The 115,343-nt window shown below is 58.5% G+C and carries 96 protein-coding genes, 2 tRNA genes and 3 rRNA genes (2 of these 101 cut by a window edge); 71 read left to right on the top strand and 30 right to left on the bottom strand.

The annotated features are described in order from the left end of the window. Positions 1-12, bottom strand: partial view of a tRNA epoxyqueuosine(34) reductase QueG gene (queG, locus tag A8C75_RS17525; protein WP_067385392.1) — the 5' portion only. 1,149 nt of this gene lie to the left of the window's left edge; the window shows 12 of its 1,161 coding nt (coding positions 1-12); it begins with the start codon at positions 10-12; its stop codon lies beyond the left edge, outside the window. Between the two features lie 57 nt (positions 13-69). Here queG and A8C75_RS17520 point away from each other — a divergent pair, with 57 nt between their 5' ends. The 28 genes from A8C75_RS17520 (at position 70) to A8C75_RS17385 (ending at position 29,586) form a co-directional block, all read left to right on the top strand. Next, positions 70-1,590: a bifunctional ADP-dependent NAD(P)H-hydrate dehydratase/NAD(P)H-hydrate epimerase gene (locus A8C75_RS17520; protein WP_067385390.1), complete on the top strand. Its 1,521-nt coding sequence runs from the start codon at positions 70-72 to the stop codon at positions 1,588-1,590. A gap of 43 nt (positions 1,591-1,633) precedes the next feature. Further along, positions 1,634-2,125 carry a tRNA (adenosine(37)-N6)-threonylcarbamoyltransferase complex ATPase subunit type 1 TsaE gene (gene tsaE, locus A8C75_RS17515; protein WP_067385388.1) on the top strand — a complete coding sequence of 164 codons (492 nt, stop codon included), beginning with the start codon at positions 1,634-1,636 and terminating at the stop codon, positions 2,123-2,125. A gap of 17 nt (positions 2,126-2,142) precedes the next feature. Beyond that, entirely contained in the window at positions 2,143-3,483 is a 1,341-nt protein-coding gene (locus A8C75_RS17510; RefSeq protein WP_067385386.1) for an N-acetylmuramoyl-L-alanine amidase, read from the top strand. A 75-nt stretch (positions 3,484-3,558) separates the two neighbouring features. Next, entirely contained in the window at positions 3,559-5,496 is a 1,938-nt protein-coding gene (mutL, locus tag A8C75_RS17505; RefSeq protein WP_067385384.1) for a DNA mismatch repair endonuclease MutL, read from the top strand. Between the two features lie 2 nt (positions 5,497-5,498). Beyond that, positions 5,499-6,458: a tRNA (adenosine(37)-N6)-dimethylallyltransferase MiaA gene (miaA, locus tag A8C75_RS17500; RefSeq protein ID WP_067385382.1), complete on the top strand. Its 960-nt coding sequence runs from the start codon at positions 5,499-5,501 to the stop codon at positions 6,456-6,458. Between the two features lie 120 nt (positions 6,459-6,578). Further along, positions 6,579-6,818, top strand: coding sequence for an RNA chaperone Hfq (gene hfq, locus A8C75_RS17495; RefSeq protein WP_020683734.1), 240 nt, complete (start codon positions 6,579-6,581; stop codon positions 6,816-6,818). Between the two features lie 7 nt (positions 6,819-6,825). Further along, positions 6,826-8,124, top strand: coding sequence for a ribosome rescue GTPase HflX (hflX, locus tag A8C75_RS17490; protein ID WP_067385380.1), 1,299 nt, complete (start codon positions 6,826-6,828; stop codon positions 8,122-8,124). Positions 8,125-8,208: 84 nt separating this feature from the next. Continuing rightward, positions 8,209-9,408, top strand: coding sequence for an FtsH protease activity modulator HflK (gene hflK, locus A8C75_RS17485; protein WP_067385378.1), 1,200 nt, complete (start codon positions 8,209-8,211; stop codon positions 9,406-9,408). Further along, entirely contained in the window at positions 9,408-10,283 is an 876-nt protein-coding gene (gene hflC, locus A8C75_RS17480) for a protease modulator HflC (RefSeq protein WP_067385376.1), read from the top strand. Before hflK ends, hflC begins: the two co-directional genes overlap by 1 nt. Positions 10,284-10,411: 128 nt before the next feature. Next, positions 10,412-10,609 carry a DUF2065 domain-containing protein gene (locus tag A8C75_RS17475; RefSeq protein ID WP_067385374.1) on the top strand — a complete coding sequence of 66 codons (198 nt, stop codon included), beginning with the start codon at positions 10,412-10,414 and terminating at the stop codon, positions 10,607-10,609. Positions 10,610-10,641: 32 nt separating this feature from the next. Beyond that, positions 10,642-11,826 carry an ATP phosphoribosyltransferase regulatory subunit gene (locus tag A8C75_RS17470; protein WP_067385373.1) on the top strand — a complete coding sequence of 395 codons (1,185 nt, stop codon included), beginning with the start codon at positions 10,642-10,644 and terminating at the stop codon, positions 11,824-11,826. Positions 11,827-11,867: 41 nt separating this feature from the next. Beyond that, entirely contained in the window at positions 11,868-13,163 is a 1,296-nt protein-coding gene (locus A8C75_RS17465) for an adenylosuccinate synthase (protein ID WP_067385371.1), read from the top strand. A 226-nt stretch (positions 13,164-13,389) separates the two neighbouring features. Next, positions 13,390-13,797, top strand: coding sequence for a nucleoside-diphosphate kinase (ndk, locus tag A8C75_RS17460; RefSeq protein ID WP_067287104.1), 408 nt, complete (start codon positions 13,390-13,392; stop codon positions 13,795-13,797). Positions 13,798-13,868: 71 nt separating this feature from the next. Continuing rightward, positions 13,869-15,005 carry a dual-specificity RNA methyltransferase RlmN gene (rlmN, locus tag A8C75_RS17455; protein ID WP_067385369.1) on the top strand — a complete coding sequence of 379 codons (1,137 nt, stop codon included), beginning with the start codon at positions 13,869-13,871 and terminating at the stop codon, positions 15,003-15,005. 10 nt (positions 15,006-15,015) lie between these two features. After that, positions 15,016-15,792: a type IV pilus biogenesis/stability protein PilW gene (gene pilW, locus A8C75_RS17450; RefSeq protein WP_227819957.1), complete on the top strand. Its 777-nt coding sequence runs from the start codon at positions 15,016-15,018 to the stop codon at positions 15,790-15,792. Further along, entirely contained in the window at positions 15,789-16,814 is a 1,026-nt protein-coding gene (locus A8C75_RS17445; RefSeq protein ID WP_067385364.1) for a helix-turn-helix domain-containing protein, read from the top strand. The genes pilW and A8C75_RS17445 overlap by 4 nt, the downstream gene beginning before the upstream one ends. 33 nt (positions 16,815-16,847) lie before the next feature. Beyond that, positions 16,848-18,125, top strand: coding sequence for a histidine--tRNA ligase (gene hisS / locus A8C75_RS17440; RefSeq protein ID WP_067385362.1), 1,278 nt, complete (start codon positions 16,848-16,850; stop codon positions 18,123-18,125). Positions 18,126-18,158: 33 nt separating this feature from the next. Continuing rightward, positions 18,159-18,809 carry a YfgM family protein gene (locus tag A8C75_RS17435; protein WP_067385361.1) on the top strand — a complete coding sequence of 217 codons (651 nt, stop codon included), beginning with the start codon at positions 18,159-18,161 and terminating at the stop codon, positions 18,807-18,809. Beyond that, entirely contained in the window at positions 18,810-19,958 is a 1,149-nt protein-coding gene (gene bamB, locus A8C75_RS17430) for an outer membrane protein assembly factor BamB (protein WP_067385359.1), read from the top strand. 71 nt (positions 19,959-20,029) lie between these two features. Then, positions 20,030-21,460, top strand: coding sequence for a ribosome biogenesis GTPase Der (gene der / locus A8C75_RS17425; RefSeq protein WP_067385354.1), 1,431 nt, complete (start codon positions 20,030-20,032; stop codon positions 21,458-21,460). Beyond that, positions 21,457-22,314: a glutamate racemase gene (gene murI / locus A8C75_RS17420; protein ID WP_067385352.1), complete on the top strand. Its 858-nt coding sequence runs from the start codon at positions 21,457-21,459 to the stop codon at positions 22,312-22,314. The genes der and murI overlap by 4 nt, the downstream gene beginning before the upstream one ends. Before the next feature lie 668 nt (positions 22,315-22,982). Continuing rightward, positions 22,983-24,523: ribosomal RNA gene (locus A8C75_RS17415) — 16S ribosomal RNA — on the top strand. A 131-nt stretch (positions 24,524-24,654) separates the two neighbouring features. After that, positions 24,655-24,731: transfer RNA gene (locus tag A8C75_RS17410), tRNA-Ile, on the top strand. A gap of 306 nt (positions 24,732-25,037) precedes the next feature. Then, positions 25,038-25,113: transfer RNA gene (locus tag A8C75_RS17405), tRNA-Ala, on the top strand. 220 nt (positions 25,114-25,333) lie between these two features. Next, positions 25,334-28,222, top strand: a 23S ribosomal RNA gene (locus tag A8C75_RS17400). A gap of 182 nt (positions 28,223-28,404) precedes the next feature. Further along, positions 28,405-28,520: ribosomal RNA gene (rrf, locus tag A8C75_RS17395) — 5S ribosomal RNA — on the top strand. Together the 16S, 23S and 5S rRNA genes with 2 tRNA genes alongside form the textbook arrangement of a ribosomal RNA operon. Positions 28,521-28,904: 384 nt before the next feature. Further along, the gene (locus tag A8C75_RS17390) at positions 28,905-29,159 is read left to right on the top strand and encodes an FAD assembly factor SdhE (protein WP_067385350.1); all 255 of its coding nucleotides are present in this window, start codon (positions 28,905-28,907) and stop codon (positions 29,157-29,159) included. Next, positions 29,143-29,586, top strand: a complete 444-nt coding sequence (locus A8C75_RS17385; protein ID WP_067385346.1) for a protein YgfX — start codon at positions 29,143-29,145, stop codon at positions 29,584-29,586. The genes A8C75_RS17390 and A8C75_RS17385 overlap by 17 nt, the downstream gene beginning before the upstream one ends. Here the strand turns inward: A8C75_RS17385 and nadB are convergent. Beyond that, positions 29,555-31,165 (bottom strand): L-aspartate oxidase, encoded by a 1,611-nt coding sequence (nadB, locus tag A8C75_RS17380; RefSeq protein WP_067385343.1) that lies wholly within the window; start codon positions 31,163-31,165, stop codon positions 29,555-29,557. The genes A8C75_RS17385 and nadB overlap by 32 nt on opposite strands. Positions 31,166-31,424: 259 nt before the next feature. Between nadB and rpoE the strand changes: the two genes are divergently transcribed. The 20 genes from rpoE to rlmB all read left to right on the top strand — a co-directional run bounded on the left by rpoE (position 31,425) and on the right by rlmB (position 52,298). Continuing rightward, positions 31,425-32,012, top strand: a complete 588-nt coding sequence (gene rpoE / locus A8C75_RS17375; RefSeq protein ID WP_067385341.1) for an RNA polymerase sigma factor RpoE — start codon at positions 31,425-31,427, stop codon at positions 32,010-32,012. Between the two features lie 46 nt (positions 32,013-32,058). Continuing rightward, a complete protein-coding gene (locus tag A8C75_RS17370; RefSeq protein WP_067385339.1) occupies positions 32,059-32,907 on the top strand; it encodes a MucB/RseB C-terminal domain-containing protein in 849 nt (282 codons plus the stop codon). After that, positions 32,908-33,342, top strand: a complete 435-nt coding sequence (locus tag A8C75_RS17365; protein WP_067385337.1) for a SoxR reducing system RseC family protein — start codon at positions 32,908-32,910, stop codon at positions 33,340-33,342. It begins immediately after the preceding gene. A 24-nt stretch (positions 33,343-33,366) separates the two neighbouring features. Continuing rightward, a complete protein-coding gene (locus A8C75_RS17360; protein WP_067385335.1) occupies positions 33,367-34,764 on the top strand; it encodes a DegQ family serine endoprotease in 1,398 nt (465 codons plus the stop codon). 197 nt (positions 34,765-34,961) lie between these two features. Next, positions 34,962-36,761, top strand: coding sequence for a translation elongation factor 4 (gene lepA, locus A8C75_RS17355; RefSeq protein ID WP_067385333.1), 1,800 nt, complete (start codon positions 34,962-34,964; stop codon positions 36,759-36,761). Between the two features lie 9 nt (positions 36,762-36,770). Continuing rightward, positions 36,771-37,583, top strand: a complete 813-nt coding sequence (lepB, locus tag A8C75_RS17350) for a signal peptidase I (RefSeq protein WP_067385331.1) — start codon at positions 36,771-36,773, stop codon at positions 37,581-37,583. A 32-nt stretch (positions 37,584-37,615) separates the two neighbouring features. Next, the gene (locus tag A8C75_RS17345) at positions 37,616-37,999 is read left to right on the top strand and encodes a DUF4845 domain-containing protein (RefSeq protein WP_067385329.1); all 384 of its coding nucleotides are present in this window, start codon (positions 37,616-37,618) and stop codon (positions 37,997-37,999) included. Beyond that, complete coding sequence (rnc, locus tag A8C75_RS17340; RefSeq protein WP_067385328.1) at positions 37,996-38,682, top strand: ribonuclease III; 687 nt, start codon at positions 37,996-37,998, stop codon at positions 38,680-38,682. The genes A8C75_RS17345 and rnc overlap by 4 nt, the downstream gene beginning before the upstream one ends. A gap of 23 nt (positions 38,683-38,705) precedes the next feature. Then, positions 38,706-39,629, top strand: coding sequence for a GTPase Era (gene era / locus A8C75_RS17335; protein ID WP_193788219.1), 924 nt, complete (start codon positions 38,706-38,708; stop codon positions 39,627-39,629). 101 nt (positions 39,630-39,730) lie between these two features. Then, on the top strand, positions 39,731-40,456 hold the full coding sequence (gene recO, locus A8C75_RS17330) for a DNA repair protein RecO (protein WP_067385326.1): 726 nt from the start codon (positions 39,731-39,733) through the stop codon (positions 40,454-40,456). A gap of 19 nt (positions 40,457-40,475) precedes the next feature. Beyond that, positions 40,476-41,246, top strand: coding sequence for a pyridoxine 5'-phosphate synthase (gene pdxJ, locus A8C75_RS17325; RefSeq protein ID WP_227820029.1), 771 nt, complete (start codon positions 40,476-40,478; stop codon positions 41,244-41,246). Continuing rightward, positions 41,243-41,623, top strand: coding sequence for a holo-ACP synthase (gene acpS, locus A8C75_RS17320; RefSeq protein WP_067385324.1), 381 nt, complete (start codon positions 41,243-41,245; stop codon positions 41,621-41,623). The genes pdxJ and acpS overlap by 4 nt, the downstream gene beginning before the upstream one ends. A gap of 52 nt (positions 41,624-41,675) precedes the next feature. Then, positions 41,676-42,575 (top strand): cysteine synthase CysM, encoded by a 900-nt coding sequence (gene cysM / locus A8C75_RS17315; RefSeq protein WP_067385323.1) that lies wholly within the window; start codon positions 41,676-41,678, stop codon positions 42,573-42,575. Positions 42,576-42,962: 387 nt separating this feature from the next. Continuing rightward, positions 42,963-45,233 (top strand): GTP diphosphokinase, encoded by a 2,271-nt coding sequence (gene relA / locus A8C75_RS17310; RefSeq protein WP_067385320.1) that lies wholly within the window; start codon positions 42,963-42,965, stop codon positions 45,231-45,233. Next, a complete protein-coding gene (mazG, locus tag A8C75_RS17305) occupies positions 45,233-46,042 on the top strand; it encodes a nucleoside triphosphate pyrophosphohydrolase (RefSeq protein WP_067385318.1) in 810 nt (269 codons plus the stop codon). Before relA ends, mazG begins: the two co-directional genes overlap by 1 nt. 251 nt (positions 46,043-46,293) lie before the next feature. Continuing rightward, complete coding sequence (gene ppc / locus A8C75_RS17300; RefSeq protein ID WP_067385317.1) at positions 46,294-48,897, top strand: phosphoenolpyruvate carboxylase; 2,604 nt, start codon at positions 46,294-46,296, stop codon at positions 48,895-48,897. Positions 48,898-49,222: 325 nt separating this feature from the next. Next, positions 49,223-49,873, top strand: a complete 651-nt coding sequence (gene adk / locus A8C75_RS17295; protein WP_067385315.1) for an adenylate kinase — start codon at positions 49,223-49,225, stop codon at positions 49,871-49,873. A gap of 145 nt (positions 49,874-50,018) precedes the next feature. After that, positions 50,019-50,492, top strand: coding sequence for a thiosulfate oxidation carrier protein SoxY (locus A8C75_RS17290; protein ID WP_067385310.1), 474 nt, complete (start codon positions 50,019-50,021; stop codon positions 50,490-50,492). Further along, a complete protein-coding gene (locus tag A8C75_RS17285) occupies positions 50,489-50,779 on the top strand; it encodes a thiosulfate oxidation carrier complex protein SoxZ (protein WP_067385307.1) in 291 nt (96 codons plus the stop codon). The genes A8C75_RS17290 and A8C75_RS17285 overlap by 4 nt, the downstream gene beginning before the upstream one ends. 775 nt (positions 50,780-51,554) lie before the next feature. Then, the gene (gene rlmB / locus A8C75_RS17280) at positions 51,555-52,298 is read left to right on the top strand and encodes a 23S rRNA (guanosine(2251)-2'-O)-methyltransferase RlmB (protein WP_067385302.1); all 744 of its coding nucleotides are present in this window, start codon (positions 51,555-51,557) and stop codon (positions 52,296-52,298) included. A gap of 34 nt (positions 52,299-52,332) precedes the next feature. On the opposite strand, the gene A8C75_RS17275 is transcribed toward rlmB, so the two are convergent. From A8C75_RS17275 to A8C75_RS17265, 3 genes are all read right to left on the bottom strand, one after another. Continuing rightward, positions 52,333-53,511: an acetate/propionate family kinase gene (locus A8C75_RS17275; protein WP_067385299.1), complete on the bottom strand. Its 1,179-nt coding sequence runs from the start codon at positions 53,509-53,511 to the stop codon at positions 52,333-52,335. Between the two features lie 14 nt (positions 53,512-53,525). After that, a complete protein-coding gene (locus tag A8C75_RS17270) occupies positions 53,526-54,476 on the bottom strand; it encodes a bifunctional enoyl-CoA hydratase/phosphate acetyltransferase (protein WP_067385296.1) in 951 nt (316 codons plus the stop codon). Positions 54,477-54,572: 96 nt separating this feature from the next. Next, positions 54,573-55,496 carry a LysR family transcriptional regulator ArgP gene (locus A8C75_RS17265; RefSeq protein WP_227819956.1) on the bottom strand — a complete coding sequence of 308 codons (924 nt, stop codon included), beginning with the start codon at positions 55,494-55,496 and terminating at the stop codon, positions 54,573-54,575. Between the two features lie 122 nt (positions 55,497-55,618). Here A8C75_RS17265 and A8C75_RS17260 point away from each other — a divergent pair, with 122 nt between their 5' ends. The 3 genes from A8C75_RS17260 to acnA all read left to right on the top strand — a co-directional run bounded on the left by A8C75_RS17260 (position 55,619) and on the right by acnA (position 59,485). Beyond that, the gene (locus A8C75_RS17260; protein ID WP_067385293.1) at positions 55,619-56,233 is read left to right on the top strand and encodes a LysE/ArgO family amino acid transporter; all 615 of its coding nucleotides are present in this window, start codon (positions 55,619-55,621) and stop codon (positions 56,231-56,233) included. A gap of 38 nt (positions 56,234-56,271) precedes the next feature. Next, positions 56,272-56,682, top strand: a complete 411-nt coding sequence (locus A8C75_RS17255; protein WP_067385291.1) for a VOC family protein — start codon at positions 56,272-56,274, stop codon at positions 56,680-56,682. Between the two features lie 106 nt (positions 56,683-56,788). Beyond that, on the top strand, positions 56,789-59,485 hold the full coding sequence (acnA, locus tag A8C75_RS17250; protein ID WP_067385288.1) for an aconitate hydratase AcnA: 2,697 nt from the start codon (positions 56,789-56,791) through the stop codon (positions 59,483-59,485). Positions 59,486-59,505: 20 nt separating this feature from the next. Here the strand turns inward: acnA and A8C75_RS17245 are convergent, their stop codons facing one another. Further along, positions 59,506-60,717 (bottom strand): Bcr/CflA family multidrug efflux MFS transporter, encoded by a 1,212-nt coding sequence (locus A8C75_RS17245; RefSeq protein WP_067385286.1) that lies wholly within the window; start codon positions 60,715-60,717, stop codon positions 59,506-59,508. A 289-nt stretch (positions 60,718-61,006) separates the two neighbouring features. Here A8C75_RS17245 and A8C75_RS17240 point away from each other — a divergent pair, with 289 nt between their 5' ends. Next, positions 61,007-61,768, top strand: a complete 762-nt coding sequence (locus A8C75_RS17240) for a glycerophosphodiester phosphodiesterase family protein (RefSeq protein WP_067385284.1) — start codon at positions 61,007-61,009, stop codon at positions 61,766-61,768. Between the two features lie 121 nt (positions 61,769-61,889). On the opposite strand, the gene A8C75_RS17235 is transcribed toward A8C75_RS17240, so the two are convergent. The 16 genes from A8C75_RS17235 to aroQ form a co-directional block, all read right to left on the bottom strand. Beyond that, positions 61,890-62,252: a histidine triad nucleotide-binding protein gene (locus tag A8C75_RS17235; protein ID WP_067385282.1), complete on the bottom strand. Its 363-nt coding sequence runs from the start codon at positions 62,250-62,252 to the stop codon at positions 61,890-61,892. A gap of 45 nt (positions 62,253-62,297) precedes the next feature. Continuing rightward, positions 62,298-63,827, bottom strand: a complete 1,530-nt coding sequence (locus A8C75_RS17230; protein ID WP_067385280.1) for a SpoVR family protein — start codon at positions 63,825-63,827, stop codon at positions 62,298-62,300. Beyond that, positions 63,824-65,110 carry a YeaH/YhbH family protein gene (locus tag A8C75_RS17225; RefSeq protein WP_067385277.1) on the bottom strand — a complete coding sequence of 429 codons (1,287 nt, stop codon included), beginning with the start codon at positions 65,108-65,110 and terminating at the stop codon, positions 63,824-63,826. Before A8C75_RS17225 ends, A8C75_RS17230 begins: the two co-directional genes overlap by 4 nt. A gap of 107 nt (positions 65,111-65,217) precedes the next feature. Continuing rightward, positions 65,218-67,140 carry a PrkA family serine protein kinase gene (locus A8C75_RS17220; protein WP_067385274.1) on the bottom strand — a complete coding sequence of 641 codons (1,923 nt, stop codon included), beginning with the start codon at positions 67,138-67,140 and terminating at the stop codon, positions 65,218-65,220. A 482-nt stretch (positions 67,141-67,622) separates the two neighbouring features. Beyond that, a complete protein-coding gene (locus A8C75_RS17215; protein WP_084784128.1) occupies positions 67,623-68,690 on the bottom strand; it encodes a Leu/Phe/Val dehydrogenase in 1,068 nt (355 codons plus the stop codon). Positions 68,691-68,963: 273 nt separating this feature from the next. After that, entirely contained in the window at positions 68,964-70,064 is a 1,101-nt protein-coding gene (locus A8C75_RS17210) for a tetratricopeptide repeat protein (protein WP_157890320.1), read from the bottom strand. Positions 70,065-70,133: 69 nt separating this feature from the next. Then, positions 70,134-70,748 carry a homoserine/homoserine lactone efflux protein gene (rhtB, locus tag A8C75_RS17205; RefSeq protein ID WP_067385266.1) on the bottom strand — a complete coding sequence of 205 codons (615 nt, stop codon included), beginning with the start codon at positions 70,746-70,748 and terminating at the stop codon, positions 70,134-70,136. 138 nt (positions 70,749-70,886) lie between these two features. After that, positions 70,887-72,176: a phosphoribosylamine--glycine ligase gene (gene purD, locus A8C75_RS17200; RefSeq protein ID WP_067385263.1), complete on the bottom strand. Its 1,290-nt coding sequence runs from the start codon at positions 72,174-72,176 to the stop codon at positions 70,887-70,889. 18 nt (positions 72,177-72,194) lie between these two features. Continuing rightward, positions 72,195-73,784 (bottom strand): bifunctional phosphoribosylaminoimidazolecarboxamide formyltransferase/IMP cyclohydrolase, encoded by a 1,590-nt coding sequence (gene purH / locus A8C75_RS17195; RefSeq protein ID WP_067385261.1) that lies wholly within the window; start codon positions 73,782-73,784, stop codon positions 72,195-72,197. Positions 73,785-73,826: 42 nt separating this feature from the next. Further along, the gene (gene fis, locus A8C75_RS17190; protein ID WP_051103951.1) at positions 73,827-74,108 is read right to left on the bottom strand and encodes a DNA-binding transcriptional regulator Fis; all 282 of its coding nucleotides are present in this window, start codon (positions 74,106-74,108) and stop codon (positions 73,827-73,829) included. 32 nt (positions 74,109-74,140) lie between these two features. Continuing rightward, complete coding sequence (dusB, locus tag A8C75_RS17185) at positions 74,141-75,127, bottom strand: tRNA dihydrouridine synthase DusB (RefSeq protein ID WP_067385258.1); 987 nt, start codon at positions 75,125-75,127, stop codon at positions 74,141-74,143. A gap of 147 nt (positions 75,128-75,274) precedes the next feature. Beyond that, positions 75,275-76,711: a DUF3426 domain-containing protein gene (locus tag A8C75_RS17180; protein WP_067385255.1), complete on the bottom strand. Its 1,437-nt coding sequence runs from the start codon at positions 76,709-76,711 to the stop codon at positions 75,275-75,277. 3 nt (positions 76,712-76,714) lie between these two features. Beyond that, positions 76,715-77,608, bottom strand: a complete 894-nt coding sequence (prmA, locus tag A8C75_RS17175) for a 50S ribosomal protein L11 methyltransferase (RefSeq protein WP_067385253.1) — start codon at positions 77,606-77,608, stop codon at positions 76,715-76,717. 192 nt (positions 77,609-77,800) lie between these two features. Continuing rightward, positions 77,801-79,141 carry an acetyl-CoA carboxylase biotin carboxylase subunit gene (gene accC, locus A8C75_RS17170; RefSeq protein WP_067385251.1) on the bottom strand — a complete coding sequence of 447 codons (1,341 nt, stop codon included), beginning with the start codon at positions 79,139-79,141 and terminating at the stop codon, positions 77,801-77,803. 32 nt (positions 79,142-79,173) lie between these two features. Beyond that, entirely contained in the window at positions 79,174-79,641 is a 468-nt protein-coding gene (gene accB, locus A8C75_RS17165; protein ID WP_067385249.1) for an acetyl-CoA carboxylase biotin carboxyl carrier protein, read from the bottom strand. 78 nt (positions 79,642-79,719) lie between these two features. Continuing rightward, entirely contained in the window at positions 79,720-80,157 is a 438-nt protein-coding gene (gene aroQ, locus A8C75_RS17160; protein ID WP_067385247.1) for a type II 3-dehydroquinate dehydratase, read from the bottom strand. Positions 80,158-80,459: 302 nt separating this feature from the next. Here aroQ and A8C75_RS17155 point away from each other — a divergent pair, with 302 nt between their 5' ends. After that, complete coding sequence (locus A8C75_RS17155; protein WP_067385244.1) at positions 80,460-81,497, top strand: DUF2333 family protein; 1,038 nt, start codon at positions 80,460-80,462, stop codon at positions 81,495-81,497. 25 nt (positions 81,498-81,522) lie between these two features. After that, complete coding sequence (locus A8C75_RS17150) at positions 81,523-82,287, top strand: ParA family protein (protein ID WP_067385241.1); 765 nt, start codon at positions 81,523-81,525, stop codon at positions 82,285-82,287. Between the two features lie 106 nt (positions 82,288-82,393). On the opposite strand, the gene A8C75_RS17145 is transcribed toward A8C75_RS17150, so the two are convergent. Further along, positions 82,394-82,954: a hypoxanthine-guanine phosphoribosyltransferase gene (locus A8C75_RS17145; protein WP_067385238.1), complete on the bottom strand. Its 561-nt coding sequence runs from the start codon at positions 82,952-82,954 to the stop codon at positions 82,394-82,396. A gap of 328 nt (positions 82,955-83,282) precedes the next feature. On the opposite strand from A8C75_RS17145, the gene upp reads away from it, so the two are divergent. The 4 genes from upp to A8C75_RS17125 all read left to right on the top strand — a co-directional run bounded on the left by upp (position 83,283) and on the right by A8C75_RS17125 (position 88,128). Then, complete coding sequence (gene upp / locus A8C75_RS17140; RefSeq protein ID WP_067385235.1) at positions 83,283-83,906, top strand: uracil phosphoribosyltransferase; 624 nt, start codon at positions 83,283-83,285, stop codon at positions 83,904-83,906. Between the two features lie 13 nt (positions 83,907-83,919). Continuing rightward, a complete protein-coding gene (locus A8C75_RS17135; RefSeq protein WP_067385232.1) occupies positions 83,920-85,218 on the top strand; it encodes a uracil-xanthine permease family protein in 1,299 nt (432 codons plus the stop codon). Between the two features lie 331 nt (positions 85,219-85,549). Continuing rightward, positions 85,550-87,028, top strand: coding sequence for a SulP family inorganic anion transporter (locus A8C75_RS17130; RefSeq protein ID WP_067385229.1), 1,479 nt, complete (start codon positions 85,550-85,552; stop codon positions 87,026-87,028). Positions 87,029-87,276: 248 nt separating this feature from the next. Next, positions 87,277-88,128: a universal stress protein gene (locus A8C75_RS17125; RefSeq protein ID WP_067385227.1), complete on the top strand. Its 852-nt coding sequence runs from the start codon at positions 87,277-87,279 to the stop codon at positions 88,126-88,128. Positions 88,129-88,255: 127 nt separating this feature from the next. Here A8C75_RS17125 and pdxR read toward each other — a convergent pair whose 3' ends face one another. After that, positions 88,256-89,731, bottom strand: coding sequence for a MocR-like pyridoxine biosynthesis transcription factor PdxR (gene pdxR / locus A8C75_RS17120; RefSeq protein WP_067387474.1), 1,476 nt, complete (start codon positions 89,729-89,731; stop codon positions 88,256-88,258). Positions 89,732-90,155: 424 nt separating this feature from the next. Here pdxR and A8C75_RS17115 point away from each other — a divergent pair, with 424 nt between their 5' ends. Then, the gene (locus A8C75_RS17115) at positions 90,156-91,793 is read left to right on the top strand and encodes a GMC family oxidoreductase (RefSeq protein ID WP_067385224.1); all 1,638 of its coding nucleotides are present in this window, start codon (positions 90,156-90,158) and stop codon (positions 91,791-91,793) included. A gap of 146 nt (positions 91,794-91,939) precedes the next feature. Here the strand turns inward: A8C75_RS17115 and A8C75_RS17110 are convergent, their stop codons facing one another. Beyond that, the gene (locus A8C75_RS17110; RefSeq protein WP_067385221.1) at positions 91,940-92,743 is read right to left on the bottom strand and encodes an IclR family transcriptional regulator; all 804 of its coding nucleotides are present in this window, start codon (positions 92,741-92,743) and stop codon (positions 91,940-91,942) included. A 395-nt stretch (positions 92,744-93,138) separates the two neighbouring features. Between A8C75_RS17110 and A8C75_RS17105 the strand changes: the two genes are divergently transcribed. From A8C75_RS17105 to A8C75_RS17095, 3 genes are all read left to right on the top strand, one after another. Continuing rightward, the gene (locus tag A8C75_RS17105; protein WP_067385218.1) at positions 93,139-94,386 is read left to right on the top strand and encodes a TRAP transporter substrate-binding protein; all 1,248 of its coding nucleotides are present in this window, start codon (positions 93,139-93,141) and stop codon (positions 94,384-94,386) included. A 113-nt stretch (positions 94,387-94,499) separates the two neighbouring features. Further along, entirely contained in the window at positions 94,500-95,117 is a 618-nt protein-coding gene (locus A8C75_RS17100; RefSeq protein ID WP_227819955.1) for a TRAP transporter small permease, read from the top strand. Positions 95,118-95,128: 11 nt separating this feature from the next. Beyond that, positions 95,129-96,400, top strand: a complete 1,272-nt coding sequence (locus tag A8C75_RS17095; protein WP_067385215.1) for a TRAP transporter large permease — start codon at positions 95,129-95,131, stop codon at positions 96,398-96,400. A gap of 292 nt (positions 96,401-96,692) precedes the next feature. On the opposite strand, the gene A8C75_RS17090 is transcribed toward A8C75_RS17095, so the two are convergent. The 3 genes from A8C75_RS17090 to A8C75_RS17080 all read right to left on the bottom strand — a co-directional run bounded on the left by A8C75_RS17090 (position 96,693) and on the right by A8C75_RS17080 (position 101,447). Next, positions 96,693-97,868, bottom strand: a complete 1,176-nt coding sequence (locus A8C75_RS17090) for a vWA domain-containing protein (protein ID WP_067385212.1) — start codon at positions 97,866-97,868, stop codon at positions 96,693-96,695. Beyond that, positions 97,868-98,713 carry an AAA family ATPase gene (locus tag A8C75_RS17085; protein WP_067385210.1) on the bottom strand — a complete coding sequence of 282 codons (846 nt, stop codon included), beginning with the start codon at positions 98,711-98,713 and terminating at the stop codon, positions 97,868-97,870. Before A8C75_RS17085 ends, A8C75_RS17090 begins: the two co-directional genes overlap by 1 nt. A 220-nt stretch (positions 98,714-98,933) precedes the next feature. Then, on the bottom strand, positions 98,934-101,447 hold the full coding sequence (locus A8C75_RS17080) for a CoA transferase (protein ID WP_067385207.1): 2,514 nt from the start codon (positions 101,445-101,447) through the stop codon (positions 98,934-98,936). 685 nt (positions 101,448-102,132) lie between these two features. On the opposite strand from A8C75_RS17080, the gene A8C75_RS17075 reads away from it, so the two are divergent. The 4 genes from A8C75_RS17075 (at position 102,133) to gcvA (ending at position 107,777) form a co-directional block, all read left to right on the top strand. Beyond that, positions 102,133-103,752, top strand: coding sequence for a BCCT family transporter (locus tag A8C75_RS17075; RefSeq protein WP_067385204.1), 1,620 nt, complete (start codon positions 102,133-102,135; stop codon positions 103,750-103,752). Positions 103,753-103,853: 101 nt separating this feature from the next. Then, complete coding sequence (locus tag A8C75_RS17070; protein ID WP_067385202.1) at positions 103,854-105,011, top strand: iron-containing alcohol dehydrogenase; 1,158 nt, start codon at positions 103,854-103,856, stop codon at positions 105,009-105,011. 82 nt (positions 105,012-105,093) lie between these two features. After that, on the top strand, positions 105,094-106,584 hold the full coding sequence (locus tag A8C75_RS17065; RefSeq protein WP_067385199.1) for a CoA-acylating methylmalonate-semialdehyde dehydrogenase: 1,491 nt from the start codon (positions 105,094-105,096) through the stop codon (positions 106,582-106,584). 284 nt (positions 106,585-106,868) lie between these two features. Beyond that, complete coding sequence (gene gcvA, locus A8C75_RS17060) at positions 106,869-107,777, top strand: transcriptional regulator GcvA (protein WP_067385196.1); 909 nt, start codon at positions 106,869-106,871, stop codon at positions 107,775-107,777. A 37-nt stretch (positions 107,778-107,814) separates the two neighbouring features. On the opposite strand, the gene A8C75_RS17055 is transcribed toward gcvA, so the two are convergent. Continuing rightward, complete coding sequence (locus A8C75_RS17055; protein WP_157890319.1) at positions 107,815-108,354, bottom strand: SPOR domain-containing protein; 540 nt, start codon at positions 108,352-108,354, stop codon at positions 107,815-107,817. A gap of 426 nt (positions 108,355-108,780) precedes the next feature. Next, positions 108,781-109,371, bottom strand: a complete 591-nt coding sequence (locus tag A8C75_RS17050; RefSeq protein ID WP_067385189.1) for a cysteine dioxygenase family protein — start codon at positions 109,369-109,371, stop codon at positions 108,781-108,783. A gap of 250 nt (positions 109,372-109,621) precedes the next feature. Here A8C75_RS17050 and A8C75_RS17045 point away from each other — a divergent pair, with 250 nt between their 5' ends. The 5 genes from A8C75_RS17045 to A8C75_RS17025 form a co-directional block, all read left to right on the top strand. Next, on the top strand, positions 109,622-111,064 hold the full coding sequence (locus A8C75_RS17045) for a tetratricopeptide repeat protein (RefSeq protein ID WP_067385185.1): 1,443 nt from the start codon (positions 109,622-109,624) through the stop codon (positions 111,062-111,064). 27 nt (positions 111,065-111,091) lie between these two features. Next, a complete protein-coding gene (locus A8C75_RS17040) occupies positions 111,092-112,570 on the top strand; it encodes a DUF4331 domain-containing protein (RefSeq protein WP_067385181.1) in 1,479 nt (492 codons plus the stop codon). Beyond that, on the top strand, positions 112,554-113,687 hold the full coding sequence (locus A8C75_RS17035) for a HupE/UreJ family protein (protein WP_084784124.1): 1,134 nt from the start codon (positions 112,554-112,556) through the stop codon (positions 113,685-113,687). Before A8C75_RS17040 ends, A8C75_RS17035 begins: the two co-directional genes overlap by 17 nt. A gap of 116 nt (positions 113,688-113,803) precedes the next feature. Beyond that, positions 113,804-114,472 (top strand): ABC transporter ATP-binding protein, encoded by a 669-nt coding sequence (locus A8C75_RS17030; RefSeq protein ID WP_227819954.1) that lies wholly within the window; start codon positions 113,804-113,806, stop codon positions 114,470-114,472. Beyond that, positions 114,469-115,343: the beginning of an ABC transporter permease gene (locus A8C75_RS17025; protein WP_067385175.1), read on the top strand. 1,621 nt of this gene lie beyond the right edge of the window; only the first 875 of its 2,496 coding nucleotides appear in the window; its start codon is at positions 114,469-114,471; the stop codon falls past the right edge of the window. Before A8C75_RS17030 ends, A8C75_RS17025 begins: the two co-directional genes overlap by 4 nt.

The raw sequence follows: 115,343 nt of genomic DNA, 5'->3' as shown, positions 1-115,343 counted from the left end.
AAGCCGGTTCATGACGTGTATCGTCCGCCGGACGATCCTTTATAATGTGGCCAATTCAAGGAGATACCTATGCCTGTCATGAGAGCGGAACTGCCGGCCACATTATACACGGCACAACAAAGTCGCGCGCTGGATCAGACCGCCATCGAACAATACGGCCTGCCGGGCTTCAAGCTGATGCAGCGTGCCGGCCATGCGACCTTCGCGACCCTGCTGCATCATTGGCCGCAGCTGCAGTCGCTGACCATTCTGTGCGGTAGCGGCAATAACGGCGGCGATGGCTTTGTGGTCGCGGGTCTGGCGCATCAGCGTGGGCTAGATGTGCAGCTGCTCTGTGTGGGTGATGATGATTTTGAACGCAAGCTGCGGGGTGAGGCGCTGGATGCCTGGCGCTGGAGCCAGGCGCTGGGCGTGGAAGCTCAGGCCTATACGTCTGAACTAGAGCTGCGCGGTGAGGTGCTGGTGGACGCCATGCTGGGTACTGGCCTTGCCGGGCCGGTGCGCGGTGCAGCGGAGCGGGCGATTCGGCACTGCAACCGCAGTCCGCAGCCGGTGCTGGCGGTGGATATTCCTTCCGGGCTGTGCAGTGATACAGGCGCGGTACTCGGAATGGCAGTTCGGGCTGCGGTGACCATCACTTTTATTGGTCTCAAGCAGGGGCTCTTTACCCATCAGGCGGTGGATTATACCGGCCAGGTGGAGTTTGACGGCCTGCTGGTACCGGAAGCTGTGTATGAGGATGTGCCGGTCAGTGCTTTTCGCACCCAGACCGAAGATCTGGCCCAGGCGCTGGGGCCCCGTCGTCGCAGCAGTCACAAGGGCGATTCCGGTCATGTCATGGTCATTGGCGGTGATCTGGGGTTTGGTGGCGCGGGTATTCTCGCCGCCCAGGCGGCGTTGCGCAGTGGCGCAGGCCTGGTTTCCCTGGCCATCAGGCCTGAATATGTGTCGGCCGCGCTGGCGCGTCAGCCCGAGCTGATGGTGCACGGCGTGAATTCCGGTCAGGATCTGGAGCCGCTACTGGAACGGGCGGATATTCTGGTGATAGGGCCGGGCCTGGGGCGCAATGCCTGGGGTGATCAGCTGCTGCTGCAGGCCCTGCAGAGCGAAAAACCCATGGTGGTGGACGCCGATGGCCTGAATCTGCTGGCTGAGAAAAACTGGCTGCACAGCGCCCGGCGCGCCAACTGGATACTGACGCCGCACCCGGGCGAAGCCGCCCGCCTGCTGGCCGATGATGCCGCTGCTGTGAACCAGGACCGATTTGCCTCCGTTGAGCGACTGCAGGCAAACTGCGGTGGCGTGGCGGTGCTCAAGGGCGCCGGAACCCTGAGCTGCGATGGCGATGCGCTGCATCTGTGCGCGGCGGGCAACCCCGGCATGGCAGTGGGTGGCATGGGGGATGTGCTGGCCGGTATCATCGGCGGTTTATGGGCGCAGGGGCTCAAGCCCGTCGATGCGGCGCGCCTGGGGGTTTATGTACATGCCCGTGCAGGCGATATGCAGGCCGCGGAGTGCGGTGAGCGCGGTCTGCTGCCGGGAGATCTGTTGCCGCGCATCCAGGCGCTGGTGAGCGGACTGCACGAATAAGTTTATCCGGGCCGGATGCCGGTTCAGCTAGCGGATCAATACGATGACAGAACGATTTGTATACGGCGCCAGGCATGAAGACGCCATGGTGAACTTTGGTGAGGTGCTGGGGCGGGCCTGCGCCGGGCGCGGGATCCTATTCCTGCACGGGGATCTGGGGATGGGCAAGACCACGCTCTGTCGTGGGATCTTGCGTGCCTATGGCCACCATGGTTCGGTCAAAAGTCCGACCTATACTTTGGTGGAACCCTATGATCTGGGGGGGCGCAGGTTGTATCATTTCGATCTGTATCGTCTGGCAGACCCTGAAGAGCTTGAGTATCTGGGGATCAGGGACTATTTCGAAGACGACGACCTCTGTCTGATTGAGTGGCCCCAGCGGGGCGCGGGCTGGTTGCCGCGACCGGATCTGGAGGTGACAATCTCGGTCGAAGGTCAGGGGCGCAGTATTGAGTGCCATGCACAGACAGCACGGGGACAGCAGATTCTGGCGTCTTTGCTAGCGGACAATGACCGGATCGCAAAACAGGGGTAACGCGGTTGAGGGGCAGGATGAAGGGGATTTTGGGGGTTCTGGCAGCACTGCTGCTGGGCACTCCGGCGATGGCGGCTGAAATCAAGAATGTGCGCATCTGGCTCGCGCCGGACCATACACGTCTGGTGTTTGATCTCTCGGGACCGGTGAAACACAAGGTGTTTAGTCTGGATAACCCTGATCGCCTGGTGGTGGACATGGAAGACTCGCGCCTGCTGGCGAATCTTGATCGATTGGGACTGCAGGACAGCCCTGTCAGCAACATGCGCGAGTCGCGCCAGGCCGACGGTACCCAGCGTTTCGTGCTGGATCTGAACAGCACTGTAAAACCCCGCAGTTTTACGCTGGCGCCCAATGATCAGTACGGTCACCGATTGGTGCTGGATTTGTTGAAAACCGGTGCCGACAAGCCCGCGCCTGTGCCGGTGCAGCAACCTGCCGCGGTGGCCGCTGCAACGGGTACGCTGCGCGACGTAGTGGTGGCCATTGATGCGGGTCATGGTGGCGAGGATCCCGGCGCGCTGGGGCCCGGCGGCCTGCGTGAAAAAGATGTGGTTATCGCCATCGCCAAGGAAGTGTACCGGCGCCTGGATGCGACGCCTGGCTACAAGCCGGTGATGGTGCGCAAAAGTGACTATTACGTCAGCCTGCGCGGGCGTACCAAACTTGCCCGTGAACATAACGCCGACCTTTTCGTGTCCATTCATGCCGATGCCTTCAAGGATTCCCGAGCCAATGGCGCGTCCGTCTGGGTGATTTCAGACCGTGGCGCCACCGGTGAGGTCGGTCGCTGGCTGGCCCAGAAAGAAAACAGTGTGGATGCCATCGGTGGTGTGGTCAGCCTGGACGACAAAGATGAAGTCCTGGCCGGTGTGCTGCTGGATATGTCCATGACCTTCAGCATGGAAGGCAGTCGCCAGGTGGCAGACCGGGTACACAAGAACATTGGCAAGTTTGCCCGCATGCACAAGCCGTTTGTTGAGCAGGCGGGTTTCGTGGTGCTGAAGTCCCCTGGCATCCCGTCGATTCTGGTGGAAACCGGGTTTATCTCCAACCCGGACGAAGCCCGCAAGCTGAAGTCGAGCAAGTACCAGAGTCAGATGGCCGTGGCCATCACCGAGGGTGTGAAAGACTACTTCTGGCACCGGCCGCCGGCCATGACACATCTGGCTCACCGCAAGAACGGCGGTGGCCAGCTGGCGTCCCTGTCTGATCGCACGCACAAGGTGTCCCGCGGCGATACGCTGTCGGTGATTGCCGTGCGCAACGGCGTGTCCCTCTCGGCGCTGCGCGCCGCCAATGGCCTGTCCAATGACAAGATCCGTATTGGTCAGGTACTCAAAATTCCGTCAAGCTAAGGAGCTGCGCGGATCAGGCCACAGCGCTCTGTTGTGGTCTGATCCGGGGCTCCCTAACCGGTAATACATTTGTCTATGTCACGAATACAGTTGCTGTCGCCACGTCTGGCCAACCAGATTGCGGCCGGCGAGGTGGTCGAACGTCCGGCATCGGTGGTCAAGGAACTGCTGGAAAACAGCCTTGATGCCGGCGCCACCCAAATCGAGATTGATGTCGAGCAGGGCGGCATGAAGCTGATCCGCCTGCGGGATAACGGCGGCGGTATCGAGGAGCAGGATTTGCCGCTGGCCCTCAGTCGTCATGCGACCTCCAAGATACTGGTGCTCGAGGATCTCGAAGCGGTCAGCAGTCTGGGCTTTCGCGGTGAGGCACTGGCCAGTATCAGTTCGGTATCCCGCTTAACGCTCACCTCGCGTCGCAGTGATGCGCCCAGCGCCTGGCAGGTGCAGACCGAGGGTCGGGACATGGAGCCGGTGGTCAGCCCTGCGGCGCATCCGCAGGGGACCTGTGTCGAGGTGCGGGATCTGTTCTTCAATACGCCGGCGCGGCGCAAGTTCATGCGCACCGAGCAAACCGAATTCAAGCACCTGGAAGAGGTGGTCAAGCGCCTGGCCCTGAGCCGCTCCGATGTGTCTTTCCAGCTGCGGCACAATGGCCGGGTGATCCATCAGCTGAGACCCGCGCGCACCGAGCAGGACCATGAACGGCGCATATCGTCGGTGTGCGGACCGGCCTTTATCGACCAGGCCCTGTCGCTGGACATGTGCGCCGAAGCCAGCGGTCTGAGGCTCTGGGGCTGGATGGGGTTGCCGACCTTTTCCCGCAGTCAGACGGATCTGCAGTACTTCTTTGTCAATGGCCGCATTATTCGCGACAAGCTGGTGGCCCATGCGGTACGCCAGGCCTATCAGGATGTGCTCTTTCACGGCCGTCACCCGGCCTTTGTGCTCTATCTCGAGCTGGACCCGCGGTTGGTGGATGTGAACGTACATCCCACCAAGCACGAAGTACGCTTTCGAGAAGGCCGGCTGGTGCATGACTTTATCTTTCGCACGCTGCACCGGGTTATCGCCGATGTGCGCCCCGAAGGCGCCGTACCACCTGCCAGCACGTCGCTGAGTGGCGATCAGGTGTCGGCAGGTGAACATTCAGGTATCCCGGGCTCAACTGCGCAGCAGTTCGAGCAGGGGCGCATGCCACTCACTCAGGCGCCGTTGGGTGGTGCTGTGGGGGGCGCGGCTTCTGCGGCAGCCGGCTTTCAAAACGACTATCGCCCGGCGGGTACTTCGCTGGGAGCGGTGCGGGATCAGATCAGTGGCTACGGCGCCCTGCATGTGCCGGCCAATGGCGCCGGTGGCTTTGGTGCACCTGGTGGTAATGGCATGCAGGATGCGGCGCTGGCTGCCGCTCAGGCTCAGGGTGAGGTCGCGCCGCCGCTGGGCTATGCCCTGGCCCATCTGCACGGCATTTACATTCTGGCTCAGAACGAACAGGGGCTGGTGCTGGTCGACATGCATGCAGCCCACGAACGTATTGTGTATGAACGCATGAAGCAGGCCTACGAAACCGAGGTGGTGCGCTCGCAGCCGCTGCTGGTGCCGCTGAGCATGGCGGTCAGCCAGAACGAGGCGGACTGTGCCGAGGAGCAGGCGGCGGTATTTCAGCGCCTGGGGTTTGAGTTGTCCCGTATGGGGGAAGAGAGCCTGGTGGTGCGTCAGGTGCCGGTGTCGCTGGCCAGGGGCAATATCGAACAGCTGATCCGGGATGTGCTGTCGGACATGATCACGTATGGCCAGAGTCAGCGTATTGAAAACCATATCAACGAGCTGCTGGGGACCATGGCCTGCCACGGTGCCGTGCGCGCCAACCGCCAGCTCAGCGTGCCTGAGATGAACGGTCTGCTGCGTGATATGGAAATTACCGAGCGCAGCGGGCAGTGCAACCACGGTCGTCCGACCTGGACGCAGCTGTCGCTGAGCGAGCTCGACAAGCTGTTTTTGCGGGGGCGCTAGGCATGATCGAACACCTGACTCAGGCGACAGCGCTGCCGCCGGCCATCTTCCTGATGGGGCCGACCGCCGCGGGCAAGACCGCCCTGGCGATGGAGCTGCATGATCGTCTGCCCTGTGACATTATCAGTGTCGACTCGGCGCTGATCTATCGCGGCATGGATATAGGCACCGCCAAGCCCAGTGCCAATGAGCTGGTGCGATACCCGCATCGGTTGATCGATATTCGCGGGCCCGAGCAGAGCTATTCGGCGGCGGAATTTCGCGAGGATGCGCTGGCAGAAATGGCGAAAATTACGGCTGCCGGGCGTATTCCGCTACTGGTGGGCGGCACCATGATGTACTTCAACGCCCTGCAGCAGGGGCTGGCCAAAATGCCGGAAGCCGATCCGGTACTGCGGGCGAGGCTGGAGGAAGAGGCGCGGCAGCAGGGCTGGCCCGCCATGCACAAGCGTTTGGCTGAGGTTGACCCGCAGGCGGCTGCGCGCCTCAAGCCCAATGATTCCCAGCGGGTGCAGCGGGCACTGGAAGTGTTTGAGTTGAGCGGCAGGTCCATGAGTGAACATTGGCGCGAGCAGGAAGAGACCGTTTTGCCCTATCAGGTGCATTCCTTTGCCGTGATGCCGCCGGAACGGGCGGAACTGCACCAGCGCATTGAGCAGCGTTTTCGGCTTATGCTGGAACTTGGGCTGGTGGATGAAGTCGAACGCGTGCTCTGGTCGCGGGGCGATCTTGAGCTGTCGCACCCGTCGGTGCGTTGTGTCGGTTATCGCCAGGTATGGGAATATCTGGCCGGGCGCTGGGACTATGAAACCATGGTATTCAAGGGTATCGTAGCCACCCGGCAGCTGGCAAAACGCCAGGTTACCTGGCTGCGCAGCTGGAATGATTTGCACTGGCTGCAGACGAATGATCGGCAGTTGGTATCTAAAGCCTTGAAATTAGTGGAGTCAGCCATTATATAATGTTCGGCTGGCGCGCAATTGCAGTAGTGTGGATGGCGGTCGGAAGGCGGGGCTTTGGAGGGGATCTTTACGAAGTCCCGACCCGAATAAACTATAACGATTTTCTGGAAGGAGTTTGCAATGTCAAAAGGGCAGTCTTTACAAGACCCTTATCTAAACGTTCTGCGCAAGGAGCGTGTGCCGGTTTCCATTTTCCTGGTGAATGGTATCAAGCTGCAGGGACAGATCGAATCTTTCGATCAGTTTGTCATCCTGCTGAAAAATACCGTCAGCCAGATGGTCTATAAGCATGCGATATCTACAGTCGTTCCTGCCCGTCCGGTGAAACTGCCGCAGGCCGACGAGAAACAGCCGGACTGAGGTCATATTGTTTTTTGAACGACCCAAGTCTGGAGAGAAGGCCATTCTCGTGCACATCGATTTCGGTGACGAGAGCAAGGCTGAGAGTCCCCAGGAGCTTGAAGAGCTCGCACTCTCGGCAGGCGCGGATCCGGTGGAGTTTCTCATCGGCAGTCGTGCCAAGCCGAGTTCCAAATTCTTTATTGGCACTGGCAAGCTGGCCGAGCTGATTGAATTGGTGGTGCTGCATGAAGCAGAGATCGTCATCTTCAATCATTCTCTGTCGCCGTCCCAGGAGCGCAACCTTGAGCAGCAGATCAAGTGTCGGGTGCTGGATCGAACCGGCCTGATACTGGATATCTTTGCTCAGCGCGCCCGTACCCACGAGGGCAAGCTGCAGGTCGAGCTGGCGCAGCTCGATCATATGTCGACCCGTCTGGTGCGTGGCTGGACCCACCTTGAGCGTCAAAAAGGCGGCATAGGTCTGCGTGGTCCGGGTGAGACTCAGCTTGAAACCGACCGCCGCTTGCTGCGCGCGCGGATGAAAAATATCGTCAAGCGGCTTGACCGAGTACGCCGTCAGCGTGACCAGGGGCGCCGTGCGCGACAGCGCGCCGAGGTGCCGACTGTATCACTGGTGGGCTATACCAACGCCGGCAAGTCGACGCTGTTTAACCGCCTGACCGAGTCCAGCGTTTATGTGGCCGATCAGCTGTTTGCGACTCTGGATCCGACGCTGCGCAAAATTCAGCTGGCGGATGTGGGGCCTGCAATCCTGGCGGATACGGTGGGATTTATCCGGCATCTGCCACACAAGCTGGTCGAGGCGTTTCGTGCCACCTTGCAGGAAACCTCTGAGGCGGATCTGTTGCTGCATGTGATTGACTGCTACGACGATGAGCGTGGCGGGCACATTGAACAGGTCAAGCATGTGCTGCAGGAGATCGGTGCCAGCGAAGTGCCCGTGCTGGAGGTCTACAACAAGATCGACATGCTGGACGGGCAGGAAGCGCGCATCGACCGTGACGACGAAGGGCGGCCCTGGCGCGTCTGGGTGTCTGCTGTCACGGGTGAGGGCAGCGAACTGCTCTATCAGGCGGTGAGTGAGCGGCTGTCGGATGATATTTTCCATCAGACGCTGAGCCTGCCCGCCAGTGCCGGTCAGCTACGGGCGCAGCTTTATGCGCTCAATGCGGTATTGCGTGAAAGTGTTGATGCCTCCGGGCAGATGCAGGTTGAAGTCCGATTGCAGAAGAAAGACTTGTTGCGGCTGCTCAGTCGACTCGGGATTCCATCCGAATCGTATCTGATGCAGGCTGTGTCTTGAGAAACTTGACTCAGGCTTGCGTGAGCCCTTGTGGCTATCTACAATTTTTTGAGTTGAATCAAGCGTTTTCTAACGGAGAGCACTATGGCTTGGAATGAGCCCGGCGGGAATGGGGACGGTAAAAACCATGATCCCTGGAATGGCGACAAGCGCGGCGGACCTGGTGGTCCTAAGGGTGGTGGGGATCAGGGGCCTCCTGATCTCGACGAGGCGCTGCGCAAGCTGCAGGACAAGCTGAACAGCATCTTCGGCAAGGTAAACACAGGCGGTGGCGGCGGTGGCGGTTCTTCGTCATCCGGCTCCGGCTTCCTGTGGGTGCTGCTGGTTGTGGTTGTGCTGGGTTGGGCGGGTATGGGTTTCTATACCGTCGATCAGCAGGAGCGCGGCGTAGTGCTGCGTCTGGGCAAGTACTACGACACGGTTAACCCTGGTCTGCAGTGGAACCCGCCGATGATTGACGAAGTCACCAAGGTCAATGTGACCCGGGTGCGTGCGCTCGATCATCGCGCCCTGATGCTGACTGAAGACGAAAACATCGTCGATATCGATGTGACCGTGCAGTACCTGATCATTGATCCCAAGGCGTACCGGCTGAACGTGCGCGATCCTGAAGGCAGCCTGGCAAATGCGTCCGAATCTGCGCTGCGCCAGGTCGTCGGTAGCTCGGAAATGCACTCCTTGCTGACCGAAGGTCGTGAAGCCCTTGGCTTTGCGGTACTGGACCGCCTGCAGGGTTACATGCAGAGTTATGGTACGGGGTTGAGCATCTCCAAGATCAACGTCAAGAATGCCCAGGCGCCGAGTCAGGTGCAGGATGCCTTCGATGACGTGATCAAGGCACGGGAAGACGAGCAGCGGGTCAAAAATGAGGCTGAATCCTACGCCAATGGCATAGTGCCGGAAGCGCGCGGTGAAGCGCAGCGCATGCTTGAAGAAGCCAATGCCTACCGTGAAGAAGTGCTGGCCCGGGCGGATGGTGAAGCCAAGCGATTCATCGCCCTGCTGGGCGAGTATCGCAAGGCGCCGGACGTTACGCGCGAGCGTCTGTATCTGGACATGATGCAGTCCGTGCTGGAAAACAACCCGAAAGTCCTGATCGACGTTGAGGGTGGTAATAACATGATGTATCTGCCGCTGGACAAGTTGATGCAGAACAGCAACGAGCGTCGCGACTCAAGCCGCGGTGCACGCCTGGATGATCAGAGTCTTCGAGAGCTGACAGACAAGGTGGCTGATGAAATGCGTGTACGCCAGAGTACCGTTACGCGTAGGGAGGGCCGGTAATGAAGCCTAGATCAATGCTTGTACTGGTCCTGCTGTTGCTAGTGTTCATGGTGGGATCCAAGTCGGTGTATATCATCAGCGAAACCGAACGTGCGGTCCTGCTGCGCTTCGGTGAAATCGTCAACGATGATGTCACCCCGGGTCTGCATTTCAAGGTGCCTTTCGTCAACGTGGTGCGCAAGTTTGATGGTCGCCTGCTGACGCTGGACGCCCGCCCGCAGTCCTTCCTGACGCTGGAGAAAAAGCGTCTGATCGTGGATGCCTTCGTCAAATGGCGTATTCAGGATGTGGGCAAGTACTACACGGCGACCTCGGGTGACGAGTTCCGTGCCGGTGATGTCTTGCTGTCCCGTGTGGAAAACGAACTGCGTAACCAGTTTGGTGCCCGTACCCTGAACCAGGTAGTGTCCGGTGAGCGTGAAGAGCTGATGGATCAGGTGATTCAGCAGCTCAGTCAGATTGCGCAGAATGAGCTGGGTATTAATGTTCTCGATGTGCGCGTCAAGCGTGTCGAACTGCCGGCCGAAGTCTCGGAGTCGGTATACCAGCGCATGCGTACCGAACGTGAGCGTGAAGCGCGTGAGTTGCGCTCCCGTGGTAAGGAGCTGGCTGAGGGTATTCGGGCTGATGCGGACCGTCAGGTGACTATCGTCAAGGCAAACGCTTACCGCGAAGCCGAGGAGACGCGAGGCGAGGGTGATGCGTCCGCTGCCCGTGTCTATGCCGATGCCTTTAATCGGGATCCGGAGTTCTACTCCTTCTCACGCAGTCTGACGGCCTACAGGGCATCATTCGGTGGAGAGAGTGGTGACGTGCTCCTGCTCAAGCCTGACAGCGACTTCTTCAAGTATCTGTCCAAGCCAACAGGGCCCTGATTCGACCCTGATAAGGCTGTAATGCAGCGGAACGGGTGCAAATTTGCACTCGTTCCGTGCTAGAATCCGCACACCGGGCCAAGACCCGGTTTTTTTGTGGCAGCGGGCTGCCTGGGACGGGATGCTTTATGTCTTCTGGGTTATGGCGCGAGCTGTTAATCGGCTTCTGTTTGATGCTGGTTCTGGAAGGTGTGCTGCCCTTTTTATACCCGCAGCGCTGGCGCCTTATGGTGCAGCAGCTGTCACTGATCAATGATGCAACGCTGCGTGTATTTGGCCTGCTGAGTATGCTGGCCGGTGTGGCGTTGCTGTATTGGATCAACTGAATCAGATTACCAGGATTGTATTGGAGTACTGCATGGCATTGGCAGATCGCTGGTTGTTGCCGGATGGCGTAAAAGACATATTGCCGCCACGGGCGCGCCAGATCGAGGCATTGCGCCGTCGTCTGCTCGATCTCTATGACAGCTGGGGCTATGAGCTTGTCATGCCGCCGCTGATGGAGCATCTGGAATCGCTGCTCACAGGTGTGGGGCGAGACCTGGATATGGTTACCTTCAAACTGACCGATCAGGTCAGTGGGCACTTGCTCGGCATTCGGGCAGACATTACGCCCCAGGTCGCGCGCATTGATGCGCACCGCATGCGTACCGAAGGTGCCAGCCGGCTGTGTTATTGCGGTTCGGTGTTGCAGACGCGTCCGGCCAATATGTTGGCCTCGCGCAACCCGTTGCAGGTGGGTGCGGAGCTTTATGGTCACGCCGGCATTGACAGTGATGTTGAAGTAATCAGCCTGATGCTCGAGACGCTGCTGGCGTCCGGTATAGAGGCACCGCTAAGTCTGGATCTGGGGCACGTCGGGATTGTGCGCAATCTGATGGCGGCTGCGGGTCTGACGGCGGCGCAGGAAAGCCTGTATCTTGAAAAGCTGCAGTTGAAGGCATTGCCGGAAATTGAAGCCTTGCTGGCTGAACTGGATCTCGATGCGCCTACGCTGGCGTTGCTGACCGAATTGCCACGTTTGCATGGTGGTGCCGAGGTGCTGCTGCGTGCTCGCGAGCTGTTTGGCGATGGGCAGGCTGCGGTGCTGGATGCGGTGACTTATCTGGAAGAGATCGCGCGTCAGGTGAGTCTGCGGTATCCGCAGGTGCGTTTGTACTTTGATCTGGGCGAGCTGCGTGGCTACAACTACCATACCGGTATTGTGTTTGCCGCCTATGCGGCGGGCTTTGGTCAGGCGATTGCCAAGGGTGGCCGCTATGACGAGATTGGAAGGGATTTTGGCCGGGCACGCCCGGCAACAGGATTCAGCGCTGATTTGAAATGCCTGGAAGATCTGGCGATTGCAGGGCTTGCAGCCCGTGGCAGCGCCATTCTTGCACCGGCGGGGCAGGCCCCGTCGCTGCTGGCGCGGATCAGTGAGCTGCGTGCTCAGGGAGAGCGCGTTATGCAGCAGTTGCCGGACGTAACGCTGGCCAATGCGTCCAGTTGCGACCGTCAGTTGCTGCAACAAGGGGATACCTGGGTCGTGACGGCCCTGTAAGCGAATTTTTCGATTAACGCTAGACATCACTAGAGACAACAATGGGTAGAAACGTAGTTGTTTTAGGCACGCAGTGGGGCGACGAAGGCAAAGGCAAGATTGTCGACCTGCTGACCGAGCGAGTTGCAGCGGTAGCACGCTTTCAGGGTGGGCATAATGCCGGCCATACACTGGTTATTGATGGCAAGAAGACGGTTCTGCACCTGATTCCGTCCGGCATTCTGCGCCAAGGCGTACAGTGTCTGATCGGTAATGGTGTTGTGCTGTCGCCGGAAGCGCTGCTCAAGGAGATCGAGGGTCTTGAGCAGGCGGGTGTGACAGTGCGCGAGAGTCTGCGCCTGAGCCCGGCTTGTCCGCTGATTCTGCCATATCACGTGGCGCTGGATCAGGCGCGTGAGCTTGCGCGTGGCGAATCCAAGATCGGTACCACCGGTCGTGGCATTGGGCCTGCGTACGAGGACAAGGTTGCCCGTCGCGGTCTGCGTCTGGATGATCTGATGCATCCTGAGCGTTTTGCCGTCAAGCTGAAGGAAGTGATGGCCTATCACAACTTCGCGCTCGAGCATTACTACAAGGTTGATCCGATCGACTATGACACTGTATTGCAGCAGGCGCTGGAAATGGGTGAGCAGCTGCGGCCTATGGTTGCCGATGTGACCTCTATTCTGCACGGTCTGCGCAAGCAGGGTGCCAGCATCATGTTTGAAGGTGCGCAGGGTTCATTGCTGGATATCGACCACGGCACCTATCCGTTTGTGACCTCGTCCAACACCACGGCCGGCGGCACCTCCACAGGTTCTGGTTTCGGTCCGCTGTACCTGGATTACATCCTGGGTATTACCAAGGCTTACACCACGCGTGTGGGCGGCGGTCCCTTCCCGACGGAGCTGGGTTGCGATGTAGGTCGTCGTCTAGCCGAGCGTGGTCACGAATTCGGTGCCACCACGGGGCGTGCGCGTCGTTGTGGCTGGTTTGATGCGGTTGCGCTCAAGCATGCGATTCAGATCAACTCGATTTCGGGTATCTGTCTGACCAAGCTGGATGTGCTGGATGGTCTGGAAACGATCAGCATCTGCATCGGCTACCGTGATCAGCAGGGCAACCTGGTTGAATCCCTCAGCGGCAGCGAAGATTACGACAAGGTCGAACCGGTCTACGAAGAGATGCCGGGCTGGAGTGATTCCACTGTCGGCGCTCAGTCCATTGATGCGCTGCCGGCGAATGCCATTGCCTACATCAAGCGTATTGAGCAGTTGATTGAAGCGCCTGTAGATATCATTTCCACCGGTCCTGATCGTGCTGAAACCATCGTGCTGCGTGACCCCTACGAAGCCTGAGTTCTGAGGGCTTTGCAGGCAGGTTGAGAAAACCCGGCATCCGCCGGGTTTTTTGTGTCTGCGCTATGGGGCCCTGGCTGTCGAGCCTGGCGTCTCGGCGCACATCGGCGGCAGTTGGAGAGGCGCAGTAACTCGGCTTTCGCTGCAGGCGCAGCTGTTTTATATCCTGGGCTTGGCGTATAATGCCGCGTTTAAATTTTGATCTATTCATACTTGGGGAATTTCCATGGCTGTTGAACGTACTCTGTCCATCATCAAGCCTGATGCCGTTGCAAAAAATGTCATCGGTCAGATCGTTGCCCGCTTCGAAGAAGCCGGTCTGAAGGTTGTTGAAATGCAGATGAAAAGCCTGTCCAAAGAAGAAGCTGAAGGTTTCTACGCTGAGCACAAAGAACGTCCTTTCTTTGGTGATCTGGTTGCTTTCATGACGTCTGGTCCTGTTGTTGTACAGGCGCTGGAAGGTGAAAACGCTATCCTGGTTAACCGTGAGCTGATGGGCGCTACCAACCCGAAGGATGCTGCTGAAGGCACTATCCGTCGTGATTTCGCTGAATCCATCGATGCCAACGCTGTACACGGTTCGGATTCCGCTACCTCTGCTGCACGTGAGATCGCTTACTTCTTCGGCAAGTAAGCTGTAAACCTGTGCCGGGGTTGCGGCTGCGCCACAGCCCTGACACAACGATTTAATACTGAGTGACTTTGATGACTGAATCCATTACCAAAACCAATCTACTGGGGTTGTCTCCTGCCAAGCTTGAGGCGTTTTTTGCTGAGCTTGGGGAAAAGCGCTTTCGCGCCACCCAGGTATTGAAATGGATTCATCAGCTGGGTGCCGAAAGCTTTGATGAGATGACAAACATCAGCAAGGCGCTGCGCGAGAAGCTTAATGCTGTCGCGGAGATCCGGCCGCCCGAAGTGGTCTCTCAGGATATTTCCAAGGATGGTACGCGCAAATGGGTTATCCGGGTGGAGGGCGGCTCCTGCGTGGAGACTGTACTGATCCCTGAAGGTACCCGCCGTACACTCTGTATTTCCTCCCAGGTCGGCTGCTCCCTGAACTGCAGTTTCTGCTCAACAGGCAAGCAGGGTTTTAACCGTAACCTGACCGCGGCTGAAGTGATCGGCCAGGTTTATATCGCCATCAAGTCTTTCGGTCCGATGGATCCCAATGGCGAACGCCAGGTGACCAACGTAGTACTGATGGGCATGGGCGAGCCCCTGATGAATTTTGACAACGTCGTCGACTCCACTCAGTTGATGATGGATGACAACGCCTACGGCCTGTCCAAGCGACGTGTCACCCTGAGTACGGCCGGTGTTGTACCGGCAATAGACAAGCTGCGTGAAGTCAGTGATGTATCCCTGGCAATCTCGCTGCATGCACCCAACAACGAGCTGCGCGATGTACTGGTGCCGATCAACCGTCGCTATCCGATTGATCAGCTGATCGACGCCTGTAACCGCTACCTCGAAGGTCTGAGTGACAAACGCGTCATTACTATCGAGTACACCATGATGGCGGGCGTGAACGATCAGCCCCATCAGGCCCGTGAGCTGGTCAAGGTGCTGCGGCGCTTGCCCTGCAAGCTCAATCTGATTCCGTTTAACCCCTTCCCCAATTCCGGCTACGAGCGTCCGTCTGATGCGGCGATTCAGGCGTTCAAACAGATCATGGTGACGTCGAATATTATTACCACTGTTCGACGCACCCGTGGCGACGAGATTGATGCTGCCTGCGGGCAGTTGGTCGGCCAGGTGCAGGATCGCACTCGCCGTAGCCAAAAAATCATTCCCGTGGTACAAGAGGAGCCGGGTCTATCCACGGATCGAAGAGCCTAGGAGGTATAGCTTGAGCGGAATTCGCGCAGCACTATGGACGCTTGTCATGTTGTTGGTGGTGGGCTGTTCCAGTTCGCCGGGGCGTCAGAATTCAGCCGAGGTGTCGCCAGAAAAGGCACTCGAAGCTTATACCCAGCTGGGCTTGCAGTATCTGCGGGCCGGTGATCTGGTCAGTGCCAAGGATGCGCTGCAGCGGGCGGTGGAAATCAGCGATAGCTATGCCGGTACCTATAACGCGCTTGCGCTGGTGTTTCAGGTGGAGCAGGAATACGCCCTGGCGGAACAGCATTTTCGCAAGGCTGTGAGCCTGGAGCCGGAGACGGCGTCCTTTCACAATAACTTCGGTGCCTTCCTCTATGCGCAGGGTCGCTACAGCGAAGCCTGCACGGAGCTGGAGCGGGCGACGGAAGATCCATTTTATACCCAGCGTGCCCAGGCGTTCGAAAACCTGGGGCGGTGCTTTCGCGTCATTCAGCGTCCGGATGCGGCGCAGCATGCTTTTGAACGAACTCTCAGGCTGTCCCCCAACCGTCCGCAGGCCCTGCTGGAGCTGGCGGCAATACAGCTGGAAGCCAATCGCTTGCCCGAGGCGCGGCAGTCTTTCGACAAGTTCTCGCAGCTGATTGATTCGCGTCAGGTGGAGCACAGCGCCCAGAGCCTCTGGCTTGGGATTCAGCTGTCGCGCGAGGGCGGCAGCAGTACCAGGGGTGCCACCTTTGCGCTGTTATTGAAAAATATTTTCCCGCAATCCGCGGAATATGCCAATTACAAGGAGTCGCTGCAGTGAACCAGGTGTCCCAGGCTGAGTCTGAATCGAGTGCGGCCGCGTTGTCGCAGTTCAGTCTTGTTCAGATGCGTGAGGGCCAGGGACTGTCACTGGAACAGGTGGCAACATCATTGCGATTGCCCGCCGCGCAGGTAAGGGCACTGGAAGAGGGCGACTATAGCAAGTTGCCCAGCGTTGTCTTTGCCCGCGGCTACCTTAGATCCTATGCTCGTTTGCTGGGAGTTAATGGCGACGACCTGGTGCTTGAGTTCGACAGGAACTACGGTGGGGCACAGACGTCTGCGTCTATCCGCTCAATCAGCCGGATACAGCCTTCAGGTGCATCGGGTCCTGGTGTCAGCCTGTCGATGTTGCTGCTCGTTGTGGTTATAGTCGCGACCACCTTCTGGTGGTGGAAGACCCAGTATGGACATGAAGTCGCCCTGACCAGTTCGCCGCAAAGCACGGTAGCGGTGGATACGGCTGATGGTGAAACCCTGGTGTTGTCTGCCGGCGAGCCCGAGCCTGAAGCGGGTCTGGATATCGCAGCGCCGCAGCTGTCGCCTGAAGAGGCTATGGCAATCAGTGCTGAAGGTGCTGGAGAGCAGGCCGAAGCTGCAGTGGTAGCCGCTCAGGTCGATGCCGCTTTGACTGCAACCGGCGTTGCGCCTGTGGTTACAGCAGCAGATGCAGCCACGGACACCGTAGCGGCTGCTGCAACGACCGCACTGGCTGCGCCTGCGTCAGACGTGGCTGCTGCCTCTGAGTCAGATGCGGAGGGCGCAGTATCGCTTGCCACAACCGGGCTGCTGGTTCGTTTTAGCGATGATTGCTGGGTCACGGTCAAGAGTGCCACGGGCAAGACGCTGTTCAACAACCTGCGCAAGGCCGGTGAAGAGCTGCGTATCGAACAGGCGGGACCTTTGAATGTGTTACTGGGCCGCACCAATGCAGTCAGTCAAATCAGTTTCGACGGCGCTGTGGTTGACCTCGCGCCCTTCAACAACAAGAATGTTGCCCGGTTAACGCTTCCGCTTAATTAATATGTCGCCGTTCAGATTTAGTAGGGTTTTATTTTGGCCAAGATCAAAGCCATTCGTGGCATGAACGACATCCTGCCGCAAGCAACTCCGGTGTGGCAGTACCTGGAACAGCATGTGCAGACAGTCCTCGGTGCTTACGGTTACGCTGAAATACGCATGCCAATCGTCGAGCAGACCGAACTTTTCAAGCGCTCTATCGGTGAAGTCACCGATATCGTCGAAAAAGAGATGTATACCTTCGAAGACCGCAACGGTGACAGCCTGACGCTGCGTCCTGAAGGAACGGCGGGTTGTGTGCGTGCCGGTGAAGAAAATGGTCTGCTTTACAATCAGGTGCAGCGCCTGTGGTACAAGGGGCCCATGTTCCGGCATGAACGGCCGCAAAAGGGACGCTACCGCCAGTTTCACCAGATCGGTGTCGAGACCTTTGGCATGCAGGGGCCGGATATCGATGCCGAGCTGATTCTGCTGACAGCCCGTCTATGGCGCCAGCTGGGTCTGCTGGATGCGGTCACGCTGCAGCTGAATACCATCGGCAGCGCCGAGGCCCGTGGCCGTTACAAGGACGCGCTGGTGCAGTACCTGCAAGGGTGCAAGGAGCAGCTGGATGAGGACAGTCTGCGCCGCCTGGACACCAACCCCATGCGCATCCTCGACAGCAAGGATACGACAACCCAGGCATTGCTGAACGATGCGCCGGATTTCCATGAATATCTGGATACGGAGTCCCTCGAGCATTTTGAAGCGCTGAAGTCTGTGCTGGATCGCGCCGGCCTCGCCTACGAGGTTAACCCGCGCCTGGTGCGTGGGCTTGATTATTACTGCAAGACGGTTTTCGAATGGGTCACCGACAAGCTCGGTTCTCAGGGCACTGTCTGTGCGGGCGGTCGTTATGACGGCCTGGTAGAGCAGCTTGGTGGCAAGGCGACACCGGCGGTGGGGTTTGCCATGGGCATCGAACGCCTGGTGTTGCTGCTTGAAACCCTTGACGTTGTGCCCCTGTCAGCCCGTCAGACGGTTGATCTGTATATCGCCTCAATGGGGGCTGGTGCGGCCAGCGAGGCCTTGCTGTTGGCGGAGCGTCTGCGCAACGAGACCGACCTTCGAATTCAGCTCCACTGCGGTGGCGGTAACTTCAAGAGCCAGATGAAAAAGGCCGATCGCAGCGGTGCCAGCGTCGCCCTTATTCTGGGTGATGATGAGGTTGCACAGCAGGTGGCAACTCTCAAGCCGCTGCGCAGCGACGCGGCACAAAAACAGGTAGCCTGGTCGCAGCTTGCGGCTGAGCTGACAACTATTATCAACGTTTGATCGACAGGGCATAGGGAGTCGTACGTGGCTGAGATGCGCACAGAAGAGGAACAGGTAGAAGCGCTTAAGCGTTGGTGGCAGGAAAACGGCAAGACCTTGCTGTTGACCCTTGCTATAGCGCTGGCGCTGGTGTTTGGCTGGCGTACCTGGCAGGACCGCCAGGCGACAGAGGCCGCGAATGCCTCGGCGATGTATCAGAGCCTGGTAGAGGCCGTGAGTCTGTCCCTGGCCGCCGAAGGCACCGACGCTCAGGTTGCGACGGCGGAGCATCTGGCGGCAGGCCTCAAGGCTGACTACGAAGGCAGTGCCTATGCAGCACTGGGTTCCCTGCTGATGGCTCGCGTGGCGGTCGAGCAGGGCCAGCTGGATGAGGCTCTGGTTCAGCTTGAGTGGGTATTGAGTCATGAGCCGAGCGATGCTCAGCGCACAGTTGCCATCATGCGCAAGGCGCAGATTATGGGGCAGCAGGGTCAGGCGAGCGAAGCGCTGGCATTGCTGGATGCACTGGAACCTGGCAGCTTTGAGGCCAGCTACCAGGAGCTGCGCGGTGACCTGCTGCTGTCCTCCGGTAAAGCGATAGAAGCGCGGGATGCCTATCGTCTGGCGGCCCAGGCCGCGGAAACCGCGGGTGTGCGTCCGCTGCTAACCATGAAGCTCGAAAATCTCACGGCTGAGGAAGGTTAAATGAACAAGCTGTTCCGTGTTCTGGCGGCGGGTGCGCTGGTTGCGTCCGTGAGCGGCTGCAGCCTCTGGAGTTCGAATGATGAAGTCGAACCTAATGAGCTGGTCGATTTCAAATCCGAGCGTTCGGTGGATGTCGTTTGGAGTGCTCGCGTGGGCTCTGGCCTTGGCAAGAAGTACCACCAGTTTGCACCGGCGTCCGATGGTGTGCGCATCTATGCGAATGACGCCGAGGGTACGGTAGCGGCGTTTGATCTTGCGACCGGCAAAAAAGTTTGGGAAGTCGAACTCGAAACAGCGCTGGGCGCGGGTACCGGTGTAGGCCCTGCCTCTGTGGTAGTGGTCACCGAGTCGGGTCTGGTTATCGCGCTGGACAGCAGCAGCGGCCAGGAACTCTGGCGTCGTCAGGTGTCCTCCGAAGCCGTGGCGCCGGCGCAGCTTAACCGTGATCTGGTGGTGGTACAGCTGGTCAATGGCAAGGTGACAGCGCTGGATACGACCTCGGGCGAGCATCGCTGGACCTACGACAGCCAGGTGCCGAGCCTGAGCCTGCGGGGTACGGCGGCGCCTATCGTTGCGGCGGATGTCACTTTCGCAGGCTTTGCCAGCGGCAAGCTGGCGGCGCTGACCAACAGCAATGGCAACATGCTGTGGGAACAGCGCATTGCCGAGCCGCAGGGTCGTTCCGAGCTGGAGCGCATGGTAGACATCGATGGCCGCCCGTTACTGGCTAATCAGATGCTCTATGTGTCGAGCTACCAGGGGCGCCTGGTGGCGATCAATCCGTTTGATGCGCAGATTCAGTGGGCCCGCGACAGCTCAAGCTACCGCACGCCGGCTGCAGGCTTCGGCAATGTGTATGTCGTAGAAGCCAATGATCATGTGCAGGCCTACGATGCGAGCAGCAGCGCCAGCGTCTGGTCTCAGCCGGCGCTGGAAAACCGCACTGTGTCAGCGCCTGCGGTGCTGGGAAATAATTTGGTGGTAGGCGACGTGGAAGGTTATCTGCACTTCATGTCGCAGGTTGATGGCCACTTTGTCGCACGCTATCGCGCCGACTCAAAAGGCGTAGTGGGCGACATGCTCGCGATTAATGATGTGCTCTATGTATTGGGTAATGACGGCCGTTTGCTGGCATTACGCTTAAACTGAGCATGAGTGATTTTCACAGGCGGCTATTTGCGTTTGCGACTAGCCGCCGTTTTCGTTGTGGTAAATAGAGAATGGTACCGGTTATAGCGCTCGTGGGCCGACCCAATGTCGGCAAATCTACACTTTTTAATCGACTGACACGCTCGCGGGACGCATTGGTGGCCGATCTGTCGGGCCTGACCCGTGACCGCAAATACGGCGAAGGCAAGGTCGGTGGTGCACGGTTTATCGTTATCGACACCGGCGGCATCAGTGGCGACGAGGAGGGTATTGACTCCCTGATGGCCAAGCAGTCCCTGATGGCGATCGAAGAGGCAGATATCGTTCTGTTTCTGGTGGACGGTCGTGCCGGCCTGAACCCGGCCGACGAGATGATTGCCGATCATCTGCGCCGCTCCGAGAAGAGCTGCTACCTGGTGGTCAACAAGACCGATGGTCTGGATCCCGATGTCGCTATTTCTGACTTCTTTGGTCTGGGTCTGGGGCAGCCGTTGCCGATCGCGGCGTCGCAGAACCGCAGCGTGACGCTGCTGATCGAGGAAGTGCTCAGCGAGTTGCCTGAGCAGGAAGCCGACGTACTGCCGGAAGAATTCAAGTTCAGTACCCGGATCGCGGTGGTCGGACGGCCCAATGTGGGCAAGTCAACACTGGTGAACCGCATGCTGGGTGAAGACCGTGTGGTGGTCTTCGATCAGGCTGGTACCACCCGCGACAGTATTTATATTCCCTACGAGCGTGATGGTGAGCCTTACATCCTGATCGATACCGCCGGTGTGCGTCGGCGCAAGAATATCACCGAGGCGGTAGAGAAATTCTCGATCATCAAGACGCTGCAGGCAATCGAAGATGCCAATGTGGTGGTCTGCGTGATCGATGCCCGTCAGGGCGTGACTGATCAGGATCTGCACATGCTGGGTTTCGTGCTCGATGCCGGCCGCTCGCTGGTGATTGCACTGAACAAGTGGGATGGCATGCTCGAAGAGCAGAAGCTCAAGGTCAAGGAGCAGATTCAGCGTCGGCTTGAGTTCGTCGACTTTGCCCGTTTTCACTTCATCTCGGCGTTGCACGGCAGTGGTGTGGGTGAGATGTATCGTTCGGTTGATGAAGCCTATGTCAGTGCCATGGCCAAGTGGCCGACGAACCGCCTGACCCGCCTGCTTGAAGATGTGGTGGCGGAGCATCAGCCGCCCATGGTGAATGGTCGTCGTATCAAGATGCGTTATGCCCACCAGGGGGGCTCGAACCCGCCCATTATTGTGGTCCACGGTAATCAGCTGGATAACCTGCCGGCGTCCTATAAGCGTTACCTGCAGAACAAGTTCCGTCAGGTACTTGGCATCAAGGGCACGCCGGTGCGATTTGAGTTCCGCGTCGGTGACAACCCGTTTGAGGGTCGCCCGAATCAGCTGACTCCTCGTCAGCTCGCCAAAAAACAGCGCTTCAAGTTGCATGTGCAGGACTTGAAGAAAGAGAGCAAGCGCAAATCGCGCAAGAAAAAATGAGCGAACAGGAAGAGCGTCGGCGTCTGCCTATAGGTGTGTTTGATTCGGGTGTCGGCGGTCTGACGGTGCTGAATGAGTTGCGCCGCCAGCTGCCCTGTGAAAATCTGATCTATCTCGGGGATACCGCGCGGGTGCCCTATGGCACCAAAAGTTCGCTTTCGGTTACGCGCTATGCGGAACAGGCGGCGCGGTTGCTGATCGAGCGCAAGGTCAAACTGCTGGTGATCGCCTGCAACACCGTATCAGCGGTGGCAGTGGAGCCGCTGCGTCTGCGCTTTCCCGGTGTTCCGGTCATCGGCGTGGTTGAGCCGGGGGCTGAAGCCTGCTGTGCGCAAACCCGTAACGGTCAGGTGGGGGTCATCGCCACCGAGAGTACCGTAAACAACCAGGCCTATCAGAAGGCGATCATGTCGTTGCGCCCGGATATCAGAATCCGGGCCCAGGGCTGTTCACTCTTCGTGTCTCTGGCCGAAGAGGGCTGGCATGAGGGGGGGTTGGTCGAGCAGATAGTCGCACGCTGCCTGGCGCCACTGCTGGATGAGGCGCAAGGGGATTCGGGCATCGATACTCTGGTGTTGGGGTGTACGCACTTCCCGGCACTTAAGGGTGCAATTGCCAAAGTGGTGGGGCCGGATGTCAGTCTGGTGGACTCGGCGGTGACGACCACGCGTGTGGTCAAGCAACAGTTACTGGAAGCTAACCTGATGCGAGAGGGTGATACGCCTGGGCATGTGTCCTTTCTGGTCACCGATGGGCCTGAGCGCTTTGTGCGCGTAGCGTCCTACTTCTTTGAAGGGCCCGTGAACGCGGCGCAGGTTGAGCTGGTTGATCTGCAGCATTATGTTGTCGCCTGAGGGCGGTTCTGTGAATGCAATGTTTCTGGTCTTCGAAATATGCACTTTTCCTGCTCTTGGGCTGCCGGATTAATAATAGCCATGAGTCTTGGGCTCTGATTGTCTGTTTATCAATCAGCGCGTAATGATTTAAATGTACACAGCTGGTTATTGAGTAATCTATATCACCGTCGATAAGCCGGTTTAAGCTTTAATAAGCCCCTTTTTGCACTTATTCGTTATTAATTTCAAAGGGGCTGTTGACTCTGATCGGGGGCAATGTAGAATGCGCACCTCGCTTAGGGAAAGCGGCTTTAACAGCCACCGAACAGAGCGAGCAAGTCGGAAGTAAGTGGTTGATTTTCAAGTGTTTAGCTTGATGAATCGGCCGGCAGTATCGGCTTGTGAGTCACTCGTTTTTCTCCTCGGCTTCGGTCGGAAATGTTGAAAAAAAAGAGTTGACTTAAAACACCGAGACGCTAGAATATGCGCCTCACTTGAGACACGGGATCAGCGGCAACGATCCTTGAGTCCAAACGCTCTTTAACAGATTGATCAGATAATTCGTGTGGGCGCTTGTCAGGATAAGGCTGATAAATAGCTTTATCAAGGTAAGCAACCCTAATGTGAATTCATTTAAGTTGTTATAGCTTGAGTCAGAATTATCGATACTTCGGTATCTTGATTTAAAACTGAAGAGTTTGATCATGGCTCAGATTGAACGCTGGCGGCAGGCCTAACACATGCAAGTCGAGCGGTAGAGAGAAGCTTGCTTCTCTTGAGAGCGGCGGACGGGTGAGTAACGCGTAGGAATCTACCTGGTAGTGGGGGACAACATTCGGAAACGGATGCTAATACCGCATACGCCCTAAGGGGGAAAGGAGGGGATCTATTTATAGACCTTTCGCTATCAGATGAGCCTGCGTAGGATTAGCTAGTTGGTAGGGTAAAGGCCTACCAAGGCGACGATCCTTAGCTGGTCTGAGAGGATGACCAGCCACACTGGGACTGAGACACGGCCCAGACTCCTACGGGAGGCAGCAGTGGGGAATATTGGACAATGGGGGCAACCCTGATCCAGCCATGCCGCGTGTGTGAAGAAGGCCTTCGGGTTGTAAAGCACTTTCAGTGGTGAGGAAAGGGTAGCGGCTAATAACCGTTACCTGTGACGTTAGCCACAGAAGAAGCACCGGCTAATTCCGTGCCAGCAGCCGCGGTAATACGGAAGGTGCGAGCGTTAATCGGAATAACTGGGCGTAAAGCGCGCGTAGGTGGTTGAGTCAGTCAGATGTGAAAGCCCCGGGCTTAACCTGGGAACTGCACCTGATACTGCTTAACTAGAGTACGGTAGAGGGCAGTGGAATTTCCTGTGTAGCGGTGAAATGCGTAGATATAGGAAGGAACACCAGTGGCGAAGGCGACTGCCTGGATTGATACTGACACTGAGGTGCGAAAGCGTGGGTAGCAAACAGGATTAGATACCCTGGTAGTCCACGCCGTAAACGATGTCGACTAGCCGTTGGGAGACTTGCTCTCTTAGTGGCGCAGCTAACGCAATAAGTCGACCGCCTGGGGAGTACGGCCGCAAGGTTAAAACTCAAATGAATTGACGGGGGCCCGCACAAGCGGTGGAGCATGTGGTTTAATTCGACGCAACGCGAAGAACCTTACCTACTCTTGACATCCAGAGAACTCGCTAGAGATAGCTTGGTGCCTTCGGGAGCTCTGAGACAGGTGCTGCATGGCTGTCGTCAGCTCGTGTTGTGAAATGTTGGGTTAAGTCCCGTAACGAGCGCAACCCTTGTCCTTATTTGCCAGCACGTAATGGTGGGAACTCTAAGGAGACTGCCGGTGACAAACCGGAGGAAGGTGGGGACGACGTCAAGTCATCATGGCCCTTACGAGTAGGGCTACACACGTGCTACAATGGCCGGTACAGAGGGCTGCAAACCCGCGAGGGGGAGCCAATCTCACAAAACCGGTCGTAGTCCGGATCGCAGTCTGCAACTCGACTGCGTGAAGTCGGAATCGCTAGTAATCGTGGATCAGAATGCCACGGTGAATACGTTCCCGGGCCTTGTACACACCGCCCGTCACACCATGGGAGTGGGTTGCACCAGAAGTAGCTAGTCTAACCTTCGGGAGGACGGTTACCACGGTGTGGTCCATGACTGGGGTGAAGTCGTAACAAGGTAGCCGTAGGGGAACCTGCGGCTGGATCACCTCCTTAAACGACATGGCTTGTTCTGGCATAGCGTCCACACGAATTATCTGATCAAACGTTAAAGAGAGCGAAATATTCGCGGGGATAACCTGTGGATAAAAGAGCTTGTAGCCGCAAGGCTAAGAGCTTGACGATGTAGGCTTGTAGCTCAGCTGGTTAGAGCGCACCCCTGATAAGGGTGAGGTCGGTGGTTCAAGTCCACTCAGGCCTACCAATTTTACAGGTTTGAAAATTGATGTAGATCGATGGATTAGAGCGCACCCCACTCTTTATGATAAAGAATGGGTGATGTCGGTACTTCAAATCCACTCAGGCCTACCAAATTTCCGGCAGGAAAGTTGTAGTAGCTCAGCTGGTTAGAGCGCACCCCACTCCCCATGATAGAGAATGGGTGAGGTCGGTGGTTCAAGTTCACTCAGGCCTACCAGTTTTCCGCAATATTGCGAAAACTTGGTGATCTGTACGGTGGTCAAGTCCGCCAAAAGCCAGTGGCCTAGTCTTCTGGTGTATACCCGGTTCCGGGGCTATAGCTCAGCTGGGAGAGCGCCTGCTTTGCACGCAGGAGGTCTGCGGTTCGATCCCGCATAGCTCCACCATTTAAAAGAAAGCTGTAAGTCATAAGTTGCACACCGATCACGGTTTGAAGCTTATCGCTTAAAGCTGTCAGCTCGAAGCTTATCGCTTCAAGCTTGCTTTATCGCTCTTTAACAATATGGATTCGAATTAATTCGAGATATGTCTTGTACTGTAGTACAAGCGCCAATGGCGAAAAATCTTATCGAACTCTCGTCCTTACCAGACGCCTTCGGGTTATATGGTCAAGTGACGAAGCGTGCACGGTGGATGCCTTGGCAGTCAGAGGCGACGAAAGACGTGGTAGCCTGCGAAAAGCTTCGGGGAGGTGGCAAACAACCTTTGATCCGGAGATGTCTGAATGGGGAAACCCACCCAGTTTACTGGGTATCTTTTAGCTGAATACATAGGCTTTAAGAGGCGAACTCGGGGAACTGAAACATCTAAGTACCCGAAGGAAAAGAAATCAATTGAGATTCCCTTAGTAGCGGCGAGCGAACGGGGATTAGCCCTTAAGTTGGTTTGGTGTTAGCAGAAGGCGCTGGAAAGTGCCGCCGTAGTGGGTGATAGCCCCGTATGCGAAAACGCCTTATCAATGAAAACGAGTAGGACGGGACACGTGTTATCCTGTCTGAACATGGGGGGACCATCCTCCAAGGCTAAATACTCCTGACTGACCGATAGTGAACCAGTACCGTGAGGGAAAGGCGAAAAGAACCCCTGTGAGGGGAGTGAAATAGACCCTGAAACCGTGTACGTACAAGCAGTGGGAGCGGTTCTTGAGACCGTGACTGCGTACCTTTTGTATAATGGGTCAGCGACTTAATTTCAGTAGCAAGGTTAACCGTCTAGGGGAGCCGTAGGGAAACCGAGTCTTAATAGGGCGTTTAGTTGCTGGGATTAGACCCGAAACCGGGCGATCTATCCATGGGCAGGTTGAAGGTTGAGTAACATCAACTGGAGGACCGAACCGACTACCGTTGAAAAGTTAGCGGATGACCTGTGGATCGGAGTGAAAGGCTAATCAAGCCCGGAGATAGCTGGTTCTCCTCGAAAGCTATTTAGGTAGCGCCTCATGTCTCACCACCGGGGGTAGAGCACTGTTTCGGCTAGGGGGTCATCCCGACTTACCAACCCGATGCAAACTCCGAATACCGGTGAGTGCAATCATGGGAGACACACGGCGGGTGCTAACGTCCGTCGTGAAAAGGGCAACAACCCAGACCACCAGCTAAGGTCCCAAAGTTATCACTAAGTGGGAAACGATGTGGGAAGGCTCAGACAGCTAGGAGGTTGGCTTAGAAGCAGCCACCCTTTAAAGAAAGCGTAATAGCTCACTAGTCGAGTCGGCCTGCGCGGAAGATATAACGGGGCTAAGTGATACACCGAAGCTGTGGATGCCATTTATGGCATGGTAGAGGAGCGTTCTGTAAGCCGTTGAAGGGAAAGCTGTGAGGCATCCTGGAGGTATCAGAAGTGCGAATGCTGACATGAGTAACGATAATGGGGGTGAAAAACCTCCACGCCGGAAGACCAAGGTTTCCTATCCAACGCTATTCGAGGTAGGGTGAGTCGGCCCCTAAGGCGAGGCAGAAATGCGTAGTCGATGGGAAGCAGGTTAATATTCCTGCACCGGCGGTAACTGCGATGAGGGGACGGAGAAGGCTAGGCGAGCGCAGCGTTGGTTGTCTGCGTTTAAGGATGTAGGTTGGGGGATTAGGCAAATCCGGTCCCCCTTAAGACTGAGATCTGATGACGAGGTTCTTAGGAACTGAAGTCGTTGATGCCACGCTTCCAGGAAAAGCCTCTAAGCTTCAGGTTACCGCTGACCGTACCCAAAACCGACACAGGTGGTCAGGTAGAGAATACCAAGGCGCTTGAGAGAACTCGGGTGAAGGAACTAGGCAAAATGGTGCCGTAACTTCGGGAGAAGGCACGCTCCTGATGGTGACCCCCTCGCGGGGTGAGCTGTTGGGAGTCGAAGATACCAGGTGGCTGCGACTGTTTATTAAAAACACAGCACTCTGCAAACACGAAAGTGGACGTATAGGGTGTGACGCCTGCCCGGTGCCGGAAGGTTAATTGATGGGGTTAGCGCAAGCGAAGCTCTTGATCGAAGCCCCGGTAAACGGCGGCCGTAACTATAACGGTCCTAAGGTAGCGAAATTCCTTGTCGGGTAAGTTCCGACCTGCACGAATGGCGTAACGATGGCCACACTGTCTCCACCCGAGACTCAGTGAAATTGAAATAGCTGTTAAGATGCAGTTTACCCGCGGCTAGACGGAAAGACCCCGTGAACCTTTACTATAGCTTCACAGTGGACTTTGACATTACTTGTGTAGGATAGCTGGGAGGCTTTGAAGCGTGGACGCCAGTCTGCGTGGAGCCAATCTTGAAATACCAGCCTGGTACTGTTGAGGTTCTAACTCTGGACCGTAATCCGGTTCGAGGACATTGTGTGGTGGGTAGTTTGACTGGGGCGGTCTCCTCCCAAAGAGTAACGGAGGAGCACGAAGGTACCCTCAGCATGGTCGGAAATCATGCATTGAGCGCAAGAGTAGAAGGGTGCTTGACTGCGACACTGACACGTGGAGCAGGTACGAAAGTAGGTTCTAGTGATCCGGTGGTTCTGCATGGAAGGGCCATCGCTCAACGGATAAAAGGTACTCCGGGGATAACAGGCTGATACCGCCCAAGAGTTCACATCGACGGCGGTGTTTGGCACCTCGATGTCGGCTCATCACATCCTGGGGCTGAAGCCGGTCCCAAGGGTATGGCTGTTCGCCATTTAAAGTGGTACGCGAGCTGGGTTTAGAACGTCGTGAGACAGTTCGGTCCCTATCTGCCGTGGGCGTTTGAGATTTGAGAAGAGTTGCTCCTAGTACGAGAGGACCGGAGTGAACGAACCTCTGGTGTTCCGGTTGTCACGCCAGTGGCATTGCCGGGTAGCTACGTTCGGACGGGATAACCGCTGAAAGCATCTAAGCGGGAAGCCCCCTTCAAGATGAGATCTCACTGGGGCCTTGAGCCCCCTAAAGGGCCGTTTAAGACTAAGACGTTGATAGGCGGGGTGTGTAAGCGCTGCGAGGCGTTGAGCTAACCCGTACTAATTGCCCGTGAGGCTTGACCATATAACGCCCAAGGCGTTTGGTTGCCTGCTCCGACTGAAAAGAACGAGCAGGCGAAAAGCACGAGAGAGACGAGATTGACGCATTGGCACGAGCTTGTGCTGCAGACAAGACATAATCGAATTAAGACACGTCGCGACAGGCCACAATCTGTCGAGGCCAGAATCCATAGTGTACAAGTTTTGCTTGGCGACAATAGAGCTGTGGAACCACCTGATCCCATCCCGAACTCAGTAGTGAAACGCGGTATCGCCGATGGTAGTGTGGGGTTTCCCCATGTGAGAGTAGGTCATCGCCAAGCATTTAATAACGGAAACCCCGGTCTCGATGAGGCCGGGGTTTTTCCGTATGGGATAATGACTGGCGATGACCCTCACATGGGGACGGTAGACAGCGCCGCTCGCGGCCGTCCTGCCATGTGATAGTAGGGTCAAAACGGGACTTGTCGAAGCGCAGCTTTGACCCGGTTTGACGACCGCAGCATACTTGTCTGCGGGACGGCTCGCCAGCGAGGCGCCAAGTATTTATTCAACGAAAACGCCTCGACCTTCGGTCGGGGCTTTTTTGTATGTGGAATTTGAAAATCCGTGATTTTCGCACAGGACATTTAAAGGCATGGGTTGCTGCCTTGTGACTTAAGTGATAAAACGCCTGCATCATTCACACTAAGAGTATTTAGAGCCCTATGTACAGTGACGAGGATATTCGACGTCTGAGATGGCAGAGTCGGCGCGGCATGCTTGAACTGGACGTTCTGCTGGTGCCTTTTGTTGACGAGGCCTTTAGTCAGTTGCCGCTGGAGGATCAGCTAAGGTTTGAAAAGCTGCTCGCCTGTGAAGACCAGGATTTGTTTGTCTGGTTTATGCAGCGTGAGGTTGCGGCCGACCCTGAGATTGCCCGGATGGTGAAGATGATTCTGGACCGTGTTCAGCCCGCTTGAAGTTACGCTCAAGCCGTCGCGCATGCTCTGGTGGCTGCAGCTATCAAGCCACCTCACACTTGTCGTGCTGCTTGCACTTTCGGTACTCCCGTCCTCTCTGATTCTGTGCCTGGCTGTTGTTGCAGGGCTGAACCTCTGGCTGAGTTACCGTCAGCGCAGGGATGCTGTACAGGCACTGCGCTGGGATGCGGACCTGCATACTGTTGCGCTCTATGAGGCGGAGCAGGGCTGGGTGACGGTCGATACGCTGGAGTCGGTGCTGGCCTGGCGCTGGCTACTGATATTGAGAGTTCATGCCGGTGGCCGACGGCGGCGGCTGGTACTCTTGCCTGACAGTGTAACTGCCGATGCCTTCAGGCGCCTGAGTGTGATCGCCAGGCTTGCGCCTTTGCAGCTCAGTGCACCTGATCAGGCCACTCGTAGTTAACCGGCGTCAGAATGGTGTCGCGTGCCTCGGGGGCAAGATCCGGATAATCGAGGGTGTAATGCAGGCCCCGGCTTTCGGTGCGCTGCATGGCTGAACGAATAATCAGGTCTGATACCAGCGCGAGATTGCGCAATTCCAGCAGATCCCGGGTGACGCGGTAGTTGCTGTAATACTCGGTGATTTCCTGCTGCAGCAGATCGACGCGGTGCTTTGCCCGCTGCAGTCGCTTGTTGGTTCTAACAATACCCACATAGTCCCACATGAAGCGACGGAGCTCTTCCCAGTTATGGGAGATGATAACGTCTTCGTCGGAGTCGGTGACCTGGGATGAGTCCCAGGCCGGTACGCTAATGCTGCTGTCCGGCGATATCGTCTGGCTGGCGGCGATGTCGGTCGCAACCGCGCTGGCGAACACCAGGCATTCAAGCAGGGAGTTGGAGGCAAGCCGGTTGGCGCCATGCAGGCCGGTGAAGGCCGTTTCGCCGATCGCATAGAGCCCGGGGATATCGCTGCGCCCGCGGATATCGGTCACGATGCCGCCACAGGTGTAGTGGGCGGCGGGCACTATGGGAATGGGCTGGCGTGTGATGTCGATACCCAGCTCCAGACACTTGGTGTAAATGGTCGGAAAGTGACCCTTGATGAAGTCGGACGGCTTGTGGGAAATGTCGAGGTAAAGGCAGTCACAGCCCAGGCGCTTCATTTCGTGGTCAATGGCTCTGGCGACGATATCGCGCGGTGCCAGTTCGCCGCGCTCATCAAAGCGCAGCATAAAGCGTTCGCCATCCGGCAGCAGCAGGTGACCGCCTTCTCCGCGCACAGCTTCGGAAATCAGAAATGACTTGGCCTGCGGGTGGTACAGGCAGGTGGGATGAAACTGATTGAACTCCATATTGGCAACCCGGGCGCCTGAGCGCCAGGCCATGGCGATACCATCTCCGGAGGCTCCGTCCGAGTTGCTGGTGTAGAGATAGGCCTTGGATGCGCCACCGGTGGCGAGTACGACCTGACCGGCCCGGAACAGCTGTACCTCGCCGGACCCGCTGTCCAGGACATAAGCGCCAACACAGCGATTGTTTGCCAGGCGGAGCTTTTCACGGGTAATAAGGTCAACCGCGATGCAGTTTTCAAACAGCGTTATATTGCTGGCAGACTGGGCCTGCTGAATCAGGGTTTCCTGTACTGCTCTGCCGGTTGCATCGGCGGCATGGATAATGCGTCTGTGGGAGTGGCCGCCCTCCTGGGTCAGGTGCAATTGGCTGTCTTCGCGGGTAAAGGGGACGCCCTGCTCAATCAGCCACTGGATGCTGCGAGTGCCCTGGGTCACCGTATATTCGACCGCCTGCTGGCGACTCAGGTCGGCGCCGGCGATCATGGTATCAGCGTAGTGGGCCTGGGTCGTATCGCCTGCATCGAGCACGGCAGCAATGCCGCCCTGGGCCAGCCAGGTAGAGCCGGAGGTCAGCTGTCCCTTGCTCAATACAGCGACGCTCAGGTGCGTGGGAAGCTGTAAAGCCAGTGTCAGGCCAGCCGCTCCGCTGCCAATGATCAAAACGTCATGGATATGTTCGCTGGTCATGCTTAACCCTGAGAGCCGTAGTGCGGGATGCCAAACAGCAATTATGCAATGCAGGGGCTGCCTGCGTGAACCTTTTGTGTCGTTTGACGGGAAATTTTTCCGATTCGGTCGGAACTAACCATTCACCCCAGGTTCATATTGTTTAGCTTGCGATACCCGGCTCTTGAGAGGTTGCAATGACGTAGTCGGCACAGCCATACTCACGTCATTAAATCCCCTGCAGTAGGGGAAGTAGTACCTTGGAACATAAGGATCTGGAGTGTCAAACGAGAGTCAGAGCGCGATTGACGGGCAGCTGGTGAAGCGTGTGCAGGCGGGTGACAGTCGAGCTTATGATCTGCTGGTAAAAAAGTACCAGCACAAGATCATTGGCCTGATTGGGCGTTATGTGTATGACCACCACGAAGCGCTGGATGTATCCCAGGAAGCTTTCATCAAGGCTTACCGTGCCTTGCCGAAATTCCGTGGTGATAGTGCCTTTTATACATGGTTGTACAGAATTGCCATTAATACGGCCAAAAATCACCTGGTTGCCAAAGGGCGCCGTCCACCGGATGTTGATGTGGCGGTGGAGGATGCACATTATTTTGGTGGAGACAGTCAGCTCAAGGATATCGAAACGCCCGAGAACAACCTTTATCGGGATGAGCTTGAAGCCATCGTTAAACGTGTGTTGGATAAATTGCCCGAAGACCTTCGGGTTGCGCTGACGTTACGCGAGTTCGATGGTTTAAGTTATGAAGATATCGCCAATGTCATGGATTGCCCGGTGGGAACGGTTCGTTCCCGTATTTTCAGGGCGCGAGAGGCGATCGATAAAGAGATAGTGCCTTTTCTGGCGGAGTGACGGAGAGCTGCCGGGAACATGACGAGAATGTGTTTGAGGGAAAACCATGAGTGATGAGTTCAACGATACCCTGTCGGCGCTTGTGGACGGTGAAGCCAATGACTTTGAAACGCGTCGGCTGCTGTCTACGCTGGATGAGAAGCCGGCGATGGGTGAAAAGTGGCGCCGTTACCACCTGACACGCTCAGCCCTCAAGGGCGAGCGCGATACGGTGATTACTGATATCAGTGCCGGTGTGATGGCGCAGATAGCCAGTGCTGATGTGGGGCCGCTGCTGGATACAGGAGAATTCGATGCCGAGCAGGAAACGGCTCCCCGCAAGATCGAAGCCGGGCGTTACTGGAAGCCGCTGATCAGCATGGCCACGGCCGCCTCCGTGACGGCAGTGGTCATTTTGGGTGTGCAGGGCTTCAATGCTGAGCCGATAAACACGGTTGCCAGCAGCCAGCCGCAATACCTGTTGCCGTCGGTGAGCAGTTCCGCCGATTTCGTGCGGGCCCGCTATGGGCACGAGAGTGGTTATGCCGCCCAGGGAGCTCCGCAGGCGGATGTGATTCGACTGTCACGCGGGCTTGAGCGCTACATCGATCAGCATCAGCATATGCTTGGCGTCAAAGAACCAGGCTGGCGAGCTCAGTGGTTGCCGGATGGCTTTACCAAGGTGCGTCATGAAGTGATGCCCGATGCTGAAGTGATGCTGTTTTCCGATGGGCGTCATTCGGTATCCGTTTGCATCGAACCGTTCGGGCGTCAGACGGTTGCCGCCGGCGCTGCGCAGTCCAAGGACATGATCGCGGTCGGAAAACGTCGCGGTGATGACTTCGTGACGGTTGTGGGTGATGTGCCGCTGATGATTGCGGATCGTATTGCCGCTTCAGTTCAGGTCAGCCAGTAAATGCTGCAGGAAGATGCTGTTGTGGTGGCTGTGGATGGCGAAGGTATCTGGGTTGAGTCCGATCGCACAGGCACCTGCCAGAGCTGCAGCGCCAGCAAGGGATGCGGCCAGCGTGTACTGGCAGAATATGCCAGCAAGCGCAGCGAACGTCTGCTGATTGATAACCCGCATGGCCTTGTGGCGCGCGTAGGTGACAGGGTCAGTGTCGGCATCGAGGAAGGCAGTTTTCTGCAAGCCTCGGTGCTGCTCTATACCCTGCCTCTTGTCCTGCTCTTTCTGGGTGGATACCTGGGATCCTTTTACGGTGTGTCCGAGTTGCCCTCGGTTATTGGCAGCTTCTTTGGTCTGGCAGCGGGTTTGTTGCTGGTCAGGGGCGCCGGGCAACGTCTGGCGCGCTCCTGTCGTTACCAGCCTGTACTGATGAATATTATCTAGTGTGCCCTCAAAAGGTCTGAATCCATGCAGTCAATGAAAGTAGTACTCAGCATTCTGTTGTGTCTGGTATGGTTGCCTGCGCATGCCGAATTGCCTGACTTCAAAAGTCTGGTGAAGGAGGCGGCGCCTGCAGTGGTCAATATCAGTACGGTACCCAAAGAGAAGACCGGCCAGGCGTCTGCGCTCAATCCGTTCGAGGGGCCTGATGCGGAGCAGATTCCTGAGATGTTCAAGCATTTCTTCAAGCAGTTGCCGGAGCTGGGCGAGCAGCCGCGTCCCGCGCCGCGCTCGCTGGGTTCCGGTTTTGTCATCAGTAAAGACGGTTACATTCTTACCAATCATCATGTGGTCAAGGGAGCTGGCAAGGTGCTGGTACGCCTCAGTGACCGGCGCGAGCTTGAAGCCCAGGTGATTGGCTCGGACGAGCGAGCGGATGTGGCGGTGCTGAAAATTGATGCGACCGGGTTGCCCTTTGTGCGTATTGGTTCGTCGGAGGCGCTGGAAGCGGGTGAGTGGGTTCTTGCCATTGGCTCGCCCTTTGGCTTTGACCATTCAGTGACCGCAGGGATCGTCAGTGCCACCGAACGTGCACTGGCCAACGAGTCCTACGTACCTTTTATCCAGACTGATGTGGCGATCAATCCGGGTAACTCCGGTGGTCCGCTGTTTAACCTCAATGGCGAGGTTGTCGGCATAAACTCACAGATTTACACCCGCTCAGGCGGTTTTATGGGGCTGTCGTTCGCTATTCCAATTGATGTTGCCATGGATGTTGCCGAACAGCTCAAGACCCAGGGTCATGTCACTCGTGGCTGGCTGGGTGTGATCATTCAGGAAGTAAGCCGAGATCTCGCTGAGTCCTTCGGTCTCGACAAGCCTGCCGGTGCCCTGATTGCAAAAGTATTGCCGGGTAGCCCCGCCGAAAAGTCAGGCTTCATGGAAGGCGATGTGATTTACCGCTTTGATGGTCGGGATATCGATTTGTCGTCGGACCTTCCGCCGCAGGTTGGTCGCATCAAGCCCGGGGAGTCCGTACCTATTGATATAGTGCGCAACGGCAAGCATGAGCGGCTGGATGTCACTATAGAGGCACTGCCTGAAAACAGCGATCAGCTTGCCGCATCCGGCCGTGCCGATGAGCTGGTGAGCAATCGCCTTGAGCTGGTTGTCGGCGAGCTGGATACCGAGCGCAAGGAAAAGTGGAATCTGCGTTCAGGCGTGGTAATACGCGCGGTTAACCCTGGCGCCGGCGCGGATGCGGGGCTCGTGGTTGAGGACGTCATTACCATGGTAAACGGAGAGGTGATCGAGAGTGTGACTCAGTTTGAACAGGCGCTGGAAAAGCTTCCAGTTGACCGGCCGGTGCCTCTGCGCATCGTGCGTCGGGGAAGCCCGATGTTTATTCCGCTCAAACTCGAGTAAATAAAGACAGGGGGCCATCCGGCCCCCTGTTTCGTTCTGGCTGTCGATTAGAGCTCTGAGCACAGAGCACTGTGCCTGTGCAGGGCACTTCCCTGGCGCGTGCATTCGATAGCCGCGCTGCGGTAAATACGGTAAACTTCGTCGCTTTGAATTATCGCCCTAACATCCAGGGTCAGCTGATCCCGAGTATCCTACACGTGAGCAATCTCGATCATATTCGCAACTTCTCCATCATCGCCCATATCGACCATGGTAAATCGACCCTGGCTGACCGCTTCATTCAGACCTGTGGTGGCCTGGCTGAGCGTGAAATGGCCGCGCAGGTTCTGGACTCAATGGACCTGGAACGTGAGCGAGGCATTACGATCAAGGCCCAGAGCGTTACGCTCAAGTACAATGCCCTGAACGGCGAGACCTATCAGCTGAACTTTATCGACACCCCCGGACACGTTGACTTCTCGTACGAAGTGTCCCGTTCCCTTGCTGCCTGTGAAGGTGCACTGTTGGTAGTAGACGCAGCTCAGGGTGTGGAAGCGCAGTCTGTGGCCAACTGTTACACCGCGCTGGAGCAGGGTCTGGAAGTGCTGCCCATCCTGAACAAGATGGACCTGCCCCAGGCCGAGCCTGAGCGTGTGCGCGAAGAGATCGAAGAAGTCATCGGTATTGATGCCAGTAATGCTGTTGCCTGCTCGGCCAAGAGTGGCATGGGCGTTGGTGATGTGCTGGAAGCCCTGATCACACATATTCCGCCGCCGGTTGGTGACCTGGACGCACCGTTGCAGGCGCTGATTATTGACTCCTGGTTCGACAAGTATCAGGGCGTGGTCTCCCTCGTGCGGGTCAAGCACGGTGTGCTGAGGCGCAAGGAAAAGGTACTGGTCAAATCCACCGGGGTGTCCTACCCGGTTGATCAGGTGGGTATTTTTACCCCCAAGCAGACACCGACAGATGCGCTCAAGGCGGGTGAAGTGGGTTATATCATCGCCGGCATCAAGGACATCCACGGCGCGCCGGTCGGCGATACCCTGACCCACGCCAAGACGCCGGATACGCCAATCTTGCCGGGATTCAAGAAGGTTCAGCCGCAGGTCTACGCCGGGCTCTTCCCGACGGATGCGGATGATTACCAGGATTTCCGTGACGCCCTCGACAAGCTGACGCTCAATGATGCCTCGCTGTTCTTTGAGCCTGAAACCTCTGATGCCCTGGGCTTCGGCTTTCGCTGCGGCTTCCTTGGCATGCTGCACATGGAGATCATTCAGGAGCGACTGGAGCGTGAGTACGACCTCGATCTGGTCACCACAGCCCCCACGGTTGTGTACGAGCTTGAGCTCAACACCGGTGAAGTCGTACACATCGACAGCCCGTCCAAACTGCCGGATCCCGGCTCAGTGCGCGAAATGCGTGAGCCCATCGTTGAAGCCAACATCCTGGTGCCGCAGGAATTCCTCGGCCAGGTTATCGGCCTCTGCGTGGAAAAACGCGGGACTCAGAAAAACATGCATTATGTCGGTCGGCAGGTGCAGGTGAAATATGAATTGCCCATGGCGGAGGTCGTACTCGACTTCTTTGACCGACTCAAGTCAGTCAGCCGTGGCTATGCATCGCTCGAGTACAACTTCATTCGCTTTGAAGCAGCCCGCCTGGTGCGCATGGATATTCTCATCAACGCCGAGAAGGTTGATGCGCTGGCGGTGATTCTGCACAAGGATAACGCCGAGTATCGTGGCCGTCAGTTGTGCGAAAAGATGAAGGAGCTGATTCCGCGGCAGATGTTCGATGTCGCGATTCAGGCGGCGCTCGGCGGCAAAATTATTGCCCGCAGTACGGTGAAGGCGCTGCGCAAGAACGTACTGGCCAAGTGCTATGGCGGCGACGTGAGCCGCAAGAAAAAACTGCTCTCCAAGCAGAAAGAAGGCAAAAAACGCATGAAGCAGGTCGGCCGGGTCGAGATTCCGCAGGATGCATTCCTTGCCGTACTGAAAGTTGACAGTTAAGGACAGACGATGAATTTCGATTTTGCTTTGGTACTTGTGGTTGCGACCTTTCTGGCCGCGATTGGCTGGTGTGTGGACAAGTTCTGGCTGGCGCCGGCGCGCAGTGCCAGGGTACAGAAAGCACAGCTGCAGCTGTCGGCGGCTCTGCCGCAGGAGACACTGATCAAGCTCAACCAGGTGCCAGGCTGGATCGATCTTTCCCGTTCGCTCTTCCCGGTGCTCTTTGTGGTGCTGGTCCTGCGCTCCTTTCTGGTTGAGCCGTTTCAGATTCCGTCGGGCTCCATGCTGCCGACGCTGAAGATTGGTGATTTCATTCTGGTGAACAAGTATCACTTCGGCCTGCGACTGCCGGTGCTGAATACCAAAGTCGTCGATTTTAATACGCCCGAGGCGGGTGATGTTGTCGTCTTTAAATACCCGAAAGACCCGTCGGTTAATTACATCAAGCGCGTCATTGGTCTGCCGGGTGATCGTATCCGCTACCAGAACAAGACCGTATTTGTGAATGGAAAGCCGCAGCCGCAGCAGCTTCTGGCCCAGCTTCCGCCCCTCAAACCACAGCAGTTGCTGCTGGCGGAGAATCTGGACGGGGTTCAGCACCAGGTCTACCATGATGTTGCCGCCAGCGGAATTGTCGGTGAGTGGGTTGTGCCACAAGGGCAGTACTTTGTCATGGGCGATAACCGCGACAACAGTAATGACAGCCGTTACTGGGGCTTCGTGCCGGACGAACTGCTGGTGGGCAAGGCTTTCGCCGTCTGGATGCACTGGGAAACCTTCTTCAGTCTTCCGTCGTTCGGCGATGTGCGTCTGATTGAGTAATCATGTAGCTGCCTGGTGAATAGGGGATTGAAATGATTAATGCTGTGAAAAGGGAACAGGGCGCGTCTTTCGTTTCCATCCTGATGGGGATGGTCGTTGTCGGCGTTTTTCTGGCGGTAGGCTTTAAGCTGTTTACACCGTACAAGGAGCACGCGACCGTTAAATCCATTATTGAAAATGTGATTAACGATCAGGATCAGGTGTCCAAGGAATTTCGTTCCATTCGGCGCACGATTTACGATCGCGCCATTATTAACCAGGTGCGGGCCGAGCTGTCGCGGGAAGATTTCCTCAAAATTGAGAATATAGACGGCAAGATCCATTTTGATCTTGTCTATGAAGAGCGGGTTCCGATGTTTTATAACGTCGATGCCGTGGTTAAATTTAACGAGCATTACGAAGTCATAAAACCTTGATCAAACCGACCGCAGATCTTAGCCGACGTCTGGGCTATAGCTTTAACGATCCATCTTTACTGGAACTGGCACTTACTCACCGCAGTTGCGGCAAACGCAATAACGAGCGGTTGGAGTTTCTCGGTGATTCCATCGTTAACTTTGTTATCGCCGATGCGCTCTTCCGGCAGTTTCCCCAGGCGCGTGAAGGTCAGCTGAGCCGCCTGCGGGCGCGCCTGGTCAAGGGCGAGACCCTGGCCGAGGTGGCCCGCGAGCTTGATCTGGGCGAGTATCTGCGCCTGGGCTCCGGCGAGCTGAAAAGCGGCGGTTTCAGGCGTGACTCGATTCTGGCCGATGCGACCGAAGCGGTGATGGGAGCCATCTATCTGGATAGCGACCTGGAAGTCTGTCGTGGCTTTATCCATCGCTGGTTCAAGGAGCGTCTGGAAGAGCTTGATCTGAACGAATCCCTCAAGGATGCCAAGACCCGGCTGCAGGAACATCTGCAGTCTCGACGTCTGGCACTGCCGGACTATGAATTGATTGCAGTCGACGGTGAAGCCCATTCCCAGACTTTCTTTATCCGCTGTCATGTGACCGGCTTGACGGTGCCGAGTGAAGGTGAGGGCAATAGCCGCCGCCAGGCGGAGCAGGAAGCAGCAAGGCTTGCGCTGATCGGACTGCAGGTGGAGAAAGCCGAATGAGCGATGAATTTGAAATGCCGGAAATGCCACCAGTACCTGGCGCTGAACCCTACGAGGGCGAGCAGCGCTGCGGCTTTGTGGCGATTGTCGGGCGCCCCAATGTGGGCAAGTCGACGCTGCTGAACCATATACTCGGTCAGAAGCTGAGCATCACATCGCGCAAGCCCCAGACCACGCGGCACCAGATCCTGGGCATCAAGACCGAAGACGACCTGCAGGTCATCTATGTCGATACTCCCGGGCTGCACCGTGATCAGGGCAAGGCACTGAACCGCTACATGAACAAAACAGCCGCCGATGCGGTGCGCGATGTCGACCTGGTGGTGTTTGTGGTTGACCGGACCGCCTGGACCGACGAAGACGACCTGGTGCTGGAGAAGCTCACCTGGGTACCTTGCCCGGTGGTACTGGTGGTCAACAAGGTGGATCAGCTTAAGGACAAGTCTGAATTGCTGCCGCACCTGGAGATGGTGACCGCCAAGCGTGAATTTGCTGAAGTGATCCCCATTTCCGCCAAGAACGGTCACAATGTGCCGCGCCTGGAGGAACTGGTGGAGCAGCATATGCCCGCCGCTGAACACTATTACCCGGAAGATCAGATTACCAATCGCAGCTCGCGTTTTGTCGCTGCAGAGCTTGTGCGTGAAAAATTGATGCGCAATCTCGGGGAGGAAATTCCCTACGGCACCACCGTCGAGATTGAACAGTTTGTACAGGACGAGTATGGCCTGCTCACCATCAGTGCGCTGATACTGGTTGAGCGCGAAGGGCAAAAACGCATTGTGATCGGTGACAAGGGCGCACGCATGAAAACCATCGGCCGGGATGCCCGGCTGGACATGGAACGCATGTTTGACAGCAAGGTCATGCTCAACCTCTGGGTCAAGGTACGCAAGGGCTGGGCGGATGACGACCGGGCACTGCGCAGTCTGGGTTATGACGACTAAGGCGGGTGCTCGCTGCATAGCCTCCGCACCCTGGGTTGCGGCGCCGCGATGGTCGGCCTGATCAGCACTTCGGAAGCCGTCATGCATACTGAGTATTTCTGATGGACTATCGTGTCGATGGGCAGGCGGCTTATGTGCTGCATGCCCGTCCCTACCGAGATACCAGCCTGCTGGTGGACTGCTTTACGCTGGAACACGGCAAGGTCAGCCTGGTCGCCAGGGGCGCGCGCCGTCCAGGTTCGCGTTCCCGCTCCAGTCTTCAGGCGTTTGTGCCGCTGCAGCTGAGCTGGTCTGGGCGCAGCGAGCTGAAAACCCTCGGTCAGGCCGAGGCCGTGGCGCCACCGGTCTTTCTGCAGGGGCGGGCTCTGCTCTGTGGCCTCTACCTCAACGAGCTCTTGCAGCGCCTGCTGCAGCCCATTGATCCCCACCCCAGATTGTATGTTTATTACCAGTACGCGCTGACCGAACTGCTCTCGGGGCAGGATATCGAGGGTGCACTGCGCACGTTCGAGCGGCATTTGCTGAGTGAGATCGGCTATGCGCTGGAACTGAGTGATCTGGATGCTCAGGCGGTGTATTTTTTGCGACCCGAAGGCGGACTTCAGTCTGTCACCGCGCTGCGCGACACCGATCGGCAGCGCTGCTTTGGTGGTCAGCAGCTGCTGGCCATTGGCGAAGATGATTATTCGGAGCCACATACAAGACGTGCGGCCAAAAGGCTGATGCGCCTGGCACTGGATCAGATGCTCGGTGGCAAGGCCCTGCGCAGTCGTGAACTTTTTCAGCGCCCTGCCGTGCCTGCGGGCATTGTGGCAGGGCACTCTTGAATGAAAGGAGATAAGTGTGATTGAGCCAAGCCGCTTGTTGCTGGGAGTCAACATCGATCATATCGCTACCCTGCGTCAGGCCCGGGGCACCCGTTACCCCGATCCCGTGCAGGCAGCGCTACTGGCTGAAGAAGCCGGTGCCGACGGTATCACGGTGCATCTGCGCGAGGACCTGCGTCATATTCAGGAGCGTGATGTACGTCTGCTGAAAGAAACCCTGCAGACCCGCATGAATCTGGAAATGGCGGTTACCGACGCAATGCTGGCTTTTGCCGAAGAGATTCGGCCGGCACACAGCTGCCTGGTGCCGGAAAAGCGTGAAGAGCTCACCACCGAAGGCGGCCTCGATGTGGCGGGGCAGGAAGGCAAGATGAAAGCGGCCTGTGACCGTCTTGCTGCCGCCGGTATTGAGGTGTCGCTGTTTATCGATCCCGACCGCGCCCAGATCGATGCGACGTTGCGCTGCGGTGCACCGGTCATTGAGTTGCACACCGGTGCCTACGCCGATGCGACGACTGCCGCTGCACAGCGCACCGAGCTTGAGCGCATTCGTGATGCTGCTTGCTATGCCTGGGAGAAGGGTCTGATCGTGAATGCGGGCCACGGGCTGCACTATCACAATGTCGAGCAGATTGCTGAAATCCCCCATCTGAATGAGCTGAATATCGGCCACGGCCTGATCGCCCGCGCCGTCTTTGTCGGGCTCAAGGATGCGGTTGCCGAGATGCGCCGTCTGATGCTCGAAACCCAGGCGCGGGTGCAGCCACAGCGGGATGCGCTCAGCCGATGATCGCCGGCATCGGTACCGATCTGGTACAGATCGACCGTATTGCCGCAGCTCTGGCGCGCACGCCGCGCCTGGCGCAGCGTATTCTCAGGCCACAGGAGCTGGCGGGCTTTGAGGCCAGCCAGGATCAGGCGCGTTATCTGGCCAAGCGTTTCGCCGCCAAGGAGGCGGCGGTCAAGGCGCTGGGCACGGGTATCGGCCGTGGTGTGAGCTGGCAGCACCTTGAAATCGCGCACGATGCTCTGGGCAAACCAGGCCTGCAGCTCAGTGGTGGGGCTCAGACGCGCGCCCTTGAACTGGGCATCAGCCGATTGCACCTGTCCTACAGCGATGAGCAGCAGCTGGTGGTCGCCTTCGTGGTGGCCGAGCAGGATAGCTGAGGCTTAAGCGCCCTTGTTTCGTCAAATTACGTATTAGTCACCGGTGACAGACATGACTCCAGAATTTCCAACCATCGAGCACTATGTCGGCAAGACGCCTCTGGTGCAGTTGCAGCGCCTGCCGGGGGAGACCTCGAATATTATTCTGTGCAAACTCGAGGGCAATAATCCCGCGGGCTCGGTCAAGGACCGCCCTGCGCTGGCCATGATTCAGCAGGCCGAAGCCCGTGGTGATATTCAGCCGGGGGATACCCTGATCGAGGCGACCTCGGGCAATACCGGCATAGCGCTGGCGATGGCAGCGGCCATCAAGGGTTACAAGCTGATCCTGATCATGCCGGACAACTCCAGTGCCGAGCGCAAGTCCTCCATGACCGCCTACGGCGCCGAGTTGATTACGGTGACACCGGAGCAGGGTATGGAAGGTGCGCGGGATCTGGCGCAGCAGATGGAAGCCGCCGGCAAGGGGCGGGTGCTGGATCAATTCGCCAACCTCGATAACCCCGATGCGCACTACCTGGGCACCGGGCCTGAGATCTGGCAGCAGTCCCATGGTCGCGTGACCCATTTTGTATCATCCATGGGCACGACCGGCACCATCATGGGGACTTCACGCTACCTCAAGGAGCAGAACCCTGCGATTCAGGTCATAGGTCTGCAGCCCAGTGATGGTTCCCAGATTCCGGGTATCCGGCGCTGGCCCAAGGCCTATCTGCCGAAGATCTTTGATCCGGCACGGGTGGATCAGGTGCTGGATATCGAACAGCGTGAAGCCGAAGACTGCATGCGGGCGCTGGCGCGACAGGAAGGCATCTTTTGCGGTGTGTCCTCTGGTGGTGCTGTGGCGGGCGCGCTGCGGCTTTCGACTCAGCTGGAGAATGCGGTGATCGTCTGCATTATCTGTGATCGCGGTGATCGCTATCTGTCGACCGGCGTTTACAGCCCGGCCTGAAGATTGCAAAGCGCACTTCCATGCAGGGGCCTGGCAGGCGCTGGCTTCGGGTGGTGGCACAGGCATTCCCTGTGCATGGAACTTGCTCGCGATCACCGGTCATAACGACTAGAATGTGCCGCGTGTTGGCAGGGGAGGCGCCCGTTTTGAATTATTGTCAGTGGCGCTCGCAGCCTGTCGGGCTTTTTCGCACGACTGCATGGATGCAGAAGATAGAGCGAAGCAGGGTGCCCGAGCCGAGTAGATCAGTGTTAAGTCCTGCAGGTTACTAGGCCCCGAAGAATAATAATAGAAAAGGAAGTATGGCAGACCGAAGATACCGGGACAGGCTCAGCAGTTCGCCCGGAACCCTATCCTCGGTGCCCGGAATTTAGGAGTGGCTGTGCCGTGGTGAAAGTTAGAGAAGACCATCCGATTCGTGAGGATGGTACCGTGGATCTGGACCTGTGGCTGCTGAACTTGCAGCAGCAGGCCGACATTACCGATCTTGCTCAGATCCGTCAGGCCTGTGAGCTGGCCAAGGCGTGTGAAGAACGCGCCCATGCGGTGAACGAAGATGATATCTGGTCCAAGACCAGCCTTGGCAGCTATCGTACGGGGCTGGATATGGCCAGCATTCTGGCCGAGCTGCAGCAGGACTCGCTGACCCTGATCGCGGCCATCCTGTACCGTGCAGTGCGCGAGAACAAGCTCGGCCTCAAGCAGGTGAGTGATCAGTTTGGCGCCGAGGTGGCGCAGCTGATTGACGGCGTGCTGCAGATGGCGGCTATTGGTACCCGCAAGAATCCCCGTTTCGAAGAAGCCGTGCTGGGCACCGGCACGAACCAGGTCGACAACGTCCGCAAGATGCTGGTGGCGATGATCGACGATGTGCGTGTTGCACTGATCAAGATCGCTGAGCGCACCTGCGCCATTCGTGGCGTCAAGACCGGTACGCGCCGCAAGCGCTATCTGGTGGCCCGTGAAGTCTTTGATATCTATGCCCCCCTGGCACACCGGCTGGGCATCGGTCATATCAAGTGGGAACTTGAAGACCTGTCGTTTCGTTACCTCAAGCCCAACGACTACAAGGACATTGCCACGCTGCTGGATGAAAAGCGGCTGGATCGGCAAGACTTCATCAATACCGTCGTTGCCAAGCTCAAAACGGATCTTGGGGCCGTCAATATTGACGGCCAGGTGATGGGGCGCGCCAAGCATATCTACAGCATCTGGCGCAAAATGCAGCGCAAGAACATCGAATTCAGCCAGGTCTACGATGTGCGGGCGGTGCGTATTCTGGTGCCCGAAGCCCGCGACTGCTACACAGCGCTGGGCATTGTGCACGGCCTGTGGCGCAATATTCCCCACGAGTTTGATGACTACATAGCCTCACCCAAGCCCAACGGTTACCGTTCGCTGCATACGGCGGTGATAGGCCCGGAAGGCAAGGTGCTGGAAATTCAGATCCGCACTCAGGCGATGCACGATGAAGCCGAGCTTGGCGTATGCGCGCACCATCTGTACAAGGGCACTGACCTTAACAGCCGCAGCTCCTCCTACGAAGACAAGATTGCCTGGCTGCGCCAGGTACTTGAATGGCACGATGATCTGGGCCAGAGCGAAGCCTTCGGCGACATGCTGCGCGGCGATGTGACCCAGGACCGGGTTTATGTATTCACGCCTGAAGGCCATGTGCTGGACCTGCCCCACGGTGCTACCGCGCTGGATTTTGCCTACCGGGTGCATACCGAGATCGGTCACCGCTGTCGTGGTGCCAAGGTCAACGGCCGCATCATTCCCCTGACCCGGGCGCTCAAGACCGGGGATCAGGTTGAAATCATGACCGCCAATGAGGAGCGGCCCAGGCGAGACTGGCTCAACACTAACCTGGGCTATGTCACTACATCCCGGGCGCGGGCCAAGATCGCGCACTGGTTCAAGGAGCAGGCGCGGGATCAGAATGCTGAAGCCGGTCGACATATCGTCGAGCGGGAGTTCAAGCGCCTGGCGCTGAATATCCGCGAGATCAATCTGGAACAGATTGCCCGCGAACTGAATTACCGCCAGGTGGATGAAATGTTTGCCGGCCTTGGTGCCGGGGACCTGCGCCAGTCACAGATCATCAATGCGGCCCAGCGCCAGGTTGAAGTTGAGCATGTCGATGAACAGCTTGATCTGGCCCTGCCGGCGATCAGCCGCAGCAAGGTGAGCGGCGGCGGCAGCATCCGGATTCGCGGTGTTGGCAGCCTGCTGACCAAGATGGCGACCTGCTGCAAGCCAGTTCCGGGGGACCAGATTGTCGGCTATATCACCCAGGGCCGGGGCGTATCTGTGCATCGCGAAGACTGCAGTAATGCGTTGGCGTTACGTCAGCATGAACGCGAACGCATGATCGAGGTCGACTGGGGTGAGGAGGGCGAAGCCACCTACCCGGTGGACATATTTATCGAAGCCTACGACCGTTCAGGGCTGCTGCGTGACATCATGATGGAACTGGCCAACAGCAGCCTCAATGTGCTGGCGGCCAACACCCTGACGGACCGCAATAGCAATGTGGCGCGCCTGACGATCACGGTGGAGATTTCCCGCCTTGAGTTGCTCGGGCGCATCATGGACAAGATCAACCAGATACCCAATGTGATTGATGTGCACCGCCAGCGCAGTGGGTCCGCCTGATGGCTGAATACGACCTGGATGATCTGCTCTGCCTGATGGCGCGACTGCGTGACCCCGCGGACGGTTGTCCCTGGGATCTGAAGCAGGATTTTGCCAGCATAGTGCGGCATACGCTGGAAGAGGCCTACGAGGTGGCGGACACCATAGAGCGACAGGACTGGCCCCATCTCAAGGATGAGCTCGGTGATCTGCTGTTCCAGGTGGTTTTCTACGCAAGGCTGGGTGAGGAAAGCGGTCGTTTCGACTTTGCCGACATCGTCGATAATCTGGTGCGCAAGCTGCTTCGACGTCACCCCCATGTGTTTCCGGCCGGTACTCTGGGGTCCCGCGCCGGCGATATGCAGCGCAGCGAGCAGCAGGTGAGCGAAACCTGGGAGCTGATCAAGCAGGAAGAGCGTGAGGGCAAGGCGAGCCTTGGGGTACTGGATGATATTCCGGCGGCGCTGCCGGGCCTTAGCCGGGCGCTGAAGCTGCAAAAACGTGCCTCCGGGGTGGGTTTTGACTGGAATGATCCGTTGCTGGTACTCGACAAGATCGAGGAGGAAATCGGCGAGCTGCGAGAAGCCATCCGCCGCGGCAAGCAGGACGAGATCACCGATGAAATGGGGGATCTGCTGTTTGCCCAGGTCAACCTGGCGCGGCATCTGGGGGTGGATCCTGAAACCGCTGTGCGCAGCACCAACGCCAAGTTTGTGCGTCGCTTTGGCTATATCGAAAGTGTCGTCACCGCCTCTGGGCGTGACTGGGACAGCTTCAGCCTCGATGAACTCGATGGCTTCTGGAATCAGGCCAAAAAGCTGGGTCTCTGAGGCCGCTAAACGCTGCCGATGCAGCTCTTTTTGCACCGCTCTGGTGCGCTCCATGCTCCCTGTTATGGCCTGATGCGGCCACCGCTTGAAGCATGGGCGACGCAGCACCTGGCGGGTGTAAGAAATTTACCAAAATCAGCATTTTTCTGTGTTTTGAGTTTACCTTCCTGGCCGAGAATCCATTATGCTCGAAGAGCCGATGTGACTCCGGGCATTGCGCCCGGCTGATTTTCATCTAAGGGAGAGAGTGGATGGCTGATCTGCACGAAGCGTTGCGTGATGATGTTCGAATGTTGGGGGACTGCCTGGGGCAGACCATCGAAACCCAGCTTGGCGAGGCTTTTCTGCAAAAGGTAGAGCGCATCCGCAAGCTGGCCAAGGCCGGACGCCAGGAAGACAACAGCGAGTATCACGAACTGCTGAGCGCCCTGGGCGAACTGAGCGAAGATGAAGTGCTGCCGGTGGCCCGCGCCTTCACCCAGTTTCTGAATTTGGCCAATATTGCCGAAGAGCACCACCGCGTGCGCCGGCGTCTGGAAGACAGTGGCAAGGACGCCCCCGAGTCCCTTGGCCAGCTGTTTCGCCGCCTGAGCGATCGCGGCTTCAGCGTGCGCGAGATTGCCGGTGGGCTGGGCAAGCTGAGCGTGGACCTGGTGCTGACCGCGCACCCGACCGAAGTGAACCGCCGCACTCTGATTCACAAGTTTGACGATATTGCCGATTGCCTCAAACGGCTGGATCGAGGCGAAAAGGTGCAGCATCGCCTGCGTGAACTCGTCAGCCAGATCTGGCACACCGACGAAATCCGCCAGCAGCGCCCGACCCCGGTGGAAGAGGCCAAGTGGGGCTTCGCCGTGATCGAAAATTCCCTCTGGCAAGCCGTGCCCAAGTTCCTGCGCAGCCTGGATGAACAGTTGCAGGAAGTGCTGGGTGAAGGTCTGCCACTGGATTGCTGCCCGGTGCGCTATTCCTCCTGGATGGGCGGAGACCGTGACGGCAACCCCAACGTGACCGCCAGGGTTACCCGTGAAGTACTGTTGCTGTCGCGCTGGATGGCGGCGGATCTGTATTACCGCGATATCGACCAGCTGCGTGCCGAGCTGTCCATGAACCGCTGCAATTCCGAGCTGCGCGAACGGGTCGGCGATGTGCCTGAGCCCTACCGTGCACTGCTGGCTGATGTGCGCGCGGCCCTTGGGCGCACCAAGGTGTGGATCAAGGCGCAACTCGATGGCAATCCGATTCCGGCCGAGGGCGTGCTGCTGCACGAACAGGAGCTGCTGCAGCCGCTGCTGCTGTGTCACCGATCCTTGCAGGACTGTGGCATGCAGATCATCGCCCAGGGACGGCTACAGGATATGCTCAGGCGTATTGCCTGCTTTGGCATGACACTGGTCAAACTGGACATTCGCCAGAATGCCGATCGTCACGCCGGCGTTTTTGATGAGATCACCGCGTTTTACGAGCTGGGCTGTTACAGCGACTGGGATGAGCCCCGTCGGCAGAAATTCCTGTTGGCCGAGCTGAACAGCCGCCGCCCGCTGTTGCCCAGAGCCTGGCAACCGTCTGCCCTGGTGCAGGAAGTGCTGGATACCTGCAAGGTAGTCGCCAGCGCCGAGGAGAACTCTCTTGGCAGCTATGTGATCTCCATGGCCAGCCAGCCCTCCGATGTGCTGGGTGTGATTCTGCTGCTGCAGGAAGTGGGTATCGGTCACAACATGCGGGTGGTGCCGCTGTTTGAAACCCTGTCGGATCTGCAGGGTGCCCACGGCTGTATCGATGCCCTGCTGTCGCTGGACTGGTACCAGGATTATATTCAGGGCCAGCAGGAAGTCATGATCGGTTACTCGGATTCCGCCAAGGATGCCGGCCAGCTGGCCGCCGCCTGGGGTCAGTTCCAGGCCCAGGAGGAACTGACTGCCGTCTGTCGCCGGCATCAGGTGCACCTGACCCTGTTTCACGGCCGTGGCGGTACCGTGGCCCGTGGCGGTGGTCCAAGCCATACCGCCATCCTGGCCCAGCCTCCGGGATCGGTGGATCATGGTCTGCGGGTGACCGAGCAGGGTGAGATGATTCGCTTCAAGTTTGGCATTCCCGAAATAGCCATCCGCAACATGGAGCTTTATACCGCCGCGGTGTTGCAGGCAACCCTGGATCCGGTACCGGGTCCGCAGCCGCAGTGGCGCAGCCAGATGGAGCGCATGGCCCTGCGGGGCTTGAAGGAATACCGCGCGGTGGTGCGGGAAGATGAGCACTTTGTGCAGTACTTCCGCGCCGCGACACCGGAGCAGGAACTGGCCAAGCTGCCACTGGGATCGCGCCCTGCCAAGCGGCGTACCGACGGTGGCATCGAGAGTCTGCGTGCCATCCCCTGGATCTTTGCCTGGACCCAAACCCGTCTGATGCTGCCGGCCTGGCTGGGCTCGGACAGTGCGCTGCAGGAGGCGGTGGCGGATCAACTGCCGCTGCTGCACAGCATGTACCGTGACTGGCCGTTCTTTCGCGCCAATATCGACATGCTGGAGATGGTGCTGGCCAAGAGTGATCCGGATATCGCGGCCTACTACGATGCCCGCCTGGTGTCTGAAGAACTGCGGGTGCTGGGTTCGAGTCTGCGCAGTCGGCTGCGTGACAGTGTTGAGCTGGTGAAGCAGATCAGACAGCAGACGCAGCTGCTGGCCGAGAACCCGGTGATCCGTCAGTCCATCGAAGTACGCAATCCTTATATAGATCCACTGCACTTTCTGCAGGCCGAACTGCTGCTGCGTGACCGTACTCAGCCCGACAGCCGGCTGGAACGGGCACTGATGGTGAGCATGTCCGGAATCTCGGCGGGGATGCGCAATACTGGCTGATTTTTGATCAGAATACTGGCGGGGTTGATGACAACCCCGCTTTTAGCTTACCCTCAATACCCTTTTGCGTGCGGGCAGCCCCTGCGCGTATATCAAAAGGCGAGTGTGCTGACGAAAAATCGCGTGCCTGGCATCGCCACAGGCGGCAGCTTTCCGGGCTGTTGCGCTGCTTTTTCCTCAGTGCGTTAGTGCTAATGTCGCATTGTCCCCCCGTGCCGGACTCGTTACTGTCCAGAGCATGGGATATTGGGCGCTGACTGCCGCACAGCCACGCGAAACAGTTTTTTAGTTTTTTGTTATTACAAGAGTAGGAGCCAACCTCACAATGCGTATTATTCTTCTGGGCGCCCCCGGCGCCGGCAAGGGCACACAGGCACAGTACCTGACCGAAAAGTTCAAGATTCCGCAGATCTCCACCGGCGACATGCTGCGCGCCGCCGTCAAGGCCGGTACACCGCTGGGTGTGAAGGCCAAGGCTGTGATGGATGCAGGCCAGCTGGTATCCGATGACATCATCATCGGTCTGGTGCAGGAACGCATTACTCAGGACGATTGCGCCAACGGCTTTCTGTTCGACGGTTTCCCGCGCACCATTCCCCAGGCTGACGCCCTCAAAGATGCCGGTGTGCAGATCGATGCCGTGATTGAAATCGACGTCGACAACGAAGAAATCATCAAGCGCATGAGCGGACGCCGTGTGCACCCGGGCTCTGGCCGTACCTACCACCTGCTGTTCAATGCCCCCAAGGTGGAAGGCAAGGATGATGTCACCGGTGAAGAGCTGATTCAGCGTGTGGACGATCAGGAAGAGACTGTCCGTGCCCGTCTGAAGGTATACGATGAGCAGACTGCACCGCTGATCAACTACTACAAGGGCTGGGGCGAGACCAACGCTGCTACTGCGCCGCGTTATGTCTACATTCCGGGTGTCGGCTCGGTTGAACAGATCCGCGACAATATCTTCGCCGCGCTCTGATTCTGCACCCTGCCATGCAAAAGGCCGCTGATTTCAGCGGCCTTTTTGTGATAGGTCGGTTGACGGTGCCTGATTGCAAAAGCTGTCTGGGCCCGGTCTTTAAGGTATTCTCGCCTTTGAGACCAAAACGCCACGGAGTCCTTTGATGCAACGGCGACTGTTTGTTCGACGCCTGGGAGTCGCCACGGCTGCGCTGTTGCTGGCGCCGCTGCACGCTCTGGCCAACTGGAATCGGCGGGCGTTCGAAAGCCCGGCCATTGATGCTGCGCTGACCGAAGCCTTTGGCCGCAGCGATACGATTACGGCGCTGGAGATCGAATTAAAGCTGCCTACCACCGCGCATCTGGGCGAACTGGTTCCGGTCATGGTGCTGACCCATCTGCCCAAGGTGTCCCGTCTTGCGCTGCTGGTGCACGAAAACCCCCGGCCGCTGGCAGCCCTGTTTGAGCTTGGGCCCAATACGCTGCCAGAACTTGCTGCCCGTATTCGTTTATCTCAATCCAGCGAGGTTTCAGTTGTGGTGGAGTCGGATGGGCAGCTGTTCAGAAATAGCCAGCCGGTGCAGATTGTGCTGAGCGGTTGTGGCCCAGGCAATGACAATGACGAGGCTGCATCTTGAGAGTCGAGACGTCGATCAAGGACGATATCATTACCGTACGTTTGTTTCTGGAGCATGGTATGGCGGCGCAATCGGGCTGTATCGCCGATGCAGCGGACGCCCTGTTTATTCGAGAGCTCAGCGTGCGTTACCGGGGCGAGAAAGTGTTCGGCGCCGCGCTCTCGCCGGCCATGTCGGCGGATCCCTTTCTGCGTTTTCGTTTTCGGGGCACCGGCGGGGCTAGCCTGGTGATCAGCTGGAATGACAGCCAGGGCGCGGATGACTCTTACAGCCATGAGATCGCCTGAGCGGTCTTCAGCGCAGGATTAGAGCACTTTCACCTTACATCGACCCATTGCGATAGTTGAGACGAGATTAAGGTGACTGTGTTGGAGCCTGTTGGACCCTGTGCAGGCTGGGGTATTGGAGCTACTTGATGGCTCATGTTGCGCCTTGCTGGCGCGTTACTTTCTTTGCTCGTGCAAAGAAAGTAACCAAAGAAAGCACGCCACCCATCAGCCGGCCTTCGGCTGCACTGCGCGCCAGAATCATGCTCCGGACGCCGCTAAGGGGACATCCATGTCCCCAATCGGCGGCTCGACAGTCCCTGTCTCGCCCCTTCGGGTCTGATCGGAACATAATCCCGGTGCTCGTCGGTTTATGGCCATGGATGGCCGGTAGCCAGAAAATGCAGGAGCAATTTTCTGCTGCTGAGGGGATTGAGGGCCGTTCTGATCGTTATGTAGTGTAAGCCTGCGATGTGGCGGTCGTAGTCGCGCCCCGCGACTAAGCCTTTGCGCTGCACTCAAAGCAACCTCAATCGACAGATAAGTGTTTCGTGAAAATGCTAAGCACCTTTTTTGATGGGTCACTCTATACAGGGCCCAGGGCGCTGGGTTTTTAGGTCCGAGTTGGGGATAATACGCGCCCGTCCGGCACCGGGCTCTATCAAGCCAAGGGTCATGTCAGGCGTCCTGCATGATGACGCTGGTGACTGCGCCGCGGCACATACGATTAACCCGAGCGGGATCTGGAATCCTGGCCCGGCCTCCCGGTCTTTGACCGGGTACAGGAGCATATCCATTGGAAGACGAAATTCTGTTCGGTCAGCATGCGGTGCGTACGGCGCTGAAACGCGACTCCAAGCGCATCAAGCGTCTGCTGGTGCAGCAGGGCCGTAACGACGAGCGCATTCAGCAGGTGATCGATCTGGCGGCGCCTGTGCATGTACGTCCGGAGCGTGTCAGTCGTCAGGAGTTGGATCGACTGTCCGATGGCGGTGTGCACCAGGGGGTGTTGGTCCTGTGCGATCCGATTCTTTCCAAGGATGAGGCCTTTCTCGATCAGTTGCTCGATGACCTCGAGACAGCGCCCTTTTTACTGGTGCTCGATGGCGTTACGGATCCCCACAATCTGGGGGCCTGTCTGCGCACCGCCGATGCCGCCGGTGTTCAGGCGGTCATAGCGCCCAAAGACAAATCAGCGCCGCTGAATTCCACCGTCTCCAAGGTCGCCTGTGGTGCCGCCGAGGTGGTGCCCTATGTGCAGGTAACCAATCTGGCGCGTACGTTGCAAATGCTGCAGGAACGCGGCATCTGGATTACCGGCACCGCCGGGGAAGCCGAGCAGATGGTGTATGACGCCAGTCTCACGGGCCCCATGGCGCTGATCATGGGCGCTGAAGGCAAGGGCATGCGGCGCCTGACCCGTGAACACTGCGATCACCTGGTCAAGATTCCGATGTCCGGTGAAGTCAGCAGCCTGAATGTTTCTGTGGCCGCCGGCGTCTGCCTGTTTGAAGCGGTACGCCAGCGCAGCCTGGCCTGATAAGCCGACCTGGCGCCGCCGTCAGGCGTATAGCTCAGCCCGGCATCTCGTGGCAGTACTGGGCGATCATGGCGCCTTCATGGGTCGGAATCACCAGCACCTCGATGCGGCTGTCCGGGTGGCTGATCAGTGTATCTCCTGCGGTGTTGGCTGCGGCGTCCAGTTTTACGCCGAGCCACGCCAGGCGCTTGCCGATGCGGCCACGGATATCGGCATCGTTTTCACCCACGCCGCCGGTGAAGACGATGCGATCCAGGCCTTCCATGGCAGCGCTAAGGCGGCCGGCCTCAAGTGCGGCGCGATAGCAGAACATGTCGATCGCAAACCCGGCCGCATCGCTTGCGCTGCAGTGCAGCTCGAGCATGTCTGAACTGATCCCCGAAACCCCCAGCCAGCCGCTTTGCCTGTTTAGAATCTGCTCCAGTGCCTCTATATCCAGCCCATAGTGGCGCTGCATGTACAGCAGCACGCCAGGGTCTATGTTGCCGCAGCGACTGCCCATGGGCAGGCCATCGACGGCGGTAAATCCCATGCTGCTGGCCACCGAGTGGCCATCCTTTACCGCGCACATGCTGGCGCCGGAACCAAAGTGACAGATCAGGCTGTGCCCGAGGCCTAGACCCTGTGTCGCCAGCTGGTGCTGAATGAAGTCGTAGGACAGACCGTGGAAGCCATAGCGCTGAATTCCATCCTGCGTAAAGCGGGCGGGGATAGCGTACTGGCGTTCCAGGCTGGACTGGCCGGCATGGAACATGGTGTCAAAACAGGCTACCTGTTCCAGCCCTGGCAGCCGTGCGCGACAGGCCTGGATAAGCTCGATGTTGAAGGGCTGATGCAGGGGCGCGAGAGGGCTGAGCTGATGCAGGGCCTCAATAAGTTCGTCATCGACTCGTACCGGGGCTGAAAAAAGCTGACCGCCGTGCACAACCCGGTGCCCCACCATTTCGATGCTGCAATCGGGCAGGTTTTCATCGATCCAGTCGAGTACCAGCGTCAGTGCCATCAGGTGGCGCTGGCTGGACGCGATCTGGCTAAAATCGGGGTGGAGCAGGGCGAGTTTTTCACCCTGGCCGCCGGTAATGGACAGTTCCGGTGTCCCCAGAGCATCACCCAGCTTGAAGCGGTAACGCAGCTGGGGGACGCTGGTGCCGGGCTCGTACAGGCCGCACTTGAGGCTGGAGGAACCGCCATTAACCGCCAAAATACACTTCATGGATCCAGTGTTCCTTATCGCTTCAGATTGAGAGCGTTGCGTTGATGCACAATATGGGAGGCCAGGGCACAGGATGCCATGCGGGTCAGGGTGTTGTCTGAGCGGCTGGTCAGAATGATTGGCACCCGGGCGCCGAGGGCGATGCCGGCGGACTCGGCATTGGCAAGGTATACCAGCTGCTTGGCAATCATGTTGGCGGATTCAAGGTCGGGCGCCAGCAAGATATCGGCCTCTCCTGAAACCTCTGACTCTATGTGCTTGTCGAGCGCAGCCTGGCGTGAAATGGCATTGTCGAATGCCAGTGGGCCGTCCAGTATGCCGCCGCTTATCTGCCCCCGGTCGGCCATCTTGCACAGCGCAGCGGCGTCCAGTGTACTTTGCATGCTCGGAACTATTTTCTCGACCGCTGCCAGGATGGCGACGCGAGGGCTGGGAATCCCCAGAAGCTGGCAGAAATCGATGGCATTCTGCACTATGTCCCGCTTGATCGACAGATTCGGCGCCACATTGATGGCGGCATCGGTAATCACCAGTGGCTTGTGGTAGTTGGGAATATCAAACACAAACACATGGCTGAGGCGGCGCTCGGTTCTGATGCCCAGGGTTTTGTGCAGCACGGCGCTCAACAGCTCGGAGGTGGCCTGGGCGCCTTTCATCAGCGCTTCGACGCGGCCCGTCTGAACCAACTCGCAGGCCTTTTCGGCGGCGGCATGGCTATGGGCTACATCAATGATCTCGATACCCCTTAGGTCGAGCTGCTCCTGCGCCGCAAGGGCCCTGATACGCTCCTCGGGCCCTATGAGTATCGGTTCGATCAAACCCTCTGCAGCGGCGGACAGGGCGCCTGTCAGAGAGTTGTGATCAACCGGATGTACCACCGCGGTGCGGATGGGGCGGGCCTGGCGGGCCTGCTGGATAAAAAACTCCAGTTGCTGCTGTGCGGGGGGCTGTTCAATTTTGATCATGCGGCGAGGGTCCTGTCGTTTTCCAGCGGTCGGAAGAGCCGGCTATTATGCTGCAGATTAAAAAAGCCTTGGCTGATCTGGATCATATAGGAGGCGTCAGGGGTGTGTCAGGACAGGGTGGGCGGAAAAGGGTTCAAGCAGCTTTTCCGCGCCCCGCAGCAGGGTTTCAGTCAGGCGCCGTGCCAGCGGTGTCTTCAGGTTCCAAACGTGCCAGTACAGTGGCACGGCCAGATAATTCCCGGGGGCCAGGTCCACCACCAGCCCCTTGGCCAGAAAATGGCGGCTTTGCTGATCCGGCACCATGCCGGCGCCAAAGCCGCGCACGATCAGGTCAATAAAGGCATCAGGGGAGGGGACTCGGTGGCGCGGAAAGTCACCGGCTGCCAGGCCGTAAAAACGTTCCAGATAGCGGCAATGCAACGCGTCCTTGTTGTTATATTCCACCGCCGGCGCCTGGCGCAGCCCTTCGGCGGTTACCTTGCCGGCGAGGTAGTGCCTGATATAGGACGGTGACACTAGGCAGCGATAGGGCATGACGCCCAGGGGAATACAGTTGCAACCCTGCATGGCCTGCGGGCTGGCGGTGATGCAGCCAATGACTTCGCCGGTGCGCAGCAGATGGTGGGTCTGATCCTGGTCATCGACCTTTAACTCCAGCAGGATTTTTTCCTGCTCCAGCAAGGGTTGCAGCGCCGGTAAAAACCAGCTGCTGAGACTGTCGGCATTGAGCCCCAGAGACAGGCGGGTAAAGCTGCTGTCTTCGCCATCAACGACCTCCCTGAGCAGTTCCTTTTGCAGCAGGCTGACCTGACGGTAATGTTTGAGTACCTGTTGACCCGCCGGTGTCGCGCGCACCGGGCTGGAACGGATCACCAGCGCCTGCCCAAGCCGTTCTTCGAGTTGCTTGAGGCGCTGTGACACAGCCGATTGGGTTATATGAAGTGAGGCGGCGGCGCGCTCGAAACTTTGCTCTTCGATCACGGCGGCCAGTGCCTGAATCTGTCGATAATCCAGCATCATTAATTCTGCTAATCAGTTATAAAAAATATAAGTTTTACTTACTTGTCGCTGCCGGTCAATATCGCGGCCATCTTTAACGTGCAGCCCGTTGCGGGCGGGCTTTTATAACGGGAAATGGTTTGATGAACAGTGCACTTCAGTCCAGCGTCATGTTGCAGGGATTTGTGACCGGCGGCGGTTTGATTATCGCCATAGGTGCGCAGAACGCTTTTCTGCTGGCCCAGGGGGTACGACGCCAGTATCACTGGCCCATTGCCCTGCTGTGCAGCCTGAGTGATGCCTTGCTTATCTGCCTGGGCGTACTGGGCATGGGGGCTCTGATCAGCGAGTCGCCGATGCTACTGGAGTTGGCACGGATATTCGGCGCGTTCTTTCTGTTTTACTACGGTTATAGAGCACTGTGCAGTGCGTTGCAGCCGGCGGGGCTGGATATGGCCAGTCGTGGGGCCGGTTCCCTCAAGTCGGCGTTGCTGACGACCCTGGCGGTCAGCCTGCTAAACCCCCACGCCTATCTGGATACGGTGGTGCTGGTGGGGAGTATCGCCACCCAGTACGGTGACAGCCTGCGCTACTGGTTTGGTGCCGGTGCGGTGCTGGCATCCTTTACCTGGTTTCTTATGCTGGGGATGGGCGCGCCGAAACTTGCCCCGCTGTTTCGCAATCCGCGTGCCTGGCGCGTGCTCGACAGCCTGGTATGTCTGATGATGTGGGGCATAGCCCTGAGCCTGGTGCTCTGACTGCTATTATTGAGGGTGTCTGATTGGTCGGGAAGCCCATGATACATATACGCGAAATTGATCATCTGGTGCTGCGGGTACAGCAACTGGAGCCCATGCTGGACTTTTACTGTCGGGTGCTGGGCTGTGAACTCGAGCGGGTCAAGCCGGAGCTTGGGCTCTATCAGCTGCGCGCAGGACGGGCATTGATTGACCTGATCACGGTCGATGGTGAGCTGGGGGCGGCCGGTGGCAGGGCTGCTGGCAGTGAAGGGCGCAACCTGGATCACCTGTGTCTGCGGCTGGAGCCGTTTGACGCAGAGGCGATTCGTGCCTATCTGAAGGCCGAGAATATCGAGGTTGGTGCTGTTGAGGCGCGCTATGGGGCCGAGGGCATGGGCCCTTCTTTCTATATTCAGGATCCGGAAGGCAACACCCTGGAACTGAAGGGCCCCTCGCAGTCCTGTTGAACCGCGTTTTAATGTGAATTGCCGACGAAATCTTCCCGTCTGACCTGAACGACAACCGGCTTCTATTGTCGGTTAGAGTGGCAGTGGCTAAAACGAGGGAGTGGTTATGAGTAATAGCTTTGGCGCACGGGATTCGCTGGACGTGGGTGGCAAGACCTATGAAATTTTCCGGCTGGATGTACTGGAGGCGCAGTACGGTGTCAGTCGATTACCTTACTGTCTGAAAATTTTGCTGGAAAACCTGCTTCGCCTGGAGGACGGGCTAAACGTACGGCCATCCGATATTGAAGCGCTGTGCCGCTGGAGTCCGACAGCTGAGCCCAGCGACCAGGTAGCCTTTACCCCGGCGCGGGTGGTGCTGCAGGATTTTACCGGCGTGCCGGTGGTGGTGGATCTGGCCGCCATGCGCGACGCCATGGTCCGCCTCGGCGGTGACCCTGAGCTGATAAACCCGCTGCAACCGGTGGACCTGGTGATCGATCATTCGGTGATGGTGGATCACTACGGCACGGCCCAGGCACTGGATCTCAATACCCGCATCGAATTCCAGCGCAATGCCGAGCGCTACCAGTTTCTGCGCTGGGGCCAAAAGGCCTTTGCCAATTTCCGCGTGGTGCCACCCGGCACCGGGATTGTGCACCAAGTCAATCTCGAATACCTCGCCCAGGTGGTGATGACCAAAGAGCACGAGGGTGCGCTGCAGGCCTATCCCGACACCCTGGTAGGAACCGATTCTCACACCACCATGATCAACGGCCTGGGTGTGCTGGGTTGGGGTGTTGGCGGCATTGAAGCGGAAGCCGCAATGCTGGGGCAACCGGTCACGATGTTGTTGCCCAGCGTTGTTGGCATGCGTCTGAGCGGGCGCCTGTCGGAAGGTGCCACGGCGACGGATCTGGTGCTGCGGGTGACCGAAATGCTGCGCAGCCACGGGGTCGTCGGCAAGTTCGTCGAGTTCTTCGGCGCAGGCCTGGCCGAACTGCCGCTGGCGGATCGTGCCACCATTGCCAATATGGCGCCCGAGTACGGTGCGACCTGTGGTATTTTTCCGATCGATAGTGAAACCCTGCGTTATCTGGAACTCAGCGGCCGCAGTGCCGAGCAGTGCGCGCTGGTGGAGGCCTATGCCCGCGAGCAGCGACTCTGGCATGACGACACCAGTGCCCAGGCCGACTACAGCGAAGTACTTGAGCTGGATCTGGCTTCAGTGGTGCCGAGCATCGCAGGGCCCAAACGCCCTCAGGATCGTATTGCCCTGACCGATGCCAAGCGCGCCTTCCTGAGCGTAATGCGCGAGCATCAGGGGACGTTAGACCCGGACGTGCCAATGCAGGACGGTGGCGTCGCCTTTGAGCTGGATGGTGAACAGCATTTGCTGCGCAACGGGGATGTTGTCATTGCAGCCATCACGTCCTGTACCAATACCTCCAACCCCGCGGTCATGCTGGCGGCCGGACTGGTGGCTAAAAAGGCACGGGATCTGGGGCTGAAAACCAAACCCTGGGTGAAAACCTCGCTGGCACCGGGCTCTCAGGTCGTGAGCGCCTATCTGCAGGCCGCCGGGCTGATGGAGCCGCTGGAGGCACTGGGCTTCAATCTGGTGGGGTTTGGCTGCACCACCTGTATTGGCAACTCGGGGCCGCTGCGGCCCGAAATCAGCCAGGCGATCAGCGATGGCGGTTTGATGGTGTCGTCGGTGTTGTCGGGCAACCGCAATTTTGAGGGGCGGATTCACCCCGAGGTAAAAACCAACTATCTGGCCTCACCGCCGCTGGTGGTCGCCTATGCACTGGCCGGCAGCATGACCCTGGATCTGTATCAGGACTCCCTGGGCCAAAGCTCGACCGGCAAGCCCGTCTATTTGAAGGACATCTGGCCTGGGCAGCAGGAAATACAGGCGCTGTTGCGCACCTGCATTAATGCCGACATGTTCCGCAGTCGATATGCCGATGTCTTTGAGGGGCCTGAATTCTGGCGCGCGCTACCGTTGCCCGAGGGCACCACCTATCAATGGCCAGACTCCAGTTACATCAGACATCCGCCGTATTTTGATGATATGAGTGCCGAGCCGGTGCCACCGCAGGCCGTGCAGGGGGCGCGCTGTCTCGTTCGGGTGGGGGATTCAATTACCACCGATCATATCTCGCCGGCGGGCGCCATCAAGGCTGATAGCCCGGCGGGGCTCTATCTGCAGCAGCTTGGCGTGCAGCCGGCCGACTTCAACAGCTACGGTTCCAGGCGCGGCAACCATGAAGTGATGATGCGTGGCACCTTTGCCAATATTCGCCTTCGCAACCAGCTGGCGCCCGGTACCGAGGGCGGCTGGACGACCCATTTTCCTTCCTGCGAGCAGCTCAGCATCTTCGATGCGGCAATGCGTTATCAACAGGAGGCGGTGCCGCTGGTGGTGCTGGCGGGCAAGGAGTATGGCACCGGTTCCAGCCGGGACTGGGCAGCCAAGGGCACGCGGCTACTGGGGATTGGAGCTGTTATTGCCGAGAGTTTCGAGCGTATTCACCGCTCCAACCTGGTCGGCTTTGGCGTGCTGGCGCTGCAATTCAGGGACGGCGAGTCGGCAGACAGCCTCGGGCTGCATGCCCAGGCGCAATTTGATATAGACCCGGTAGACGATCAGCCGGCGGAGGTTGGGGTGCGGGCGAGCGCGCCCGATGGCAGTCAGGTGAGCTTTAGGGTAACAGTGCGCATTGATACGCCCGTGGAGTGGGAATACTACCGCCACGGTGGCATCTTGCAGTATGTGCTGCGCAATCTGGCCGGCGCAGGCCGGCCAAAGGCCAGCTGAGCCACAGCACCGCAGGTTCGTCAGGCGGCCTTGTTAACCGGGATATCGGCTTTTGCGTCAAGCGCCGGTTGACCGGCCGCCAGGAAGGACATGATGGCCAGAATGCCGCACACCGCCATGACCGAAGTCATCGGCAATGCGCTACCGTCGTGGAAGAAACCCACAGCGGCGCCGCCGAATGAGCCGACACCAAAGCGCAGTGAGCCGCCGAGGGCTGATGTGCTGCCGGAAATCTTGGCAAAGCGATTCATGACTTCAGACAGGGTGTGCGCGCTGATAATGCCGTAGGTGCCCACAAAGAGAACACAGGCCAGTACGATCAGCGCCAGTGGCGGTTGGGACAGGGTGCTGAGGACGGTCAGCAGTACGCACACCAGGCCTATCAGTAAAAACGTCAGCTGCAGCACGCGCTTTGAACTCAGGTGTGTAAAGCGATTGGCCAGGGTCGTGAGGGCCATCAGGGCGATGATATTCAGGCTGAACAGCAGTCCGTAGTATTGTTCGGCCACGCCAAACAGCTCGATATAAACGAATGGAGACGCCGCCACGAAGGCCATCATGCCGGCAAACATGAAGCCTGCGCTCAGCATGTGGGCGAGTGCGTGTCTATCCCGCAGCAGGCTACCGTAGTTGTGCAGCAGCACCGCCGGGCGCAGCGGTACACGCTGCTGAGCAGGCAGGGTTTCGTCGACCTTGAGGTGAAACAGGATCATCCCAACGACGGCAATCAGTGCCAGTACCCAAAAAATCAGACGCCAGCCTCCGACAACCAGCACCAGAGCACCCAGCATGGGGGCGATCAGGGGCGCGACCGCCATGACCATCATGATAACGCTCATGGTGCGGGCGAAATCACTGCCCTCGAAACGATCCCTCACCAGTGCCGGCACAGTGACGGCCATGGCGGCAGCACCGGCCGCTTGCAGGGCGCGGGCCATCAGCAGCCAGTGGATATCGGCAGCCAGAGCACAGAGAATGCTGCCGAGGATAAACAGCAGCACGCCGGTAATAATAACGAAGCGTCGACCCATGGCATCGGACAGCGGACCGAAAATAAGCTGTGGCAGGGAAAATCCGATCAGGAACACGGTCAGGCTCTGCTGTACCGCTTCGGTCGAGGCATCAAGCCCGCTGGCGATGGCGGGCATACTGGGCAGGTACATGTCGATTGCCAGCGGAGAGAGTCCGATGAGCAGGCCCAGAATGATAATAAAGGCTTTGTCCGTGGTCATAAATAGGCGATCTGCAATGTAAAGGTGGTGATACAGACGTGAAATACCATGGCGATAACGCGGGGAGCCGAGACAGTCCACAGCATAATGGTTCTGGTGTCGCCGCAAGAGCGACGCGGGTAATCACGCAAACTGAAATAAACTGACGCCAGTCGAACTAGACTGCACAGGGACACCGATTTTAGCACTCATCGGGTGCCTTTGCCGGCGGTGTTTTACGAACTTACTGTTGCAATAATTGCGCTAATTCGGGTTGGTTCTGATTCGATAAATGCACAGAGGAACGGACATGACAGACACTCCCTTGGCTGATCGTCTGGTTGCGCACCGCGGCTATGCGGCGCGCTATCCTGAAAATACCCTGCTGGCGGTGCGCGAGGCGCTTAATGCCGGCGCCCAGTTTGTGGAGGTCGATATCCAGCTCAGCGCTGATCATGTTGTGGTGGTATTTCACGATGATGATACCCAGCGCTTGTGCGGCCAGGACGGTGCTGTACAGGCGCTGCAACGGGCAGATCTCGCCGCGTTATCCTGCCATTACCCCTCCCGCTTTGGTGAAAACTACAGGGGCGAAACCCTGGCAACCCTGGCAGGGTTGAGGCTGCTGATGCAGCAGTTTCCCGATGTGGTTTTCTTTATTGAGCTCAAGCGCGGATCCATCGAGCTCTTTGGCCGGCGCGCATTCCTGCAGGCCGCAGCTTCGGGGCTGGCGGCGGTGCGTGATCAGGTTGTGTTGATCAGCTATGACCGCCCGATTCTGCAGCAGGCGGCAGAGCTTGGCTGGCGTATCGGTGCGGTACAGGATCACTGGCCCGAGGCAGATGATCAGGTGCTGCAGCAGCTCAAGCCTGAATTTCTGTTTCTGGATGTCAAGGCTCTGCCGGCCGGACCGCTGGCGTGGCAGGGCGTGCGCCTGGCAGTGTTTGAGGTGGCGGATGCCGACCAGGCGCAGGCGTTGATGTACCGGGGCGTCGAGCTGGTGGAAACCTTCGAGATTGGCGAGATGCGCTATGCGCTGACCTGTCGACAGGAGGCATTAGACGCGCAGTAAATATACGCAGTAGACAAATCGAGGGGAGGGACCGGCACCGTTCGCCGGCCGCTATTCAGGCGCAGGCCGAACCCCCGGGTGCAGTTGTGGTCTGCTGCATCCGAAGACTGTCAGGGGTGAATCAGAGCGTCTTGAGTTTAGCCTGGTAGGGCGGCCATCCCATGGCCTTGCCACCCAGTATGTGCAGGTGGATATGGTAAACGGTCTGGCCTCCGTGGTTATTGCAGTTCAGCACGGTACGGTAGCCCTCAGTGGCAAAGCCCTGTTCCTCTGCGAGTCTTGCCGCCACCATGACCATATGGCCGACGACCTCGCGGTCCTGCGTCGAAATGTCATTCAATGTGGCGATGTGCCGGCGCGGAATCACCAGGGCATGGAAGGGCGCCTGTGGGTTGATATCGTTAAAGGCAATCACCTGGTCGTCTTCGTAGATGATCCCCGCCGGGATTTCCTTTTGCAGTATTTTGCAGAACAAGCAGTCCATATCAGCCCTCGTGGCGCCGGAGTTGAGTTGTCCGCCGCCATGGGGTCAGAGTGTTTCGAGTACTTCCCGTGGCGGACAATGGTATTGCGCACAGACGGTATCGTCGGCCTTGACGGACTCGAGATGAACGTCAAAACCCCAGAGCCTGTGCAGATGCCGGAGGACCTCTTCGGAGCTCTCCCCCAGCGGCTGATTATTATACATGTAGTGGCGCAGGGTCAGGGAACGATCACCGCGTACATCGACGTTGTATACCTGAATATTGGGTTCGCGGTTGCCCAGGTTGTACTGCGCCGACAGGTCTTCGCGGATGCGCTGGTAACCGGCTTCGTTGTGGATAGCTGATACCTTGAGCGTGGGGCTCTCGGCATCGTCGTAAATTTCGAACAGCTTGAGCTCTCGAATCAGTGCCGGTGACAGGTATTGCTGAATGAAACTCTCGTCCTTGAAGTTCTGCATGGCGTAGTGCACGGCATCGAGCCAGTCGGTACCGGCCAGTTGCGGGAACCATTCGCGGTCTTCATCCGTGGGGTGCTCACAGATACGGCGGATGTCCTGCATCATGTGATACCCCAGGGTGTAGGGGTTGATGCCACTGAAGTAGGGCGAGTCAAAGGGTGGCTGATAGACCACGCTGGAATGGCTGTGCAGAAACTCCATCATGAAGCCGTCGGTGACCAGGCCTTCATCGTACAGGCCATAGAGCAGATTGTAGTGCCAGAAACAGGCCCAGCCCTCGTTCATCACCTGAGTCTGTTTTTGCGGATAAAAGTACTGTGAGATCTTGCGCACTATGCGTACGATTTCCCGTTGCCAGGGTTCCAGCAGTGGGGCGTTTTTCTCGATGAAATAGAGGATGTTTTCCTCCGGGTCCTTGGGGAAGTGTGAAACTCGGGCGGTTTCATGTTCTTCCTTCTGCGGGATTGTGTTCCAGAGATCATTGAGGTGACGCTGGATGTATTCTTCGCGGTCGCGCTGGCGCTGGCGTTCTTCCTCGGCGGTCAGCGGCTGCGGGCGCTTGTAGCGGTTGACGCCATAATTCATCAGGGCATGACAGGAGTCGAGCAGTTCCTCCACCGCTTCGGCGCCGTAGCGCTCTTCGCAATCGGCGATGTATTTCTTGGCAAACACCAGGTAGTCGATAATGGCGGAGGCATCGGTCCAGGTCTTGAACAGGTAGTTGCCCTTGAAAAAGGAGTTGTGACCGTAGCAGGCATGGGCAATGACCAGCGCCTGCATGGTCATGGTGTTCTCTTCCATCAGGTAGGCGATGCTGGGGTTGGAGTTGATGACGATCTCGTAGGCCAGCCCCATCTGGCCGCGCTTGTAACGCTGTTCGGTCTCAACGAACTGTTTGCCGAAGGACCAGTGGTTGTAATTCAGCGGCATGCCGATGGAAGAATAGGCATCCATCATCTGCTCGGAGGTAATGATCTCGATCTGGTTGGGGTAGGTGTCCAGGCGAAACCCCCTCGCCAGACGGGCTATTTCCTTGTCGTATGCCTCAATCAGCTCAAAGGTCCACTCCGAGCCGGTCGACAGTGGTGCTTTTTTCTTCGCTGGACGACTCGTCATGCAGCACCTTCCATTTTCCGTGCAAACAGTTTGCGAAAGACGGGGTAGATGTCGGAGGCTTCCTCGATCTGATGCATCGCAAAGGTTTCCGGGTAGGCTTCACGCACCCGCTCATATTCCAGCCAGAGGTTCTGGTGCGGCCCGGTGGTGATTTCGACGTAGGCATAATACTGCACATGGGGCAGCACCTTGTTGATCAGGATTTGGCGACAGGCATCGGAGTCACCATCCCAGTTGTCGCCATCCGAGGCCTGGGCGACATAGATATTCCAGTCACCGGCGGGGTAGCGGTCGCGAATGACATCGCCAGACAAGGTCAGGGCGCTGGAGACGATAGTGCCGCCGGTTTCCCGGGAATAGAAAAACTCCTCTTCATCCACTTCCTTGGCGTGGGTGTGGTGGCGGATAAAAACCACTTCTATCTGTTTGTAGTTTCGAGTCAGGAACAGGTACAGCAGAATAAAGAAGCGCTTGGCCATGTCCTTGATGGCCTGGGTCATTGAGCCGGACACGTCCATGACGCAGAACATGACCGCCTTGCTGGAAGGGACCGGCACGCGCACCAGGTTGGTGAACTTGAGATCAAAATCATCGATAAAGGGCAGCTTGCGGATTTTCTTTTCCAGCGCCTCTATTTCTGCCCGCAGCAGCTCGCGGAGCTTGGCATTTTCAGGGTTGGAGGGGGCGTCTTCCAGTTTCCAGAGTTCTTTCTTCAGTTCCCGCACCTGGCGCCTGTCCTTGCCGGACAGCGCAATGCGTCGCGCATGGGCGGCACGCAGGGAACGAACTATATGAAGCTTTTCCGGTGAACCCGATGTAGTGAAACCTGCGCGCCGGGTTTCGGTCTGGGTCGCGTCGCGCAGCTTTTTCTTGACCATATAGGGCAGTTCAAGGCCTTCAAACAGGAAATCGAGGAACTCTTCCTGATTGATATTGAAGGTGAACTCGTCCAGACCTTCACCCTGGTTGCTGGCCTTACCCTTGCCACTGCCACCGCCGCCACCGCCCTGGGGCCGGCGGAACTCGTCGCCCTCCATATATTCCTTGTTACCGGGGAAAATACGCTGCCGCTGGCCTCCATCGCCATGGTGAAAAACGGGCTCGGAAATGTCGCGATTGGGAATCGTGACCTGACCGCCCTGTTCTATTTCCTTGATGGATCGCTGATTGACCGCTTCTTCTACCGCTCGCTTGATGTGCTTGCGGTAGCGACGCAGGAAGCGCTGCCGGTTTACGGTGCTCTTCTTCTTTGCGTTAAGGCGACGATCAATAATGTAACTCATACCCTGCTCCTTAGCCGGCATCCTTCGCTACAGTCGCTGTTGCGATGTGGCGGGGAACGCCGAGCCCGTGTTGGGGGCGACAGCAATCAGTAACAGGCGCGGAGCCGTTACTGGGACTTACGTACGCGGATATACCATTCGCTCAGCAGGCGCACCTGCTTCTCGGTGTAGCCGCGATTGATCATGCGTTTGACAAACTCGCCATGCTTGCGCTGATCGTCCGACGAGGCCTTGGCATTGAAGGAAATGACCGGCAGAAGATCTTCGGTATTGGAGAACATCTTTTTCTCGATCACGGTGCGCATTTTTTCGTAGCTCATCCAGGTGGGGTTGTTGCCGTTGTTGTTGGCCCGGGCGCGCAGCACAAAGTTGACGACTTCGTGACGGAAATCCTTCGGATTGCTGATGCCCGCCGGCTTTTCGATTTTTTCCAGTTCCTCGTTGATGGCCTGGCGGTCCAGAATATCGCCGGTCTCAGGGTCACGGTATTCCTGATCCTGAATCCAGAAGTCGGCGTAGGTGCAGTAGCGATCGAAGATGTTCTGGCCGTACTCCGAGTAGGACTCGAGGTAGGCGGTCTGAACTTCCTTACCGAGGAATTCAATGTACTTGGGTGCGACAAATTCTTTCAGGAAGCCAATGTAGCGTTCCTGGGTTTCTGTCGGGAACTGTTGCTGTTCTATCTCTTTTTCCAGCACATAAAGCAGGTGTACCGGGTTAGCGGCGACCTCGCTTGGATCGAAGTTGAATACCTTGGACAGAATTTTGAATGCAAAGCGGGTCGAGAGGCCATTCATGCCTTCATCCACGCCGGCGGCGTCCTTGTACTCCTGTAATGATTTAGCCTTGGGGTCCGTGTCCTTCAGGTTTTCGCCATCATAGATGCGCATTTTCGAGTAGAGGCTGGAATTTTCCGGATCCTTGATGCGGGACAGGGTGGTGAACTGGGCCAGCATGCTCAGGGTGTCCGGGGCGCAGGGCGCCTTGTTGAGCGAGCTGTTTTCCAGCAGCTTTTCGTAGATTTTGACTTCCTCGGAAACCCGGGTGCAGTAGGGCACCTTGACGATATAGACACGGTCGATAAAGGCTTCGTTGGTCTTGTTGTTCTTGAACGTCTGCCATTCCGACTCGTTGGAGTGGGCCATGACAATGCCGTCATAGGGAATGGCGCCCATGCCTTCGGTGCTGTTGTAGTTGCTTTCCTGGGTGGCGGTCAGCAGCGGATGCAGCACCTTGATCGGCGCCTTGAACATCTCGACGAATTCCATCATGCCCTGGTTGGCGCGGCACAGGGCACCGGAGAAGCTGTAGGCATCGGGGTCGTGCTGCGGAAATTCTTCCAGTTTGCGGATATCGACCTTGCCCACCAGGCTGGAAATGTCCTGGTTGTTTTCATCGCCGGGCTCGGTTTTGGCCAGGGCGATCTGGTTCAGGATGGAGGGGTAGAGTTTGACCACCCGGAACTGGCTGATATCGCCGCCGAACTCTTTCAGTCGCTTCACGGCCCAGGGGGACATGATGCCCTTGATGTAGCGCCGGGGAATACCGAATTCCTGCTCCAGGATCTCGCCGTCTTCTTCCGGGTTGAACAGCCCCAGGGGGGATTCGAATACCGGTGAGCCCTTGATGGCGTAAAAGTGCACGTGTTCCAGCAGGTGTTTGAGCTTTTCCGCCAGGGACGACTTGCCGCCACCCACGGGACCGAGCAGGTACAGAATCTGTTTGCGTTCTTCGAGGCCCTGGGCGGCGTGCTTGAAGTAGGAGACGATATTTTCGATCGCTTCTTCCATGCCATAAAATTCGTTGAAGGCGGGGTAGCGCTTGATTAACTTGTTGGAAAAAATGCGACTTAAACGTGAATCTCGGGAGGTATCGACGGACTCGGGTTGTCCGATTGCCTGAAGCATGCGTTCCGCCGCGCTGGCATAGGCCGTTGGGTCTTCCTTGCACATAGCAAGGTACTCCTGCAGGCTCATTTCTTCCTGCTGCGTCGAGGAATAACGCGCTTTGAAATGCTCAAAAATACTCATATCGGCTACCTTCTCTGTCTCATTACCACTTGATTGGTAAGGTTTTTAGTCGTTTGACCTGTCCTGTTGCCTGCTGTTGATTCAAGTGTAGCCCACCTTTGGTGTGCCGGTGAATGTTCCTGTGAATTTTGCCAGACGCCTGTCCGTCACCCCTTTGATAGCGCCACTCTGAGCAAGTTCAGGACTGTTAAATAACCATTTCAAGACGTCCTGAATCCTTCATTTCAAGCAGGAATCGGGCCGCTTCGTTATCTTCTTGTCGTGGCGCAGCCCATTCTGGATCTGGCGCGGGTCTTCGCTGTTGCGATTATCGATGTCGCACAACACCGGTATAAACATTTCTTGCTTGTTTTCCCTGGGCAGCTCCAGGGTGTACGACTTTTGGCCTGCGCCGGTTCAGGTGCAGACCGTCAATAGGCCTGACGGGAGCAACCTGGGGGGCAACGGCCCGCATCAACTGCTGCGCGATCTTCGTTGCTGCACTATTGAGTATTCGCAGCTGATTCTCTACATTCCCCGGCTGTTTGGACGCCTGCCGCGATAATGGTCTCGGCTCGCTGGTCTGCAAGCAGGCTGGTGGCCGTATCAAGGGCGTCAGCCTGGCGGAACAGTGCCTGGAGTTCGGCGCCGATTTGGTGCACCTTGGCACTAATGTCCTGCGCCGGTGCCCGGGCATGGTTCAGGGCAACAAACACAAGGCCACCGGCGTTGATCAGGTAGTCAGGCGCATACAGAATCCCGCGCTGATGCAGCATCTCGCCGTGGCGCTCTTCCGCCAGCTGATTGTTGGCCGAGCCCGCGATGATGCCGCTGCGCAGCTTGGGGATGCTGTCGTCATTGAGGACGGCACCCAGACCGCAGGGGCTGAAAACATCGGCCTCGACCCCATAGATATCGCCGGGATCGACACGCCGGGCGCCGAAGGCCTGCACCGCCCTGGCACAGCGTTGCTCATCCAGGTCGCAGACGGTCAGTTGGGCGCCGGCTTCATGCAGCAGCCGTGCGACCTCGAAGCCAACATGACCAAGACCCTGCAGCGCAACCCGAATGCCGCACAGGGAGTGGCGGCCGAGTTTGTGGCGCACGGCGCTGCCGATACCCTCGAAGACGCCAAGTGCCGTGGACGGTGACGGATTGCCGGTGCGGCTGGTGCAGCTGACCCAGTGGGTGCGGGTGGCGATGGCGTCCATGTCCTGTACCTGGGTGCCACTGTCCATGGCGGTGATATAGCGCCCGCCCAGCTTGTCGATAAACTGCCCGAAGGCGACCATCAGGGCACGGCGGTCATAGTCCCCCGCAGGCTGCATAATGACCGCCTTGGCACCGCCGTGGGGCAAGCCTGCCAGGGCGGCCTTGTAGCTCATGCCCCTGGCGAGGCGAATGGCATCGGTGATGGCGTCCGCATCACTGGCATAGGCAATCAACCGGCAGCCGCCTATGGCCGGACCCCGGACGGTGGAGTGGATGGCGATAATGGCACGCAACCCTGTATTCGGATCCGTGGCAAAATGAAGGTCCTCGAGACCTGCGCTTTCCATCTGTGCAAACATGACCAGATCCTCCTTGCAGCGGCTAGGTATCAGCGGCTTTTTTGCGTGGGCAACGGCCTGCCCGGTACCTTTTGGATAGCACAGGTTTTGCTAAAGTTCAGGCATCAAAATTAAAATAAGTGTTTGATTTTGCAGGTGCGTACAGGGTGATCGGTAACGCTGGCGGGGGCTGTGGCGGTTTTGCCACTAATCTGCGAAGACGTAAAATAAAACGCACCCCGGAAGGGTGCGCAGAGGCTGAGCTGAGTGTGACTGGATTGGTGCAGGCGGCGCTTACTGTTGCAATGGCTGCTCGGCGCTGATGAGCCAGGTTGAATTCATGCGGATAAGGCTCAGGACGCGCTGCACCGGCTTGCCTTCCTGCGACGGCAAGGGACCCGCCTGCAGAGTCACCTCAACCCAATCCGGGGTCATCAGGGCGAGCTCATAGGCCTGCAACTGCAAAGCTGGCGCGGGGCTGACCAGTGACTGCAGCCACTGTGCATGGTTAATTTTGCTGCTGGGGCTAAAGCCCGGGATATAGAGCGCGGCGCGCTGCTCGGCGGCATAGGTCGGGCTTTTTGCCCAGGATTCCAGTGTATGCCCGACCTCGGTGGTGATCGAGCGGGCGGCATCCGCATCCTGGCCTGCATCCAGAGTGTCGAGCTGCGGGGCGGGGCGGTTGCGGCGCAGGCCCAGAGCATCGCTGTAGGTGTTACCCGCCAGCGCGCCATACAGGCTGCGCAGGTTGGCGTGAATGGTGGCGTAGTAGGGGTGGGTTGAAAGCGCCTGCTGCAACTGGCTGATGGCCTCGCTGTACTGGCCTGTCTCCGCCAGCATGACGCCCAGGTTGTTATAGGCTTCGGGGCGCTGGGGATAGAGTCCGATCAGCTGAGTCAGCTCCGCCTGGGCATGCTGAAAGAAACCCTGGCGGTAGAGCGATTGAGCCTCATCCAGACTGTCCCGGTACTTTGCATCAGCCAGTAGCCTGGGCAGCGGCGGAGCAGGCTCAAGCTTTGGGGCATCCTTTGGTACTACTGGAGGTGACAGTACGACATCGGACTCATCGCTGCTGGCGGTACTGTCGGCCCGGACGTTTTTTTCGTTGTTGAGCCAGTTTTTTATCTCGGCCAGATCCGCATAGAGGGCATCGTCTGTCGGGTTGTCATTGCTGCGGGGGGCTGCCGGCGCAGGTTCTACCTTGGCCTGCACGCTGGGGTCGCAGCTGAAGGATTCGGTATCACCGCCACGCAGGCAATAGGGCGAGTCGGGTCGAGCTATATCCTGCTGTGCGGGCCTGCTGCTGCAGCCGGCCAGGATGACTGTCAGCAGGGTGCCGAGCATCAGCGTCGTTACGGTGCCTTGTGCCAATCGTACTCGTCGTAGCAAATACATAGATAGGTCCATCTTCCTGACAAAACTCCTGTGAAAGCCTGCGCCGCGATCGATACCGCCGTTATGCTGTCAGTGTTGTGCGCCCGAGAGCACCAGACCCGCGCCTATGAGCGCACTGCCGGTGATACGGTTCTGGGTGCGGCGGGCTTTGGCATCCTGCATCAGATGGCGCAGGCGTGATGCCAGCAGACTATATCCGGTCATGACGCACCAGTCGACGGTCACCAGGGTGGTGCCGATGATCAGCAGTTGCGGTAGCTGTGGTTGTGCGGGGTCGAGAAACTGCGGAATCAGCGCGAGCAGAAACACCAGTCCCTTGGGGTTGGTGATATTAATCAGCAGGCTCTGGCCGAAGGCGCGGCGCCAGTCGGACGGCCGGCCCTGGTTCAGGTCCAGCTCTGCCCTGTCACGCCATTGCTGGATACCCAGCCACACCAGGTAGGCAACGCCCAGCCACTTTATGGCGCTGAACAGGGTCACGGAGGCGGCAACCAGACTGCCCAGCCCGATTCCCACAACGATGATCTGGATGCCATAGCCGCCGATCAGTCCGAGGATGGCGGGTTGAGCTCGGCCCAGGCCCTGGCTCAGACCGTAACTCATGGCGGTAACGGCGCCGGCGCCCGGCGACAGGCTGATCAGGGTCGCGGCCCCAAGCAGTGTAAGCCAGATACTTAACGTCATTCGATTAACCTGTTCAGTGGGAAGCAGTTGCGCTCAGTGGCGCAGCCTGCCGGATCAGCGTTGCTCATCATAAACAAAAACAGCCGCCCGGGGGCAGCTGTTTTGGTGCTTAGGCTAAAAGCTTCTAGCTTCTAGCTTCTAGCTCTTGGCTTGTTCCCGTGCAATTGCTCGGTAAGCAATGTCCGTCCGATAGTAGGCACCTTCCCAGCTAACCTGCTGCAAGAGTGCATAGGCACGCTGCTGTGCCTCGGTGACGCTATCGCCCAGTGCCGTGACGCAGAGTACCCGGCCGCCGGCTGTCACCACCTGGCCATCGCGCAGGGCGGTGCCGGCGTGAAAGACCTTGCTGCCTTCCGGGGTCTGGGCGGGCTCGGAAATGACATCCCCCTTGCGGTAGTCGCCGGGATAACCGCCCGCGGCCATGACCACACCCACGGCAGGACGCGGATCCCAGTCAATGCTGACCTGATCCAGGCGACGCTCGATGGCCGCCATGCACAGGTCCGCCAGGCTGGACTTGAGTCGCAGCATGATGGGCTGAGTCTCGGGGTCGCCGAAGCGGCAGTTGTACTCGATCACCTTGGGGGTGCCATCGGCCATGATCATGAGGCCGGCATAAAGGAAACCGGTGTACTCGTTGCCTTCCGCCGCCATGCCGCGCACCGTGGGCATGATGACTTCGTCCATGGCGCGCTGGTGGATCTCTGGCGTCACCACGGGGGCAGGGGAATAGGCACCCATGCCGCCGGTATTGGGGCCGGTATCGCCGTTGCCGACACGCTTGTGATCCTGGCTGGTAGCCATGGCAAGTACGTTTTCGCCGTCCACCATGACAATAAAGGAGGCTTCTTCGCCGTCGAGGAACTCCTCGATCACGACGCGGCTGCCAGCATCGCCAAAGGCATTGCCCGCCAGCATGTCACGGATGGCGTTTTCGGCTTCTTCCAGCGTCATGGCAACGATCACGCCCTTGCCGGCGGCAAGACCGTCGGCCTTGACGACGATGGGCGCACCTTTTTCACGTACATAGGCCAGGGCCGGCTCTATTTCGGTGAAGTTCTGGTAGTCGCCGCTCGGAATCTGGTGCCGTGCCAGGAAGTCCTTGGTGAAGGCCTTGGAGCCTTCGAGCTGCGCAGCGGCGGCGCTGGGACCAAAAATGGCCAGGCCTTCGGCGCGAAAACGGTCCACCACGCCTGCCACCAGTGGTGCTTCCGGGCCGACGATGGTCAGGTCGATAGCGTTCTGGTGGGCAAAAGCCACCAGAGCATCCTGATCCAGTACGTCTATGGCGACGTTTTCGAGCTTGGCTTCGTTGGCAGTCGCGGCGTTGCCGGGTGCCACGAAGACTTTCTCGACACCGGCGTCCCGTGCAACGCTCCAGGCCAGGGCGTGTTCACGCCCGCCGGAGCCGATGATCAATACTTTCATGGAATCTCCTCGCACGCCTTAGTGGCGGAAGTGACGCATGCCGGTGAAGACCATGGCGATGCCGGCTTCGTCGGCAGCCTTGATCACTTCGTCATCGCGCATGGAGCCGCCGGGCTGGATCACCGCGGTGATACCGGCCTTGGCTGCATTGTCGATACCGTCGCGGAACGGGAAGAAGGCGTCGGAGGCCATGACCGCGCCCTCAACCTGCAGCCCGGCGTGTTCCGCCTTGATGCCGGCGATGCGGGCGGAGTTGACGCGGCTCATCTGGCCGGCGCCGACACCGACGGTCTGACGGTTCTTGGCGTAGACGATGGCGTTGGACTTGACGAACTTGGCCACTTTCCAGGCGAAGATCAGGTCGTGTACTTCAGCTTCGCTTGGCGCGCGCTGGGTCACGATCTTGAGGTCGGCGGCCGTGATCATGCCGGTGTCACGGCTCTGTACCAGCAGGCCGCCGTTGACGCGCTTGTAGTCCAGATCGTTGATACGCTCGGCGGACCACTGACCGCATTCCAGCAGGCGTACATTGGCCTTGGCGGCAACCACGGCACGGGCTTCCTGGCTGATGCTGGGGGCAATGATGACTTCAACGAACTGGCGGTCGACGATGGCCTGGGCCGTGTCGGCATCGAGCTCGCGGTTGAAGGCGATAATGCCGCCGAAGGCCGATTCGGTATCGGTGGCGTAGGCCAGTTCGTAGGCCTGGCGAATGCCGCCTTCGGGGCTTACGCCCACACCGCAGGGGTTGGCGTGCTTGACGATAACGCAGGCCGGCTTGACGAAGCTCTTGACGCACTCAAGGGCGGCATCGGTATCGGCGACATTGTTGTAGGACAGTTCCTTGCCCTGCAACTGACGGGCGGTGGCAATGCCAACATCCGCCGGATTGGCTTCAACGTAGAAGGCCGCTTTCTGATGCGGGTTCTCGCCGTAGCGCATGTCCTGTGCCTTGACGAACTGGGTGTTGAAGGTACGCGGGAACTCGGCCGGCGCCTCTTCAGTACCATCGACGATGGCGCCCAGGAAGTTGGCAATCATGCCGTCGTAGGCGGCCGTGTGTTCGAAGGCCTTCACGGCCAGATCGAAGCGGGTCTTGTGACTCAGACTGCCGGCATCTTTCAGTTCCGCCAGGATGGCGTCGTAATCGCTCGAATTAACGACGATGGCAACATCCTTATGATTTTTGGCAGCAGAACGCACCATGGTGGGGCCGCCGATATCGATATTCTCGATTGCCATTGGCAGATCGCAATCCGTCCTGGCAATGGTCTGGGCGAAGGGGTAGAGGTTGACCACCACCATATCGATTGGCGCTATGCCATGGTCCTGCATAACGCCATCATCGATGCCGCGGCGGCCCAGAATGCCGCCGTGAATTTTCGGATGCAGGGTTTTGACGCGCCCGTCCATCATTTCGGGAAAGCCGGTGTGGTCGGATACTTCAACGGCGTTGATGTTCTGCTCGCGCAGCAGCTTGAAGGTGCCGCCGGTGGAGAGGATTTCGACGCCCTGGGCCGCGAGGGCCCGTGCAAATTCGACGATGCCGGTCTTGTCCGACACGCTGATCAGTGCGCGGCGAACCTGGGTGCTGTGTTGCTCTGCCATGGTAGTTCGGGTTTCCGGTTTCCGGTTAACGAAGTGAATCTATTACAGCAGTCCGTACTGCTTCAGCTTCTTGCGCAGGGTACCGCGGTTCAGACCGAGCAGCTGGGAAGCCTTGGTCTGGTTGTCCTTGGTATAGGCCATCACGGTTTCGAACAGCGGTGCTTCGACTTCCGCCAGAACCATCTGGTAGACGTCGGTCACCGGCTGGCCGTCCAGCTGCTTGAAGTAGTGCGTCAGAGACTGGTGCACATTGTCACGCAGCGTTTGATTGCGCGTGTCCTGTGGCTGTTGCGTGGCAAGTGTCGGCTGTTTAAGTTCTTTAATATCCACTTTGCGTGTCTGTCCATTGCCTGTGATCAGGCCGCTGTGCCGCTTTGTGCCCACTGGGCAAAAAAGTCGTCAATAGCGGCGAACTGGTCGTCTGCTGTTTCCAACTGATTGAATGCTTGTCTAAAGCAACTGCCACCCTGTTCGGCCTGCAGGTACCAGCCCACATGCTTGCGTGCGATGCGCACGCCCATGTAGTCACCGTAAAACTGGTGTAGTCCCTGCACATGCTCGAGCAGAATTCCCTTGATTTCAGCCAGGCCCGGCGCCTCCAGCCTGCGCCCAAAGCGCAGGAAGTGATCGATTTCGCGCAGTACCCAGGGGCGACCCTGGGCGGCGCGGCCGATCATCACCGCATCGGCACCGGTATAGTCCAGCACTTTGCGGGCCTGTTCCGGGGTGCGAATGTCGCCGTTGGCGAATACCGGCAGTGATACGGCCTGTTTGATGTCTCTGATGGTGTCGTATTCGACCTCGCCCTTGTAGCTGCAGGCGCGTGTTCTGCCGTGCACGGCCAGGGCGCTGATACCTGCATCTTCCGCGATCTTTGCCACATTGAGTCCGTTGCGGTTGCTGGTATTCCAGCCGGTACGGATTTTCAGGGTAACAGGTACATCAACGGCCCCGACCACGGCATGCAGGATACTGCGTACCAGGGGTTCATCCTGCAGCAGGGCGGATCCCGCCGCCTTGTTGCAGACCTTTTTGGCCGGGCAGCCCATGTTGATGTCGATGATCTGGGCACCGCGCTCCACGTTCATGCGCGCTGCCTGCGCCATCATCTCAGGGTCACCACCGGCAATTTGAACCGAACGGGGTTCGGGTTCACCGGTATGATTGAGGCGGTTGATGGACTTGCGGCTGTTCCATAGCCTTGTATCGGAGGTCACCATTTCGGACACCACCATGCCGGCACCCAGTCGTCGACAGAGCTGACGAAAGGGTCTGTCGGTAACACCTGCCATTGGTGCCAGAATTACCTGACTGTCAATGGTATAGGGGCCGATTCGGAACATGGAGGACCTTTTTTCAGAGAAAAAAACACCGCAAAACCCAAATGGGCTTCGAACCTGGTTCACTCAAGGAAGGTGGGCAATGATACCGCTTCAGGCGAACGCGTCCAACCCGTATCTGATGAAAAAATGAACAAAAACGCGCTTGCGCTAAAGCTGGGCTGGTGCTAGCTGAACCTCATAGCTGACGGCGCGCCGGCCCGGATCCAGTATCGCCAGATTGACCTGGAATGGCTGCGAATTCGGCATCTTCAGCGGGTCCAGTATATCGTCCAGATAGTCCTGCGGTTGTAGCACGCGACGGGCGACGGTACGACCGCGAATGTCGGAAAAGCTCAGCTCGATGGCGGGGAAGGGCTGGCGGAAACTCGCGGTGTTTTCCAGCAGCAGGTCGATGCTGAGGGCATCCTCATAGCGGGGGTGAGCCCGCACGACCAGCTGACGGTTGTGAATCAGCTCCACCGCCTGGTAGGGCGGTATGGCACACTCAAGCTGATGACACAAAATGTCATAGGCGTCTGCCAGCAGCGGTTCGCGGGACCACTCGATACGATTGAACCAGGCCAGCTGTGAGGTCAGCAGTACAGCGGCTGCAAGGCAGCCAAGGCTCCAGCCGAGCACGGCGCCGGGGGTTGTGGGCGTTACCGGGTGCCTAAGCTCCAGTGGTTCGGCGTGCAGATCCTGCAGTGCGGCCAGCCCCTGTGGCTGGGGCGTCGAGTGTGGTTGCGGTGCGACCTGTGGCACCGGCTGAAATTCAGTCTGCACGGGCGCTGCGGGGGGCCTGGGCTGTGCATGTGCAGGCGGGCTGTCGGCTTCGGTCGCCGTAATGATGGCAGGCTCAGGCTGTGTGCTAGAGGGAGCAGGCTGTTCCTGTTCCTGTTCCTGTTCCTGTGAACTGTGAGCAGGCATAGGGGGGGCAGAAGCCAATTCCACGACAGGCTCAGGCTCAAGTTCAGCAAGAGCGACCTTCTCGGCCGGCCCGCCCTGGTCACAGGCGGGTTCGCCAGCTGCAATGGGGGCAGACGCGGGTTCGGTGATACTGTGCGGGCCGTATTCGCCGGTGGCTGGGGGCTTGTGCGTGCCTGGCTGCGTGATGGGTGTCTGTTCAGGCAGCTCTTCAGATGGAGCATCCTGTGCCGGTGTGCGCAGAAAGCTGGCGATCGGAATGGGTGTCGAGGGCTTCTGGGGGGCAGTCCTGCGCCAGTTGCGCTGCGGTCGATCCTGTGGAGCTTCGGCGGGGCTGCTGACTTCCAATGGTGCATCGGGGTCAAAGACGGCCGGGTCGTCCACCGGATTCACCGGCTCTGCTGGACGCTGTGCTTGTGCCGCCGAGCTGACCTTGGGAGCTTGCGCATAGCGCACATGCAGCGAGTATTCCTGCGGCGCGGGTCCTTCTTCGGCATTACCACCGCTGCTGGTGTCAGGCTGTGAGTGTTGTGTCCCGGTGTAGGGTTGGTGTGCCCGGGCATCGAATACCCGCAGGCAGGCACCGCATCGAACCTTGCCATCGGCCAGCCTGAGCTGGCCATCGCTGACATTGAAGCGTGTTTCACACTCCGGACATTCGGTGACGATGCCGCCGTTCATGGGTTATAACCTCGTGCCGGAGATCCTGATCCAGCCTTCGCGTTCAGCAACCGGATCCAGTTTGAACCACTGACCGTAGGCGGCGCCAATATCGCCGGCCTGACGTTCCAGCAGACCTGAAAGCGCGATGCGTCCGCCGCTGCGCACACGTGCGGCCAGTGTCGGTGCCAGTTCGACCAGCGGGCCTGCGAGGATGTTGGCGACCAGCAGGTCGGCTTCGAGTTCCGGTGCCGCAGGTGGCAGACAGGTGTGCAGGCGCGCGGGGTCGAGCTTGTTGCGCTCCAGATTGCTGTTGGTTGCCTGCAGCGCCTGGACGTCTATATCGACCGCCAGCACATGGCGTGCACCCAGCAGCAGGGAGGCAATGCCCAGAATGCCGGAGCCGCAGCCGTAGTCGATAACCTGTTTGCCTTCCAGCGGCTCGCCGTCCAGCCATTCCAGGCAGAGTGCCGTGGTGGGGTGGGTGCCGGTTCCGAAGGCGAGGCCCGGGTCCAGCATCATGTTGACGGCATCGGGATCAGGCGCTTCGCGCCAGCTCGGGCACACCCACAGGCGCTGCCCAAAACGCATGGGGTGATAGTTGACCATCCACTCCCGCTCCCAGTCCTTGTCTTCAAGGATTTCAGCCTTGAGCTCTGGCATGGGGGTGCCGGCGAAGAGCTGCTCATGTGCCTGGTGCACGAAGCGGGTGGTCTCTTCCAGGTCATGTTCGGTAGCGAACAGGCCTGTGATGGTGGTGTTCGACCACAGTGGCGTAGTGCCCAGGTCCGGTTCGAAAATGGGCTCGTCGGCCGAGTCCTGGTAGGTGACGGCGGCGCAACCGGCGGCCAGCAGAATGTCCTCATACTGCTCGGCGGCGTCCGGTTCGATGGAGAGCTTGATTTGTAGCCAGGGCATGGCGGATCCGTATTCGTAAGTGTTATAGCTGAGTATGGCTGATTCATGCGACACAGGAAACCTTGCGGCTTTCCCGTGCTACGCATTGCACCGCAAAGATGTTGCGCTCTATACGCAAAAGCCCGCGAGTGCGGGCTTTTCGGGCCTGCCGGGATTCGCGCAGGAATTCCGGCAGGCTGTGGTCCTGGGACTTTACAGACCCAGTTTCTTCTCCAGGTAGTGAATATTCACACCACCCTGGGCGAAGTTGGTGTCGCGCACGATCTCCTGATGCAGCGGGATGTTGGTGCGAATGCCTTCTACCAGCATTTCGTCCAGTGCATTGCGCATGCGGGTCAGGGCGATTTCACGGCTGTCACCGAAGGTGATCAGCTTGGCGACCAGTGAGTCGTAGTGCGGCGGCACTGTGTAGCCGTTGTACAGATGCGAATCGACCCTGATGCCAAAACCGCCCGGCGTGTGAAAGTGCTTCACGGTGCCGGGGCTTGGCAGGAAGGTTTTGGGGTCTTCGGCGTTGATGCGGCATTCAAAGGAATGTCCGCGTACGACTATATCTTCCTGCTTGTAGAACAGCGGCAGGCCGGAGGCGATACGCAGCTGTTCCTTGACGATATCGACGCCGGTGATCATTTCGGTGACCGGATGCTCAACCTGAACGCGGGTGTTCATTTCGATAAAGTAGAAGTGACCGTTTTCATACAGGAACTCGAAGGTGCCGGCGCCGCGGTAGCCGATGGTGATGCAGGCATCCACGCAGGACTTCAGCACGCGCTGGCGCGCCTCTTCGTCGATATGGGGCGCGGGCGCTTCCTCAACCACCTTCTGGTGACGGCGCTGCATGGAGCAGTCGCGGTCATACAGGTGAATCGCATTGCCCTGGCCATCGGCCAGAACCTGGACTTCCACGTGGCGCGGGTTCTCGAGGAACTTCTCCATGTAGACCGTATCGTCGCCAAAGGCGGCGGCAGCTTCGGACTGGGTAACATGGATGGAATTCAGCAGTGCCGCTTCCGTGTGGACAACGCGCATGCCGCGACCACCACCACCGGAGGCGGCCTTGATGATCACCGGGTAGCCGATACGGCGGGCGATGGCGTGAACTTCATCGGCGTCTTCGGGCAGCGGGCCATCGGAGCCCGGCACTGTCGGTACCTTGGCCTTTTTCATGGCCCTGATGGCTGAAACCTTGTCGCCCATCAGGCGGATGGTTTCGGAACTTGGGCCAATGAACTTGAAGCCTGACCGTTCAACCTGTTCGGCGAAGTTGGCATTTTCCGCCAGGAAGCCGTAGCCGGGGTGAATACCGCTGGCATCGGTCACTTCGGCGGCGCTGATGATCGCCGGAATGTTCAGGTAGCTGTTTTTGGACGGAGCCGGGCCAATGCAGACGGCCTCGTCTGCCAGGCGCACATGCATCAGGTCACGGTCAGCAACGGAGTGCACCGCGACGGTTTTGATACCCAGCTCTTTGCAGGCTCGCAGAATTCGCAGCGCAATTTCGCCTCGGTTGGCGATGACGACTTTTTCAAGCATCGGGTAAATTCCTTGATCTGGCGAAGAGGCGCTTAGACGATGGTGACGAGAGGCTGGTCGTATTCGACCGGCTGGCCCTCTTCAACCAGAATGGCTTCGATCACGCCGGACTTGTCGGCTTCAATCTGGTTCATCATCTTCATGGCTTCAACGATGCAGATCACATCACCGGCCTTGACGGTCTTGCCCACTTCAACAAAGGGTGGCGAGCTTGGTGACGGCGAACGGTAGAAGGTGCCGACCATCGGCGAGAGCACAACGTGGCCGTTAAATTCTGCCGCGGCAGGCTCAGCGACAGCAACGGGTGCTGCGGCAGCAGCAGCAGCAGGCGCAGGCGCCATGGCCATCTGCGGGTAGCCGGCCGGCATCATCATCTGGGCAGGGACGGACTGAGCCATGCGGCTGATGCGCACGGACTCTTCACCTTCCTTGATTTCGATTTCGTTGATGTTGGACTCTTCCAGCAGTTCGATCAGTTTTTTGACTTTGCGGATATCCATTATGATCTCTTTTTAAATTCTTGAAGTGGCGGAAGTGGGTTCAGGAGCCTGTCCGGCGACGATCAGACCCCGCGTGAGTTATGCCAGACCGTCTACGACAGCCTGCAATGCAAAGTTGTACCCCTGGCTGCCGAAGCCGCAGATCACGCCCCTGGCGACATCCGAAAAATACGAATGGTGCCGGAATGCCTCGCGTGCGTGCACATTGGACAGGTGGACTTCGTAAAACGGAATATCCACCCCCAGCAGGGCATCGCGCAGTGCGACACTGGTATGGGTGAATGCCGCCGGGTTGATAATGATAAAGGCGACGCCTTCATCCCGGGCAGCATGGATGCGGTCGATCAGCTGATATTCGGCATTGCTTTGCAGATGGCTCAGCTGGTGGCCGGCGGCCTGTGCCTGCATTTCCAGCGAACGGTTGATGTCCGCCAGCGTGGTAGCACCGTAAATTCCGGGTTCCCGGGTGCCGAGCAGGTTCAGGTTGGGGCCGTGCAGCACCAGTATTTTTGCCATCAATAAAGCCTCAAAAATCAACAGACTTGCGACATACAGGAGGTTAGATCGCATAGTTTGCATGAATCCGGAGGCAGTGTCTATCGCAAGCCATAATTTGCGGCGTTAGCGGCTATTTCAACGAAGTTAACCTAGATTTCCCGGTCTGTTGTCCATCATTGGTGATGTTTTTTTGTCCATTGAGCGCTTTTTGCGCCAGAACCCAGCCGGGGTGCCGGGGGCCGGGCGTTGACGCTGTTGGGCAAATCAGTGATAGTGCGGTGCAGCATTCAGAGCACATCCAGGTTATTAAGGGAACGGCATTGGAAAAACTGCAGCGTTGGTGGCTGGGCATATGGGATCGGATAGCGGCGGGCCCTGGGTCTTCGGCCTGGCTCAAGGGGATAGGCGTATTGCTGGGGCTTTATTTACTGAGCGCACTGGTGGTGGGCCTGTACTGGAGCTGGGAACCGGCGCGTTTTGATGTTGAGGCCAAGGCCGTGCCCCATGAGGGTGCCGCGCCTGCGGTGGGTTCGCACACCAGTGGTGCACTGATCGAAATTGTCGAAACCCTGCTGAACAAGCCGGGCGGCTACCTGAGTAACGACAGACTGCCGCCGGGTATCTGGCTCGATAACGTGCCCAACTGGGAGTTCGGTGTGCTGGTACAGGCGCGGGATCTGAGCCGTGCCCTGCGCAAGGATTTCAGTCGCTCGCAGTCGCAGTCAACGGAAGATGGGGACCTGGCGAAGGCCGAACCGCTGCTGCACTTCAACAACAAGAGCTGGCTGCTGCCCTCCACCGAGGGTGAATACCGCAAGGCGGTCAAGCACATGCGCCAGTATCAGCTGCGCCTGGCTGACCCGGCCCAGACCCAGTCACAGTTTTATGCCCGTGCCGACAACCTGAACAACTGGCTGGGGGATGTTTCCACTCGCCTGGGGAGTCTGTCGCAGCGCCTCAGTGCCAGCGTCGGTCAACGCCGTCTGAATACGGATCTGGCCGGTGAAATCGATGCGCGCCAGTCGACCCAGGGCATGGCCGAACAGGATATACAGACGTCCTGGCTGGAACTGGATGATGTCTTCTATGAGGCTCGCGGTACAGCCTGGGCGCTGATTCATATTTTGCAGGCGGTGGATGCTGATTTTGCCGTCGCGCTGGAGAAGAAGAATGCCCGTGTGAGTCTGGAGCAGATCGTGCGCGAGCTCGAATCCACCCAGGAAACCATCTGGAGTCCGATGGTGCTGAACGGCAGCGAGTTCGGTCTGGTCGCCAACCACTCTCTGGTGATGGCGTCTTATATTTCCCGCGCTAATGCGGCCATCATCGACCTGCGCAAACTGCTGTCGCAGGGATGATGTCGATTTCGGAGAACAGGATTCGATGAAACGAGTTGTCTTTAACCAGAAGGGCGGTGTGGGCAAATCCAGCATCACCACCAACCTGGCCGCCATCAGCGCGACCCGGGGTCTGAAAACGCTGGTGATCGACCTGGATCCACAGTGCAACTCGACCCACTATCTGCTGGGCGAGAACGCGGCCCACACCCAGACGGATATCCGGGACTTTTTCGAGCAGATGCTGAGCTTTCAGCTGAAGACGGCCGGGCCCGATGAGTTTGTGCACGAAACGCCCTATGAAAACCTGTTTCTGATTCCGTCCAACCCGGATGTTACCGATCTGCAGGCCAAGCTCGAGTCCAAGCACAAGATCTACAAGCTGCGCGATGCCCTGAGTCAGCTGGACGACTACGATGCCATTTACATCGATACGCCGCCGGCGTTCAACTTCTTCACCCTGTCTGCACTGGTGGCGGCGGATCGCTGCCTGATCCCGTTTGACTGTGACGAATTTGCCCGCCAGGCGCTGTACAGCCTGATGGATAATGTGCGCGAAACCCAGCAGGACCACAACGCTCAGCTGCGGGTCGAGGGCATAGTGGTGAACCAGTATCAGCCGCGGGCAACCCTGCCGCAAAAGATGGTGGCGGATCTGATGGCGGAAAATCTGCCAATGCTCAGCAGCAAGATATCATCCTCGGTGAAGATGCGTGAGTCCCATAATGAGTCGCGCCCGCTGATTCATATGGCACCCAGTCACAAGCTGACGCAGGAGTTTGTCGCCCTGTTCGACGAGCTGCACCCCTGATACTCAGACGGTTGTCGTAAAAAAGCCGGCGAGGGCAGTGTTGCCCATCGTCGGCTTTTTTGTGTTCAGGCTCCCAAGCCCGGGCGGAAACTTCCTTGCCCCTTGATTACATGCCCTTGACGGCGAAGATGCCCGGCGCATTGCGCCAGTAACCGTGATAATCCATGCCAAAGCCAAACAGGTAGCGGTCTTCGGCGTTGAGGCCGACGAAGTCTGCCTTCATGCCCGGGCGCGCCTTGCGGTCATGCATCTTGTCGACCAGTACCGCGGTATAGACCTCGGCGGCGCCTTCACGCTCAAAGTGGTCGATGATTTCCGCCAGGGTGTGACCTTCATCCAGAATGTCGTCGATGATCAGCACCGGGCGGTCCTTGAACTCCACCATGGGCGGGACCTTCCATTCCAGCCCGAAGCCGCGGGTGCTGTTGCGATAACGGGTCGCGTGCAGATAGCTGGCTTCGAGCGGGAATTCGAGCCGTGTCAGCAATTTGCCGCCAATCACCAGGCCGCCGTTCATGATGCTGAAGAGAACGGGGTTGCGATCGTGCAGGGTCAGGCTGATGGCGTCGGCCATGGCGTCGATGGCGGCTTCCACCTCGCAGGCGCTGTGCAGCAGGTCCGCTTGGGCGTAAACCTCGCGGATATGGTCCAGGTCGGTATTGGGCATGGGATCAGGCGTCAGAATAGATAAAAGTGTTCAGGCGCCGGGCGATGGGCCCGGTGCGGCTCATCGGGCTCACAATACTGACTGACCGGTCAGATGGCAAGCCGACCGGCGGATGACAAATTCCCGCCTTTTGGCTAGGATGCACCCACATTTTCTGACCGGCACGACAATTGCTGTATAAATCGGGGCTGGGACGGTATTCGCAGGATGCCGCCTTTGTGTTCGATGCCGGTGGCAGCCCTGGTGCTGGCACGGGTTTCAGGTCGCTGGTTTAACATGGGGTCCGGCTTGCTGAGCGGATTCTAACTGTCGTCAAAGAGGTTTGTGCATGAGCGTTCACGAAATCCGCCACCCACTGGTCCGCCACAAGCTGGGTCTGATGCGGGCCGCCGGTCTGAGTACCCGCAGTTTCCGGCAGCTGGCGTCTGAGGTTGGCTGTCTGCTGACCTACGAGGCGACCAAAGACCTGGAGCTGGAAACCTATCAGGTGGACGGCTGGTGTGGCGCCATGACGGCGGAGCGCATCAAGGGCAAGAAAATCACCGTGGTGCCGATTCTGCGCGCCGGCATCGGCATGCTCGATGGCGTGCTGGAACTGGTGCCCGCCGCCAAAATATCCGTTGTCGGTCTGTACCGTGACGAGACAACCCTGGAGCCGGTGCCGTACTTTGAAAAGCTGGCCAACGATATTGAAGAGCGCATGGCGCTGATCATTGATCCAATGCTGGCGACGGGCGGTTCCCTGATCGCCACCATCGATATGCTGAAGAAAGCGGGTTGCACCAGTATCCGCACGCTGATTCTGGTGGCAGCACCTGAAGGTCTCAAGAAGGTGCAGGAAGCACACCCGGACGTGGATATCTTCACGGCGTCCGTTGACAGTCACCTGGATGAACACGGCTACATCATTCCGGGTCTTGGTGACGCCGGTGACAAAATCTTCGGTACCTGAGGGGAACTGAACCATGTCTCACCACGGTGAATATCACCTGAGCGGATGGCGCGGTGCGCTGGCCGGTTCGCAAATGCTGTTCGTGGCCTTCGGTGCCCTGGTGCTGGTGCCGCTGTTGACCGGGCTGAATCCGAGCGTTGCTTTGTTTACCGCCGGTGCCGGCACGCTGCTGTTTCAGATCGCCACCAAGCGGACGGTGCCGGTCTTCCTGGCGTCGTCCTTCGCCTTTATCGCGCCCATCATCTACGGCGTCCAGACCTGGGGCATTCCCGCCACCATGGGCGGGCTTATGGCGGCCGGGATGCTGTATCTGCTGCTGTCGCTGGCGGTGAAGCTTCGCGGTGTCGGTTTTATTCATCGGCTGATGCCGCCGGTGGTGACGGGCCCCATTATCATGGTGATTGGCCTGGGGCTGGCGCCGGTGGCGGTAAACATGGCCATGGGCAAAAGCGGCGATGGCGCTTTCGAGCTGTTCCCGTACGCTGATGCCATGCTGGTGTCCATGGCGGCGCTGCTGTCCACCCTGGTAGTAGCGGTGTTTGCCCGCGGTATCTTTCGCCTGGTACCTATCCTCTCCGGCGTACTGGTCGGATACCTGCTGGCCAACCTGATGGGCATGGTGGATTACACGCCGGTGCAGCAGGCGGCCTGGTTCTCGGTGCCGGCCTTTGTGGCGCCGGAACTCAACTGGCAGGCGATCCTCTTCATGCTGCCGGTTGCCATAGCGCCTGCGATTGAGCATGTCGGTGATGTGCTGGCCATCAGCAGCGTGACGGGCAAAGACTACCTGAAAAAGCCCGGCCTGCACCGCACCCTGCTGGGGGACGGTATCGCAACCTCTACCGCCGCCATGCTTGGCGGACCGCCGAATACGACCTATTCGGAAGTGACAGGCGCGGTCATGCTGACCCGTGCATTTAACCCGGTGGTGATGACCTGGGCTGCGGTCTTTGCTATCGCTCTGGCCTTTATAGCCAAGATCGGCATTTTGCTGCAGACCATTCCAACCCCGGTGATGGGGGGCATTCTGATCCTGCTGTTCGGCTCCATTGCCGCGGTGGGCATGAATACCCTGATCAAGGCGCAGGTTGATCTGAGCGAGCAGCGCAATCTGGTCATTGTTGCCACTGTGCTGGTGTTCGGCATTGGCGGCATGGTCGTAGGCCAGGGTGAAACGAGTCTGCAGGGCGTCGCGCTGAGCGGTTTTGCGGCCATTATTCTGAACCTGATATTGCCGCGCAGCACTGCCGATACGGACGATCTGGGCACGGAAAAGGCGATGGTGGATGAGATGCTGGAGCGCGGCCACTAAGCCTTTCTTCGGTAGATGACGGGGCGGCAGGCTCGAAGGTTGCAGCCCTTCCTTTTGGTCGCTGCTTGGGTATTGCAGCTTAAACGTCGCGGCTGTGGCCGACTTGACGCTTCAGGCACAAGCCGGTAACGTAGCCGCGCTTTGTGCACATGCAAAAAAAACGGTTGCTCTGGCCGCGCTGTGTCGGCACTTTTTCTGCGTTTTACAGCTGGTTCTGCGCGAACCACAGACCGCGAAGGTCGCAGGCTCAGCCGGCACCTTTCGCACCTCTTCTATTCCCGGTGACAGCATGGCGGTGCTGTTCCAAGCTTGATGACCTGACGGATAACGGATGATTAACTCTTTGCAACGGCACTGGTTCTCCAACACGCGTGGCGATCTGCTGGCGGGCGCTGTGGTAGCGCTGGCCCTGATCCCCGAGGCGATCGCTTTTTCGATCATCGCCGGTGTAGATCCCAAGGTGGGTCTGTACGCGTCCTTCTGTATTGCGGTGGTGATTGCCTTTGTGGGCGGCCGTCCCGGCATGATCTCGGCGGCGACCGGTGCCATGGCGCTGCTGATGGTGACTCTGGTACGTGATCACGGGCTTGAGTATCTGCTGGCCGCCTCCTTGCTGACCGGGGTGCTGCAGATCGGGGCCGGTTATCTGAAGCTCGGCAGTCTGATGCGCTTTGTGTCCCGCTCGGTGGTCACAGGGTTCGTCAATGCATTGGCAATTCTGATCTTTATGGCGCAGTTGCCCGAGCTGATCGATGTGACCTGGCATGTCTATGCCATGACTGCAGGGGGGCTTGGCATTATCTATCTGTTTCCCTACGTGACCCGTGCGGTGCCGTCACCGCTGGTGTGCATCCTGGCGCTGACTGGCCTGTCGATGTATCTGGGGCTGGATATCCGTACCGTCGGTGATATGGGCGAGCTGCCCGATACTCTGCCGATCTTCCTCTGGCCGGATGTGCCGCTGAACTTTGAAACCCTGCAGATCATCTTCCCCTACGCCGCCGCCATGGCCGTGGTGGGTCTGCTGGAATCCATGATGACCGCCACCATCGTTGATGACCTGACCGATACCTCCAGTGACAAGAACCGCGAGTGCAAGGGGCAGGGCGTGTCCAATATTGCCTCCAGTCTGCTCGGTGGCATGGCGGGCTGCGCCATGATCGGCCAGTCGGTGATCAACGTGAAATCCGGTGGCCGCACCCGCCTGTCGACCCTGACCGCGGGTCTGTTGCTGCTTGTCATGGTGGTCTTCCTCGATGAGTGGGTAGCACAGATTCCGATGGCGGCTCTGGTGGCGGTGATGATCATGGTCTCCATCGGTACCTTCAGCTGGGATTCGATCCGCAATCTCAAGCAGCACCCGCTGTCGACCAACATCGTCATGATCGCGACCGTGGTGGTGGTGGTGTTTACCCACAACCTGGCCTACGGCGTTTTCGTTGGTGTGTTGCTGGCCGCCATGTTCTTCGCCAGCAAGGTCGGGCACTACATGCGGGTGGATACCCATGTGGATGAAACCCAGTCGCTGCGTGAATACCGTGTCTCGGGGCAGGTGTTCTTCGTCTCGGCGGACAAATTCATCGCTGCGTTCGATTTCAAGGAAGTGCTCGACAAGGTGGTGATCGATGTCACCCATGCGCATTTCTGGGATATCACCGCCGTCTCGTCCCTCGACAAGGTGGTCGTCAAGTTCCGCCGCGAAGGTACCGAGGTGGAAGTCTGTGGTCTGAATGAAGCCAGCCGGACCATCGTTGACCGCTTTGGCCAGTACGACAAGCCTGGCAATGTGGATGAACTCATCGGGCACTGATGCCCTCGGTTGCAGGCTGATTTAACAGCGTAACAACTTGACCCTGGGGGCTTTTCTGCTCGCACAGGCATGCTATGGTTGAACTCTGCGGTGTGCCACAGGCAGGGCGACCGCGGGCAGATTATTAGCCCGGCGGGTTAATGGGTGATGCAGAGATGCTTCATTCTGGGTTCTTTCTCTGGAACCAGGGCCCAATGCGAACGCCAGGTTAAGAGCCCCGTCCAATGCTGTACAGGGAGTGACCATGTATGAATAAAGTATTTGCCTGTATCGGTGCCATGCAGTCTGCGGCGGCGGTGTGCGACAGCGCCAGCTGGGCCAGTCGACGTCTGGAGGCGCCGCTGGTGCTACTGCATGTACTGGACCGTCCTGACAAGGCGGCTGAAGTGGATCTCAGCGGCAATATTGGTCTGGGCAGTCGCGAGCACCTGCTCGAAGAGCTGGCCTCACTGGATGAAAAGCGTGGTCGCCTGGCGATCGAAGCCGGCAAGGCCATGCTGGATGCCGCCGCAGAGCGGACCCGTAACAGCGGCGTTGAGGCGCCCGCCCTGATGCAACGCCACGGTGACCTGGCCGAAAGTCTGGGTGAGCTCGAAGCGGACATCCGCCTGCTGGTACTCGGTCTGCACAGTACCCACAGTCATAGCCCCGGCATGCCGGTAGGGAGTCATGTCGAGAGTGTGATTCGCACCATGCACAGACCGATTCTGGCCATTCCCGGCGAATTTTCCGAACCCAAAAGCTTTATGCTCGCCTTTGATGGCAGTGCCACCACCCTCAAGGGCGTCGAGATGCTGGCGGCCAGTCCGCTGTTTCGGGGACTACCCTGTCATCTGGTGATGGTGGGGGCGGACACGGCGGAACATCGTCTGGCGCTGGATGGTGCGCGCAGCACGCTGGAAAAGGCTAACTTTGCGGTGACTGCAGTATTGAAAAGCGGTGATGTCGAGCCGGTACTGCACGCCTATCAGGCCGACAACAACATCGATCTGATCGTGATGGGGGCCTACGGTCATTCGCGTATTCGCCAGCTATTGGTGGGCAGTACGACCCGCAACATGCTTAACAATACCCGCAGCCCGCTACTGTTGCTGCGCTAAGCCTTAACGGACGCAGCGCTTTGGCGCTGCGTTGCTGTTTTATTCCCGCTTCAATTCTTTCGCCTTTCGCCCGTCTCTCGTTCTCTCTTTTTTATTTTCCCCTTTCTCCTTTCCCCTTGCTCCCGCCTTAATCTGCAGCGCTCATGTCCTGAATCAGTTGCGCCAGAATGCGGATGCCGGGCTCGATGGCCTCGGGGGCTATGGCGGAAAAGCCCAGCTTGATGCAGTTCTGCGGCAGGTCGTCGGCGTAGTGATAGCTGTCGCCGGAAATGATCAGAATGCCTTTTTGCGCGGCGACTCGCTTGAGCTCGGCGGCATTGATCCCGCCAGGCAGAGTGCACCAGAACGAAGATCCGCCCGAGGGCAGAATATAGCTGCCGGGCAGGTAGGTGTTCAGCGCCTGGGCCATGATCTCACTGCGCTGGTGGAATTTTCGGGCGAGCTTTCGCAGCAGAGCATCGTGATAGCCCTGGGCCAGAAAGAGCGCCACGGCGCGCTGATTGTTCAGTGGTGGGTGGCGCAGCATCAGCTGGCGCAGGTTGCGGGCTTCCTGTATCAGGGCCTTGGGGCCGACCATGAATCCCATGCGCAGTCCCGGTGCCAGGGTCTTGGAGAGGCTGCCGATATAAAGTACCCGGTCGTGCTTATCGAGGCTTTTCAGCGCCGGTGTCGGGTTGGATTCAAAATTGATCTCCATTTCGTAGTCATCTTCCACCACGATGAAGTCGTGTTGCAGTGCCTTGTCGAGCAGGGTGCGCCGCCGTTCCAGTGGCATGGTAACGGTGGTGGGGCATTGATAGCTCGGCGTGATGTAGAGGGCATCGCAGCTGTCCAGCTGCTCGTCAACGACCAGGCCGTTTTCATCCACTGCGAGACTTTTCACCCGGGCGCCAAAGAGCGCGCCTATGTGCCCGGCACTGGTATAGCCCGGGTCTTCGATACCGAAGCAGGTACTGTCGTCCAGCAGCAGCTGGGCCAGCAGGTAGAGCGCCTGTTGGGAACCGATGGTGACCAGTATTTCGTCCTTCTCGGCCTGGATGCCACGGCTCGGCAATATGCGCTTTTGCAGCTGTTCGATCAGCATGGGGTCATCGCTGTCATAGCGATCCGATGACCAGTCGCGAATCGCCTGCACGCTGACGGCATCGCGCCAGCACTTGCGCCAGTTGTCGATCGGGAACAGGGCTGAGTCCAGCTGACCGTAAATAAAGGGGTAGGGGTGGGAGTGCCAGGCATGGGCCAGGCTTGGGTTTGCCTGTACTGCAGGTTTGACCTTGAACCGCTTTGACCAGTCGACCTTGTCGCAGCTGTCGCTTTGGGGCGCGTTTTTGCTGTCCTTTTCCAGCTTGCCGGCGACAAACTGCGGATTGACGAAATAGCCGCTGCGCTCCTTGGATGTCAGGTAGCCGTCGGTGGCCAGCTCATCGTATACCAGCACTATGGTGTTGCGTGCGACATTGAGTGTTTTGGCCAGGCTGCGGCTTGAGGGCAGTGGCTCATCCAGCGGCAGGTAGCCCCCCAGAATGGCGGTGACCAGCTGCTCGCGGATCTGTTTTTGCAGCGTGGCGTTGTTGTTTCTGTCCAGGTGAAAGAGTGCTGACATGTGCATACCCGCCATTATTTTTAGTGATTATATACGCCTGGCTGTGCTGACTGCTGCCAGGCGTCTTGCGGAGGGTTAATCCGAAAAGTCGCCAGGGGTCCTGGGCTCTGGGCTCTGCGGCGAGCCCGTCTGCGACCCAGGTCTATATCCGTCCTATAACTGGGTTACCGGATACTTAACCCATACTAAGCCAATAAATTACATAAATCATTAATTATGAGACTCTAAATTTCACTTTTTAATAAAAGTGTTGATTTGTTTCTTTGTGGAAACGATACTCCAGTTATCGAAACGGGTAATCAGTGATCATTTTTTGTCAGTTTGATGCCTGCTCAGATTCAGGATTCTCACCCAACAGGTCGCGGAAATACGCGTGTTGGCTGGGTAAGTTGTTGATTAAAAATAAAAATGGATGGTATGACTGATGTCTCTAGATTCTGCCTATGACTACATTGTGATCGGCGCAGGCTCCGCCGGCTGTGTAATGGCAAGCCGTCTGTCGGAAAACCCTGAACATTCTGTACTGCTGATCGAAGCGGGGGGGCGGGATACGAATCCCTGGATTCATGTGCCGATCGGCTACTTCAAGACCATGCATAATCCCAAAACCGACTGGTGCTACATGACCGAGCCAGACCCAGGCCTCAATGGCCGCCAGTTGCAGTGGCCGCGGGGCAAGGTGTTGGGAGGCTCCAGTTCGCTCAATGGCCTGCTGTATATTCGCGGTCAGAAAGAGGATTACGATGACTGGGCGGCGCAGGGTAATGAGGGTTGGTCTTACAAGGAGGTGCTGCCTTATTTCATCAAGTCCGAAGATCAGGAGCGCGGTGCCGATGCTTATCATGGCGTGGGCGGTCCGCTGTCGGTATCCAATATCCGCGTAAAGCGTGAAATTTGTGACAAGTTTATCGATGCCGCCCAGCAGGTGGGTATTCCGCGCAACGATGACTGCAATGGTGAAACTCAGGAAGGTGTGGGTTACTTCCAGTTGACCATCAAGCGCACCGGTACCCGCTGCAGCACGGCGGTGGGCTTTCTGCGCCCGGCGCTGAAACGTCCGAACCTGCATGCGGTGACCCGGGCGCTGGTGCACCGCATCGAATTTGAAGGCAATCGGGTGGTGGGCGTAACGGTGACCATCAAGGGGCAGATGCACAGTATTCGCTGCCGGCGGGAAGTAGTGCTGTCGGCCGGTGCGATCAACTCGCCGCAGACGCTGATGCTTTCAGGCGTTGGCGACAAGGGTGAGCTGGCAAGGCACAAGATTCCGCTGGTCAAGCATCTGCCGGGCGTGGGCCGCAACCTGCAGGACCATTTGCAGATCCGTACCATCTACAAGGTCAACAAGCCCATTACCCTGAACGATGAGGTTAATAACCCGCTGCGCAAGGTGATGATGGGGCTCGAGTACGCCATGTTCCGTACCGGCCCGCTGACCATGGCGGCCAGTCAGGTGTATATCTTTACCAAAACCCCGCTAAGCCCGCAAAGACCCGATATTCAGTACCATCTGCAGCCGCTGAGTGCCGACAAGCCGGCCGATGGTACGCACCGCTTCTCGGCCTTTACGGCTTCTGTGTGCCAGTTGCGCCCGACCAGTACTGGTCATATTGCGCTCAAGAGCACGAACCCGGCGGACTACCCGGCGATTCATCCGAATTACCTGGCCACCGAAGAAGATCAGCGGACGGCCATAGAGTCGATAAAGATCACGCGCCAGATCATTAATGCGCCGGCGCTGGCACCGCTTATCAAGGAAGAGCACGAGCCCGGCATGCAGCATCAGACCGATGCCGAGCTGCTGGAGTACGCCCGTAACCGTGCCACGACCATTTACCATCCCACGGGTACCTGCAAAATGGGTCACGACGATATGGCGGTGGTGGATGCGCGCTTGCGGGTGCATGGCATTGAGGGGCTGCGGGTGGTGGATGCGTCCATTATGCCGACTATCGTCTCCGGCAATACCAATGCCCCCACCATCATGATCGCCGAGAAGGCGGCGGACATGATGAAAGCGGATGCCATGGCGGCAGTTACGCTGTCGGCGTCAATGGGGTAGGGGATTGCTGGCACTGGTATTAGCGGGCCTGCATGCGGCTATGCAGGCTGGTGCAAGCCTGCCACTAAGGGTCAGTTACAGCCTTTAGCGAGAGATCTGCGGTATTGCCACGGCTGGAAACAGCCGTGGCTTTTTTATGGCTGCTCTCAGTCGGTGTCTGTGGCGCGCTCGTTTTGCTCTTCGTCCATCAGCAGTGCCAGTTCGGCGGCGGCCTCACGGATCGCGGGCACGTGTTCCTGTGCTTGGGCAAGGGAGAGGCGCGCCGTGGGGGCGTGCATCGCCAGCGCGGCGTAGAGGCGGCCTTCGCTGTCCCGGATGGGCACGGCCACCGCGATCATGCCCTGCAGAAACTCCTCGTTATCAAGACCGACGCCGTTTTGGCGGATCTGGCGCAACTCCGGTTTCAGGGCTTCGGCGGAGGTCAGGGTGTTGGGGGTGTGGCTGTCCAGCGGCAGGCGTGCCAGCAGGCGGGAACGTTTGATGCTCGACAGCTCGCTGAGAAACAGTTTGCCACTGGCGGTGCAGTGCAGCGGTACCCGGTCGTTGATCTGCAACTGAACCCGCAACGGCCAGTGAGTTTCAACGCGGTCGAAGTAAATCATTTCGCCGCCGCTGGGGATGGATATGTTGCAGGTTTCGCCGAGCTTCTCCGACAGGCGCTGCAGGATCACATGGCGCTGTGTGCGCAGGAAGTCGTTGTTGCTGAGGACGCCCAGGGCAATCTTGTTCAGCTTGGGGCCTGGCAGCAGACCGCGGCCATCCAGACGCGGCTGCAGAAAGCCGGCCTCTTCCAGTTGGCTGCACAGGCGGTGGATGGTGGGCTTGGGCAGCTTGAGGGAGCGGTTGATCTCCGCTGGCGTCATCGGCTGTGGTGTGTTGGAGACAATCTCCAGAATGTTCAGTGCGCGCAGGATGGATGACCCTGTGTCCTTGCTGGTTGAATCGGGCATGCTTTCGATCCTGTGCCTGGTTGCAGTGTTAGGCGACATCATAGGCCGAAGAAAGTCTCAATAATATTGTTAATTGATACTATTTTTTGCACTGCCCCAAGTGTGCCCGGTTGGCGAATCTTCTCTGTACTCAGATTCTTTATTGCAAATCACTGATTATGCGGCGATATGCCGGGAATGTGGGGGTAGTGACGTGCCTCAGTCGAGGTTCTTTGATGAAATAAAGCATCTGGCTCGGTTCAAGGCAGTAATAAAAATAACAAAAATTATATATATCGAGACTAATCTTATCAAAAAGTATTGCTTGTAATGGTATTTTGTGGTCTATTGGGTGCATGGTCAAAGGCTGACCAGTGCAATCCGGAAACTAAAAAATATAATTCAGGATGTCTATCATGGCGAAAGCAAACCCCTTCTCAGACAAGAAGCCCGACAGCGTCTCGCGTCGGGATTTTTTCCGTGTGGCGGCGACCTATGGCATGAGTTCCACCATGCTGGCGGCCACCGCGCTGGGCAGTTTCACCCTGCCGCAACTGGCGCAGGCTGCAGAGTCCACTGCCAACCGCCGTAATAAAAAAGAGGCCAAACATACCCTGAAGTTCGGTGCGTCTGGGTTTAACGAGAATAACCTGCTGATCGAGCGTGCCGGTTGTTTGGATTTTGCCCGCGATATAGAAGACCGTACCGATGGCGAGATTCGAGTCGAATTTATCGGCGATAACCAAATTTGTGGCCAGCTGGACTGTGTCAAGAAGACCCAGCAGGGCATCATCGAGATGTTTACGGCGTCTACCCAGAACTCTGCCGGTGCCGCTCCCTATTTGAATGTGCTCGATTACGCCTATATGTTCCCGACACGGGCTTCGCAGTACCACTTCCTTTACCATCCCGACAGCCAGCGCCTGCTACGTGACCCGCTAAAGAAAAAGCATGGGCTGCAGTTCCTGTTTTCTCATTGTGAGCTGCGTGGTTTGCAGATGGGACTGGGCTGGAAAGACAGGCCTCTGATTACCGATATCGATGTGTTAAAAGGTACTAAGAACCGTGTTACGGGTACCCAGCTTGGTCGTATCGCCATGCAGTTGCTGGAACTCAATCCGGTGCCTATCGCCTGGTCTGAAACCCTGGATGGCCTCAAGTCGGGGCTGATCGATGGTGCCGAGACTTGGGCGGGTGCGGTGGGTTACGCCAACATGTCACCGGTAATCTCTCAGTCGGTCGACCTGCGCCTCTTCTGTGGCACCGAAGCCACCATGATGGATGCCAAGGTCTTCGATAGTATGAGTCCGGCGCTGCAGGAAGCGGTGATGGAGTCTGCTTATCTGACCCAGGTTAAAATCCAGGCGGCCCAGGAGGCGGCACTGGTGAATACCGTGGGTGCAACGGTACCGTCGCTGCCGGGTACTCTGTTCGCCCAGCACGGCGTGCGTGTTGCGCCCCTGTCGGATGAAGTGCGTGCTAAAGCCGAACGTATCTGTGCGCCTGAATTCAACCCTGAGCCCTGGGTGGAATGGCGCGAACGTCTCGACAAGTGGGCTGGTGGTATCGATACCTATACCGAGATCCACAAGATCGCTCGTGAAATTCCTCTGGACACACTTGCCGAGAATGTCGAGCCCCGTCGCTGGTGGAAAAACGCCTAACCCCTTTTGTCTTACTCCTTTTAGGTGACTAAAGATGCCGGTTTATCTGAGGGTAACCGGCGTTATGTTCGCGGGCCTATGTTCGCTGGTATAGAGTTAAAGGTGGTTGGGTTATGGCGACGTTAGAGTCGAATGCAAAACAGGGCGCTATCTCGCCAGACAGCGGGAAGACCCTATCGGGTGAAGCCAAAGGGAGGGTGCATATGAAAGTGGGCAAGGCACTTTACTGGGCTTTTCAAAATATCGAGAGATTTTTAATCATAGTCTCCTACGGGTCAATGACAGGTATTATCTTTGTCGAGGTCATCCGGCGATTTTTGTTTAATGAGCAATCGGCCTGGAGCACTACGATACCGATCTATCTGTTCCTGTGGCTTGCTTGGATGGGGGCCTCCTACAATACGCTGAAACGCTCCCACCTGCGCTTTACCGAGATGCGAGAACGGCTGTCTTATGGCGCCCAGTTCGGATGTCTCATTCTGGATGCCGTGCTCTGGTTCGTTATGGGAGCTGTGGTGATCTTTTTCTCTGTTGAACAGGTCTATATCGCTTACGATAACTTCTCGATTGTCCAGGGCACCGATAATGTGATGCAGTGGTGGTTCTATCTCGCCACGCCGTGCGCGTGGGCGCTACTGTTGGTGCGCGTCACCCAGAATCTGGTGAGTGACTACCATGACTTTAAAGCGGGCCGGCCTTTAGCTGTGCAAGCCGCCACCTTTGGTGATTGAGGAGCTCGGTAATGGACGGATTATGGATTGGTTTGATCAGTTTGGGCATCACCGGTTTTTTTCTGCTTGGTGTGCCTATCTTCCTGGTGATCTCCTTTTGGGTGATCGGTGTCAGCTTGGTGATCGACTTCACCCTGGCCAATGTCGGTGTGACCCTCTATGAGGGGCTGAACTTCTATGGGCTGCTGGCGTTACCTTTGTTTATCCTCACCGGAGACCTGATAAACGCAGCCGGTATCGCCAAGCGTTTGTCCGACTTTGCTTACGCCTGTCTAGGCTTTATGCGTGGGGGATTGGGGATGGCGGCTCTGGGTGCCTGCGGCATGTTTGCGGCGATCTCGGGATCAAATTCTGCCACCACCGCAACCATAGGCAGCATCATGCACCCTGAGATGAAGAAGGGTAATTACAACGAAGAGTTTGCCGCAGCTACGGTGGCCGCCGGTGGCGTTGTGGGGATTATTATTCCCCCCAGTATTATCTTTATCGTTTACGGCTTTATGATGAATCTGCCGATTGGCGAGCTCTTTATGGCGGGCATGATCCCTGGTGCGCTGATGGTTTTCGCTATGATGGTCACCTGTTATTTTGTGTCCTGGCGCAATGGATGGGGGGATCTCATTAAGTTCAGTCCCAAACGTATCGTCAAGACCGGCGCCAAGGCGTGGCTTGGGTTTATGGCGATGGGGATTGTGCTGCTTGGTCTCTATACCGGCTCTTTTTCGCCGACCGAAGCGGCAGGGGTCACCACCGGCTTCTGTCTGATTGCCGGGTTGTTGGTTACACGGAAGTTCGGTATCAAAGACTTGCCGAAAATCATGATGCGCTCGGGCCAAATTACCGGTATGTTGGCGCCCTTGATCGCGGTCTCGGTGGTCATGCAGCAGGTGCTGTCACTGCTGGGAGCCAAAGCCTTTTTGACTGAAGTGATTACTTCATTTGGCGGCTTTTATCCCATATTGTTTGCCTGTATGGCAATAGTCTTTCTGGTCGGGGCGGTACTCGAGAGTCTGCCCGTCACGGTGATACTGGCGCCCATATTGGCGCCCATAGCGGCCTCGATCGGTGTTGATCCGATCCAGTTTGCAGTGATCTTCCTGGTGGGTGCTTCCATTGGCTTCATTACACCGCCCTATGGTTTGAATCTTTACGTGGCCAGTGGCATGACCGGTATTCCCTATTTGCGAATAGTGAAACATGTGGTGCCCTATCTCATTGCGCTTGTTTTGACCTGGTTCGCCATTGCGTTAATTCCTGGGATCTCTCTCTGGATCCTTTCGTAAATCCGGCCGCAATCCCCTCTTCCTGACGAAGAGGGGATCTAAGCGTTGCACACTTGAGGTATTACGTTGAGGCGCTGATGCAGGCGTAACAATGCCGGACCGGTCTGGTGCGCGAGATGTATGGCGTCCATTGCCTGACAGGAATGCATAAAAAATCCGGAACCCTTGATGTGGGTTCCGGATTTTTTTGTCTGACCAGCAAGCGAAAGGGCTTAACCGCTTGGCATCAGGCGTCAAGACCCTATTTTTGCCTGTGTCGGGAGCTACCGCCTTGCGGTAGCTCGCCCTAAGGTCAGCGCGACAGCGCCTTGATACCGCGCTCCAGCCCCTCCAGTGTCAGCGGGTACATCCGGCCGCCGAACTGCTGGTGAATCATCTGGGTTGAGCGGGTGTAGTTCCAGCTGGACTCCTGCATGGGGTTAAGCCAGATGCATTTTTCCCAGGTGTCCAGCACCCGCTGCAGCCAGGTCTGGCCGGCTTCCTCGTTCATGTGCTCGACGCTGCCAAAACGCTCGCCCAGTTCGTAGGGCGACATGGCGGCATCGCCGACAAAGATCACCCTATAGTCCCGTCCGTAGGTGTGCAGCAGGTCGAGGGTGGGGATGCGCTGCTCGAAACGACGGCGGTTGTCGCGCCAGACGCCTTCGTACAGGCAGTTGTGAAAGTAGAAAGACTCCAGGTGCTTGAACTCGCTGCGTGCAGCGGAAAACAGTTCTTCACAGGTGCGTATAAAGGGGTCCATCGAGCCGCCCACATCCAGAAACAGCAGTACCTTGGCGGCATTGTGCCGTTCGGGCACCATTTTCAGGTCCAGCAAGCCTGCGTTGCGGGCGGTGCAGCGAATGGTGTCGTCGAGATCGAGCTGGTCGGCGGCGCCGGTGCGGGCAAATTTGCGCAGTTTGCGCAGCGCCACCTTGATATTGCGGGTGCCAAGTTCGAGGCTGTCATCCAGATTGCGAAACTGGCGCTTTTCCCACACTTTCACTGCACGCTTGTGACGCCCGGGGCCACCGATGCGAATCCCTTCGGGGTTATAGCCGCCGTGGCCAAAGGGGGAAGTGCCGCCGGTGCCGACCCACTTGCTGCCGCCGGCGTGGCGTTCGCCCTGTTCTTCGAGGCGCTGGCGCAGGGTGTCGAGCAGTTTATCCAGCCCGCCGAGCGCTTCGATCTGGGCCTTGTCGGCGTCGGACAGCTGGCGCAGAAAGTCGGCCTGCAGCCAGTGCTCGGGAATCAGCGCATCACGCAGGTCTTCAGCGCCGGGCAGGCCACCGAAATAGGCGGCAAAGGCACGGTCGAAGCGATCGTAGTATTTTTCATCCTTCACCAGGCAGGCGCGGGCCAGCAGGTAAAAGTGATCTATATCACAGCAGGCCAGGCGGGCATCCAGCGCCGCGAGCAGGTCGAGCAGCTCGCGCAGGCTGACCGGTATCTGGGCCTGGCGCAGGCGGGTAAAAAAGTCGATCAGCATCAGCGTGAACCGCGGCGTGCCATAAAGGCCAGGCGTTGCAGCATGTGCACATCCTGTTCGTTTTTCAGCAGGGCGCCGTAGAGGGGCGGCATGGCGCTGGAAGGGTCCTGTTCGGCCAGGGTTTTGGCATCGATGCGATCGGCCAGCAGCAGCTTGAGCCAGTCGATCAGCTCGGAGGTGGACGGTTTCTTCTTCAGGTTGGGCACCTCACGCAACGCAAAGAAGATTTCCAGCGCTTCCCTGACCAGGTGCTGTTCGATGTCGGGGTAGTGCACGGCAACGATTTTTTGCAGGGTATCGCGATCGGGAAAGGCGATGTAATGGAAAAAGCAGCGGCGCAAAAAGGCGTCCGGCAATTCTTTCTCGTTGTTGCTGGTAATGATCACTACCGGGCGTTTGACGGCCTGAATACGCTGGCCGGTTTCGTAGACATCGAACTCCATCTTGTCGAGCTCGGTCAGCAGGTCATTGGGAAACTCAATATCGGCCTTGTCGATTTCATCGATCAGCAGCACGCATTTCTGTTCGGCCTCAAAGGCCTGCCAGAGCGTGCCCTTACGAATGTAGTTGCCGATATCATGCACCCGCGCATCACCCAGCTGTGAGTCCCGCAGACGGGATACGGCGTCGTACTCGTAGAGTCCCTGCTGTGCCTTGGTGGTGGACTTGACGTGCCACCGCAGCAGCGGCATCCCCAGCGCACTGGCGACCTCTTCGGCCAGCAGTGTCTTGCCGGTGCCGGGTTCCCCCTTGATCAGCAGCGGGCGCTGCAGCGTGATCGCCGCGTTGACCGCCATCTGCAAATCCTGGGTGGCGACATAGCGTTCGGTACCTTCGAATTTCATTCTGCATCCTCGGTGGTGCTCGTGATCAAGACTCCCGAGTCTAGCAAAGGAGGTTCATGGGTCGGAATAACGAGAGTGGCCAAGTCCTTGACTCAAGGGGCCAATAACAGCGGAAAACCAGGCGCTTCCCGGGAGACATGCGGTGTGTGCCCGGCACCGCAATGGCGGCTATTGGGGAGGATGCCCCGGCGGCCTGTGTGCGCCGGGGCCTTTTGCGAGTTTAGCTTGGCAGGTACTCACTGGCCCAGCCGAGGCTGGCGATATTGCGCTCGAGCATCGACTCGATTTCGCCTGCGCTGTAGCCGGCAGCGGCCAGCACTTCACGGGTGGAGTGGCCCCAGCGCTCCGGCAGGCTGGCGGCCTTGATGCTGGCCTCGCTGGGGCGAATCGCCAGGTGGTCGATCTGGGTCAGGCAGTGGCCACTGGGGTGGTCGCGGTGGATCGAGAAGGCGAAGCTGCCCTTGTCGATGCCCACGCTGCCATCACCGTCACGGCTGTATTGCTCGCGCAGGGATTCAATGGACTGCGGAACGGCAGCGGCGATGTCGGCCGCCTGCAGCATGTCCGCCCAGTAGGCGGCGGGTGCGGCTTGCAGTGCCGTGCGCAGGAATTCGCCAATGTCATCCGCGCGGCTGATGCCGCTCAGGCCCTCGATCTGCTCCAGTTGTGCCAGCTCTGATGCGTTGGCGTCCAGGTAGATCCAGCCATCGGCGGCCCGGTAGAAGTGCGACAGGGCGTTATGCCCCAGCACGTCGCGACCAGAGGGCTCATTAAAGGGCGCACGCCCCTTGTAGTCGAAGGCGAACGACAGCTGCGCCAGATTGGTGATGGCCGACAGCGAAGTACGTGAGCGGGTCGGCTGGCCGGTTCTGAGCTTGTGGTAGATCGATACCGCCATGCCCAGGCCCGCGGCGAAGCCGCAGTTGACGTCCAGGGTGCCGAGGTGGGCGTGCTCTTCCGGCGTCTGGGGGCCCCCGAAACGGCTCATGATACCGCTGTGCGCCTGGATGATGTCATCGTAGCCGATGTAGTTGCTCTTGGGCCCGGGCAGCGGGCCGCCGAGGCAGTCCAGACGGCAGAAGAGTACGCCGGGGTTCACCGCCTGCAGGCTGTCGTTATCCAGCCCCAGGGCCTTGAGCTGACGTTCCGGCGCATTGATCACCACCATGTCGACCGAGCGCACCAGGCGGTTGAACACCTCGCGGCCTTCGTCATTCATGATATCGACCAGCGCGCTTTGCTTGCCCATGCCGGTCTGGAAGGTGAACAGGGTGCCGATCAGCGGGTCGTACAGCGGCTTGACCGGGTCGAGCTTGATCACTTTGGCGCCAAAGCGGGCCAGGAAGGCGGTGGAGTGGGGACCGGCGATGACGTTGGTCAGGTCGAGCACGCGGAAACCGTCGAGCCAGCCGGCGTTGGAGGCGGGGGCGATGGCGCTGCCGACCGGGCGGGTCAGGGTTTCTGCACTCGCCACTTCGCGCAGCTCGGTCAGGGCCTGCTCGAAGCTGACATTCCTGCGTGGACGCGGCTTAACCATCCGGGCGGCGCTTTCTTCCAGCCAGGCGAAGGGGCCAGGTTGCTTCATCAGACCGTATTCGGGATCCATGACCTCGACAATCAGGCCGGCGGCGTTGGTGTGTTCGTGGTTGACCCACTCCTGAGTCGTGCGGTGGGGTGCACCGGGAATCTGACCTTCGCCGAAGATCTGTCCCCATTCCTCCGAGGTTTTGGTCAGGAAGGCCTGCTTCATTTTGACGGAAATAATATAGGCCCATTTCTTGGGCAGCGGGTAAACGCCGATGGAGGTTTCGCCGTCCCACTGGCTGATCGGGGCATGCAGATCCTGCACTTCCGGCAGGCCTTCGGCCACCAGCTCGTCATAGATACCCAGCACCGTCAGGGCGCGCTTGGCATGGTTGCGGTGCGACGGGCAGACGCAGTAGAACATGCGCCCGTCGGCGCACAGGTAGGTGCGGTAGAAGGGGTCCAGGTATTCCTGCAGGTCGTCGTAGCTCAGGTCCATCGGGATGTTGTTGGCCTTGCGGTGCTCGATTTCCAGCTCACGCATGGTCTTGTAGCGCTCGGGCAGGCCTTCGATCACGTAGGAGTTGTACGACAGGCCCTCCATCAGGGCGGAGATGACCGGTACTTCGATAGCATCGCCACGGCCGCTGCGCTCGCGCGCCTGCAGCGCCAGGACAACGGAGGCGGCCGCCAGCGTTGTGGCATAGGCGGATCCCAGTGGCAGCGGTGAGAAGCTCGGGTTCAGGCCCAGCAGCACGCGGTTAAAACCCATATCGGTAAAGGCGCCTGCGGTGGCGGCAACCACGGTCTCGCTGGCTTTCCATTCGCGGCGCAACGTATCGTTGCTGGCAAAACCGGGTACCGACAGGGTGATTAGTTCCGGCCGTGCTTCGCGCAGCTGGGCAAAGTCGACCCCCAAGCGCTGCATGACGCCGGGCCTGAAACTCTCGATGACGATATCGGCCTGTGCAATCAGCGCCAGTGCCTGTTCCAGTCCGCTGTCGGTTTTCAGATCCAGCTGCAGGCAGCTCTTGTTACGGTTCAGCACGGCATTGGCCGGATGATCCCACTGGGGCCCGCCGGGAGGGTCTATATGCACAACAGTGGCGCCCAGATCTCCCAGTGTCATGGCAACTGCGGGGCCTGCGATCTGCTGGCCGAAATCAATGACACGAACACCCGCCAGTGGCAGTTGATTATTATTGTGCATGTCTATTCATCCTTAGCGAGAGGAAATTACCTGGCTTTTTTCTGGGCCGGTATTCGGGTTTAGGTAAATTGGTTTTTAATATTCTAAAAGCATCTGGCTGGAACTCAGTCAGACGCAATATTTAGATTAAATAGATGCTGTCTTGCTACGATCCGAATACTAAAAATCTGCAGCCCCGATCACCAGCAATAAAAAAAGGCCCTGAGGCCTCATTTTTTTTATATGTGTTTCTGAGCGTTCGCTCCGGTACTTGCGCGTGCAGGATATCCGTTCGATACAAGTGGGGTAGCCTGTATGTGGGCGTCTCAGGCGACTGTGGCTCACCAGGTCTGCCATAAATTTTTTGAGGTCTCAGGGTGTTTTTATATTGCTTTTAAAAATCAGGCCGAATCCTGACAATGGCCCTCGTGTCGGTGATGGCTGCTCGCTCTGGGTATTTAATCTGTTGCAGTTAATGCTTTTCGATAAGGTTTTCGGGTAGTAAAACTGTAACTATTTTTATGCGTAAGGTGGGTTGTCGTATTAATCAAACCTGATTCGGGCACCTAAGTTCGGATTAAATAATAAAGAAGACCTTCACCATGAATAATAAATACAACGACGACATGCCGCCAGGGCATGGCGCGGTTTATAACGGCCAGGTTTCCGACTTCGCGGTCTCTGGCCGCTTGCGCAGGGGTGTCTTATGAGCAGCGTAGATTCTGCAATCCCGCATAGCAGAGCGCCGGCGGCGGGTCATCCGGTCATGGTGGTGGGCGCCGCCGTACTGGTGCTGGCCTTTGTCCTGTTTACGGTCATGAATGCTGAATACGCGGCAGCTCTGTTCAACGGTGCCAAAAGCTTTATCGCCTCTGATCTGGCTTGGTACTACATCGGCGTTGTGAGTTTCTGTCTGTTTCTCTCCGTCTGGCTCATTTTCAGCCGTTACGGTGATATCCGCCTGGGCAAGGACAGCGACAGGCCGGAATTCAGCAACTTTTCCTGGTTTTCCATGCTGTTTGGCGCAGGTATTGGTATTGGCATCCTGTTCTGGAGCATTGCCGAACCTATCTATCACCTGCAGGGCACGCCCTTTATCACCGAGGCGCAGCAGGGCACGGTCGCAGGCGCCCAGGTGGCGATGCGCGTATCCATCTTCCACTGGGGTCTGCATGGCTGGGGACTCTTTGCCGTTACCGGCCTGGCACTGGCCTACTTTGCCTACCGCAAGGGGTTGCCACTGTCGATTCGCTCCAGCCTTTATCCGATCTTTGGCGAAAAGATCTATGGCCCCATTGGTCACGCGGCGGATCTGCTGGCGGTATTCGGCACTGTCTTTGGCATAGCCACATCCCTGGGGCTCGGCGCCCAGCAGATGAACGCAGGCCTGGCGCAGCTGCTGGATATAGAAGTGTCGATCAGCAATCAGGTGATTCTGATTGCGGTGATTTCGGTGATCGCCACGGCCTCGGTGCTGTCGGGCATCAACAAGGGCATTCGCATTCTCAGTGAGTGGAACATGCATCTGACGGTGCTGATTCTGGGCTGCTTTCTCGTCTTTGGGCCTAGCGCCTACCTGCTGGGCGCCTTCGTCACCAATATGGGCGATTACCTGGTGCACGCTGTTGAGCTTGGTTTCTGGGTGGATCCCGATCCCAAGGGGCAGTGGCAGGGCTGGTGGACCATTTTTTACTGGGGCTGGTGGATCGCCTGGGCACCTTTTTGCGGCATCTTCATTGCCCGTATCTCCAAGGGACGCACGCTGCGTGAGTTCGTACTGGGTGTGCTGGTTGCGCCCCCTGTACTGGCGGGGTTCTGGATCACGGTGTTCGGCAATACCGCCATGTATATCGAGCTTTTCGGTGACGGCGGCCTGGTTGCCGCAGTGAATGAAGATGTGACCAGTTCACTGTTCAAAACCATGGAGCTGATGCATATGGGCTCCCTGGTGACGCTGCTGATGACCATCATCTGTGTGGTGATGCTGGTGACCTACTTTGTGACCTCGGCCGATTCCGCCACCCTGGTGGTCTGCACTCTGGTGTGCATGGGGAATGACAACCCGCCGGCCCGTTACCGGGTGTTCTGGGGGCTGGCGATAGGCGCAGTGGCGGCCGTGTTGCTGTTCGCAGGCGGGCTCCAGGCGTTGCAAACCGCCTCCATAGTCGCGGCCTTGCCTTTCTCGGTGGTGCTGTTGCTGGCCATCTACGGTCTGCTCAAGTCGCTGCGTGAAGAGAAGGCCGCGGCATCCATTGCCAGGCACAGCGCGCTGCACCGCAGGGTAGAACTGCCTGGCAGTGAAGAGCCCGCTGCCACTGTGCGCTGAGTACTAAAGCAGCATCCTGTTAACCCTTCGCAAGGCCACGACACCGCAGCGTTCGCGCTGCGGGGCCTTGCGACGCCCTGATCCTAGAATTTGGAGTCGCCATGTCTACTCAAATCATACTGCCGCGCATCCTGCAGGTCGGCGCCGGCGCCAGCGAAGAGATCCCCAACATCCTCACCAGCCTGACCTGTTCCAGGCCCCTGATTGTAACGGACAAGATGATGGTGGAGCTGGGCTATGCCAGCCGCATCCAGAGCAGCCTCAGTGCCCACGGTATCTATGCCGATGTATTCGACAATACGGTACCCGAACCCACGGTTGCCTCCATTCAAGCCGGCGTCGAGCAGGCCCGCAACGGCGACTATGACTGCATCGTCGCCCTGGGCGGCGGTAGCCCCATCGACAGCGCCAAGGCCATTGCGATACTGGCCAAACACGGCGGCCAGATGCGTGACTACAAGTTCCCGCGCATAGTGCTGGAAGCCGGACTGCCCATTATCGCCGTGCCGACAACCGCGGGCACCGGCTCTGAAGTCACCCGCGTCACCATCATTACCGATGAAACCAGCGACGAGAAAATGCTCTGCGTCGGTATCGGCTTTATGCCGCTGGCGGCGCTGATCGATTACAACCTGACCCTGAGCGTACCGCCGCGCACCACGGCGGATACCGGTATTGATGCGCTTACCCATGCCATTGAAGCCTATGTCAGCAAGAAGGCCAGCCTGTACTCCGATAGCCAGGCCCTGGCAGCCATGAGCCTGCTGGCCCCCAATCTGCGTCGGGCCTATCACAATGGCGCCGACCGCGAAGCGCGCGAGGCCATGATGCTGGGTTCGACCCTGGCCGGGGTGGCATTCTCCAATGCCTCGGTGGCGCTGGTGCACGGCATGAGCCGACCCATAGGCGCTGCCTTTCATGTACCCCACGGGTTATCGAACGCCATGCTGCTGCCCTGCGTCACGGCCTGGTCGATTCCGGCCGCGCCCGAACGCTATGCCGATTGCGCCAGGGCCATGGGCATTGCTACGGGGCAGGACAGCGATGCCCAGGCCAATCAGAAACTGCTGGATGAGCTGCATGCCCTGAATGACGAGCTGCAGGTGCCAAGTCCGGCGCAGTTTGGTATCGATCGGCAGGCCTTCTTCGATCTGCTGCCGGTGATGGCCGAGCAGGCGCTGGCGTCCGGTTCGCCGGGCAACAACCCGCGGGTGCCGAATGCGGCTGAAATTACCGAGCTGTACCAGCAGCTCTGGTAAGCCCGCCGAATAATCCAATTCAAATAACGACATCCGTTGCGCGCCCCTGGGCGCCGCGGGCTTAACCTTGAGGGCAGGAACCATGCAAACACTGGGACATTTTATCAACGGCCAGATGCTGGCAGACGATACACGCCGCCAGGCCATCTTCAATCCGGCGACAGGCGAGGCCAGCCGTGAGCTGGTACTGGCATCGCGGGAAACCGTGGAGCAGGCCATAGCCGCGGCCGAGGCGGCCTTTCCGGCATGGCGTGATACGCCGCCGCTCAAGCGAGCGCGCGTCATGTTCCGCTTCAAGGAGTTGCTGGAGCAGAACGCCGACAAGATCGCGGCCCTGATCGGTGAAGAACACGGCAAGATCAGCCACGATGCCCTGGGCGAGCTGCAGCGTGGCATCGAGAATGTTGAATATGCCTGTGGCGCACCGGAGCTGCTCAAGGGTGAGCACAGCAAGAACGTAGGCCCCAATATCGATTCATGGAGCGAGTTCCAGCCGCTGGGTGTGGTGGCCGGCATTACGCCGTTCAACTTCCCGGTGATGGTGCCACTGTGGATGATGCCCATGGCGCTGGTATGCGGGAACTGCTTCGTACTCAAGCCGTCGGAACGCGATCCGTCCTCGACCCTTTACATTGCCCAGCTGCTGCAGGAAGCCGGTTTGCCGGATGGCGTGCTGAACCTGGTCAACGGTGACAAGGAAGCGGTGGATACGCTGCTGACGGATAGCCGGGTCAAGGCGGTGAGCTTTGTCGGTTCAACGCCCATCGCCGAGTACATCTATGCCACGGCTACGGCCAATGGCAAGCGCTGCCAGGCACTGGGCGGCGCCAAAAACCACGCCATCGTTATGCCCGATGCCGATATGGATAATGCCGTGAATCAGCTTCTGGGTGCGGCCTTTGGTTCCTCCGGCGAGCGTTGCATGGCGCTGTCGGTGGCGGTCGCCGTGGGTGATGCCGCAGCCGATAGTCTGATTGAAAAAATGACGGCGGCCATGGCGGGGCTCAAGGTCGGGGCCTGCAACGACAGCAGCAATGATTTCGGCCCGGTGATTACCCGCCTGCACCAGGAGAAGGTCGTCGGTTATATCAACAGCGCCGAAGCCCAGGGGGCCAAAATCGTTGTGGATGGGCGTGATGTCACAGTGCCGGGTTACGAGAATGGCTTCTTTGTCGGCGGCACCCTGATCGATCAGGTGACGCCGGAAATGCAGAGCTATCAGGAGGAAATCTTCGGTCCGGTACTGCAGGTGATGCGCGTTAACAGCATGCAGGAAGCCATGGATCTGATTAATGCCCATGAATACGGCAACGGCACCTGCATCTTTACCCGAGACGGCGAGGCGGCGCGCTACTTCAGCGATAATATTCAGGTGGGGATGGTGGGTATCAATGTGCCACTGCCGGTGCCCGTGGCCTACCATAGCTTTGGCGGCTGGAAACGCTCCCTGTTTGGTGATCTGCACGCTTATGGCCCGGATGCCGTGCGCTTTTACACCAAGCGCAAGACTATCACCCAGCGCTGGCCATCCGCCGGTGTACGCGAAGGGGCGCAGTTCGCGTTTCCGTCCTGAGGTGAAATAGAAAGCGGCGCCGCCGGTGGCGCTTTTACACCAGGCGCAAGACCATGCTGTTAAGCCACGCGCTGGCCGTCGGCCGGTGTGCGTGAAGGTGCGCGTTTCGCGTTTCCATCCTGGTAGCTCAGTCGCAGGCTCTGTTGTGAGGGCCTGCGACTCCCGCTATTTTGATCGCTACGGCGGGTCGTGATCCGCGTTTTCGATGTCGCCTCGGTGGTGGTATTTGTGCCACTGATCAGTGACACTCTGGCGCAAAACACCTATTGCTCTGTGAGCCGTTTATGAACAAAAAACGATTGCCACCGCTGAACTGGCTGAGATCTTTCGAGGCCTCGGCCCGTCACCTCAGTTTCACCCTGGCGGCGGCCGAATTGAACCTCACCCAGGCGGCCATCAGCCAGCAGGTCAAGGGACTTGAAGGCCAGCTGGGCATGGCGCTGTTCAAGCGTTTGCCGCGCGGGCTTGAGTTAACCGACTCCGGCCGCGCTTATCTGCCGCCGGTGCGGGACTCCATCGAGCGTCTGGCCGCCGTGACCGATGAAATTTTCGGCCAGGGGCGCGCCAAGTCACTCACCATCAAGGTTAACCTGGTTTTTTTTACCCTCTGGCTGGCGCCAAGGCTGGAGCGTTTTCGCGCCTTGCACCCCGAGGTCGGGCTGCGTTTCAGCAGTAATATCTGGGTCGACGAAACCAAGTGGGATGCGGATCTGGAGATCCGTTATGGCGAAGGGGTATGGCCGGGCCTTAGCGCCGACCGCCTGACCTGGGATGAACTGGTGCCGGTCTGCAGTCCGCAGCTGCTGGATGCCAAGGCGCCGCCGCTGTCACCGCTGGATCTGTCCGAACAGACGCTGCTGCACGTTATTGGCTACAAGGAGGGCTGGAGCTACTGGCTGAACCAGACCGGTTTCGGGCAGGCGGATACCGCCCCGGGGATTCAGTTCGATACGCTGATTTCCGCCCTGGAAATGGCCACGCGCGGCCATGGTATCGCCCTGGGGCGCAGCTCCCTGGTGGCGGATATGATCGAGAGCGGCCGCCTGATTGCCCCTTTCCCGCAGCGGATTGCAACCCAGGAGGCCTTCCACCTGACCTATCCGTCGCACCAGTATCTGCACCCCCACGCCGAGGCCTTTCGCAGCTGGATCGTGAGCGAGGCGCAGCAGACCGGAACCGCGCTCGCGGGTTGACTGGATCAAGCTTCAGGGCTCGAGGCGAGCCGTCAGGCTATTGTGCGTCACTTTTGCCTGGGTCTTTGGCAACCCAGAAGCCGGAAAGCTGCAGCTCCTTTTGCAGCCGCAGGGCTTCCTCTTCGGCGGCTTTGCGGTCCGGCAGGCCGGTGATGCGCACTCGATAGAGTGTTTTGCCTTTCAGGTTAACAGACTCAGTGGTCGCGCTCTGGCCTAGCGCCACCAGTTTGCTTTGCATTTGCTGCGCAGATGTCTGCTGGGAAAAGGAGGCAATATTGATAAGCCACTTGTCCTGCACCGCCTGCGCGGGGGCCATTATATGTTCGCTGGCGGCAACCACAGCTGTTTCCGGCTGCGCCACTTCTACCTTTGCATCGACCGCCTTGGCTTCTGTCTGGGGTACTGGGCCAGCCCCACTGACGGCCGCGTCTGCATTTATGGAGGTGGCCTCCAGCTCCTTGCCTGCGTCTAACTGCGCCCGGAGTTCATCCAGTGCGGCTTGCAGCCCGTCAAGTCGGTCATTGACCTCGTTGATGGCCGCTATCTGGTTGCTGTTGTCGGCGGGCGCGGGTGGCACCGAAAGCAAAGCAATCCGTGCGTCAAGGCGCGCCTCCAGATCGCTGACGCGTGAGTCTGTCAGCAGAAAAAGCCCTACGGCTGTGATTACGAATGCTATCAAGACCGCGGAGAGGGTGTACTGATAGCGGGCTATCGCTGTTGCGGATACAGGGGGGGTGGCGCTTTGCGCATTGCTCCTGCGGCCGCTCCCTGCCCCAGACGCTGGTTCAAATTCATCAGCCTGCACGGTATCTATTCCCTTTATGCTTCATGGCGGTGTCTCTCTGATTTGTCAGTAACAATATATACAGAGCGGTCTGTTGCTGCATCGTTCAGCTGTGCCCCCGGAAATATTCAACAATGTGAGTCAGGTTGAGACAATGTCAGCACTGTTTCCTTAGTTTAAGGGTCCAGTTGATGTCTTTATTTGGCGGTGAACCTGCAACTATTCATCCGATCTATCCCACAGATTCATGACCTCGGCGTTGGCATAGCCGGAGATAAAGGGCTGCTGGGCGCTGCTGCTGGGATCGTAGAGGTTGCGGCGCTGGGCACCGATATTGGTGCCATAAACATGGATACTGACGGAGGGGGCATCACTCAGTCCGTTGGACACCCGGTGGATATCGCCGATGCGCGGAGATACCAGATCGATGCTGCCGGGATGCAGCTCGTGACTGCCCAGCGCCAGCAGCTTGCCGCTTTGCGGGTCGGGCGCGAACTCCTCGCAGCGTTCCAGCCCGCGCAGCACACCGACCATGCCCCAGACCTTGTGGTCGTGTATGGGCGTGCACTGGCCCGGGCCCCAGACAAAGCTGACCACCGAAAAGCGCTCCAGCGGATCGCAGTGCAGCAGAAACTGGCGATACTCGGTGAGTCCTGGCTGGCTATAGGCTTCCGGTAGCCAGTCGTCGTGGCGGATCAGGTCCGCGAGTAGCAGTTCACCGGCATCCAGCAGGTAGGCTTCATCGTCCGATTCGTTTACCAGCGCCGTGAAGGCCTGGACAAAATCACGCAGGCGGGCGGTGTTATGCATGGCGGTCTCCTGGAAGGTGGGCTTCTACTTAAAGCCTATCAGAAGGTAGCGCATTTGCGTCTTCGGCGAGAAACTGCGGTCAACGAACTGATATACAAAGACCTTTTTACAAGGTCTGAACGTTGTTTGAGTGCGCTCCTGCGTTTTTCACGAGTGATCTGAAGCCGCGTACAAATTAATTGCGCATTTAGCACATCCATTGCCGGGTTCTCTGCGTAGAAAAGAGAAACTCAAGGCAGTGGAGGTTTCCATGGGAAGCGTCGGCAAGCGGGTTTCCGTCTCGTTGTGGGCCCTGATACTGCTGTCCGGCTGTGACAGTGGCACCGATCTGTCTCGCTCTGCAGCCATCCCACCCCAGCCAGGCAGTGCCACGTCTGTGGCATCCTCTGCGACAGCGGCGACTGGCGTGACAGGTGGCCAGGGGCGCCGTCCGCTTGCCTGTGAACTGGTGCAGGCGCAGTTTGAGACCGATCGCGCCGTGCCGGATATCGGGCAGATGCAGCAGCAATTGCGCGGCGACGAGCTCAGCGATTCGCGCCGGCTGGAGCTGCTGGAGCGCCTGGGCTGGCGTCACCTGGCCCTGGCACGGGAAACCTTTGACGCCGGTTATCTGAAGCTGGCGGAGCAGGCCGGCAATTGCATGAACGCTCAGGCAGCGGGCAGCCCGGCTGCACAGCTGCTGCTCGCGCGCTCACTGCACCAGCAGCACCGCTTTGCCGAAGCCCAGGTTCTGGCGCGGGAGCTGGTGGCTTCGCGCGGCGGCTGGTTTGACTATGGCCTGCTGGGTGATCTGCAGCTGGAACAGGGCGATCTCGATGCCGCTGCCAGTGCCTACCAGCGCATGATGGATTTGCATCCAGGCCCCCAGGCCTACAGCCGCGCGGCTGAATTGCGCTGGCTCAGCGGGGATAGCGATGGCGCCATCGAGATGATGGCGCTCAGTGCCCGTTCTACCAGTGCGCGGGAGCCCGAAGCCAAGGCCTGGGCCCTGTCGCGCCTGGCAAGCTTCGTGTTTGCCCAGGGCGATGCCGAGACGGCGCTTACCCTGGCGCGGGCGGCGCTGAAAATCCGCCCGGACTATCCGCCTGCACTGCTGGTATCGGGCCGCCTCTGGCTGGCGCGGGGCGACTACGCCCAGGCGATTGACCAGCTAGAGCGGGCTGCCACACAGGCGCCGCAGCCCCTGTATCAGTGGCCCCTGCTGGAGGCGTTGCAGCAGACAGGCACAGATGAAGAACAGGCCGCGCTGCTGGCAGAGCTGGCACGGCGGGGCGCAGACGCCGACAGGCGCACCCATGCGCTCTATCTGGCGTCCACCTCGACCAGCACTGCGGCACTGACAAAGGCGCTGGTCCTGGCGCAGCAGGAATATGCAATCCGCCAGGACCCTCACACACTGGATACCCTGGCCCTGGCGCAATATCGCCAGGGTGATCTGGAGGCCGCCTGGAATCTGATATCGAGCGCACTTGAATCCGGCCTGCAGGATCCGCGCGTGCAGCTGCATGCTGGAGTTATCGCCGCTGCCCGCGGTGACTGCCAGCAGGCACAGAACTGGCTAAACATGGCCCGGCAGCCGTCTTATCGGCTCTTGCCATCCGAGCAACGCATGCTGGCGCAAGCCCGCTGTGGCGCAAGTGAACAGCAGCTTTCAAATGCTGTACCGAGCCGCAAGGCTCAGCTTCGCCCGTAAGGGCAACTCCAACACTGGAGATACACCATGAAATCGCGAATAGAACGGATCTGGACGCCCGGCGTGCTGCTAGCCTGTGTGGGCGCCGCCAGCCTGGCACTGGCATCCAGCCATATGGATGCCCCCCTGATCACTCTGGATGATGCGGCCAATACCGCCGATGTGTATGCCTTTCGCAGTAACAGCGATGGTATGGCCTACCTGACCACCGCGCTGAGCGTTTACCCGTTTGAGGAGCCCGGTATCGGGCCCAACAAATATAACTTTGATGACCGCGTGCGCTACTCGATCCATGTCGCAACCGGTGATGACCTGGCTGCCGGCAGGCCCACGCTGAGCTATCACTTTCGTTTCAGCACCGGCTACAAGACCAACCAGACCATCCTGCAGTCCTACCTGGGGGTGATCGGTACGGTAGGGGACGCTGCCCAGAACCTGACCCAGAGTTACCGGTTGACTCAGGAGAACCACCGCACCGGCACAGTGACGGACCTGACGCCGCCGGGCTACAAAATGCTGGTACCGCCCAACAACCAGGGCATCGCGACACCTCTGTACAACATTGATAACGATGGCGAAAATCCGGCCCGTGACGGTGTGGCGCTGGCAAGCTCGCTCGATGCCTATACCGCCCAGACTATTTACAGCCTGCCGGGCGGTTATCGCACCTTCGCCGGCCAGCGCGATGATGGCTTCTACGGCGACATTCAGTCGATCTTCGATTTGCTGCAGCTGCGCAGCCCAGGCATTGATGCCCAGGGCGGCTACAACGTGCATACGGTGGTGCTGGATATACCGCTGCAGGCCCTCGGCGGTGCCGACCAGGTGGTGGGTGTTTATGCCAGCACCAGCCGGCAGAAACAGACCGTGCTGCGCAAGGACGGCCCGAAAGAGTCCGGTGATTGGGTGCAGGTGGCCCGTCAGGGTAATCCGCTGTTCAACGAAGCCCTGGTCGCCATTGCCGACAAGGACCTCTACAACCGCTCGTCACCCGAGGTGGACGCCGCGCTCTTTGCCAAATACGCCGAGGAGCCGGAGCTGGCCGCACTGCTGAATGATCTGGTGTTTGGCGGTGATATGGTGGCGCTTGAAACCGGGCGTACAGACATCGCCGGGATCTTTATTCCTGACCTGATCAAGGTGGATCTGTCCACCGGGGCTGCGCGTCTGGCAGGTGGCGGTGCCGACGATGTGGCCAATCCCGATGATGCTGGTTTCTCGCGCCTGAGCGTATTCGGCGGTGATGCGCTGAGCAGCACTGTGCAGGCCGGCCTGCCCGGCTTTGCGGCGGGTACTATTCCTGGTGGCTGGCCCAACGGACGGCGCTTTGGTGATGATGTCGTTGATATTGCGGTCACGGCGCTGATCAGTGATCTGCGCAATGATCCACTGGTGATCAACGGACCTGCCGGCGACAGCGTCGACGCCAATGATATCGCCTATAACAAGGTGTTCCCCTACGCTGCGACGCCCCTGAACGGGCGTAATCATGGTCATGGACACTAGGCTCAAACCCGTCCTGTGGCTGTTGCTGGGGCTGCTGTTGCAGCCCTGGCACAGCGCACTGGCGCATGACCCGGGCATCAGTACTGTCCGGGTCATGCCTGATGCGGCGGGTTTATCGCTGTTGTTCAGTATTAATGCCAGTGAACTTGAACGTTTTGTCAGCCTCGATAGCGACCGCGATGCGGCGGTAAGCCTGGCGGAGGTTGAGGCCGCGGCCGCGCAACTGCGTGAGCTGGCCACTTCCCTGGTACGGCTTGAACCTGCGAATGGATCCCGGATGCCGCGCGCAGGCCCTGTTGCACTGGGTGCACAGCAGACTATCGAGCTGGGTGTACGGTTCGACGGCGCTGTTGTTCCCGTTGACACCCAGCTGGTTTTTCTGCGGCTGGACGAATTCCCTCCCGATCATCGCCTGTACGTATCCCTGGAGCAGGATGGGGCGCTGCTGGATGCGCGCATTCTGTCGGCCCGTACGCCGCAGCTGACCGTGCCGGCGCAGGCAATCTCCACCCTGCGGTTACTGCAGACCTACATTGCCGAGGGTGTGCAGCATATCTGGAACGGATTTGATCACATGCTGTTTCTCATCACGCTGCTGTTGCCCGCGGTGCTGGTGCGCAGGGGCGCAGGCTGGATGCCGGCCGAGGGTTTGAAGCCCGCCACGCTCGAGCTGCTCAAGGTGGTCACGGCCTTTACAGTGGCGCACTCCATCACTCTGAGCCTGAGTGTGCTGAATATCCTGAGCCTGCCGTCGCGCCTGGTCGAGAGCCTGATCGCGCTGTCGGTGATACTGGCGGCGCTGAACAATCTGTGGCCGCTGGGGCGAGGCCTGCGCTGGCCGCTGGCGCTGGGTTTTGGGTTACTGCACGGCTTTGGCTTCGCCAGTGTGCTGTCGCTGCTCGGCCTACCGGCCGGTGGGCAGCTGGCGGCACTGGCCGGATTCAATATAGGCATAGAACTCGGCCAGCTGGCGCTGGTCGCCCTGCTGTTTCCACCGCTCTACCTGGCCCGGGCGCGGGTGTTTTTTCAGCCGCTGGTGCTGCGCGCAGGCTCGGTACTGGTGATTCTGGTGGCCGGGGTCTGGCTGTGGCAGCGTGTACTGCCTGGCGCGGCCTGATGGCAGGGTTTTGAAACACCGTATTGAAACAGGGGGTTAAGACCGCCTGATCCTTTGTGTACAGTGGCTGCATGACGCGTACCGCGCTCTATACTGAGTGCGACGGCAGGATGCGGATGGCGATGACGGAACCGGTGATACAGGCGGATGGGATTTGCAAGCACTATGGCCGCGGGGAAACCCGGGTCGAGGTGCTGCGTGACCTGTCGTTTGAACTTTGCGCGGGGGAGTCCCTGGCCATTATGGGGCCGTCGGGCTGTGGCAAGTCGACCCTGCTCAATCTGCTAAATGGTCTTATGCAGCCCGATCGGGGCTCGCTGGAGGTGTTCGGCCTGCCATATCAGCGTCTTGGCGACAACGGCTGGGCGCGCTGGCGTCGCCACCGCATAGCCACCCTGTTCCAGGATGGCAATCTGATTCCAACGCTGAGCGTCAGCCGCAATATTGCCTTTCGGGCCGGGTTGGCGGGGCTCAAGGTCGAGCCGCTTGAGCTGTTGCAGACGCTGGGTATTGGTGACGTGGCGCAACGCTACCCCGACCAGCTGTCCGGCGGTCAGCGCCAGCGCGCAGCCCTGGCCTGCGCCTTTGCCATGCAGCCTGAACTGATTCTGGCGGATGAACCCACCGGCAGTCTGGATGAGGCCAGTGCCCGACTTGTCATGCCGCTGTTCTTCAAGGCCATGCACGAACGCGGCCTGACGGCCCTGATCGTGACCCACAACCCGGTGCTGGCACAGTGCTGTGATCGGGTGCTGCACCTCAGCAAGGGTGCTCTGAGTCCATGAGCCCGGCAGCCTATCTGGCGCAGGTGTATCTGAGTCACTACCGTCGTCATCCGGGGCAGCTGGTTGGCCTGCTGCTGATCCTCGCCTGTGCCGCCATGCTCTGGAGCGGTGTGCAATCACTGACCAGTCGTGGCGCCGCCTCCATTGAAGCCACGGTGCAGGCTCAGGCGCCGCAACTGTCGCTGCAGCGGCTCGACAAGCGCCTCCTTGGGGTGGATGACTTCGCGCTGCTGCGCCGTGCAGGTCTGTGCGTGACGCCGCGCCTCAATCTGCAGCTTGAGTTCAAGCAGGGCGATAGCCCGGGTGCCGGCAACCCGCAGAGCACGCCATCTTCGGCCCGCCGGACGAGGCTGCGCCTGCTGGGCGTCGATCCTCTCACGGCGGACTGCCTGCCTTCGCTTCCCTGGATGACGGCGGTGCTCGACGCAGCAACGCCGGAGCTAATGGCCGGGCAGTCGACCGCACAGGGGCAATCACCCTTGAATGCACTCTGGGGCTCGTCGGCCGCCTTGCTGCTGTGGCAAGGACAGGGACAAAGTCAACTTCAGCAAAGCCGCGATCAAGCAGCGGCCACTGAATATGCGTTGCAGCAGATGCCGGGTCTGCCGGCTGATCTGCTGCTCGGCGATATCGCCACCATAGCGACTATTGCCCGGGAGATCGGTCACGAGACCCGGCTTGAGCTGCTGATGCCGGCGTCGCTGGTCAGGATGCTGCCGCCAGGTTACGAGGCGCTGCTGCAGGACTACGGGGTTTCGTCGGCGCCGCTGGCGAACAGCTTTCTGCTCAGTCTGGAGGCGCTTGGCTGGCTGGCCTTGCTGGTGGCGGCCCTGCTGGTACGTGCGGTCTATCTGTTTTCGATGCAACAGCG

It is taken from the genome of Marinobacterium aestuarii, assembly GCF_001651805.1.
In the GTDB taxonomy this organism is placed as follows: Bacteria; Pseudomonadota; Gammaproteobacteria; order Pseudomonadales; family Balneatricaceae; genus Marinobacterium_A; species Marinobacterium_A aestuarii.
This window is presented reverse-complemented; position numbering and strand designations above follow the sequence as displayed.

What these genes read in the sequence shown, in the direction of transcription:
- A8C75_RS17520 (WP_067385390.1), top strand. Translation starts at nt 70, where the DNA reads ATGCCTGTCATGAGAGCGGAACTGCCGGCCACATTATACACGGCACAA.
- tsaE (WP_067385388.1), top strand. Translation starts at nt 1,634, where the DNA reads ATGACAGAACGATTTGTATACGGCGCCAGGCATGAAGACGCCATGGTG.
- A8C75_RS17510 (WP_067385386.1), top strand. Translation starts at nt 2,143, where the DNA reads ATGAAGGGGATTTTGGGGGTTCTGGCAGCACTGCTGCTGGGCACTCCG.
- mutL (WP_067385384.1), top strand. Translation starts at nt 3,559, where the DNA reads ATGTCACGAATACAGTTGCTGTCGCCACGTCTGGCCAACCAGATTGCG.
- miaA (WP_067385382.1), top strand. Translation starts at nt 5,499, where the DNA reads ATGATCGAACACCTGACTCAGGCGACAGCGCTGCCGCCGGCCATCTTC.
- hfq (WP_020683734.1), top strand. Translation starts at nt 6,579, where the DNA reads ATGTCAAAAGGGCAGTCTTTACAAGACCCTTATCTAAACGTTCTGCGC.
- hflK (WP_067385378.1), top strand. Translation starts at nt 8,209, where the DNA reads ATGGCTTGGAATGAGCCCGGCGGGAATGGGGACGGTAAAAACCATGAT.
- hflC (WP_067385376.1), top strand. Translation starts at nt 9,408, where the DNA reads ATGAAGCCTAGATCAATGCTTGTACTGGTCCTGCTGTTGCTAGTGTTC.
- A8C75_RS17475 (WP_067385374.1), top strand. Translation starts at nt 10,412, where the DNA reads ATGTCTTCTGGGTTATGGCGCGAGCTGTTAATCGGCTTCTGTTTGATG.
- A8C75_RS17470 (WP_067385373.1), top strand. Translation starts at nt 10,642, where the DNA reads ATGGCATTGGCAGATCGCTGGTTGTTGCCGGATGGCGTAAAAGACATA.
- A8C75_RS17465 (WP_067385371.1), top strand. Translation starts at nt 11,868, where the DNA reads ATGGGTAGAAACGTAGTTGTTTTAGGCACGCAGTGGGGCGACGAAGGC.
- ndk (WP_067287104.1), top strand. Translation starts at nt 13,390, where the DNA reads ATGGCTGTTGAACGTACTCTGTCCATCATCAAGCCTGATGCCGTTGCA.
- rlmN (WP_067385369.1), top strand. Translation starts at nt 13,869, where the DNA reads ATGACTGAATCCATTACCAAAACCAATCTACTGGGGTTGTCTCCTGCC.
- A8C75_RS17435 (WP_067385361.1), top strand. Translation starts at nt 18,159, where the DNA reads ATGCGCACAGAAGAGGAACAGGTAGAAGCGCTTAAGCGTTGGTGGCAG.
- bamB (WP_067385359.1), top strand. Translation starts at nt 18,810, where the DNA reads ATGAACAAGCTGTTCCGTGTTCTGGCGGCGGGTGCGCTGGTTGCGTCC.
- der (WP_067385354.1), top strand. Translation starts at nt 20,030, where the DNA reads ATGGTACCGGTTATAGCGCTCGTGGGCCGACCCAATGTCGGCAAATCT.
- murI (WP_067385352.1), top strand. Translation starts at nt 21,457, where the DNA reads ATGAGCGAACAGGAAGAGCGTCGGCGTCTGCCTATAGGTGTGTTTGAT.
- A8C75_RS17390 (WP_067385350.1), top strand. Translation starts at nt 28,905, where the DNA reads ATGTACAGTGACGAGGATATTCGACGTCTGAGATGGCAGAGTCGGCGC.
- nadB (WP_067385343.1), bottom strand. Translation starts at nt 31,165, where the DNA reads ATGACCAGCGAACATATCCATGACGTTTTGATCATTGGCAGCGGAGCG.
- A8C75_RS17370 (WP_067385339.1), top strand. Translation starts at nt 32,059, where the DNA reads ATGAGTGATGAGTTCAACGATACCCTGTCGGCGCTTGTGGACGGTGAA.
- A8C75_RS17365 (WP_067385337.1), top strand. Translation starts at nt 32,908, where the DNA reads ATGCTGCAGGAAGATGCTGTTGTGGTGGCTGTGGATGGCGAAGGTATC.
- A8C75_RS17360 (WP_067385335.1), top strand. Translation starts at nt 33,367, where the DNA reads ATGCAGTCAATGAAAGTAGTACTCAGCATTCTGTTGTGTCTGGTATGG.
- lepB (WP_067385331.1), top strand. Translation starts at nt 36,771, where the DNA reads ATGAATTTCGATTTTGCTTTGGTACTTGTGGTTGCGACCTTTCTGGCC.
- A8C75_RS17345 (WP_067385329.1), top strand. Translation starts at nt 37,616, where the DNA reads ATGATTAATGCTGTGAAAAGGGAACAGGGCGCGTCTTTCGTTTCCATC.
- era (WP_193788219.1), top strand. Translation starts at nt 38,706, where the DNA reads ATGCCACCAGTACCTGGCGCTGAACCCTACGAGGGCGAGCAGCGCTGC.
- recO (WP_067385326.1), top strand. Translation starts at nt 39,731, where the DNA reads ATGGACTATCGTGTCGATGGGCAGGCGGCTTATGTGCTGCATGCCCGT.
- acpS (WP_067385324.1), top strand. Translation starts at nt 41,243, where the DNA reads ATGATCGCCGGCATCGGTACCGATCTGGTACAGATCGACCGTATTGCC.
- cysM (WP_067385323.1), top strand. Translation starts at nt 41,676, where the DNA reads ATGACTCCAGAATTTCCAACCATCGAGCACTATGTCGGCAAGACGCCT.
- mazG (WP_067385318.1), top strand. Translation starts at nt 45,233, where the DNA reads ATGGCTGAATACGACCTGGATGATCTGCTCTGCCTGATGGCGCGACTG.
- ppc (WP_067385317.1), top strand. Translation starts at nt 46,294, where the DNA reads ATGGCTGATCTGCACGAAGCGTTGCGTGATGATGTTCGAATGTTGGGG.
- adk (WP_067385315.1), top strand. Translation starts at nt 49,223, where the DNA reads ATGCGTATTATTCTTCTGGGCGCCCCCGGCGCCGGCAAGGGCACACAG.
- A8C75_RS17290 (WP_067385310.1), top strand. Translation starts at nt 50,019, where the DNA reads ATGCAACGGCGACTGTTTGTTCGACGCCTGGGAGTCGCCACGGCTGCG.
- A8C75_RS17275 (WP_067385299.1), bottom strand. Translation starts at nt 53,511, where the DNA reads ATGAAGTGTATTTTGGCGGTTAATGGCGGTTCCTCCAGCCTCAAGTGC.
- A8C75_RS17270 (WP_067385296.1), bottom strand. Translation starts at nt 54,476, where the DNA reads ATGATCAAAATTGAACAGCCCCCCGCACAGCAGCAACTGGAGTTTTTT.
- A8C75_RS17265 (WP_227819956.1), bottom strand. Translation starts at nt 55,496, where the DNA reads ATGATGCTGGATTATCGACAGATTCAGGCACTGGCCGCCGTGATCGAA.
- A8C75_RS17260 (WP_067385293.1), top strand. Translation starts at nt 55,619, where the DNA reads ATGAACAGTGCACTTCAGTCCAGCGTCATGTTGCAGGGATTTGTGACC.
- A8C75_RS17255 (WP_067385291.1), top strand. Translation starts at nt 56,272, where the DNA reads ATGATACATATACGCGAAATTGATCATCTGGTGCTGCGGGTACAGCAA.
- acnA (WP_067385288.1), top strand. Translation starts at nt 56,789, where the DNA reads ATGAGTAATAGCTTTGGCGCACGGGATTCGCTGGACGTGGGTGGCAAG.
- A8C75_RS17245 (WP_067385286.1), bottom strand. Translation starts at nt 60,717, where the DNA reads ATGACCACGGACAAAGCCTTTATTATCATTCTGGGCCTGCTCATCGGA.
- A8C75_RS17240 (WP_067385284.1), top strand. Translation starts at nt 61,007, where the DNA reads ATGACAGACACTCCCTTGGCTGATCGTCTGGTTGCGCACCGCGGCTAT.
- A8C75_RS17235 (WP_067385282.1), bottom strand. Translation starts at nt 62,252, where the DNA reads ATGGACTGCTTGTTCTGCAAAATACTGCAAAAGGAAATCCCGGCGGGG.
- A8C75_RS17230 (WP_067385280.1), bottom strand. Translation starts at nt 63,827, where the DNA reads ATGACGAGTCGTCCAGCGAAGAAAAAAGCACCACTGTCGACCGGCTCG.
- A8C75_RS17225 (WP_067385277.1), bottom strand. Translation starts at nt 65,110, where the DNA reads ATGAGTTACATTATTGATCGTCGCCTTAACGCAAAGAAGAAGAGCACC.
- A8C75_RS17220 (WP_067385274.1), bottom strand. Translation starts at nt 67,140, where the DNA reads ATGAGTATTTTTGAGCATTTCAAAGCGCGTTATTCCTCGACGCAGCAG.
- A8C75_RS17215 (WP_084784128.1), bottom strand. Translation starts at nt 68,690, where the DNA reads ATGTTTGCACAGATGGAAAGCGCAGGTCTCGAGGACCTTCATTTTGCC.
- A8C75_RS17210 (WP_157890320.1), bottom strand. Translation starts at nt 70,064, where the DNA reads ATGTATTTGCTACGACGAGTACGATTGGCACAAGGCACCGTAACGACG.
- rhtB (WP_067385266.1), bottom strand. Translation starts at nt 70,748, where the DNA reads ATGACGTTAAGTATCTGGCTTACACTGCTTGGGGCCGCGACCCTGATC.
- purD (WP_067385263.1), bottom strand. Translation starts at nt 72,176, where the DNA reads ATGAAAGTATTGATCATCGGCTCCGGCGGGCGTGAACACGCCCTGGCC.
- purH (WP_067385261.1), bottom strand. Translation starts at nt 73,784, where the DNA reads ATGGCAGAGCAACACAGCACCCAGGTTCGCCGCGCACTGATCAGCGTG.
- dusB (WP_067385258.1), bottom strand. Translation starts at nt 75,127, where the DNA reads ATGTTCCGAATCGGCCCCTATACCATTGACAGTCAGGTAATTCTGGCA.
- A8C75_RS17180 (WP_067385255.1), bottom strand. Translation starts at nt 76,711, where the DNA reads ATGAACGGCGGCATCGTCACCGAATGTCCGGAGTGTGAAACACGCTTC.
- prmA (WP_067385253.1), bottom strand. Translation starts at nt 77,608, where the DNA reads ATGCCCTGGCTACAAATCAAGCTCTCCATCGAACCGGACGCCGCCGAG.
- accC (WP_067385251.1), bottom strand. Translation starts at nt 79,141, where the DNA reads ATGCTTGAAAAAGTCGTCATCGCCAACCGAGGCGAAATTGCGCTGCGA.
- accB (WP_067385249.1), bottom strand. Translation starts at nt 79,641, where the DNA reads ATGGATATCCGCAAAGTCAAAAAACTGATCGAACTGCTGGAAGAGTCC.
- aroQ (WP_067385247.1), bottom strand. Translation starts at nt 80,157, where the DNA reads ATGGCAAAAATACTGGTGCTGCACGGCCCCAACCTGAACCTGCTCGGC.
- A8C75_RS17150 (WP_067385241.1), top strand. Translation starts at nt 81,523, where the DNA reads ATGAAACGAGTTGTCTTTAACCAGAAGGGCGGTGTGGGCAAATCCAGC.
- A8C75_RS17145 (WP_067385238.1), bottom strand. Translation starts at nt 82,954, where the DNA reads ATGCCCAATACCGACCTGGACCATATCCGCGAGGTTTACGCCCAAGCG.
- upp (WP_067385235.1), top strand. Translation starts at nt 83,283, where the DNA reads ATGAGCGTTCACGAAATCCGCCACCCACTGGTCCGCCACAAGCTGGGT.
- A8C75_RS17135 (WP_067385232.1), top strand. Translation starts at nt 83,920, where the DNA reads ATGTCTCACCACGGTGAATATCACCTGAGCGGATGGCGCGGTGCGCTG.
- A8C75_RS17130 (WP_067385229.1), top strand. Translation starts at nt 85,550, where the DNA reads ATGATTAACTCTTTGCAACGGCACTGGTTCTCCAACACGCGTGGCGAT.
- A8C75_RS17125 (WP_067385227.1), top strand. Translation starts at nt 87,277, where the DNA reads ATGAATAAAGTATTTGCCTGTATCGGTGCCATGCAGTCTGCGGCGGCG.
- pdxR (WP_067387474.1), bottom strand. Translation starts at nt 89,731, where the DNA reads ATGTCAGCACTCTTTCACCTGGACAGAAACAACAACGCCACGCTGCAA.
- A8C75_RS17115 (WP_067385224.1), top strand. Translation starts at nt 90,156, where the DNA reads ATGTCTCTAGATTCTGCCTATGACTACATTGTGATCGGCGCAGGCTCC.
- A8C75_RS17110 (WP_067385221.1), bottom strand. Translation starts at nt 92,743, where the DNA reads ATGCCCGATTCAACCAGCAAGGACACAGGGTCATCCATCCTGCGCGCA.
- A8C75_RS17105 (WP_067385218.1), top strand. Translation starts at nt 93,139, where the DNA reads ATGGCGAAAGCAAACCCCTTCTCAGACAAGAAGCCCGACAGCGTCTCG.
- A8C75_RS17100 (WP_227819955.1), top strand. Translation starts at nt 94,500, where the DNA reads ATGGCGACGTTAGAGTCGAATGCAAAACAGGGCGCTATCTCGCCAGAC.
- A8C75_RS17095 (WP_067385215.1), top strand. Translation starts at nt 95,129, where the DNA reads ATGGACGGATTATGGATTGGTTTGATCAGTTTGGGCATCACCGGTTTT.
- A8C75_RS17090 (WP_067385212.1), bottom strand. Translation starts at nt 97,868, where the DNA reads ATGCTGATCGACTTTTTTACCCGCCTGCGCCAGGCCCAGATACCGGTC.
- A8C75_RS17085 (WP_067385210.1), bottom strand. Translation starts at nt 98,713, where the DNA reads ATGAAATTCGAAGGTACCGAACGCTATGTCGCCACCCAGGATTTGCAG.
- A8C75_RS17080 (WP_067385207.1), bottom strand. Translation starts at nt 101,447, where the DNA reads ATGCACAATAATAATCAACTGCCACTGGCGGGTGTTCGTGTCATTGAT.
- A8C75_RS17075 (WP_067385204.1), top strand. Translation starts at nt 102,133, where the DNA reads ATGAGCAGCGTAGATTCTGCAATCCCGCATAGCAGAGCGCCGGCGGCG.
- A8C75_RS17070 (WP_067385202.1), top strand. Translation starts at nt 103,854, where the DNA reads ATGTCTACTCAAATCATACTGCCGCGCATCCTGCAGGTCGGCGCCGGC.
- A8C75_RS17065 (WP_067385199.1), top strand. Translation starts at nt 105,094, where the DNA reads ATGCAAACACTGGGACATTTTATCAACGGCCAGATGCTGGCAGACGAT.
- gcvA (WP_067385196.1), top strand. Translation starts at nt 106,869, where the DNA reads ATGAACAAAAAACGATTGCCACCGCTGAACTGGCTGAGATCTTTCGAG.
- A8C75_RS17050 (WP_067385189.1), bottom strand. Translation starts at nt 109,371, where the DNA reads ATGCATAACACCGCCCGCCTGCGTGATTTTGTCCAGGCCTTCACGGCG.
- A8C75_RS17045 (WP_067385185.1), top strand. Translation starts at nt 109,622, where the DNA reads ATGGGAAGCGTCGGCAAGCGGGTTTCCGTCTCGTTGTGGGCCCTGATA.
- A8C75_RS17040 (WP_067385181.1), top strand. Translation starts at nt 111,092, where the DNA reads ATGAAATCGCGAATAGAACGGATCTGGACGCCCGGCGTGCTGCTAGCC.
- A8C75_RS17035 (WP_084784124.1), top strand. Translation starts at nt 112,554, where the DNA reads ATGGTCATGGACACTAGGCTCAAACCCGTCCTGTGGCTGTTGCTGGGG.
- A8C75_RS17030 (WP_227819954.1), top strand. Translation starts at nt 113,804, where the DNA reads ATGGCGATGACGGAACCGGTGATACAGGCGGATGGGATTTGCAAGCAC.